This window comes from Micromonospora carbonacea (assembly GCF_014205165.1).
Taxonomy (GTDB): Bacteria; Actinomycetota; Actinomycetes; order Mycobacteriales; family Micromonosporaceae; genus Micromonospora; species Micromonospora carbonacea.
This window is the reverse complement of the sequence record NZ_JACHMZ010000001.1, coordinates 5,684,997-5,800,339: the sequence shown is the minus strand read 5'-3', so window position 1 is coordinate 5,800,339 and position 115,343 is coordinate 5,684,997. Positions and strand designations below refer to the sequence as shown.

The window sequence follows — 115,343 nt, the reverse complement described above, 5'->3', positions numbered from 1 at the left end:
AGATCGCGGGGGCAGGGCAGGGCAGGGCAGGGCGGGGTGGGGGTTTCCGGAATCGGAAACCTTCCTGGCGGATGGCTGAACCCGGCAGCGCTCCCAGGCCGTACCGCTCGGCGTAGCGATCATCGGACGACGGGAGAGGCACGTGAGGGTACGGCGGACGCATGTCCTGGCGGCGGGGATGGCCGTGGTCGCCTCGGCGGTGGTGGCGGTCGGGACGGGGCTCGGCTTCGCCGAGACGGCACCGGCGCGGCAGAGCGTGTGTCAGGGTTCGGTGACGTTCTCGGCGGAGGGTGGTGCGCCGGCGGCGACGAGTGACCGTTTTCCGGTGGGTACGCGGTTGCGGGTGACCAATCTGGACAATGGTCGTGCGGTGACGGTGTCGGTGGTGGGGCCGTCGGGCAGTTGTGTGCTGCTCAACGCGGCGGCGATGGAGCTGGTGCGGGAGCCGGGCAAGAACGTCGTGCGGCGCAACGTGGTGGAGCGCCTCGACGGCGGCGGCACACCCGCGCAGCCCGGCGGGGTGCCGGCCCAGCCCGGCGGAGAGCGGCCCGCCCAGCCCGGTGCCCAGCCCACGGGGGCGACGGCGGCACCACCCGCGAGGCAGAGCGCCTGTCAGGGTTCGGTGACGTTCTCGGCGGAGGGTGGTGCGCCGGCGGCGACGAGTGACCGTTTTCCGGTGGGTACGCGGTTGCGGGTGACCAATCTGGACAATGGTCGTGCGGTGACGGTGTCGGTGGTGGGGCCGTCGGGCAGTTGTGTGCTGCTCAACGCGGCGGCGATGGAGCTGGTGCGGGAGCCGGGCAAGAACGTCGTGCGGCGCAACGTGGTCGAGGTCCTGCGCTGAGAGAGACGCTGGGCGGAGAGAGGTGCTGCGCTGGGAGAGGTGCTGCCCTGAGGCCGGGTGGCGGGGCGGCCGGCGACCGATGACGGGTCGCCGGCCGTTCCGCAGGACCCGGCTCAGCCGAAGGCGGCGTCGAGGATGTCCAGGCCCCGGGCCAGCTCGCCGTCGGAGATGACCAGCGGGGGCAGGAAGCGCAGCACGTTGCCGTACGTGCCGCAGGTCAGGGTGAGCAGGCCGGCGGCGTGGCAGGCCGCCGACACCGCCGCCGCGGCGGCCGGATCCGGGACCAGGGTGCCCGGCTGCACCAGCTCCACGGCGAGCATCGCGCCCCGGCCGCGTACCTCGGCGATCCGCGCGTCGCGGGCGGCGACGGCGCGCAGCCGGTCGGCCAGCGTCGCCCCGATCCGGCGGGCGGCGGCGGCCAGGTCCAGCTCGTGCATGGTCTCGATCGACGCGAGCGCCGCCGCGCAGGCGACCGGGTTGCCGCCGTACGTGCCGCCGAGGCCGCCGACGTGCACCGCGTCCATCAGCTCGGCCCGGCCCGTCACGGCCGCCAGCGGCAGCCCGCCCGCGATGCCCTTGGCCAGGGTCACCAGGTCCGGCACGACGCCCTCGTGGTCGCAGGCGAACCAGTCGCCGGTGCGGCAGAAGCCGGTCTGGATCTCGTCGGCGACGAAGACCACCCCGGCCGCCGTCGCCCACTCGCGCAGCGCCGGCAGGAACCCCTGCGCGGGTACGACGAAACCGCCCTCGCCCTGGATCGGCTCGATCAGCAGCGCCGCCACGTTCTCCGCGCCGACCTGCTTCTCCACCGTCTCGATGGCCCGCGCCGCCGCCTCGGCCCCGGACAGGCCCCCGTCGCGCAGCGGGTAGGACATGGGCACCCGGTAGACCTCGCCGGCGAACGGCCCGAACCGGTGCTTGTACGGCATGTTCTTCGCCGTCAGCGCCATCGTCAGGTTGGTCCGCCCGTGGTACGCGTGGTCGAACACCACCACCGCCGGCCGCCCCGTGGCGTGCCGGGCGATCTTCACGGCGTTCTCCACCGCCTCCGCGCCCGAGTTGAACAGCGCGGAGCGCTTCTCGAAGCCGCCCGGGGCGAGCGCGTTGAGCTGCTCGCACACCGCCACGTACGACTCGTACGGCGCGACCATGAAGCAGGTGTGGGTGAACCGCTCGACCTGCTCGCGGACCGCCGCCACGACGCGCGGCGCGGAGTTGCCGACGTTGGTGACCGCGATGCCGGCGGCGAAGTCGATCCACTCCCGCCCGTCGACGTCGGTGATCGTGCCGCCGCCGGCCCGGTCCACGTACGCGCCGATGACGCTGCCGACGCCCCGCGCCACAGCCGCGCCCCGCCGCTTGTGCAGCTCCTCCGAGGATGGCAAGGCTCAGCCCTCGATGTTGTGCATGACGTGCTTGATCCGGGTGTAGTCCTCCAGGCTGTAGACCGACAGGTCCTTGCCGTGCCCGGAGTGCTTGAACCCGCCGTGCGGCATCTCGGAGACGAACGGGATGTGGGTGTTGACCCAGACGCAGCCGAAGTCGAGCCGGCGGGTCATCCGCATCGCCCGGCCGTGGTCGCGCGTCCACACCGACGCCGACAGGCCGTAGTCGACGCCGTTGGCCCAGCGCACCGCCTCGTCCTCGGCGGAGAAGCGCTGCACGGTGATGACCGGCCCGAACACCTCCTGCTGGATGATCTCGTCGGCCTGCCGGACCCCGGAGACGACGGTGGGGGAGTAGAAGAAGCCGCGCTCGCCGACCCGCGACCCGCCGGTCTGCACGCTCGCGTGGTCGGGCAGCCGGTCGACGAAGCCGCTGACCCGGGCGAGCTGGTTGGCGTTGTTCAGCGGGCCGTAGAGCACGTCGGCGTCGTCCGGCGCGCCGGTGCGCGTGTTGCGGGCCTGCTCGGCGAGCGCCGCCACGAAGTCGTCGTGGATGCCCGGACCGGCCAGCACCCGCGTCGCCGCCGTGCAGTCCTGGCCCGCGTTGAAGTAGCCGCCCACGGCGATCGCCTCGGCCGCCGCCGCCACGTCCGCGTCGTCGAAGATCACCACCGGGGCCTTGCCGCCCAGCTCCAGGTGGGTCCGCTTCAGGTCCGGCGCGGCGGCGGAGGCGACCTCCATGCCCGCCCGGGTCGAGCCCGTGATCGACACCAGCTGCGGGGTCGGGTGCGACACGAGGGTACGACCGGTGTCCCGGTCGCCGCAGACCACGTTGAACACGCCCGGCGGGAGGAACTCGGCGGCGATCTCGGCCAGCAGCAGCGTCGACACCGGCGTGGTGTCCGACGGCTTCAGCACCACCGTGTTGCCGGCGGCGAGGGCCGGGGCGATCTTCCACACCGCCATCATCAGCGGGTAGTTCCACGGGGTGACCTGCGCGCAGACGCCGATCGGCTCCCGCCGCACGTACGAGGTGTGGCCCGCCATGTACTCCCCGGCGGACCGGCCCTCCAGCAGCCGGGCCGCCCCGGCGAAGAACCGGAACTGGTCCACGGCCGGCGGCAGCTCCTCCTCGGCGGTGAGCTGGCGGGGCTTGCCCGTGTTGCGCACCTCGGCGTCGACCAGCTCGGCCGCCCGCGCCTCCACGGCGTCGGCGAGCTTCAGCAGCGCCTTCTGCCGCTCGCCGGGGGTGCTGTCCCGCCACGTCTCGAACGCGGCGGAGGCCGCCCGCATCGCCGCGTCCACGTCCGCCGCGCCGGACACCGGCGCCTGGGCGAAGACCTCGCCGGTGCACGGGTCGACCAGGTCGGCGTACCCGCCGTCGGAAGGATCGACGTACTCGCCGTTGACGAAGTTGCGCAGCTGCTGCTGGTCGCTCATCAGGTGTCTCCGAGGGATGCCGGGGATGCGGACAGCGGAGGTTATCGGAATCTGACTGCCATCTTCGCTACTGAATTCGCGGCAGACAAGGGCATGAGCGACTGTTTCCGTGCGGGAATTGCTGGTTACCGTGCGGCGGAGGCTCGGCTACGCTGCCGAGGTGTGGAGCCGAGAGCCTTCTTCGTCGCCGGCCGCCCCGCACACGGCGAGGGCGAGCTGACCGTCACCCACCCCTACGACGGTCGCCCGGTGGGGCGTACCACGCTCGCCACGCCCGACCAGGTCGAGGCCGCCGTCGCCGCGGCGGCCGCAGTGGCGGCGCAGGCCGCGGCCCTGCCCGCGCACGCCCGCGCGGCGGCCCTGGACCACGTCTCGCGGCGGCTCGCCGAACGGGCCGACGAGGTCGCCGACCTGATCACCGCCGAGAACGGCAAGCCGGTCAAGTGGGCGAAGGCCGAGGTGGGGCGGGCGGTGTCGACGTTCCGCTGGGCGGCCGAGGAGGCCCGCCGCTGCTCCGGCGAGCTGCAACGCCTCGACACCGACCCGGCCGCCACCGGGCGGATCGCGCTGGTCCGGCGGGCGCCGAAGGGCCCCGTGCTGGGGATCGCCCCGTTCAACTTTCCGCTCAACCTGGTCGCGCACAAGGTCGCCCCGGCCATCGCCGTCGGCGCGCCGATCGTCGTGAAGCCGGCCCCGGCCACCCCGCTGTCGGCGCTGCTGCTCGGCGAGCTCCTCGCCGAGACCGAGCTGCCCGCGGGCATGTTCTCGGTGCTGCCGCTGCCCAACGAGCGGGCCGCCGAGCTGGTCGCCGACCCCCGGCTGCCGGTGGTGTCGTTCACCGGCTCCGGGCCGGTCGGCGCGGCGATCCGCCGGGCCGTGCCCGACAAGCACGTCACCCTGGAGCTGGGCGGCAACGCGGCGGCGGTGATCTGCGAGGACTGGAACACCGACGAGGACCTCACCTTCGCCGCGCAGCGGATCGCCACCTTCTCCAACTACCAGGCCGGGCAGTCGTGCATCGCCGTGCAGCGGGTGTACGTGCACGAGTGGCTCTACGACGCCTTCCTGCCGAGGCTGGTCGCCGCCGTGGAGGCGCTGCGCACCGGAGACCCGGCCGACCCGCTGACCGACGTCGGCCCCCTGGTGTCGGAGGGGGCCGCGCAGCGGGTCGAGGCGTGGGTCGACGAGGCCGTGGTGGCCGGGGCGACCATCGAGGTGGGCGGGCGGCGCGAGGGGGCCACCTACCCGCCGACCGTGCTGTCCGGCGTGCCGGCCGACGCGAAGGTGTGCGCCGAGGAGGTCTTCGGGCCGGTGCTCGTGGTCGCCCGGGTCGAGAACGACGCGGCCGCGTTCGCCGCCGTCAACGACTCCGCGTACGGGTTGCAGGCCGGCGTGTTCACCCACCGGCTCGACGTCGCCTTCGCCGCCCACCGGGTCCTCGACGTCGGCGGGGTGATCGTCGGGGACGTGCCGTCGTACCGGGCCGACCAGATGCCGTACGGGGGCGTGAAGGGCAGCGGCGTCGGGCGGGAGGGCCTGCGCAGCGCCATGGACGACTACACCGAGGCGCGGGTCCTGGTCCTCACCGGGGTGCAGTTGTAGCTTCTCCCGGACGTCGTGTCCGGCGGCGGCGTCACCAGGTGCCGTCGTCGCGGACGCGGGCGGGGGCCCGGCCGAGCAGCAGGGTGGTCAGGGCGGCGTCGACGTCGTCGCCGAGGAACCACTCGCCGGCCTGGTCCAGCGCGAAGACCCTGCCCCGCTCGTCGACGGCGATGATGCTCTCCTGATTCTCCGTGCCGAGGGGGAACAGCCGGACGCCGAGCACGGCGGCGAAGTCCGCGAGCGTGTCGGCGTTGTGGGCGACCAGGTGCGGCATGACGTCGAACCGCGAGATCCACACCTGCTGGCCGGGGCCGCGGCGGGACCCGATCAGGCCGGGGAACCGGGTGATGGCCTCCACCGCCGCGGGGAACGCGACATGGGTGTGGTTGGCTCCGGCGACGGCCGTGACGTCCCGCACGGCGGCGGCGGCCATGATCTCGTCCCCGACGTGCGGGGCCCAGCCTGCGGCGACGAGGGCGTGGGCCACCTCGTCGGGGAAGCGGCCCGGCTCGGGCACCGGGGCCGGTTCCGGCACCCGGGGCTGCCGGAACCCCAGGTCGGACCAGGGGAGCACGTTCATGTGCACCAGGAAGCGGAGGCACGAGTCGCAGGGGCGGTCGCCCGGCCCGCCCGCCGGGTCGCCCGGCTCGCGCACCCAGTACAGCTCGAAGAGGCTGCCCGCGAAGAGGACCCGCGCCTCGTCGAGGGTCGCCGGGGCCTGCCCCGCGGCGGCGCGCTCGTGATCGTGCTCGTGCAGGGCGTCCGACACGACGATCAGCTCGGCGTGCCGGTCCACCCCCCGGACCAGGTGGCCGGGCGGCTGCGCGTCGAGATAGTCCCGGACGAGCCGGTGGTGCCGCAGCACCGCCTCGCCCTTGGCTCCCCCCGCGCGGTGCAGTCGGCCGCCCACGCTCAGGTGCGCGGCCGTGCCCGGGGTCGGCAGGCGGCGGATCTCACGGAGCAACTGGCTCGCCGGGTCGACGGTGCGCGGCGCGGGCTGCGCCGGCCGGCTGCGCCGGTACATCTCCCGCACGGCGGGGAACGGCAGGCGCGGCCACGTCGAGACCTCGCCGGTCTCCTTGTCCACCACGGTGGTCGGCAGGTCGCCCGGGAGAACCGCGGCGGACGGGGTCACCGTCGACGTGATCAGGTAGCCGAGGTCGAACTCCTCGACCAGCGGGGCGCACTCGTGCCCGAGTCGCTGGGAGTCCCGGTGGGCCCAGACGGTGGCGAGCTGTTCGGCCTGCTGACGGTCGATCACCCACCCGAAGTTACCGGACCCCACGGAATCCGTGGCGCCCGGTATGGTCTGCCGTACCGAGGGTGACGGGGAGGTCGACGTTGGCCGAGAGCGTGGACCGGGAGGCCAACCGGGCGCTGCGAGCCCGGTTCGACGAGGTGCACGGGCAATACCGCCAGCTCCGGTCCGGTCTGGACGAGCTGCGGTCCCGGCTCGCGGAGCTGCGGGTCACCGCGCGTTCCGACGACGGCCAGGTGACGGTGGTGGCCGGCGCCCGGGGCGACGTCGTCTCGGTGGAGCTCACCCCCGCCGCCCTCCAGGCCCGCGACGCCGGGGCCCTGAGCCGCAAGATCACCTCGACGGTGCACCGTGCCACCGCCGCCGCGGTCGCCGCCACCCAGGAGCTCGTGGCGGGCTACCTGCCGGCCGGGTCGGGGGCCATGGAGTTCCTCCGCACCGGTGACTTCGACACCCTGCTGGGCCGGGCCGACGCCGTCATGCGGGGCGGGGAGCGGGCGACGTGACCGACGGGCAGCTCTGGTTGGATCCGGGCCGCGCGCGGCGCGGCGGGGCCGACCTGGCCTCGGCCGGCGAGGCCGTCACCGACCGGCGGGCCCGGGCGGGGGGCCAGCTCGCGGCCGCCAGCGCCGCCCGCCCCTGGGGGCGGGACGACATCGGCGCGGCGTTCGAGAAGCAGTACCGGGGGTTCGAGGAGACGCTGCTGCGGGCCTGGACGGGCCTCGGGCGGGCGCTGGAACACCTCGGCGAGGACGTCGTGCGGTCGGTGGACAATTCCGTGCGCACGGACGCGCACAACGCCGGCCGGCTCGACCGGATCTCCGACCAGCGGCCCGCCGGGCGCTGACGACCCGAGGCCCCCGTGACCCTGCTGCCGAGCCCGATCCCGCACCCGCTGGACTACTCGCCCTGGGAGCTGCCCGGCTGGGTCTACGAGGCGCTCGACTGGGTGATCGGGGTGGAGTGGCCGGAGGGCGACGAGAAGGCGGTCTGGGACCTCGCCGACCAGTGGTACGCCGTGGCCGACGCCCTGGCCGGCCCGCGCGCCGACGCGGTCGCCGCCGCCGGGGAGGTCCGCAGCGGATACGGCGGGGTCGGGGCGGTCGCGGAGGCGTTCGACGCGGCCTGGCGGCGGGTGGCCGAGGGCGACGAGGCGCCGCTGCCGGTGCTCCTGGCGGTCAGCGGTGACCTCGGCCGGCTGGTCGAGGGGTGCGGCTGCGACATCGAGGGCGCCAAGCTCGAAGTCTGGATCGAGCTGGGCATCCTCGTCGTCGAGCTGCTCTCCCTCGCGGTGGCGGCGGTGCTCACCGCCGGTGCCGCCTCGCCCGCCGCCGGTGCCGCGATCGCCGCCAGCCGCTTCGTCGTGCAGCAGATCTTCAAGAAGCTGCTGGCCCAGCTCGCCCGCAAGACCCTCAAGCAGGGCCTGAAGGAGGCCGGCGAGCGCGCCGCCAAGCGGGTGGCCGAGGGCGGCATGCGCGGCCTCGCCCGCAAGGCGGCGCGCGGCGGGCTGGAGGAGGCGGCCGAGGAGTCGGGGATCACGCTCGCCACGCAGGCGTACCAGAACTCGACCGGCCGCCGGCACGGCCTGGACGTGACCGACGCGGGGATGTCCGCGCTCGGCGGCCTGGCGGGCGGGGCGGCCGCGCCGCTGGCCGGCCTCGGCCGCCACGCGACCGGGCGGGCGGCCCGGGTCGGCGAGCACTTCGGCCGGGAGATGACCGGCGAGGTGATCGCCGACCTGGCGGCCAACGTCGCCACCGGGCAGGGCCTGGTGTCGCTGGAGGATGCGGCCCGGGCTGCCGCGTCCGGCGCCACCGGGTCGACCACCGCCCAGACCGACACGGCGCTGCACCACCGCCTCGACGGCCGGATGGCCGCTCTCGCGGGGGCGTCCTTCGCCCCCACCGACCTCGGCGGACCCGCACCGGCCCCGACCGATGCGACGCCCGTCCCGACCCCGACCGACGGCACCCCCGGCGCAGGCCCGGAACGTCCCACCGTCCCGCTTCCGCGCGACGGGGCGGGCACCGGCCCCGTCGCCCCGACGCTCGGGGTGGCCGGGCCGGATCTCGGCCCGGCCGAGGCGGCCGGCGACGCGCTGCGGACGCACCAGCCGGCGGCCCCGCCCGCGACACCCGAGTCACCGCCCGGCGACGCCCACTCCGCCGGCCCGGCCGGCGGCGCCCATCCCGGCCACGGGTCGACCGCGTTGGCGGGGGCGCCGACGGAGCCGGCGGCGCAGTCCCCGGGCGCCCCCGGCGCGACCGACGGGCCGGTGGCCCCCCGCGCGACGGCCGCCCCGACGCTGTCCTCCGTCGCCCCGGTCGAGCCCGGGCAGCTCGACACGCGGGGAGCCGGGCCGCCGCCCCCGTCCGTCGCCACCGCCCCCGGCGTCGCCGCTGCCACCGCCCCCGTCGCTTCCGTCGCCGCCACCGTCACCGACGGCGGCGCGCCCGGGGGGCCGGCGCCCCACCTGCCGGCCCCGGCGAGCGGCACCGTCGCGCTGCCCCCGGTGGCCTCGGCGGCCCCGCCGGCAGCCGGCGCGGGCGCGGTGGGCGTGGCCAGGCCGCCCGCCCCCGGCCACGACGGCCCGTTCCCGCCCCCGCCACCCCGCTTTCCGCTGCTGCACTCGTTGGATCCGCGGTCGCCGTCCGCGGACCATCCCGTTCCGCCGCCGCGCAGGTCGCCCGAGTGGCAGGCCAGGCGGCGGGCCGAACGCGAGGCGTACGACCGGCGTCGCTACCAGGCCCGCTTCCACCAGCAGCGCGCTCTGCACGAGGACAACCGGCGATACGACGACTCTCAGGAGCTACGTTCCCGGTACGAGTTCTTCCAGCGGCGCGCCAGCGAGTACGCCGCCTACGCGCTCAGCCTGAAGCACCGCGGGCAGGACTACCTCGCGACGTCGTGGCACCGGATGGCGGTGGCGGACGAGCGGGCCGCCCACGAGTCGCGGGAACTGGCCGAGGCGGTGCTAGCCGGCACGGTCACGCCGCAGTTCGTCGAGGTCAGCGACCCCCTCGACTTCTACTCGATCAACACGGACGATCCGTCGCTCGTCGTCGGCGAGGTGGACACCGGCGGCCCTTCGGCGCTCACCGGAGACGACCATCCGCCGCCGATCGACCGGTCCCGCCGGTACGGGCAGTGGGGCGGGCTCCGGCCCCCGTTGGCCCTGCACCAGTCGGACCTCGAACGCGCGATGCCCCGCGACGCCGGCGGGCAGGTCCTGCGCACCGCCGATCCCCGCCGGGGCGGCTGGTTCCGGCTCGCCAACGACGGCGGGCCCGCCGCGGATCCGACCCGGGGCATCAACTGCCTGGACTGCACCCTGTCCCTCTACGAGACGTGGATGCACGGCCGCCCCCGGGTCTCCGCGCCCCGCACCTTCGACGCGTACGCCGCCGGAGACATCAGCCGGCCGCTCGGCGGGGAGCTCGGCGGCCCGGGGCGGGTCGAGGACGCCACCGGCGGGCGCTTCCAGCAGCTCGTCGACCCCGACGACGGCACCCCCGAGGACGACAGGTGGAGTGTGGTCAACCGGGGGTTCGGCAGCATCGAGAGGCAGCTACGCGCCGGCGGGCACGGCAGCTACGCGTTCCTGATCACCACCTACGAGGGTGGCGGGTCGCACGCCTGGGTGGCGCTGAACCAGGACGGCGGCGTGCTCTACCTGGATCCGCAGAGCGGAATCGTGTCCGACATGCCGATCTACCTGCACAGCGGACTGCGGGCCCCGCACAACGTGACCGGCATCGATGCTCTGGTCCTCGGGGCGGACGGGCGACCGATGCCGTTCGCCGGGGCCGGGCCGGGGCAGTTCAGCCAGCGGGCCGAGGTGACGGAGCAGTGGCAACGGTCGCAGCCGGAGGACCGGTCGCGGGAGTGGCAGCCCGGCCCCGACGACCCCACGGACGACGAGCTGTACGTCAACCGGATGCACCTGCTGGAAAGCCCCGGCTCGGCCGATCCAGTGCTGGCGCAGGGGGATGGCACCGATAGCCCCGACGATAATCCCCCGCGAGGTTCGATTGAATCGAACCTCGCGGGCGACCAGGTCCGCCGCACCCGCGAAGAGGCTCGAACGGTCTTGAGGTCGCGTGGGGATCTCTCCGCGGAAGGTCGTGACGGCCAACTCTGACCTTGACCAGATCTTCAGTGCGGGCGTTACGCCGGTCGAGCTGGCGACAGAAATGGACGGGCCGACGCTGCGGCGCCTTGCACCGCAGTTGACCGAGGTAGCAGCGGAGGATCTGTCGGCGCTCTTTGAAGACCGCCGCGTCCGACGCATGCTGGATCAGACCTGGCGGTCTCCACCGGCCGGTGAACCATGTCTGGCCGAGACGCTGGTGAATCCGTTGGTGGCGGAACCAAAGTTGGTGAGGCTGATACTGGCGACGCCGGAGTTGGCCAGATCATTGATTGCGCGCCCGGTTACGCTGCATCACCTGGCAAGTCACCCGCAGGCCGTCGAAGTGCTCCAGTCTGGTGCATGAGGTTGAAGAAATGGGCGCACCTCCCCAGGATCCGGGCGCATCGAGACCGGAGTCAACGCCTCTTACCGAAGAGCAGCGGAGGGTCAGTGAGAGCGTCGCGCCGGAGGCGGGTGGCGCGGTCCAGCCAGGATTCGACTATGTCCGTCGAACGGATGCCAGATATCGGTCTGAATACCTGGACACCCTTTATCGCGAGGCAGCGGTCGCGCAGCAGGAGTTGATCGTACTCGCGCAGCAACTTGCGCACGAGGGTGATCGTGTGGTTGGCGTGGCAGGCTGGCGGGCCGAGCCCAAGGCTGGGCAGCGCGCTGAAGACAAGATCAAGAAGTATCATGGGGAGGCCTCGCGGTTGACCGATCTTGCCGCCGCAAAGGTTGAGTTCGATTCGCTTGGCGGCCTATATCGAGCCCTCGACCGGCTGCGAGGGCATCCTGCGGTGCGGATCGTGGAGTTCAACGACCGCTTCCGAAATCCGCAGGGGAGCGGTTACCGCGACATTCAATTGCTGCTCAGGTTGTCCGATGGTCATGTGGCGGAGTTTCGCCTGCATTTGGCTGCGTTGGACGAGGTGGCCGTTTGGGAGCATCCACCCTTCGAGGTCAAGCGAGACGTCGAGGCTCTGGCGCTTGAGGAGGGTCGAGTGTTGACGGCGCGAGAGTCGGCGATTGTCGGTGGTATCATCAGGCGTCGGCAGGAACTCTTCTGGAATGCCTCAATCTCCACTCTGCAGGAAAGCGCGTGAATCCTACTCCCGGCCTCGTTCTTCCTTTGTATTTCAGATACTATGCATCGCCGGTCAAGATCGTATCGTCGCCCGATGGTGGAGTGTGCGTGTGGCGAGTCTCCATAGATGACGGCGGGTGGAACAGGGAAGATGAGCTCTGTGCGGAAATGGTCTTTGCCGTGGGCGGTGAAATCTTCACGCGGCCGCCGGGAGATTTCGTTCAGGCGGTGGAGGCGTATCGCGGTTACTATCTGCGGGGCGATGGCCCGATCTTTGCGTTGTACGAGACCGTGCGGGCCATCGAGGATGTCGCTGCCGCTGAGCGGCGTGCTCTGACGACGGAGGAGCGGGCCTTGGTCCAGGGCGTCAGGCGGCGGACGTTCGTCATGTTCGAGGAGCAGTTGCAGCGGGAGGGCGACCCTGGCGCGGACCCGACCATCGCCGCCCCGTAGCAGCAGGCGGACACGCTCGCGGATCTTGGCACGAAACGACCCCTTCAGGGGCCACTTCGCACCCAGATCTCCCGTCGCCACGTCTGGGGACCGGGACGGGGGGCGGGGAACCCGGTGGACGTGGGTGGCGGGGGTGAGGCTATTATTAGTCCCGCACGCCGCCCGGTCCTGCCGGAGCGGAGCGCATGGTGGCTGTAGCTCAGTTGGCAGAGCACCGGGTTGTGGTCCCGGTTGTCGTGGGTTCAATTCCCATCAGTCACCCTCAGCACGAAGGCCCCCTCCGACCGGAGGGGGCCTTCGTCGTTGCCGCCCGGGGCGAGGGCCCCGGGGGCGGGTCAGGCGGTCGGTTCGGCGCTGGGGGACTCGGTCGCGTCGCCGGGGGCCTCCTCGGCGTCCGGCGCGGCGGCGGCATCCGGGTCGTACGGGAGGGCGCTGCCCTTGACGTACTCGTCCCAGCTCATGTTCCAGTCGGTCCAGCCGTTGCCGTTGGCGAGCTTGCGTTCGGTGCCCTTGACGGTGATCGGGTCGCCGACGCGGGTGTTGTCGAACAGCCAGGCGCCGTTCTTCATCGAGACGTTGACGCAGCCGTGCGAGACGTTGACGCTGCCCTGCTGCCCCTCGGACCAGGGTGCGGCGTGGATGAACTCGCCGCCCCAGGTGAGACGCTGCGCGTAGTCGATCTTCGTGCGGTAGCCGTCCTCGGGACCCAGCTCCTCGAAGGTGTCGAAGACGGTCTTGCGCAGCTTTTCGATGACCACCATCGTGCCGCTGGACGACGGCGTGCTCTTCTTGCCGAGGCTGACGGGGATCGTCTTGATCACCTTGCCGTCCTTGGTGACGGTCATCCGCTTCGTCTTGTTGTCGACCGTCATGATCACCGCTGGGCCGGTCTTGATGTCGACCGTCAGGTCCGCCCGGCCGTACCAGCCGTCGCCGAGGGGGAGGCCGCCGGCCTGCACCCGGTAGGAGATGGTGCTGCCCGCCTTCCAGAACTCCTTCGGCCGGTACCGGATCTCGGTGGGGCTGACCCAGTGCCAGATGCCCTCCTGGGCCGGCGTGGAGGTCACCGTCATCCGCCGCTGGACGTCGTCGCGGTAGTCCTCGGGGATGGCCCGGCTGAACTTCACGATGAGCGGCATGCCGACGCCGACGACCTGGTCGTCGCCGAGGAAGCTGCTGACGCGTACCTGGTTGCCGGGCTTGGCCATGGTGGTGAAGGTGCTGGTCGCCTGCGCCGGTTTGCCGTCGTCGCCGGTCGCCGTGACGGTGGCCGTGTAGGTCTCGCCGTACTTCAGGGCGCCCTTGGGCAGCCAGCTCTTGCCGTCGGCGGCGAGCGCGCCCGCGACGGGCGCGCCGGCCGAGTCCTTCAACTCGACCGCGGTGTCCTCGGCCTCCTTCGTGGTGAAGGTGATGCCCGTGGACGCCGGCACGTCCTTCGCGTCGGCCGCGGGCTCGGTGATGGTCGCCGCGGCCTTGGGTGCGCTCTCGCCGCCGCCCTGCCAGGACGACGGCTTGCCCCCCTCACCGTCGGTGCAGGCGCTGGTGAGCGCCAACACGGCGGCGAGCAGCCCCGCCGCGAAGACGCGGCGTCGACCACCGCGCCGGGTCAGCTGGTCCTGGGTTGCGCGCATGATTCCCTCACTGTCGTGGTGCCCCGGTTGCCCATCGTCTCTCACTGACGCACGGAAACAGGTACCCGTTGCCGGGGGTGAAGAGAAACACTCGATCCAGGATGGCGGAAACCGGCGAAAGGCGCATCTGGCGAACCGTGCTCACATATGACGGGGCGGGCGCCGGAATCCGGCGCCCGCCCCGTGTCGACGGTCTTGTCAGGCCAGAGCCGGCCCGGCACCGCCCTCCGGCACCGGCAGGGCGCTGCCCTTGACGAACTCGGACCAACTCAGGCTCCAGGCCGTCCAGCCGTTGCCCTGAGTGAGCTTGCGCTCGGTCCCCTTGATAGTGATCGGATCGCCGACCCGGGTCTGGGAGAAGAGCCACTTCGCCTGCGCCATCGAGACGTTGACGCAGCCGTGCGAGACGTTCTGCCGCCCCTGGACGTGCTCGGACCAGGGCGCGGCGTGGATGTACTCGCCGCCCCACGTCAGCCGCTGGGCGAAATCGATCTCGGTGACGTACCGGTTGGCCGGGTCCGGGTCGTCGCGGGTGTCGAAGACCGTGGACTCCTTCTTCTCCATCACCACCATCGTGCCGCTGGAGGAGGGCGTGCTCTTCTTGCCCAGGCTCACCGGGATCTTCCGCAGCAGCTGGCCGTCCTGGAAGACGCTCATCTGCTTGGTGGCGTTGTCGACCTTCATCTCGAACGCTCGACCGATCTTGGCGGTGGCGCTCCGGTCGACGTTGCCGTACTTGCCGTTGCTCAGCGGGATGCCGGCCAGCGCGATCCGCACGCTGATCGTGGTCCCGGGCTTCCAGTACTCCGGCGCCCGGTAGTAGGCCTGGGTGCCGTTGGAGACCCAGTGCCACGCGCCGGGCTGTGGCGGGTCGGTGCGGACGAACATCCGCTTCTGCACCGCCGCCCGGTCCTTCTCCGGGATGCCGGGGTGGAACTCGGTGACGACAGGCATACCTACGCCGTACGTCTTGTCGCTGAACAGGTAGAGCCCGGAGGCGATCATCGACTTCGGCTTGGCCATCGTCGTGAACGTGCTGGTGCCCTGCTTGGCCTCGCCCCCGGTGCCGGCGGCGTTGACGGTGGCCGTGTAGCGGGTGCCGTACTTCAGGGGCTTGTTCGGCACCCAGGACGAGCCGTCGGCGCGCAAGCGGCCCTCGACCTTGTCGCCGTTCGCGGCGGTGAGGGTGACGTCGGTCACCTTGCCGCCCTCGGGGAGCTTCGCGGAGATCTCGGTGCTGACCGGCCTGCTCTTGGCCCCGTCTGCCGGACTGACCTTGAGCGTCGGGTCGGCGCTCGTGGCCGGATCGGCCGGCGCCGTTCCTGTCTCGGCGGCGACGCTGCTGCCGACGGCGGGCGCACCGTCGACGAACTCCGCCTTCTTCTGGCCGTCACCGCACCCGGTCAGTGCCAGTGACGCCATCAGGCTCAGGGCGCCTACCGTCGCCCCGGCCCGCGCGAACATGCCCATTCCCACCTCTGTTCTCGCGTACCTGGCGGACATCGTGCCGCATGGCGGCCAGCTACCACCGCCCGCGCCGCCAATCGTGAGGGATTTAGGGGTTTTTGACCCTTAAGCGTGTCCGAAGGGTGGAGCCGGGTATCGGATTGGAACCCCGCTCAGGAGGCGTGCTAGGGTTCTCTCCGTTGCCAACGAGCGCCGCTAGCTCAACTGGCAGAGCAGCGGACTCTTAATCCGCGGGTTCGGGGTTCGAGTCCCTGGCGGCGCACCAACGATCAAGGCCCTGACCTGGTGGTTTCCACCGGGTAGGGGCCTTTTTCGTGTACGGGGGTGGTGGGTGGTCGCTCGGTGGGTGCTCGGGAGCCGTTGGACGGCTCAGGCGCTGTAGGGACCAGGCGCTGTGCTCGCGGACATCAGCGGCACCGGGTGGCGCTGGCGTTGTGCAACCCCGACCCCGGGCCGGGCTGAATCCACGGCTGGTCGGTCGAGTGCGGCAGGGGCATTGCCGTCCTACCGACTGGCCGGCGAACGATTGCAGGGTCGTCAGCCGGTGCGACCGCGACACCCCCGTGTTTCCATGACCGGCTGCCCCGTACGGGGCCAGGGTAGATTTCCGCTTGTCCTGGGCGGCCTCTAAGTGTGATCCTTCATGCTGGACGTGAAGGACATACGAAATGGCATACGCCCGTTGGCGCCACATCCTCACCGAGTCGCAGCGACACGCCCTAAAGGCAGTGGACGAGTGGAACTGCTCAAGCGGCAACTACTGCGACTTCCTCACCCACATGCACAAGGCCTGGCACTATCTGCTGCATGCTGAGTTCCACCAGGCAAAGATCGACTATCACTACAAGGACGCCCAGACCGGCGAGTACAAGTTGATCGACGGTGAGCCGAAGGCGTGGGATCTTGAATTCTGCTTGAAGCAGCGCTATCCCAACAGCAGCGACCCGGTCAGGCTGAACGCAGAGCTGTTCGTAGCGCTCCGTAATAAAGTGGAGCATCGATACGAGCACAACGCGAAGGTCGCGACAGGCGGCAAGGCGCAGGCCCTTGTCATGAACTACGAGCATGAGATGGTGAGCCACTTCGGAGGCACCTTCAGCCTCGCCGAACGACTCCGCTTCCCCGTCTCGCTCCAGTCTCTGACCGCCGAAGGACGTGAGCAGCTTCGAGCGGCTGCCGCGAAGTTGCCGAAGGGCACCCGCGATCTGGTCGCGAGATTCGAAGCGGCCATCGATCCGGCTGTGCTGGATGACTTGAAGTACGACTACCGGGTTCGGCTGGTGCCTGTTGTCGGCTCGAAGTCCGATGCCGACTTGGCGATCGACTTCGTCAAGCTCGATGACCTGAGCGAGGATGAACGCAAGGTCATGATGGAGGCGGGCCGGCAAGGAACAGTCATCATCAAGAATCGGCATGTTGAGGTGGCGGACAAGGACAAGCTGCTTCCCAGTCGCGTTGCTTGTCTTGTCGAAAGCCAGTTGCCCTTCGAGTTCAACGTTCAGCGCGAGCACACCGAGATGTGGAGGCGGCTCGCGGTACGGCCTACTGCCGGGGCCTCCGATCCGTGTGACACCGACGCCCGGTACTGCGTCTACAACGAGGCCTTCAAGAGCTACGCCTACACTCCGGCTTGGGTAAAGCGGATCGTTAAGGAGATCGGCACCGTGGAGAAGTATCGGGCCTTCTTCGGGCGCGAGCCCCGCATGAAGAAGGCGACCAGCCTACCGAGGCAGGAGGGCCCGACATCCTCCTCCCTGCACGATGCGCAGCCCATGAGGGAGACAGCCTGAGCTTGGCGAGAGCTCATCCAACCTCGTTAGTGATCTTATGGCTGCCCGGATCCTGTAATGGGATGTCCCAATGGGTCGATGCCGGTTGATCCATGGGAGCACTTCGGCGATTGCGACCTCATCCTTACCTCCTCGGTCAGGGCGTCCAGGTGTGCGCAGTGCCGCATCACATTCTCGTTTGTGGCGGTGAGTGGACCGTAGGTGTTGAGGAGGCTTTCGCGTAGGTCTGGGCGGAGGGGCCAGATGCGGGTGGCGAGGCGTACGAGGTCGCGAGGCGCAAGGTCGTAGCGGCTGTGCTCGAAGTCGATCAGCCGGACTATGCCGTCGTCGCCGTAGAGCAGGTTGCGAGGCATGAAGTCGAGGTGGCACGGCGTAGCCGGTAGCGGTGCGAGCTCTCGTAGCGCTCGCATGTGGGCGCGAGCCTCGGCCCGGTAGCTGGGCGTGATCCGATCTCCAGCGAGGCGAATCCAGTACTCGGCGCGTTCGGCAAGCCAGGCCGTCGAGTCCGGTTCGAGGCGGGGCGGTCCAGCGGCGTGCAGTGTCTTGAGTAGCTGTCCTGCCTGCCGGTAGGCGCTCTGCTCAGCCTCGGGGTCGAGTTGCCGCTCGTTGAGCGGGACTCCCGCTACGGCGGTGATGACGATGGCCGGTGGGTCGTCGGTTGTCGCGAGCAGTCGGGGTGCCCTGTCTCCGAGGGCAGGAACCCAGGTCCGGTAGGCGTGGACTTCCTGATGGTGTCGCTCCAGGCTGCGATGGATCTTGACAACGACGTCTCCATGAGCGGCCGTCGAGGCGCGGAGCACGCGAGTGCCAGCGTGCCCAGGGTGCGAGGCAACGGGCTTGGCGTCGGCGTCGAAGAGCCGTCGGCAGAGCGCGAGGTGAACGCTGAGGTCAGTCATGGCGGGGGCGGAGGTGTCGGGTGTCGTTGTGGTTGACGAGTTGCCAGATGGTGCGGCCGAAACGGTTGGTCGGTCGCAGCCACCTGGCGACGGAGGCGTGGTCGGTGACGAAGCCGAGCCGCAGGCATGCGTTCCGGGGGAGGCCGAGGAGCAGGTTGTGGGCCGCTTCGACGGTTTCGCCGTGGGCGGCGATGAGGATTCGTTCACCATCGTGGCGGGCGAGGATCTTCTGCAGTGCAGCGGTCGCTCGGTCGAGGTACTCGTTCCATGTCTCGGAGCCGGAAGCGTATTGGCAGTCCGGGCTGTGCTGAGGCGGCCCCTGGAAGGAAGTCTTGATGTCGACCCAAAGCCGGCCGTCGGCATCGCCGTGGTCAGGGCCGCGGAGGTCCGGGTCGATGGTGGCGGGCATGTGCAGAGCTTGAGCGATGATCTCGGCAGTCTGGGTGACGCGCAGTCGGGGTGTGGCGTAGAGGGCGGCATAGGGCCGGTCGGCGTGGTCGGCGGCCAGGTGGGTGGCGAGTTGCTCCACCTGGTTCCGGCCGCGGCCGGTGAGGCCGGTGCAGCCCTGTTCGCCGCCGACGATTCCGACGACGTTGCAGGCGGCTTCGCCGTGGCGGGCGATAACGAGTTCGGTTGTCGGGGCCATCCGGGAGTTCCTTTTCAGCTCAGTTCGGTGAGGAACGGGTCGGGCCAAGGCCGGACGGTGGGCCAGGCGTGCCGGTAGCCGTTGCGGCCGAGATATCGCAGAGTCAGCAGGTGGTGCAGCTCGGCGTACCGTTTCAGGTCGGCCAAGCTGCAGATGTGGGGCGCGACAGCGACGCGGTAGGCGCGGAGACAGCGAGCGATCGATAGGTCGGCGAGGCGGCCGTAGGTCATTGATGCGGTGACCAGGAGGCCGGCCAGGTCGTAGCCGAAGGGAGCGAGTGTCAGGTCGTCGAAGTCGACGACGGCGACCTCATTGCCGTTCGCAAGGTAGTTCCGAATGTTCGGGTCCTTGTAGAACGTCACTGGCTCCCCGACTCTGTCGAGTACGGCGTTAATGACTGATTCGTGGACGCCCGCCGCGGCTGCGGCGTGGTGTAGCGCCGCCTGACGCGGGCTGGCGAAGTCGGAGATTACGAGTCCGGTCGAGGTGATGTGGGGTTGATCGAGACAAGCGGTCCGCAGTGCATCTCGGTGCGCGGCACCGTGAAGCCGGCCGAGTGCCGCAGCGGCCCGCGGAAGATCTTCGACGCCCAGTGCGTGCCCCATCAGCCGCTCGAAGATCAGATGCCGAGTACTCCGCGCGACGAGCGCGGGCAGGCGTACCCCGGAGCCCAGGCCAGCCAGCCAGGCGTGGTGGGCAGCAGCGGCGGCGCAGCGTTCCGGGTCGTCGTACCGCTTGACGAAGATGGCCCCGCTCATGGCCGCACCGCTACGGCGTAACTGACGGTGGATCGGGTTGCGTAGGGCGGCGCGGGCAGCCGCTGCTGGAGGGCCGCTGCGAGGGCGGGGATCCCGCCAGTCAGGGTGATCCGGTATTTGGGTGTGGTGATGAGGTACCGGGCGAGGTGCGTGGCGTCCGCGAAGTGGAAGACGTGTTCCTCATGCTGGATGTCGATGACGGTCAGCTTGGTGGCGACGATGGTGTGCAGGTTGCCGCTGTGGAAGCTCTCGTAGAGGCTCGATCGCCTCGTGGCGTGTGGGTCCAGGCCGGCGGCGTGGACCAGATGGTCGAGTTCGGCGTAGCTGTCTAGGGACTTGGTGACCAGGACCGCTGTACCGCCAGGGCGTAGGCAGCGGGTGATCTCCGCTACGACCAGATCCGGCGTCGGAGAGTGGTACAGGCAGAAGGCAGCAACCGCGGCGTCAACCACGCTGTCCGGCAGCGGCAGGTGGTGGAAGTCAGCGCAGACCACTGAGCCCAATGGGCCAGCGTCGCCGAGGCGGTCGCGGGTGGTGCGGAGAAGCGCGGTCGAGGCGTCGACGGCAATGAGCCGGCGGGGCCGGAGCCGGTCGGCCAGGCGCAGGGTTGTGGTGCCGCGCCCGCAACCGATGTCGAGCACGGCTGCCCCGGCCGGGACCCGGGCGGCGAGCAGGTCGGCGATCGTGTCGGCGGCGTCGCTTCCGCTGATCTTGGCACGATGCAGCGCGTGAGTGCGGTCGGCGAGCCGGCCGTCGCCCTGGTAGAGGTCGCCGTGGACCAGGGTGGGGTCAAGGAACGGATTGGCCGACATTCGTCGCCTCCCGTTCCGTCGCGGTCAGGTCACGGGCTGATGCTCGTCGCGGACGCGTTTCACTAGTTCGGCGGCCTGGCGGCGGCTGGTGAGGGTGATCAGGCGGACGTGTGGCCCGTGTTCTCGGACAAGATTCTGGACTCGCGGGCGCATGGTGCGCCGGTAGCCGAGGATGTAGCGGACGAAGTTCCAGGTGATTCGGTCGTAGACGCCGTCCTGGTGGTGTTGCCCGCCGCGGTAGCGCCAGCGGCGCTGGGCGATGCCCCATAGGCAGGCTCTGGCCGGTAGATCGAGGAAGATCACGGTGTCCGCGGCGGCAAGCCGGATCGGTAGGGTACCGGCGTAGTTGCCCTCGATGATCCACCGTTCGCCAGCGACGAGCTTCTCCTGCCGGGCGGCGAATTCGTCCTGCGGTAAGGGGTTCCAGTGCTCGTCGTAGTAGGTCGCGTCGAGGTGCGTCAACGGCGTGTCGAGGATCCGGGCCAACTGGCGCGCGACGGTGGACTTGCCGCTGCCGCCGCAGCCGATGATGGCGATCCTGTCCATGGTTCTCCAGGGTAGAGGTGTGGTGCGCTCGTCCGGTGGTGACACGGTGGGTCATGACGGCACCGACTCCGGGTGATGCAGCAGGTAGGTGAGCACCTCGAGCTGGGACGAGAGTCGGAACGGGTCGAGGTGCCGTAGGCACCCCGCGATCAGGTTGGCGTGGTCACCGGTGCCGGCGATCTCGCTGAGCCAGCCGATGCGGTGCCGCACCTCCGTGGCGTCGCGGACGATCAGTGACGAGGGAACAAGGGCGTCGGCGCAGCGGACATCACGAGGCAGCAGGGGCACGCAGCCGGCGAGGACGGCCTCGAAGATCCGTTGGGTCATTTGTCCTGCTTCGGCGTACCGGGCGGGAAGCAGCAGGACGGTGGCGAGCGCGTCGGCGTAGATCGCGGACACTCTGGGGAACGGAACTCTGCCGATGAAGTTCAGATCCGGCCAGCGTCTGATGTCGGTCCACTTGCCGGCGATCAGGTGGGGCAGTTGGGCGGCGGCCGGCGCGAAGTAGGTGTCGAACGCGTGGTCGCGGTCGTACTGGTTGCCGACGTAGACGAGCGGAATCCGGCGGGGCAGGGCCGCCAGCGCAGCCGGGTCAGCGGCGTCGATGGCAGTGTCGGCCACAGGAAAGAGCAATGGCACTGCGCCCGGCGTCGGGTGCAGAGCGGGTTCACAGACGGTCACGTTGTGGGCACGGCGAAGGGGGTCTGTTGCGAGCAGCTGGCGGTCCTTGTCCCACAGGAGCGTCGGGGTGCCGACCTGATGGGTGTAATGGTCAAGCAGTTCGCCCTGTCGATGCAGGTCGCAGGTGTGGCCGGGTCGGCCGCAGACGGTGGTGTTACGACCGGGAATGGGCCAGCGCCATTCGAGGAAGAGAGCGTCGAGGTTGGGCAGGCCCACGTCCCAGCGGTAGTGGCCGGTGAGATCGTCGCCGGCCTCGCACAGGTCCCGGTTGGGTTGAAGGAAGACGATGTCGTGGCCGGCTGTACGTAGCCCGTCGACCAAGGTCCGGCGGTGGCTGCGGCCTCCGTCCGGGGTGTCGGTGATGCCGGGTCCGAGGAATCCCCAGAAGCTGTAACCGATTCTCACTTGGTCACCCACCAGCCTTCGATGAGTAGCGCGTCCAAGCCGGATTCGGTGAGGCAGTCCAGTGCCATCTCTGGGGTGCCGCAGATCGGCTTGCCCTTGATGTTCAGCGAGGTGTTGATCAGCACCGGGTGTCCGGTGATCTCACCGAACCGGGTGAGGACGTCGGCGAGGATGGGGTGTTGCTCGCGGGTGACCGTCTGGACTCGGGCGGTGCCGTTGACGTGCACGATCGCGGGCAGCTTGTTGCGGGCCAGCTCGGTCACGGGAGCGGCGAGCGACATGTACGGCGACGGTTGGCGCAGCCGAAAGTAGTCGGTGGCCCTGTCGGAGAGGACGACAGGGGCGAAAGGCCGGAACGGTTCGCGGAACTTGACAGTGGCGTTGAGCCGCTCGACCACACCGGCCTCCAGGGGAGAGGCGAGGATCGACCGGTGCCCCAGTGCCCGGGGCCCGGCCTCCAGCGCGCCGGTGAACAACCCCACGATCGCTCCGTCCGCCAACTGCCGCGCCAATTCGCGGACAGGTTCGGCCGGCCGGCTCGCGTGCAGTCCCGCGCGCGGTGCCGCCGGTAGTGCTAGGTCGGGATAGGCGGGGCCGAGGTAGCAGTGATGGCGGACCCCGGTGGGCGGTCGGCCGGTCAGGTCGAGCCAGACCTGGGCGGCGGCGCCGATCGCGGTGCCCGCGTCGCCAGGGGCGGGCGGTACGTGCACCTCGTCGACGATGCCGGCTTGGGCGATGAGGCCGGCACTGACGCAGTTCATCGCAACCCCACCGCCCAGGCAGAGCAGCCCCGAGCCGGTCAGCCGCCGGGCCCGCTCGGCGAGATGCAGCATCACCTGCTCGGTGCGTTCCTGCAGCGCAGCGGCCAGATCGGCGTGGACAGGCTCGACCGGTGCCGTCGGCGTGCGGGGCGGGCATGTGGCGGCGGTGAACGCGGGTGTGACCCGGCCGTAGCGGCTGGCGAGCACCCGCAGCGCGATCAGCGCCGGGTCGAGGGTGAAGCCGTCGGTGGTGCGTCGGATCGCCCGGGATATCAGGTCTCGGAACCGGGCGGGGTCGCCGAGGGCGGCCAGCGCCATCACGGTGCCTTCCTCGTCACCGCGCCGCCAGCCGAGGTGCTCGGTGACGGCGCCGTAGGCGTAGCCGAGGGAGGCCGGGTCGTCGATCGCGTGTGCCAGGTCGAGGCTGAGCTGCGAGCGGCGTTGACGTGCGTGCCAGGTGGTGGTGGTCTGCAACTCGCCGAGGCTGTCGACGATCAGGACCGCCGCGTCGTCCACGCCGGCGGCGGCGAAGGCGTACAGGGCATGCGCCCGGTGGTGCGGCACCGCTTGCAGTCGAGCGCGCGGGAAGCGTTCGGCCAGGTCCCGCATCCGGGCCTGGTAGCGGCGGTGGACCGTGGTGAAGCTGCGAGCCCGAGGCACCGCTCGAGCCCGGCTGGCAGCTTGTCGCAGATGGGTCGGCAGTTGGCCCAGTGCTCCCAGGTAGCGGCGTCCATCGAAGTTGTACGCCACGGTGGTCACGTCCGCCGATGAGAGACCGGCCTCGTCGAGCAGCCAGGCGACACCGTGTGCCGGGTAGGCCTTGCTGTGCTTGATCCCGTCGAGCCGTTCCTCCTCGACGAAGCCGATCAGGTGGCCGTCGACCAGCAGCGCCGCCGCCGAGTCATGCGTGTACGCGCACAGCCCGAGCACCACATTCGCGGTCATGCCAGCTCCGCCGAGACGAGGGCCGGCTGGGTGAGGTGCTGATACCAGGCGACAAGGGCAGCGCCGAGCGGCCCCGGTGTGTCGTGGGCGAGCGTGCGCGCCAAGTCGCGCTGGCCGAGCTTCCAGCTCCGGTAACTGGTCAGCACGCGTCCGAACGTGTCCCATGAGGTGCCGTCGGACAGGTCACCGTCGCCACGGATGATCCGGGCGAGGACGGAGTCCAGGTCGGGCCAGTCCACGCCGAGCGGATCCATCTCGGTGACGGCTGGCTCGTGGTGGAGGCACTCGGCAGCGGCCGGGGCGTGCTCGGCGTACAGGTGCAGCGAGTCGACGTAGTGGTGGTACTCGCCGACCTCGACACCCAGCCAGCCGGCCATCAGCTCCTGCAGGAGCGTGGTCGCGAAGATGTCGTACGGGAAGCCGAGCCACAGGTCCTGGCTGCGCATGGTGGTGTGCATCTCGAGCCTGCCCTGCCGGATCAGGAACCGGTACCCGAGAGTGCACGGCACATCGCGGTGGCCGCGGTGGTCGCGTCCTGGGTCGTAGATCTGGACGACGGCCTGTCGGGAGTCCCGGTCGGCTGTCAGCTTCCGGACGACCGCGTCGAGCTGGTCGACGCGGTCGCCCCATCGACGGATTCGTGGCCCGTACGCGCCCTGGAGGATGCCGTCGTCCGCGTAGCGGCGCAGGTTGTCGTTGAAGTCGAAGATCCACGGGTCGTCCGAGCCGGAGAGGATCCACAGTGCCTCGGCGACGGCGAACGCCGGGTTGATGAGGCGGATGGGCGGCACAGAGACCAGCCGGCGTCGAGGATTGGTCAGGCACAGGTGAGCGCCGACGACCTCGGTGGTCATCATGTCGCGCGGGCAGGCGATGCGGCCGTTGAGCAGGACTGCCTGGCAGGCGGCGGTGAACAACTCACTCGCGGAGTCAGCGGTCAAGACGATCATGAGAGGCTTCCTTCAAAGTCAGGAGGCGAAGGCCGCGAGCCGGTCGCGGGAGAGATTGACCAGCCAGGAGGACTGCCGAGCCAAGCCCTCGTGGAGGCCGACGGTGGGCCAGTAGCCGAGCAGCCTGCCGGCAAGGGTGAGGTCCGCGGATGTGGAGGCGACGTCGCCGGGCTGTTCGTCGGCCACCTGAACGGGGATGTGTCGTCCGGTGACCGCCGACGCCTCCTGGATGGCGCCGCGCATGGACACGCTCGCGCCACCGCCGACATTCACCACAGCGCAGCCGGTATCGATGTGGGCGGCAGCGATCGTCGCGGAGACCACGTCAGTGATGTAGGTGAACTCCCGGCGTTGGCTGCCGTCGCCGAACAGGGTGACCGGCAGGCCGGTGTAGGCCGCGAACAGCAGCCGGCCGATGGCCATGTCGGGTCGCTGCCGTGGCCCATACACGGTGAAGTAGCGCAGCGCCACGACGCTGAGCCGGCTGTCGGGGCGACGGGCGTAGGCCAGGCACAGTTGCTCGGCGGCGAGCTTGCTCACCCCGTAGGGCGACACCGGGCAGGTCGGGTCGGTCTCGCGGCTGGGCCGCTCGGCCGGACCGTAGACGCTCGACGACGAGGCATAGACCAATCGCCGTACGCCCGACCGGGCGCAGGCATCGAGCAGCCGGTGGGTGCCGAGCACGTTGGATTGCGCGTAGTCGTGAAACTCCATGCCCCACGAGGGCCGGACCCCTGGCCGGGCAGCCAGGTGAATCACGATGTCGCAGCCCTCGAGAGTGTCGTCGAGCCGGTCGGTGGCCAGATCCCGGCAGAGCGGTGTGAACAGCGGATTGCCGGCTGCGGTTGACAGGTTTTCGCCGGCGAGGGCGTCTTGGCCGAGGCGGCGGCGGTCCAGGCCGACCACCTGCATGCCTCGGGCCAGAAGTGCGTCGACGACGTGTGAGCCGATGAAGCCGGCCGCGCCGGTCACCAGCACCCGCGCCGTCACCGGCGGCCACCGGCTTGAGCTGGTTGCGACAGCATGCGCTGCCACACGAAGGTGAGCAGGAGGGGCTCGGTCTGGGAGACCTTTGCCCGGCCCGTCGCCGGTTCGAGGGCCTGCACCGCCGGAGTGGGCTTACCTATTGCATCCGTGGAGGCGTGCCGCGAGATATACACGGTCATGACGCCGCCGTTCGACGAGTTGGGGTTGATTCCCGGTGGTTGATCCAGTTGTGGCGGGCCCGCCGAGGAGCCGGCGGGCCCGCCGTGGTGAGGCGGCGGCTGGGAGCACCCCGCCGGTCACCCGCCCACGCAGCCCCGATGGCAGTACGCGGACGAGGAATCAACCTCACGACTGCACCTCCGGTCGCCGCCACAACAAGCGGCGCCTGCTTGTTGATCGTCTTGTCCGATTTCTTCACCATGAATCCCCTGGCGTCGATGACATTGGGTTGGTGAGCTGGAGCCGCCCAGCAGCGTCCGTCGATGCTCGTCAACAGCGAACCGCCCAGCGAGCCCGATCGGTACCGTCCACGACCCGTCCGCTCGCAACCAGGTAGTGACGGCCCGTAGCGGAGATGGCTAACGTGACCGTCGTCGACAGAGGACATACGGAGGTGCTCGCATGGCCGGACGGCGCCACCCCGCCAATCGGCGGCTAGCGTGGGAGAGGCTCCAGCGGGGCTGGTCCTACGAGGAGGTCGCCGAGCGCATCCGCACCGAGATAAGCCAGGCCGGCGAGACCGATACCGGGCTGAACGCCAACACGGTGCGGCGGTGGGAAACCGGTGAGCGGTGGCCTGACCCGCGCTACCGCAAGCACCTCGTGGCCATCTTCGACAAGCCGGCGAGCCAGCTCGGTCTACTCACCCCCGACGAGCTGGCGATGCGTCCGCAGGCGGAGACACTGCACGAGTTCAGGAGGTTGTGGGAAATGATCACCGGAGGCGACGACACCGGCTGGGACCGGGCAACTGTTCTGCGCGCGTTGTTCGGCGCCAGCATGCTTCCCCTGGTGGCGCCCCTGCTATCACTCGATCCGCAGGCCGCGTACGCCCAGGCCAAGGCCGTAGATCCAGACGCGTACGCCGAGATCGTGCGGTGTCAGCGCACGCTGTACTGGACCAGCCCCGCCCGGCCGCTTTACGAGGCCGCGTACGCCCACACCCAGCTCGGCAGCGGACTCGTCCGCGCGGCAACCGGCACCAGCCGGGCCACCCTCGCCAGCGCCCTCGCCGAATCGGCGCTGCTCACCGCACGACTGGCGTTCTTCGATCTCAACCAGCCCGCCGTCGCGCAACGCTGCTACGACGTCGCCCTCGCCGCCACCCGTGAGGCCGGAGACCATGCCCTGGCCGCCGCCGTCCTCGGCCACATGGCCTTCATCCCCGCCTTCGGACATGATCCTGCCGCAGCCCGGTCTCTGATCGACGCGGCGCTCCAGCACACCTGGCACGGCGTCAGCCCCGCCGTTCGCTCCTGGCTGCACTGCGTGGCCTCGGAAGTCGAAGCCCGCGCGGGAGCCGGAGCAGCGAGTCGGCACCAGATCGACCTCGCTGCCGCCGCGCTCGAAGCGCGTCCTGAAGCGCCCGCTTGGTTCGACTACTACGACATCGGCCGGCTGCACTCCTTTGCCGGCTACGCGGTCCTCGCCGCTGGCGACCACGCCGAGGCCGCCCGCCACCTGGCCGAGTCCCTCGCCGGCTTGACCGCGACCGGCGCCAAGCAGCGCAGTGTCGTCCTCGCCGACCTCGCCTCGGCGCACAGCAGCGACGGCGACCACGCCGCCGACTACCTCAACCAGGCCCTGGACGCCCTGAATACCGACTGGTACGGCACCGGGCTGGAGCGGGTCAGAGCGGTCCGGCAGGTACTCGGTGACAGCCGGGCAGGCCTCCAGCTCGACGACCGCATCGCCGCCCTCGCGACCAGCCGGGCCGCTCTTCCGGGGAGCTAAGCCACCGGCTCGTTGTGCCTGCGCACCAGCTCGGGCAGCTCCGCCAGCGAGTCGAGGTTAAAGAGGCAGTGGTCGCTGACGGTCTTGTCATCGAGGATGTGTCCCCACGGCCCACGTCGTACCAGCGCTGTCGCGAGTCCGGCGACCTGAGCGGGGCGGATGTCGTTGTCCAGGCGGTCCCCGACATAGAGGACCTGGTCGGCGGGGCAGCCGGCCTCCGCGACGACGCGGTCGAAGAACGCGGCCGACGGTTTCTCGACGTGCCAGCCGTCCGAGGTGCCGATTACGTCGACTGGCAGGTCCAGGGCGCGAAGGATGCTCTCGGCTCGGGCGGTCTGGTTGCCGGCCAGGCCAACCTGCACGCCCAACTCCCGCAGTGCCGCCAGGCAGGGCCGGGCGTCCGGGTAGAGGTTCTCCTCGGAGAAGTGTTCCGGCTGTCCGGCGTCGGCCCGGCCTTGCCGCTCCTTGGCCAGGTCGAAGCCGGGCTGGAACACCTGAAACGTCTCGCGGTAGTCCAGGCCGCGGGCGATGACGGCACCGAAGACTGCCGAAAAGGTGTGTCGTGGAACGCCGAGCCAGTCGGCCCAGGTGCCGTACTCCCGGGACTCGTCGACGATCGTCTCACCCACGTCGAAGAACACACTCGAGATCATCCTGGGATTGTGCCTCTCGGGCTCAGGCGGATCAACGCGTGCCGCAGGCGTCGTCGTACGGGTCGTGGCGCCTGCGATGGCAGGCTCAAGGCCAGGCTCGCCGAACTCGGCGAAAAATCCCACCGACCCACCCGGCAGGTAGATGCCTACTACAACGCCTCGCGCCGCGACTTCCTCACCTCCGAGGTGATCTCCGAATGGCTGCGTCTCTGTACGGAAGATCATGGAACGTCGATCAACTTCAAGCGCTGGCACCCCGTTGACGCCGTGGTCCAACGCCTGGACGCGTTCATCGTCGACCTCGGCATCGAGTCGGCGAGCAGATCAACAAGGGCTACCCGCACGTCCTTCTCGGCCGCGACCACTGATCGCTTACCGCTCCGCGACGTCTGGTGACGTCGGTGCCGTGCCGGTAGGTTCAACTCTCCTGAGAGCTCTGGTCGCCAGGGAGGAAGCCGGCAGCGTGTCGCACGTTGAGAAGATCACTACGGAGCTACGTACGCTGGCCGCCGGGGTCGAGCGTGCGCAGGCACTGGCTGCGGCTGCTGATCAGCAGGCGCAGGAGATCGCGCTGCGCGCGGCGGGTGCCGGGTTCGCAGCGGTCGCTGCCGGTGTGGCGCGGGTTCGCGGGGCCATCGCCACGATCCGGGGTGGACTGGGTGGTCTCGCCGGTGCTGTCGGTGATGCCGCGAAGGTGGCCGCTGGTGTTCCGCAGCAGGCCAGTCCGGGGGAGACGATCACCGGGCTGACTCCGGTGCAAGGTGCGGTCGATGGCATCCGCGACCAGACGGCCGCCACGATCACCCAGGTTGGTGAGGCGCAGCAGCTTGTCGTCGCGGTTTTGCAGGGTGGTCAGCCAGGGCCGTTGCTGCAGGCTCTGGAGAGCGTCAAGCAGGTGCTTGTCATGCTGGTGCAGCGCACCGCCACCACCCGCCAGGCGGTTGACGCGGCGATCGCTGAGGCACGCCAGTTGGGGTCGTCGGGAAACTGAGTGGGGCTGGCGGTGCCGTGCCGACCAGCCCTGCCTCGGTTCCCACACCGTCCGCTGGCACGCCAGTGGCGACGCCGTGGACGCGCAAGCCCACTGGAGAGCTCGGAGGTTCGCCGACCGGTCGGCGTACCCGGATTCCTCCGAAGGAGGACGAACGCGTGCGGCGCTCCCTGGAGCTGGAGAACCAGTGTGCCGATACCGTCGCTGCGGAGGGATACCGACTCCACCAGAACCCGACCCGGCAGGAGGTCGCTTACGCCCGTCTCGGTACCGGCGATTCCGGCAAGCCGGGTAAGGATCCCGACTACCTGGTCGAGGGACACGTCTTCGACTGCTACTCCCCGACGCCGGCCAAGAGTGTGCGAGGCGTGTGGAGCGGGGTAGCCGACAAGATCGACAGCGAGCAGACCCAGCGGGTGGTGGTCAACCTCCATGACTGGCGTGGCGATCTCGGGGCGTTGCAGAAGCAGTTCGACGACTGGCCGATCGTAGGGTTGAAGGAACTGGTGGCGGTGACGCGCAGCGGGGCGATAATCCAGATCCTGCGACGAGACTGAGGGGCTACCCATGGCGACCGAGTACCGCTTGACGCTGGCCGGCGACGTTCCTCTCGATGTGCTGGCCGGCGTCGTCGCTCCCGAGGGTGTTGACGAGTCGGCGGTGGATGGCAGGCCCCGGGTGTTGAGTGCGGACCTCAGCGACCGGTGCGGCTACACGGTGAGCATCTACGCCGGTTCCCACGGCTACTTCGAGGCCGAGGATGGTGACGGCTCGATGTGGGAGTGGGAACCGGAGCGGTACGTCACCATCAGCTTCCGGCTGCGCAAGGACGAGTCCTCCGAGCGGGCGACGCGGGAAATGCTGGCGTCCGTGGCCCGGGTCCTGGGCGAGCGGTCGGAGGACGCCGCGCTGATCCTCGACGCTGACTGGCTGCTACTGACCCGCTTCTCGGGAACGCTGCGCAGGCACGCGCCGAGTTGGTGGGGTGTGCACGGCGGGGAAGATCTTGTCGACCGGTGAGTGGTTCGGAGCCGGTCGTCGGCGATGACGCCGGTGGCGTGAGGAGACCTCACCGGCTTCGTGTGCAGGGGCGACCTCTATGTCCCGGTACCGGGCTGCGGCCGAGGGTCCGCGTTGACGACTAACTGTTCGAGGTCGCGACTCCATCCTCGAGGTAGACACCGCCACGGCCGATAGCGGCGATCGCCGCAGCAACCCGCCGAGCCAGGCGAGGGATCAACACCGCGCCCAGGCGTTCCGGCTCGACGAACTCAAACCGGTCGAGCTCGTCCGGGCACAGTCGCATCGCCGCGACCTGGTCCGCCGTCAGCACCCCACCGTCGAAGACGAACATGAGTCCGCCGTCCCACGGTGGGTTCGCCGGCACCCAGTCGACGCGCAGCAGCCCTCCTGCGGGTATCGACAGGCCCAGCTCCTCTCGGATCTCGCGGGTGCAGGCGTCTGCCGGGGACTCGTCCGGCTCCACGGTCCCGCCGGGAACTTCCCACACGTTCTTGTAGACCGGGCGGACCAGCAGCACCCGGCCGGCCTGGTCGCGGAGGATCACACCGGCCGCCGCGCGGACCCGCGTCACGCTGGCGATGTAGGACAGATCCGCTTTGGTCTGCATCTCGGCCACGCGACCGACCCTACGGGCTCGCCCTCGGTGCATCGCCGTTCCCGAAGGACGACGCGGCAACGCTCCCCCGGACGTTGTTACGGCGAGTAACCATCGCATCTGTGCGAGGCGTTGCATCGTCAAGTCGGCATGGCCTTGTCTCGGGCCTGTGAGAGATCAGCGCTGTAACAGAGCGCCTCTCATGGAGATCAACTAACGGCGGTCTGATTTGACCGTACCGCACCCTTCTGTCCTCAGCTCTTCGGCTGATTCACTGAACAGTGATCACCAAAATCGGCCCCAAAACCCCGGTTTGTATATGTGGGTGCTCGCACGGCCCGCCGACGCCCCGGTCGACGGCCGACGGCGAGCGCTGTCTCCGGTCCCGGCGGTCCCGGCTTCCGATGTTCCCGTCGGCGCATTGACCACTCCCTGTTACTGCTGTCGGGGACGGGATGTCGGACCGTCGACGCCAGGAGGATCATCAGGGGATGGGCGACCAGGGTGCCACGCGGCGGTTGTCCCCGCGGCGGTGGCGGATCCTGTCGTACCTGGCGCAGCACGGCTCCGCGACGACACTGGACGTGGCGCTTGTCTGCGGAGTGTCGCGGCTGACGGCTCACCGGGACCTGGTGGGGTTGCACGAGGCGGGACTCGTGCACCGCGACCGCGCGGCGGAGGACGGGACCCACACCTGGTGGTACGAGGTCACGGCCGAGGGAACCGACGTGCTCCGGCGAGCCCTGACAGCGTCGGGGCGACCGGTTCCGCTGCGGCTGGGGCAGCGTTCCTCCGGTCGGGCGGATGCCTTGCTGTTCCTGCCGTTGGTGGAGGTGTCGCGGCGCAACCCGGGGCGGTGCGAGTTGTTCCAGTGGCTGGCGATGATGGACACCTCGTCGTGGTTGCGTCAGCACGACCTGGCGCAGGTGCGGGCCGACGGCTACGGCGTCTGGCTGCAGGACGGGCGGTGCCTGCGGTTCCTGGTCCACGTCGACCGTGGTCCGAGCGGCGGCGTTGTCGCCGAGCACGAGCGAGCGACGTCAGGTCTGGGTGGATTGTTGGCGGGCTACCGGCGCGCGGACCGGCTGGTGCCGGTCGGGGCGGTTCTGCTGATCGCTCAGGACGCCGAGCGGGAGGAACGACTGCGGGCCGACCTGCTCCGCGAGCCGCTGCGGAACGCTGTCGCCACGACCACTCAGCAGTTGTTGTACCGCCACTGGCCGGACGACCAGGTGTGGCAGGTACCGGGCGAGAGTGGCAGGCGTCGCCTCATCGAGGTCGGATCCTGACCGCACCACGTCACGATTCCCGGGCTGCCGCCGACGCCAGCGGGATGGTGCAGGACCTCAAAAGCGACGGCCCCGACTGGCAGACAGCCGTCCAGCGCACCACCCGCGATGGCTGGAAGCTGGCCCTACCGCGCCTGCGCGAGCCAGCTTTCGATGGCAGCGAAGTCGTGCTCGGTCAGGCCGCGATGTGGGTCGACCCGATGCAGCAGGGCCGGGGCGTGGTGATGAGTCGATACCCACTGTTGATCGGCGTGGGAGATCTCGTCGTCGACCCAGACGAAGGGGCGTCCCTGCGCCCACTCGACCAGTCCACGGGTCTTCCAGTGCAGGACGCTGACCCCGTCGGCGTCGGGCCAGTTCACAACGGGCAGAGGCGGTAGCCCGAGCAGCGGCGCGAGCACGTCGTTCGCGTCGCTCATCCAGGTCGTCGCCCACACCAGATCACACGGCAGGGCCTCCAGCCGGCGGCCATGTCCCGGATCGACCTTGTACAGCAGGGGATGGGCATCGGCCGGTAGAGCCGGTGCCATAGGGCGGCCATGCGACGCGCCCGGCTGGGCCGCCGCGGGTGTTCCGAACGGGATGAGGGTGCCGTCCACGTCAAGGAACAGCAAGGGACGCGGCGCAGAGTCGGACATGATCCAAGAGGCTAGCCCCACCCCGCCGCCAACTACCTCCGCGCGTTCGCCCCAGGTCCGTTGGTCTCGCCGGTGCTCCCGGCGGCCGGTAGGCGTACGCCGCTTACGGCGCCCACGGCATGGGCGGGCCGAAATGCATCTCACCGGCCCCTTCCGCTCCGGCGGCGTTGTCGTGTCCGACCACGCCACCAGCACCACCTCCCACACCCTCAACCAAGGAGTTCTCGTGTTTTCACCGACACCTTCACCTATCACCGCGGGCATTGGCGGTGACGCCTTCCGGCTTGATCCCCGTTCGGGGGTCGGGCTTGGCGTCAGCGTTGACGTCAGTCTTCAGCCGGACCCCCGAACCGACCCCCTGTTTCCTCTCACACCGCAGGTCAGCTCGTCTGTCAGTGTCGTCGGCTTGTCCTGCGACAGACCCTGCCTGGTCTCGGGTCTCTCCCCCTGGGGCTGGCAGTCCCTACCCGGCAAGGAGGTGGTAGCCGGTGGATGATCCGGTCCTTCGGGTCCAGTCCCAGCTGACCGGCCGTGATCGTGTGCTGCTGGGCTGGTTGTACGACCACGGTGTACTGACCTCGTTCCAGCTCGCGACCGCCCTGTTCCCGTCGTTGGACTTCTGCCAGCGGCGCCTGCGGACCCTGTACCGGTTGCGGTTGGTGGCCCGGTTCCGGCCGCAGCGGGCCGACGGCGGCTCGTATCCGTACCACTACGTCATCGACCAGCTCGGCGCCGAGGTCGTCGCCGCGAGTCGGGACGAGCGTCCACCGCGGCGGGACCACGCCCGGGTGGAGCGGCGGCGCTGGACCTCGACCCGCAGCCTCGCCCACCGCCTCGGGGTGAACGGCTTCTTCACCGACCTGGCCGGGCACGCCCGCACTCATCCGGGTACCGGCTTGGTGGAGTGGTTGCCGGAGGTGGTGTGCCAGCGCGCCGGTACGTTCACCAGCCGGAAGGATCCGGGGCTGGTGCGGGCGTATCAGCCGAGGGTTCGCCCGGACGGCTACGGCCGGTGGGCCGAAAACGATGTCGAGGTGCCGTTCTTCGTCGAGTACGACACCGGCGCCGAGCAGCTGTCGATCCTGGCCGCCAAGGTGGACGGCTACCAGGAGCTGTTCGGCACGATCCAGCGGGCGTGGCCGGTGCTGTTCTGGCTCCACTCGGCCGCCCGCGAGCGCAACCTACGCCGCGTGCTGGCCGACGTGCCGCTGGCGGTGCCGGTCGCCACCGGGGCCCGCGACCACGCCGCGACGACCGACCTCGGCCCGGCAGAGGCGGTGTGGGCCATGGCCGGCAGGGAAGGGCAGCGGCTGCGGCTGGCCGACCTGACCGGGTATGCCGTTGACGTCTCCAGCCGGGCGGGTGAGGCCGCGTGATCGGCGACGGCACGACGGCCGTGGACAGTACCTCCGCTGCGGATCGGACAGCAACGGCCGGCGTCTGTCACGGATCTGTCGTGAGCAGCGCGGGCGGCGCTGACAGATTCGTGGGAGCACCAGTCGTTTGCTCCCGCAGCGGCGGACCACTTCTCGGTCCGGCGTCCGCGTCGGGCGGTCCGCGACCGGTGTCCGAGCCCCGTCCCGACTGTTGTCCGAAGCCGGGTCGGTCCGCCATCCGGTCCCGCCTCCTGCGACTGACGGACGGACCGGAACCCCTGTCCGGGGTCGGGGAGGTGATGGGCCACGACAGCACCGATCCCTGACCCGGACACCAGTCCGCGCGGCAGTCGCGTCGAGGGCGTCGTCCAGGTCGTCATCATGCTGGCCATCGGCGGCGCAGCCGGAGCGGCCAGCTTCACCCACGTGCACAACGTCGCCGCCGCGCACGGCCAACCCGGCTGGCTGGCCTGGGCAGACGCGATCGTCCTGGAGCTGATGTCCATCGCCTCCGGCCTGGAACTGCGCCGCCGCAAACGCGCCCACACCTCCACCGTCTTCCCAGCCACTGTGCTGGCCTGCGCCGTCACGCTGTCCCTGGCGGCGCAGGTCGTCGAGGCCGAACCCTCGGTCATCGGCTGGGTCGCCGCCGCCGTACCCGCGCTCGGATTCCTCGTCATGGTCAAGATCGCCCTCGGCCGGACCAGCACCGCCACGCCCGCCACCGCCCGAACGGTCGCGGACTGCCAACCGGACGAGGCCGGACGGACCGCTCAGGACAGCGGACCGGACGAGACGGTACGGTCCGCCGTCACGGCGGGGGAGCCATCCAGCACCGGGACCGTTCGCTCATCGGATGGGCGTCGTCGACGTGGCGGACGGGACCGGCAGCGGAGAGCGGACCGGGGACCGTCCGCGCAGCCATCCGGCGACGTTGGCGAGCTGCTGCCGGCGGCGCGCAAGGTCCGGGACCGGCTCGCCACGGACGGGCAGGCACTGACCCGGGCGGCACTCGCCGAAGCGCTGCGCGCAGCCGGTCACACCGTGTCCAACACTCGCCTATCCGAACTCCTCAAAACCCTCAAGGTCGAATCGTCGGCACCACCCGGACTGATCGTGAGCCCGATCATGCCGACCAACCCGACGCCACCGCCTCAGTTACCGAAGCGGCGCAACGGTGGCGGAGCAGCCACCCCTGCGCCGGTCGACCCCGGCGGGGCTACCCCGCTCCTACCGCACAGCCATCCATCTCATAACCAGGAGAAACCTGATCATGAACAGCCCCACGAATCACGATGACCAGACCACCCGCACCACGACCGACAGCACCACCGCCGTGCCCGGTGTCGGGGAGGTGTGGACGGTCGAGCGCATCCGTGCCCTCGGCGTGACCACCACCCTCGCCACCACCGCCTCCGTGCTCGGGATTAGCCGATCCCAGGCGTACCGGCTCGCCGCCACCGACCAGTTCCCCATACCGCTGATCCGGGCCGGCAGCCGCATCATCGTCCCGGTCGCCGCCCTGCTCCACCTCCTCCAACCCAACCCCAACGGGACCGGCGGCGAACGACTTGAAGCCGACGCGAAGGTGAGCGTGGATGCGATGACCCCGCCACCAGCGGATTCCACCCGACACCGCTGGCGGCACCATACGAAGCATCCAGGAGACGATGAGTGAAGGGATCTACCTTCAAACGCTGCGGCTGCCGCGACAGCGTCACGGGCCGGCGACTGGGACGCTCCTGTCCCCAGCTTCGCCGGCCCGGCGGCGGCTGGTCCCGCACCCACGGCCACTGGCACTGGCAGATCGAAGTACCAGCCCGCGCCGACGGCACCCGCCGCCCGCTCCGCCATGGCCCCTACGCCACCCAGGCCGACGCCGACGCCGTCCTGGACCGCATCCGGGCCGCGCTCGCCGTCCCCGACCCCACCGACCCGCACACCACCGTCAAGACCGGCGACCTGATCGAGGCCGCCGTCAAGACCGGCGCTCCCGTCCCCACCCCGGACCAGATTCGGCGGGCGCTGCACCTGGACATCACCCCCACCGAACTGCCCACCATGCAGGCGTACCTGACCGACTGGCTCGCCGGACGCAAGAACATCAAGACCGGCACCCTGCGCTCCTACGAAGGCCACATCCGGCTGTACCTCATCCCGCATCTCGGCCACCTGCGCATCGACCGGCTCCGCCCCGGACACATCGACGCCATGTACGACGCCATCGCCGAACGCAACACCACCATCGCCACCCTGCGCGCCAGCCGCGACCCCGCGAAACGCGACCAGGTCAAGAACCAGCGGATCGTCGGCCCCAGAACCCTGCACGTCATCCACGCCACCCTGCGCAAGGCCCTCAACGACGCGATGCGCCGTTACCGCTACATCGACACCAACCCCGCCCTGATGGTCGAACTACCCACAGCCCGGCCACCCAAGCCCACCGTCTGGACCGACCAACGGATCAAGACCTGGCGCGGCACCGGCAAGACCCCCAGCCCCGTCATGATCTGGACACCCGAACACACCGGCAGATTCCTCGACCACACCCACGACGCCGACGACCGGCTCTACGCCCTCTACCACCTCATCACCTTCACCGGCCTACGCCGCGGGGAAGCCTGCGGCCTGCACTGGGACGACCTCGACCTCGACGCCCACACCCTCACCGTCCGCTGGCAACTCGTCCAACACGGCTGGGCCACCGCCATCGACACACCCAAAACCACCGACAGCGAAGCCGCGGTCGCCCTCGACACCGAAACCGTCGCAGTGCTGCGCGCCCACCGCACCCGGCAACACCGCGAACGCCTCGCCGCCGGTCCTGCCTGGACCACCACCGGACTCGTGTTCACCACACCCACTGGTGGGCGGCTCCACCCGGCCGACGTCACCGACCACTTCCACCACCTCGCCACCCAAGCCGGGCTACCACCCATCCGACTTCACGACCTTCGACACGGCGCCGCCACCATGGGCCTGGCCGCCGGCGTGCAGATGAAGATCATCTCCAGCCGACTCCGCCACTCCAGCCCGCACTTCACCGCCAAGTTCTACGGCGACGTTCTACCCGAGCTATCCCACGCCGCCGCCGAAGCCACTGCGTCGATCGTCCCGCGCCAGCGCGCCGCTGAAAGGTCGGCGTAGACCCATGTCTGCGCCGGCACGACCCGAGGAGAGATCCAGCAGGGTTGATTCGCAGCATTCCGACGTCGGCGAGCTCGGTCCAGGCCGGGCTGCTCACAAGGTGCCAGAGGGTCAGCCGGCGCCAATAGGGGCATACTTTTCCAAGTCGTGTCGTTCGCGGCGATGTTCGCAACCTTGAGGCTGACCCGTTTGAAGAAAGAGAGGGTGCCGATCAGACCGCTATCGCTCTAAGAATCTTGGCTGTGTCTTCGCCGTCGAGGATCATGAACTTTCGAGGTCGGCTCATCTGATGTGCATACACCGACATCATGTTTACGACGGCCGTTGCTATTTCGCGATAGTGCTGCAGCACCAGAAGGTCGGCCGGCTCGCTATAAAGTCGATCGATCTGGTCTCCGCGCTTACCAAGCGTTCGCACAGTCATTGGCCCGTTCGCGCCGGGGCCTTTGAATAGCCACGCACTTGCGACATGATTGCCACGGATCGACGTCCGGCTTGTATAGAGGTCGGACTTTTCTCCGCCCCAGTCTTTGGCGACAAATGGTTCACCAATCAAGGCGGCGATGGAGCGCTTGACCTCGTCCTCGCTCGTGTGGTGCAGTGCCTGAAGCTCGGAAGGCGTGCACGGAGTCGCGAAGTCGACGCCGCTGAACTGATCGATCTCTGATGGATAGACTCGCAAAGATTCGCTAACTCCGAAGAGCGCGTCGAGATCATCTTTCACGTAAGACCGAATACCAATGAAGGATGGCCGAATCTCGATTGATCTCCCGCTATGGCGAACAATGGTTCCTAGAACGAACACCTCCCTCTCGCCAACCAAGTTCCCTGCGGTTGATGCAGCAGCAAGACGCTCGGCGTTGAAGATCCCGTGCACGTGGACATCGGCGTCGGTGCTCATCGGCGCCGTGAAGCGCATGGGGCTGCTTCCGGGCCCTTCAAGCGAGCGGTCACGCGCGAAGGTGAACTCTTGCTCGATGGCGACCAGCGTGCCGACTCGAAGAGAGCCTTCGTGGAAAATCCTTTGGAGCTCATGAATATTCAGTTGGGGGAGGGCTTCACCCAGCATCTCGGCCAATTCGTAAGCTGTGGGCGCTGAATCGGAAAGTGCGCCCTCTACCGTCTCCCGGAGGGAGGCAGGGGAACTTCTTCTGACCCGGTTGCGACCGAGTAAGGCGCTGACCAATTCGGCGTGTAGGAAAAGTGGCTCAAGCACGATTCGCTTCACGTGCGGGACCTTCCTTATCGCAACTCACCCGTGCCACAACGGCGCACAGAGATCTTCGAATTCATCTACATCGGATGGGCGGCTCTGAGGATCGAACGCTGTTGCGGCAGCGACAACTTCCCGCCATCCGCGGTCGTCGGGCAGGAGCGGAATGTTCGCCTGTGGCACCCGGCCTGTAAGGATGGCCCCAATAAGCTGCCCGACGCTGTAAATATCAGCCTCCGGACCTGCTTTGTGGGCATCGTCGCTTAACTCGGGCGCAGCGTAGCCCTCGGTGCCATATAGCGTTCCGGCTCTGGTATGTCCGGGAGTGCTCGTCTGGCCATGCGGTCGTTTGCCGATTCCCCAGTCCGCTACCACCCATCGCCCCTGGATCTTAAGAATGTTTTCGGGTTTGATGTCGCGGTGAATCCAGCCTTTGGCGTGTGGCTTCCGAAGGCCGTCGAGTACGCTCATGACGATGGCTTTCAGTTGTTGTGCTTGTCGCAGTTGGTCCATCTCCAACAGTGCAGTCGTCTGCGCCAGCGGCATTACGAACCAGTCCCCATCTGGGCTTGCATCCAAGATGGGCATGATGTGAGGGTGTCCACCGAAGATTTCCGCCACTTCGATCTCGCGTCTCATTCGGCGTACAGCGCTGTCGTCCCGTGACTTGGCGCGCTTCACCGCAACGATTTGGTCGGTGTGCTTGTGCCGGGAGCTGAAGACGATGGCCTGGCCGCCACGGGCGAGTTCGCCAACAGGCTTGTAGTCTCGATATTGTTGGCGCGCGACCAGTAGAGTTGCCAATTCGCCATCGGTCAAGTATGTGCGCAATTCTGACATTCTGCCTGCCAGGATGGTTCCTTCAGCAGCATTTTCGGCCACTATAAGCAGGTGGCTCTTGTACTCTATATCCATCGCATCGCTAGCCAGGAGCAGTGGGACAAGCGGGTGGTCCGCGAGCCGGGCGCGGGCCTCGGCGAGCTGTGCGGAGATCGACATCGTCTCCTGCTCGGTTTGCTCACGCTGGTTGTTGGCGTAGCTGCTCACGCCTTCAGTCAGCTTCCAACCGATGAGTGGCCCGGGGTTGCCTTCGTGTCGCGGTGGCAACAGGTCGAGCCGGACCAGGCCCGCTGTGCACCAGTGGTAAGCGGTAGCAAGTGCCTCCTCCTTGAAGCGATCATGGATACTGGCTGCCTTGCGTACCACCTGACGGGTTAGCCAGTTCCTCGTCCCGGCGGGCAGCGCCTGGAGCGTCTCGTACAGCTGCTCGTGCGTCGGCTTCGCGGCGGCCTCCACAGTCAAGCGGAGAAGTTCATATCTTTCGGAGCCGTTTTTGCGCTCGTGTACTCGGTACACCGGAAAGGCATCAAGAGGTGCCGGCAACCCGGGAATTTCCTGTGGCATCGCTGCCGTGACTATTCTTGAGGCCACGCCGACTCACTGACACTCAGATGGGGCAAGAACAGCTTCAATACCTCTGGGTCTTCCGGCCCGTGCAAGAGCGACGGTTTGGCGTTCAGGGCGTCGTTGGTGGCGGGCCGCAGGAGCTTCAGCTGACTGGCGGCGTGCTGCGCCACCAGGTGGGAGTAGACGTCCTGACATGCCAGTACGACCGAGAGCCCGTTCGCCGCTGCGACGTGCTGGAGAATAGAAGCGAGCTTTCGGAGGTTGCTTCCGTCGAGGTTGTTACCGGACTCGTCGATCACGATCATCCGGCCCTGTGGATCGGAAGCAGACACCATCGAGGAGACCGCGAGAAGCGTATGAAGAATGATCAGCTCGGCGGTGTTTGGCGAGGATCCGTATTCGACAGCCTCGCCTCCCTTCATTATCCACTCCGGGTAAATCTCCCACCTGAGTGGCTCATGCGGATCTCCGACATCGACATGACTGAACCGCAACGCGACGCGTTCCCTGCCGGCCACGTTGAGCAAATCATTTAGCTGCTTCTCAGCTTCCCGGAATGCCTTCCCGATGTCCTCGATCTGCATGTCGCGCATGCTGTTGAGCCACTGTTCTGTCTGCGACGTCGCGTGTTCTCGGGCGGCGATGTTCTGCCTTCGGGCTGCCTGGCGGGAGAGAATGGCTGCCTCTTCCTCGGCATCGCCTTCGCTGAACCATGCTAGCCAGTCGTCGAGCGCCTTGACACGCGTACGGAACGACATGTTGGCCTCGGCAGGTGCATGGTGCGCCTTGCACCACTCGCGGAGTTCAAGTACTTGCATGTTCAGTCCTGCGACATGGTCGGCAAAGGGGTTTTCGTCCTTGTCGGAGCTCTCTGCGACCTGTTCGGGGCGGGCCAATTCAACGACAACGCAGTCGATGGCGTCGATGAGCCGATTGCACGCTTCTCTGAGAGTTGCGTTGCGCTGAGTACTCAGGCGGTCGGCAGTCTCCGCCTCGACCCGTTCGACGATTGCAGCGAGCTCGGTGACACCGAGCGACTCGCGCCAGCGTTGCGTCACGAGTTCCTGGCGCTCGACTTGCTCCTGTGCCTCGCCCAGCGTCTCCGTAGTCTTTCCGCGACTGTCAGGACCATTGTGCTTGAGGTCATTGATCTCTTGGCGCAGACTCTTCAACGTCGCGTCGTGAGTATTGAACGCCTCCTTGGAACGCACGGCGACGTCTCGCAAGGTTCCAGCGATCTCCTCGCCTGCGGTGTACTGCTTCTCTAGCTCCGCTATCCGCGCCGTTACCTTAGTGTGCTCGTCTTCGGCCTCAGCCAGCTCCCTGACTGCTGCTACGGCATCGACAACTTGTTGCGATTCCTCTACCCGCTTTGCCGCCTTCTCGACAGCACCTTCGGCTTGATAATGCTCCCTTTCGAGTTGTTCCAGCCTCCTCAGTCTCGCCGCTATAACAGCCTTCCGGTCCGTAAGGGGCAGCTCGAATCCGCCCCAGATTCTGACGCCGAGCTGAGGGTCACTGACCGAGGCGTCGTCGACCCTCGTCAAACGGGAGTCTAGGGTGCGGACGAGGTTGCCCAGCGCACCTTCCAAGCTGGAGCCAGCCGGCGGGACGGTAATTGGCTCGATCTCTTGATCGCTTGCGAGGACGGGGATGCCCGGGCTGTGACGCAGGACGTCCTCGAAGACGGCCTCGTCAAACGATTGGTGACTTCTGTTGACCACCAGAGCGTCGGCGTAGAGCGCCAGCCGAGCTTCCCAAAGCGTTCGCTGGTCATCGTCCAGCCTGATCAGGTCGAGCAGCCTTACGGCAGGTATGTCGTGAGCAGCGAGTTCGGCTATGACGTGGCCAGCTGCGCCCTCGTGCCCAGCTCGCATCTGCTCGATTTCATCGCGTGCTGCAGTAACTCGGGCGCTGGTTTCGCCTGCTACTTTCCTGAGTCCGGCTTCTGCTTCAGTGGCAGCGCGCAACCGCTCTTGTGCCTGCTCGGCAGTAAACCCAAGGGACATCGCCGCAGCTGTGCGTAGCCCTGGAATGATGGTGCGAAGGTGCTCTTCCCGCGTCTTGCTTTTTCCAATCTGCTCGCCGATTGTGCGCAGCTTCTTGCTGGCATTCTCTGCGCGCCCCGCGTCTTCGCTTGACTTTCGGGCTAATGTCGCAAGGCTGGGGAGCTCACTCAGATCCCGTTCTTTTTCCTGGATTTTCCTATTGATCCCGTCCAGTTTCGACCGGAGCTCCTGCGCTTTCTTGCGGAACGCTTTTTCCTTGAGTTGCTCGAGCGTGGCACCAAGCTCAAGAAAGTTGTGCCACTGTCCTTCCGCCTCTTCCGCAATTCGCTTTGCTTGCGCTCGGTTTTCAATGTCTGACAGCTGCTGTCGCTCCTTCTCAAGCAGCTCTTCATGGTTTGCCTTCTCGGTGTCTAGGGCCAGCTTCTCGGCCGCGATTTGCTGTCTGTATCGGCGCTCATCATTGACGGCCTGCTGTTGCCCCGTCAACGCAATCAGGTGCTGTGCTAGATCTGCCGGCCTGAACTGCTTCTGGCCCAAAGCGAGGATCCCGGTGTCCTGGTTGTCTTCGCTTCCCCGGGCACGAATGTATGCGAGACAGCGTGGCGAATGGCCGAATAATTCTTCTGCGTAGGTGATCGCGCCGAGCTGCCCGCTTGCGCGAATGCTCTCCCATATCCCCTCGGCGCTTCGCAACCGCTCTGCCTCGGAGAGGCCTTCGGCGAGCAGTACCCCTTCGCTCCATCGAACCTGAATGTACCTGCCGTCGAGCTTTTGAATGCGCATCATGACGGTGATGGCGTCGTCGGGACGTTGCGGGTGCAGATAAACTCCTATGAGGAACCCGCGTAACGCGTCTTCGAAGCGCGTGTCGGAGATCTTCGCTCGTCGCCTGTCGAACAACAGTCGCGCCGCGTACGGACCGACTCCGTGTTCACCTCTCCACTGGGGATCCCCGTTCAAAAGGGTCAGGGCTCCAAGCAGTACCGTCTTGCCGACACCGTTGGAGCCAGAACCGGGGCCCTGGCCGGTGACCAACCATATACCGCCCTGGGGCAAAAGGAAGACGGAACTGGTGTGGCGCCCGATCCGCAGCATCTGAAATCCACGCAGGACCCTAGGGCCTACTATGCCTAGATTGCCCGGGTCGAAGGGTAGGGTGGGAGTGAACACCATTGGGAACTCCTTATTTCACTCTGGATTCCCGGATTTGCTTGGCCCATTGGCTGTTCGGGCGACACAACAAGACAAGGTTCTCGTCCAGCCTGCGTTGCTGCGCAGGCGACAGCCGTTTGAAGGCGGGCCCCAGGCGCTTCACGCTGTCGATGAGTTCATGCATGTGTAGACGGCGCAGAATCTCCGGGAGTTCGGAGTCGCCAATGACATCCCGACCGTTCGGGCCCTCGTGTGCTTCTAGGCATTCGCCAATGGGACCAACCTCCTCTGCCAGCAGGTTTGCGAGGACGTGGGTGTGCAGGTAGATCAGGGCGAGGATGGCTAGATCCTTCTGCCGCAGGCTGTGCCGCCTCTCAGCTATCTGTTCGACGATGTCGTCTGACCAGGCGCTCACATAACCGAGCGGTTTTCCGTTTTGGTCCTTCACGTTGATTAGCTGGCGGCCGGCCACGGCCAGGCGCGCCTGTACCTGCGACCGCAACCTTTGTTCAGCTAGCGCCGGCCAGTCCTGTGGGCGCAAGGGCGCCGACGCTGCCTCCAGCGCCCTGACGGCCGCGAGCACGGCGGTCTCATCCGTGGTGTTACTCATTCCGAACTCTGCCAGTTCGGATGATCACGAAGACGCCGGACGGCATTCTTGATCGCCTCCCGTGCTTCGGTGTCCCAGGTGGCAGTCACGGTCCCAAGCATCCAGCGATCGTCTACCCGCGCCAGCAGGCCGGCGTGTTCCAGGGTCTCCAGCGCGGGGCCGACCGTGTGCGTTCTTCCGGTCAGCCGCTCCAGGATGCTGGCTATGTCGACCGGCGAGATGCCGTCAGACGTCTCCACCTCGGCCAGCAGCGCCACCGCGACAATCAGCACCTTGGTTGCGCCGACGGTAAGCCCCCGCCGAGGCATCCTTCGTGCTTCTCCTGCGGGTTCGTATGCGTCCCAGCCGAGTACGACGTGCGTGTGTCCGTTCGGCCCCGTGACGGGATGCAGGCGACGGCCGACGACTCGTGCCGCGGCTTCCATGTCCGCTATGGGGAGTCCATCGACCGGTAGCGATACGCCGTGGCGAACCAGTGCAAGCTCCAGTGGACTCTGGTTCACGAGCCAGTCTCCCTAGCGGGTCGCATGGTGGCGGGCTCGGATACTCGGTGCAGCACGACACCGCTTGCCATGCGTGCAACGTCGCCATCTTGCCGTACCGCTATCGAGTCGAGATGAGTCAGGCTGTAGCCGACCTCCATGCCAGCCAGTGCTGCCAGGTGTGCCATTGTCACCATGGGCACCGGCCACGGTCGCGTAAGCAGAAACTCCGTCAGATCAACCTCCGAGGTGCCGTCGAGGAGCTGATCCGCCAGATCCCGAAGGTGATCTTCAAACGAAGGTTCAGGGGTCACGATGTCGTCATCTGCCGGCTCGGGAACAACCTCCTCACCGGGAGCGAACGTGAGTTCGTTGACGGCCGTCATCACTCTGTGTGGGCTGATCCAATATGGTGATTCGTCGAATGCGATGCCGTCCCACAGCGCAGCCAGGTCGGCAAGGGCCGCATGCTTGAGCTTTTCGTAGACTTCATCGCTTCGAATCCATGACTTCACGCCACCGCGGATGCCGCTTAGCCCTTTGAGTAGGCGCATTTGCTGGCGAACGTACCGGCTGGCCGCCGCCGTGAGATCTCGCAGATCATCATCGAGGTCGTTGTCGAAGCCGCGTCGTACGGCTGCTCGAATCTGTCGAATGCGGGACCGTACCTGCTCGTCATCGACCTCGGACGCATGTTCCAGAATTGCTTTTACATCGCGGCTGTCGATGATTTCGCGCAGACCGTTAGCAAAGGCCAGGAGCATTCGGGTCAAGTCCCTGAGGCCCGCCCGGACGTCCGAGACGTCCGCCCCTGGCGCGGTCGCCCGCAGCTGAGCCTGATTCATCATCTCTAGCAGGGCGCGATGTCCGGACATCGTGGAAATCCAGGGGATCAGCGCAAGCGCCAGCGAGCCAGACAACGCCAGCCGGACTTCGCTCTCATGGATGCGGTCGTTCTTCTTGACGATCGCCCCGCCGCGGATCAGAACCGTGAGCCGCCGATCAAGAACGTTGCGCGAATACTTCGAGCCTAGATATTCGAAGAGGCGGCGGGTCGAGACACTGCGTCCCTCCGGGTCGAGGTCGACGAGGGCCCGGCAAATCTCGATGGCTGCATCGATCTCATCGTCCGTGGTATCGAGCCCGCTGATCTCTCGCACCAACGGCCCGAGTGCAGCCGCGACGTGCTTGGCCCGCTTGCTGTGGAAGGCATGCGCCGCCCTGGGCAGCGGTACCGCCGCCGATTGTCCAGTTGATGCGCCGAGGGCACCTTCATCATCGGATGGCGTCACGTGCAGCAGATTATCGAACCATCCGACTGTGTAGTGGTGCTCGTCAGTCAGATGTACGTCAGTCAGTCGCCGGACGAGGGCCAGTCCGAGGCCGCCTGAAACGGTCAGATCGGACGTGTACAAGTAACGGCCGAGCGACCGCCATGGCTAACGAGTCCGGGACCCGGATGGGCGCACATACGGGTGCTCGGCGGGTGCTCGGCCGCCGTGGACGGGGGTCGGTGTCGGATGGATCGTGCGGTACGCGCGTCCTGTAGAACTGGTCGAAATCTGCCGATGCGTGGACTGATGGGACATGCAGGACTGCGAAGCATGGATCGACGCCAGCTCTTAATCCGCGGGTTCGGGGTTCGAGTCCCTGGCGGCGCACCACCTATGATCAGGCCGTATAGCCATCTGGCTATGCGGCCTTGATCATGAGTGGGGCTCGGATGGGACCCCCTTCAGCCCCACGTTTCCGGACTCTCATCGCTGGGCTGAGCTGGGCAAACACTGATCAAAGCCTGCGGATTCGTCCTTGACCCCTGTGCACGTGGCTGGGAATGCTTGTTCTCGTGTCGGTCTACGCAGTCGATGACGTTCGTCGTGAGTTGTTGGTCGTGTGGCCAGCGGTGGTGGGCTGGGGCGCCCAGGTCGTGGGGCAGCTTCGACCTGCCGTCTCGGCCGAGACGGCCGGGCGACTCTCGGGGGAGTTGACCCGGTTATCCCACGAGTTGTGGGGCAGCTATGTCCGGCCGGCGGAGAACGGCGATGACGAGCAGGAGCGGTGGGGTGTCGTGCTCGACGCCGTGCAGAAGCCGAACCTGCCGGATCTCTCCGGTCAGCTGCTTGTCTCCTACGACCTGGTCGAGGAGGCTGCGCATCGGCTTGGTCGGGTACTGCACGAGGTCGGTGATGCGGCGTTGACCGGCGTGGTGGTGGCCGAGGTGCGGTGTGAGGTCGAGGCGGTGCGTCGGGCCGGTCTCGGGGGTCTGTCGGGTCGGGCGGTTCAGGCGGCGTCGTTGGATCGTGTGGATGCTTCTCCGGTCCAGGTCAGTGCGGTGGATCAGGTGCTGCGTGCGGATCCGTTCGGTGGCGGGTTGCTGTCTGTGGCGGTGGACCCTGCTGCCGCGTGTGTGGCTGCGGCGCATTGGCTGGCCGCCGCTGCGGTTGTCGCCGGCGAGGCGTCCGGCAACAGCGCGGCTGGTGTGTTCGCGGAAGCCGATGACATCGAGGCGGTGTCGGTGGAGGTGCCCGCTCTAGTGGTGGGGCGGATCGTAGATGACAGGGTGTCTCCGCGTCGGGTGGTGATGGACCTGCTGCGGGCCGCTGTCGCGGCCGGTGAGGGTGTGATCGTCGATCCGGAGGCGGTGGCCGCCGACTACGCCCGGATCCAGTCGTTGGTCGCTGGATTGCCTGCGGGTCAGCGGGCGGAGGTGTTGGCGTCGGAGCCGGTGCGGGCGACCCTGTTGGATCCGCGGCGCCCGGCGCGGGATCTGCTGGAGCATCTGCTCGACGGGATCGCGTCGTGTCGGCTGCTGTTTACCGAGTACGCCGATGACGAGCCCGAAGCGCAGCGCTCCGTCAGGGGCGAGACAGCGTCGGGTGCGGCAGAGCCTGAAGAGTCGGAGTTTGTGGTGTTGGTTCGGGAGGAGGCCGAGCAGTCAGGCGACCGGCTGAGCTGACCCTGCCCCACGCGCCTTGTCGGACAACAGTCGGCCCCACAAGGCAGCCACGCTCATGACAGCATCCCTCGCTGGCACTCCTTGGCATCGCCTGACGAATTCGCCGGAGTCCTGGCATGCATCGCGGCGTCGTCTTCGTCGCGCATCACCACAACCGTAGTAGACGCCGCGGGGGCACCGCTGTGCGAGCTGCGCCGGATTTCTGCGATAGCATGTGGAGCGGCAGTCACGCCTGCCTGTTCCGAGCGTCGGCCACCCACGTTGGCTGGTGCGTCGAGGCCAAGGTTCTCCGAATCGCGTTCTCTTCCGTGTGTGGTCATGCATACCCGACGGTGGGGCTGACGTGGGGCGTCCTCGCCATCAAGGAGTGTGTGATGACCAGGAACCGCCGTATCAAGGCCGCCACCAGGGAGTACAAGGCCGCCACCGGTACCTCTTACACCGCAGCAAGGCGTGTGGTGACTGGCGCCGACAGCGCGCCGGCCCAGAGGCACGCATTCGCGTGGATCCCGCCCAGCGCCGGCCATGCGATCACGCTGGAAGATGCTGCCGCGCTAGCGATGGAGTGGGCCGAGGAGCAGGCCGCCGTTGGTGGTCTCCCGGCGGTGCTGGTCACCGACCTCAAGGGCGAATACGCCCATGCGGCTCCCTTCACCCGCTACGCCGGACGGCACATCACCCCCCGGTCCTCGCGGCTCACCGTTGAGCCCGGGGCGGTCATCGCCCACAACCCGACGTACACCGCACTCGAGTTGGCGATGACAACGGCCCGCGGGATCCCGCTGGCGGTCGTCGGGCTGCTGCCGGCCCCGTGGTGGCTGGATGGCTGGGCGGCCGCAGTGGGCGCCCTGGACCTGCTGTCGGGCGAGGTGACCGCTCTCGACCCGCGGGTGAGCGAGCCACTGGAGAGCATCATTTTCTACGGCAACAACGGATACCCCCGGGGCTGGGGCCGTGATGGCGCCCAGCGCGCTCTCGACGAGATCCGCGACGCCGGACTGCTCGACCACGACATGATCGTCAGTGCCCTCGCCGGTCTCGGCATGCCCGCGAGACACCAGGACGTCATCTCCAAGATGATCGACAAGATGGTGCCCCGTGGCGCCGGCCGCGACCGGATGCGGAAGCCCCACGACCGGCATCCCAGCATCAGAACCCTCCCTGCCGAAGCGTGACGATCGAGCCCAGGCGAGCCCGCGAGAAAGGCTCGCCTGGGCCAGTCCCGCCGGCGCCATGCCCAAGCGGTTCAAGAACCCAGTCCACTGAAAATCCGGGCCGCCGACTATCGCCAGCACCGCAGTATCAGTACAGAAAAACGATGTGCTCGTGGTGAGCTGTGCCTCTACCGCCACGATGCCCTGGAGATGACGAGTCCGTCAACGTGCGCGACGCACCAGCTGCGCAGTTGGCGGCCGACCGCGTCGAACTGCGCGCCGGTGGTGAAGACATCGTCGACCAGCAGGACACGGACACCGGGGAGCGCTAAGAGCAACGGCTGAGCGACCTGCAGCACACCGGCCTGTTGCTGCGCCGCGGTCAGCTTTGCACCGAGGCGATTGAGTCGGCGGGTGGCGGCGTGCCGGTCCATTCGCCGACCGTGGGTGTTGCGGGATCGGCCCGCTGGTGCGTTCATCGACGGCACGGTCAATAGCTCGGGCGACCGCGGGTGGCAGCGGGACGAGGACGATCTTGTTGTCGTACATCACTGTGCGTCACCAGCGGTGATGAACGCCAGTCCATCCGGAGCGGCAGATCCGTGCATAAGATCACGCGCCGAATGAGTTGTGTGAGCGTCGGTTGAGTACTCTGGCCGCGGCTTTGGAGATGGTTGGCGAATGGCGGTGTCCGGCTTGTCCGACGGCAACTGGTGGGTCGACGACCCGATTGACGAGCCGAGCGAGGACCTGTTCGGGCGCGGCCCGTTCGTGGCCCGCGCGGTCGCCCTGCTTGATCAGATTGGCTCCCGGCCGAGCAGCACGGTGGTCGGGTTGGTCGGCCCGTGGGGAAGTGGTAAGACCAGCACGATCCGAATGATCGTGGCGGGACTCAACTCTGACCGCTGGGGCGTCACTTGGATCAACCCGTGGGCGTTGTCCGGTCCTGACGCGGTCGTCACCGAGCTGCTCGGCGCGATCCGCGCTGCGGTGCCCGAGAAGACCAGCGCCGGCGTACGGGTCCGGCGTCAGCTTTCCCGGTACGGCGTCCTGGCCACGCCAGCGCTGTCGATGGTGCCGGTGATCGGTAGCGCCGCGACTGCGGTCGCCAACGAGGCCCTACAGCGGCTTGGCGACCAGGGAACGACCCTTGAGGAACAGGCAGACCACGTCCGCGACGCGCTGCACGCGCTGGCCCGTCCGACGCTGGTCGTCATCGACGACGTCGACCGGCTGCAGCCCGAGCAACTCCTGGCGGTTTTTCGGGCGGTGCGGGTGCTGGGCCGCCTGCCGCACGTGCACTACGTCCTCGCGTACGACCAAGAAACCATTCTCGACGTGCTGTCCACGACCCCGATCGCTGACAAGCACGGCGCCCGGGCCGTCGCGTTCCTGGAGAAGATCGTCACGTTACGCCTCGAACAGCCGCCCGTCCGCCCAGAGCACGCTGAGTCGCTGTTCAACACCGGCTGCGCTGACGCACTCGGCCGGGCGTCTGCGTCGCTAAGCGAGGACGCGCAACGCCGCATGGTCGAAGAGCGTGAGGCGCTACTGCTGAAGGTCCTGACCGAGCCGCGCAGCGTGGCCCGGCTGCTCACCCAGGTCGACATCTACCTGCCACTGGTCGGCGCTGCTGAGGTCGACATCGTCGACTTCATCACCCTGACATTCCTGCGAATCACCTATCCGCGCCTATACCAGGCCATCGCCATGCACCGCAGCACCCTCGTCGACACCACCGACCTCGCCGACCTCCGCGCCGAATTCGACGAAGTGGCGCTGACTCGACTCGACGTCCCGGCACCGCACACCCGCCGAGTCGCGGACGCCCTGCAACGGCTCTTCCCGCGCCTGACCACCGACTTAGTGAGATCGACAGGGGCACAGCACCGGCGGCGCGGGCAGCGGCGGATCAGCGACCCCGACTACACCGAGCGGTACTTCGCCCTAACACCCATCACCGGCGAGATCAGCGACGATACCCTTGCCCGGGCCATCCGAGAATTGGCCGAGGGACGCCCCGGCACAGCGTCCAAGGACCTCGCGCTGGCGTTGCGACCTGACCTCACCGACGCTCATGCGTACGCCCGGGCGGCCCGGACACTCCGCCGAGCCGCATCCCTGTCCGCGGAGCTACCCGGCAGGGAGGCCGCCGCGGTGATCCCGTACGTGTTCGAACAGTTCGACCACCTTCGCATCCCCGCAGCGGGTGGGTTTGGTCCTGACGAGGAAGCGACCCTTTGGCTCGCGGCGCTGCTGCAACGGGCCGACGGCGAGCCGCTGCCCGCCACCGCGCCGGGCGATCCCGGTCTGCTGCCGTACTTGTTGAATGCCATCCGGATGGCAGTCGCCGAGCCGGCCGACACCACCATCGCGCGTCTAGCCGCCCAACCTCCCGGCTCGGCGTGGCTTTCGGACGTCATCCGAGCCACGTACGAAGCGGCGTGGGCGCGGGTCCAGGAGCACACGCGTCTCGGCGACACCGCCCCCATCGAGCCGGTGAGCCTATATATCTCCCGACTGGAGGCGGCCTTCGGCGACGCGGACGTCGACCGGCGGATCGCCACCGCCGTCGACGGTGGACTGCCAATCGCGGATCTCGCGGCCCGACTGGTCGACATCGAGGTGGCGTTCACGTCCGCCGGCCCTCACACCCGCATCGGTGAGTTCGACGCGACGGCGTTCCTGAGGCGTATCGGACGCCACCGTATCTCCGCAGCGCGGGCGCACTTGGACCGCGCCGCGGCGGGCACTCGACTCGACGCTCTCGACCGCACCGACGTGTCGTGGGCGAACCGGCGCTGGTTCGCCGCCAGCGGGCTCATCGAGGCACTCAACGCCGGCACTGCAGAACCGGGAAGGCTGCTGCCGACCCTGTCCGAGGAGCAACGCCATCCCTTTCTCAACCACCGTCCATCATTGATGAACGATGGAGGTGAACCGCTCGACCTGACGCTGCAGGTCGCCGTGCTGCTGCCCGCAGGCGACGAGATTCCTTCACCTCTCCACGGCGGATGGGGCCCATCAGTCGACACACGTGAAGAAATACTGATCGTCGCGATGCGAGACGCACCGATCAGCGACTGGATCCGGGCCCGTCAATCCGACTGGGGCATGGCCGCCGAACCGTGGACCATCAGCGATGCCAACGGACGCCTCTACACCACCGCTCAGTCCGGTGCCCGGGTCGCTACGCCCGGCACGCTTGGCCTGCGTCAGGCATTACCGCTCAGGGTCGGCGCCCATCTCATCACCGGCCACACCGGGCAGAGCCCGAACCAGCAGTCGCTGCTGCTCACCGTCGGTATCGGATTCCACTTGGCCGAACTCGACGAACAGCACCGACCCGCCGAAGCACGGGCCCGCGTCGTGCCCCTCCCTGCAGCGTTCACCCTGCACGGCCTGTTCGAACTCACTGAAGCGCTCGTCCGATGCGCGCAGACCACCAACGCGCTATGGACGCAGCTCGACGACAAGTCGCCCCCTCCCGAAACCGCGCTCCTGCACCTGTCCCTGACAACCGCTGAAGAACCCGCTGCGGTCGTTGACCTCACCGCCTACCCGAGGCGAGGCACCGCTGCCCGTAGCCAGCACTCCAAGGTCTACCAATACCGGTCACGAGCCGGCGATATCGCGGCGGCGGCGTTGCGGGATTGGCTGAGCGAAGCTGGGTACCGGCACCACGAGCAGGCGATCCTGGACATGTGGGATCCCGCGCCCAAATAGCGCGTCGGAACAACCGGCAACTCGGGTCAGGTCCATCGTCCCAACGCAGGTGTTGACCGTGCTCACCGCGCCGCCGCAGGCCCACCGCTGCCGCACAGGAGGATCTCAGGCCGGCTGCCATCGGCGGTGTTCAGGCTTGGGATGCGCCGGCGGGGACTGTACAAATAACTCCCCGTAAGGGGGATGTCTCGCAACTGGGTGAAGGCGTTGCCCGGGATCGACCTGCGGTCAGCCGGCCAGGATGATGTTGTGGAGGTTGGCGATGCCGGAAGCGGCGTCGGCCAATGTGTGGGCGGCGCGGCGGTAGTCGCGCAGGATCTTGAAGCACTTCATCCTGGTCAGGGCGTGTCCGACCCCTGCTCGGACGGTGCGGTACTCGACGTTGAGGGCTTCCTTCCGCGCGAGCAGATCGCTGCCGTCGGTGGGCTTGCGGTACGGCATGATCCCCTCGTGGTTGCCGCGGTAGCCGCCGTCGGCCATTACTGGCCACCCGTCCAGCTTCTCGGCGATGCCCGAGGTGCGGTAGACGATGGTGTCGTTGCGGTTGCCCGGCTGCGGGTCGCCGACGGCGATGACCAGACGGGTGCTGGCATCGATGGTGACCTGCAGGTTCGTCGAGTACCGGTAGTTCTTGCTCCGGGCCGCCAGCCGGTGATCACGGGTCGGGACCAGTGCTACAAGCTCGACGCTCGACACCTCCTCCTTGCGGCCACGATTCCGTTTTAGAAACGGAATCCGAAAAGCCCACCTTCATCGAAGCTGTCGGTGAGCCGTTGTTCGAGGACATGGCCGGCTGGGTCGAAGCCGCGGCGAATGGCTTTGTCAAGTTCGTCGGAGTTCAGTGTGACGATGTACTGGAGTCCTTCTTGGCGACTCACCTCTGCTGCGAGGGTGAGGGCGCGGGCGAGTTGGCGTTCGTCGACGCCGTCATAGAGATGGCTATCGTGGACGAAGAAGTCCGGTGCTCGCCCGCTTCGGTGCGCTAGGACGGCGACGGTGAGGTCGAAACAGAAGATGACCATGTTGCCGATGCCGCCGCTGTTGTCGCTCGCGATGTGCGTCTCGATCTTCAGGCTGGTTTCGCCTGGACCGATACGGAGGTATGCCTCGCGGTTGGCGCCATAGAGGGCTTGGGCGTACTGGGCGAAAAGGATGACCGCATCATTGACGATTGACCGCCGCTCTTCGATGTCACTTTCCATCTCCTGTTGGAGACCGACGCGCTGTTGCTTGATCTCGCGACGGTTTGATTCGAGCGCCTGTGCGGCGTCGAAGCGGTGCCGGAGAGCTCCGAGTTGTGCCTGCTCCTGAGCCAGGATCTGTTGAAGGGTGGTTAGCGCGTCTAGTGCGCCACCTTCGTTCAGGGTGCGCAGGGTTGCAGCGAGTCGGTCACCGAGTTGTTCTCGCTCGGCCTCGCGTTCCTGGAGGCGTGATCTGATCGCCGAGGCCTCTTCGTCCAGGTGCTGGCGCCGGTTACGGACAACGGATCCGTGGAACGCCCGTACGTCGTCGAAGCTTCGACGCACCTGGTCACCGAGCACCACGCCGAGTTCTGCGTAGGCTGTTTCGAGGTAGGCGAGGTCGGGGTCTACGGTTTCGTCGACGGCCCGTTCCAGGTCGGCGAGGTTGCGCCGGTCGATGACGTCGTCGTTGCGAAGCTGGCGGATGCGCTGGTCGGTCTGGTCGGCTTGGGCGCGGAGGTTGTCGTACTCCGGGACTACCCGGAAGTTTTCGATCCGTCGTTGGATCTCCGCGACACGGTGTTCCGCGATGGCGATCTGGCCTCGGAGCTCTGCGGTCTGACCGATGATTCGTCCAAGAACCGGATCGGAGGCGGCTTTACGGAGTTGCTTGCTGACGGCTTCGCGGGCCTGTAGCTCGCGGTAGCGATCGGCGAGCCGCCAGTCCAGCCCTAGTAGGTACGCCAGCGATGTGGCCGCTTCGGCGTTCGCCTGGCGGGCGAAGCTGCGGGTGGCCTCGTTGAAGGCGTGTGAGCCGACTCTTCGCATGAGGAAGCTAAAGAGGCTGCGGCCGGTGATGCCCGGGTGTTCGGCCGGAAGGTTGAAAAGATCTCGTTCGATCAGTGTCTGCCACTCGGGCAGCGTGACCTGGCCGTCGCCGAGGTCAAGTTGGTCTGAGCCAACTCCTGCGGGTCTGCTGCACCGGTAGGTGACATCTGAGATGGCTTGCCCTGGTGGCGGGCTGGAAGGATGTCGCTGTGCCCAAGCCTTACCCTCGTGAGTTCCGTGATGACGTCGTGCGGGTGGCCCGCGACCGCGAGCCAGGTGTGACGGTCGAGCAGATCGCGAAGGACTTCGGGGTCCACCCGATGACGTTGTTCAAGTGGCTGCGCCAAGCCGACGTTGATGCTGGCGCGAAGCCCGGCACGACCGGTGGCGAGTCAGCCGAGCTGCGCGAGGCCCGCAAGCGGATCCGGTTGTTGGAGCAGGAGAACGAGGTCCTGCGGCGGGCCGCGGCGTACTTGTCGCAGGCGCATCTGCCGGGAAAAGGCTCTACCCGCTCGTGAGCGAGCTGGCCGCCGACGGGATCCCCGTCGCGGTGACGTGCCGGGTGCTGAACATCGCTCGTCAGCCCTACTACCGGTGGCTCGCCCGGCCTGTCCGCGACGCCGAACTCGTCGCTGCTTACCGCGCGAATGCCCTGGTCGACGCCCACCGCGATGACCCGGAGTTCGGCTACCGGTTCCTGATCGATGAGGCCCGCGCCGCCGGAGAGCCGATGGCAGAGCGCACCGGATGGAAGATCTGCTCGGACAACGGCTGGTGGAGCGCCTTCAGCAAGCGCAGGAAGCCCGGCAAGGGTGGCAAGGCCGGTCCACCGGTTCACGACGACCTCGTCAAGCGAGACTTCACCGCCGACGGCCCGAACCGGTTGTGGCTGGCCGACATCACCGAGCACCGCACGGGTGAGGGCAAGCTCTACCTGTGCGCGATCAAGGACGTGTGGTCGAACCGGATCGTCGGCTACTCCATCGACTCACGGATGAAGTCCCGCCTGGCCGTCACCGCGTTGCACAACGCCGCAGCCCGCCGTGGTGACGTGGCCGGCTGCGTGCTGCACACCGACCGCGGGTCGCAATTTCGCAGCCGAAAATTCGTCCACGCCCTAAACCAGCACGACGTGACCGGGTCGATGGGCAGAGTCGGCGCCGCCGGCGACAACGCCGCCATGGAATCGTTCTTCGGCCTGCTGCAGAACAACGTCCTCGACCGCCGAACCTGGACGACCCGGCAGCAGCTCGGGACCGCGATCGTGACCTGGATCGAACGGACCTACCATCGCCGACGACGCCAACGATCCCTGTCCCGGTTGACCCCTATCGAGTACGAGACCATCATGACCCCACCGGCCAGTCAGGTCACGTCCGCGCTGGTGGTGTAAGAGACGGCCATCGCGTGATCCGGTCTGATGCTATGCGGCGATTGGTGCTGCGTTGGGCTGGTCGGTGTCGTGTTGGCGGGTGTCGACGGTGATCAGGCGGGCTTTGGCGAGGAGTTCCAGGCCCATGTAGCGGCGTCTTTCGGTCCACTCGTCGGTCTGCTCGGCCAGGACCGCGCCGACGAGTCTGATGATCGCCGCCCGGTTGGGAAAGATGCCGACGACGTCGGTGCGGCGGCGGATCTCCTTGTTCAACCGCTCCTGGGGATTGTTGGACCAGATCTGGCGCCAGATCTCGCGGGGGAAGCCGGTGAAGGCGAGCAGGTCGTCGCGGGCGGCGTCGAGGTGTTCGGCCGCAGCGGGGAACTTCGCTTCGATCGTGGCGACGACCCGCCGGAACTGGGCGTGGACGGCGTCGGCGTCGGGCTGGTCGAAGATCGTGCGGACGAGGGTGGCGATCCACGGCTGCGCCGATCTGGGGACCTTCGTGAGCAGGTTGCGCAAGTAGTGGGTGCGGCATCGTTGCCAGGCGGCGCCGGGCAGCGCGGCGCCGATCGCTGCGACGAGGCCGCGATGGGCGTCGGAGATGACGAGCTGGACGCCGGACAGTCCGCGGGCCGTCAGGGACCGCAGGAATGCCAGCCATCCGGCCCCGTCTTCGTCCGAGGCGACGTCGACGCCGAGGACTTCACGTTGGCCGTCGGCGTTGACCCCGACGGCGACCAGAGCGTGGACGTTGACGGTGCGGCCGTGCTCGCGGACCTTCATCGTCAACGCGTCGGTCCACACGAACGTGTAGTGGGCGGCGTCGAGGGGCCGGTTGCGGAACGCCTCGACTTGGGCGTCCAGGTGGGCGGCCATCTCCGAGACCTGCGACTTCGACAGCTGCCGGATCCCGAGCTGCTCGACCAGCTTCTCCACCCGCCGCGTCGACACCCCGAGCAGATAGCTCGTGGCGACCACTGAGACCAGGGCCTGCTCGGCCCGCCGCCGGTGCGTCAGCAGCCAGTCCGGGAAGTAGGAGCCCTGCCGCAGCTTCGGGATCGCCAGGTCGATCGTGCCGGCCCGGGTGTCCCACTCCCGAGGCCGGTAGCCGTTGCGGGAGTTGACCCGCTCGTCGCTGCGCTGTCCGTAACCGGCGCCGCAGATCGCGTCGGCCTCGGCGGACATCACCGCCTGCGCGAACGTTTTGATCATCGCCTGCAACACGTCCGGCGACGCGCCCTCGATCTGCTCGCGCAGCAGGTCAACGGGGTTCACACTCTCTGAAGCGGCCATCGCGTTCTCTCTTCCTTCTCTGACTTGGTCGTCTTGAAGGATCGACGCGATGGCCGTCTCTCATCTACGCAACACGCCCAACACGGGCAAGTCGTACACCACTTCCGTGGACGCAACCGCGAGATCTCATGCCACAAAAGGGAAACCAGCTCCGGCGACGGCATGATCGGCTTCACCGTACCGGAAATCCGAAGAGGTGCCCTTGTGGGCGTTCGGCCGGGACCGCTGGCTGCTGAGGTGCGGGGGAAGGGGGTCGTTGGCTGTTGCGCTCGAGCGTGTACTGACCTTGGCTGAGGCGGATGAGCGGGGTTCCGCACGGGCTTGGTGGGCCGCCGGTGGTGTCCCGGGTCATTCCTTGGATGATCGGAACGCCGCGTCGGCTCGAATCGTTGGACCTGAGTGATCAGCTCCGTTCGGCTGAAGGTGGGCTCGCGGTTCGCCAGTTGGCGGGCTGCGGTGAGGATGAGCTGCCAGGCTGCTGGTCTGTCACTCAGGTTTCCTTTCCACAGCCGGTCGCAGGTCCAGGATGTCGGGTGCTCCGGCCGGGTCAGTGGTGCGTCGTCGGAGCAGGTTCAGCAGGTCTTCCTGCCGTGGTTGGCCGAACGCCAGTCGGTATGTCGCCAGGTCCGACTTGAGCCGGTCGAGTTTTGCCTGGTCGCGGCTGAGTGGGTAGGGCAGGACGTGTCGTTCGATCTTCGCCGGCCCGGGAAACACCCAGTACGGCGCGAAGTCGCCCAGTTCCCCGGATTCTGCTCGTGCCGCGTCGTAGAGGGCTTTCCACACGTCCGGTTCGGGCGAGCGCAGGGCCTCCGCACGGTGTGCGGCGGCGACGTTGCGGCGTACGGCGTGTCCGCCGAAGCGGTGGACTCGGCCTTCGCGTTGTTCGAAGTCGACGGGGTTGGCGGGGGTGTTCCAGTGCACGACGGCGGAGCACCACTGGTGGAAGTCGATGCCTTCCTGGCCGGCGCTGGTGGTGGCGACGATGAACGGCCAGAAGGGGCTGTTGAAGGCTCGGCGTACGACTGCTTTGCGGTCTGCCTGGGTTTGTTCTTCGCCGCGGCCGCCGTAGCGCAGCGCGAACCGGCCGGGCAGTTTGATCCGCTCGGCGGGGTGGTGCGGGTTGAAGGCTTCGTAGGTTGACGGTCGGCTGGCGATCGCTTGCCGCGCCTCGTCGGCGAGCCGGTAGAGGTTCTCGTCGTCGAGGCGGGTGTCGGCGGTGCCGCTGCGTAGGGTGTGCAGGTGCTCGTCGAGGACGGCCTGTAGATCACCGGCGGCGCAGTAGCGCAGTACCGCCTGCCAGTAGACCGGGCCCATGGACAGGCTGTCGAGCAGTTGGGCGGATTCAGGCCGGTTGAACAGGGACCGCAGTCCGTTGGCCAGTACCGCCGCGGCGCGCCAGTGCCCGACTGGTGTGACCGCGTCGTCGGGGTGGATCAGTCGGGACAGTGCCCGCCAGGCGATGTTGCCCGGCGCGTGCATGCCGATCGCCGCGACGCTGCCGAGCAGACCGTGGAGATGGTCCGCTGCCGGGTAGCGGGGGTTGCTGGCGAGCTCCCGGGCTCGCTCCACGTGTCGGTCCAGGCCGGTGGCCGTTGCGTCCTCGTCGGCGGAGGTACCCAGGGCGGCAGCGGCGTCGTCGCAGCCGGGGTCGGCGCCGGGCCACCGGAAGACCAGTTCCCACGGCTCGGCTGGGGTCGCTTCGGTGACCGCCGTATCGGTGGAAGCACGAGCGAGCAGCCGCTCCCGCACCTCGCGTTCGAACACGGCCAGCGGCGCGGTCTCGTCCGGTCGCTGCCGGGCCAGGGCCAGCGGGTCGCACAGTGTGGCCAGGGCGGGATGGGGCCAGAAGAGTGCCAGGGCGCTCATGGCCGCTGGGCGGTTGTTCTCGGTGCGGTAGTCGAGGTGCCGGTGTCCCTCCCCATGGCCGCCGAGCCGGCGTTCGGCCTCGTAGCTGAGTAGTCCGGCCACCGCGGTGGGGGTGGCGTTCCAGGAGGAGAACAACAGCCGCTTGGTGATGCCTTCGGCCGCCGCGGTGGCGAACGGTTCGTCGAGCGTGTGGTACGGCAGGGATGGGGGCAGCCACAGCAGTTGCCACCAGCCCCGGTCGACGGTGTCCGCGGCGAGTCGCCGTAGCCGGCCGTTGCCGAGATCGACGGGTTCTCGTCGGTCGATCGTGTCGGCGTCGAGCAGTTGCGCGGTGGCCAGCAGCGCGGTGACGTCGGGGTCCGGCTTGCCGTCGAGTGCTTTTCGGACCTTGTCGCCGAGTTGGTAGCCGTCGAGGAAGTTCAGGAAGTAGGGGGCGGACTTCCAGTACTCGACCGACATCCGTGCGCCGACGGCGTCGGCGACCCGACGCATCGCCACGTAGCCGCGCACGTCACGGGTGTCGAGGTCGTCGGCGAGGTCGAGGTGTTCACTCAGCATCCCGTCCTGGCCCAGCGAGGGCCGTTCGGTGCGGCACATGACCCGCAACAACAGGGCGCGCAGCCGGCCGCGCAGGTCGCCGCAGGGTTCGCCGCGGACCAGGGCGTCCCGGTACGCCTCGAAGGTCTTCGTCACGTCGGCGTGCCAGCACTCGTCGTCGGTGAGGAAGCGCAGGACCTGCCGGAAGTCGCGGTAGTGGTCCTCGCCTGCGCCGGCTTCCTCGGCGAAGGTGAACGGTTTGTATGGGGTGGCCGACAGCAGCAGCACCCGGGCGGCTCGATGGTCGAACAGGTGCCGGGCGAGTTCGGCGCTGTCGCCACCGTTCGGGTCGAGGAGTTCCCGGAAGCGCTGGAACTCGTCGAGGATGACCAGGTCCGGGTCGAGGACCTCGACACCGGCGGTGGCCAGCGCCGTTCGCAGGGCACCGGTGAGCTTGCGGGTCTTCTCCCGCAGCGCGTCGGGCAGGGCGCGGCGTCGACCGATGCCGTCGAGTAGCGCGTCGAACTCGTCGAGCAGGCCGCCGTGGCGGGCACGACGCAGGAATCCCTCGGCGATCGTCGGGTCGACTTCTCCTTGGAGCTGCTCCCAGAGCCTGTTGCACTGATCCTCGAACTTCTCAGGGGTGGCGACGGTCGCCTGCAACGCGCGCAGCGCTGCTCGGGAGCGCCAGCCGCCCCACGAGTGGGCCTGTTCGAGGAGCAGGAAGATCAGCGCCCGCTCCTCCACGGCGCCGGTCCGCCAGCCCTGGTCGAAGGAGGTGCCCGGGGTGAACGCGATCAGATTGATCGGCTTGCCGGTGGTGGCGGTCGCCGCGTTGAGCTTGTGTGCGTGCTTGGCGAGCAGGGTGAGCCGGCTGGACAGGGTGACGGTCTTGTCGGCGGTGACCCGCAGCCGGTCGATGTTCTGCCGGGCGACGTCCTGGTTGGAGCAGACGTAGATGACGTCTACCCGTTCCACGCTGTCGTCGTCCTGCAGCCGTTGCAGGGTTTGGGCGATGACGCCCCGGGCGACGACGCTCTTGCCGAGTCCGGTCTCGTCGGCGACGAGGAACCGGCGGGTCGGGTCGGCACCGAAGTACCGGTCGACGACATGCGCGACGGTGGCGCGCTGGAAGTCTTTCAGGCCGGCCATGACCGGCCCTGCGTCGTACCTCTTCACCGGCCTACCGCCTCTGCGCTCGCGTCCCGTGCCTGGTTGATGACCCGCCACAGCTCGGTGAATCCGGGCGGCAGCAGCCGCCTGCTGTCGCCGTCGGCTTCGATACGGGTGACCAACCGGGCTAGGTCGTCGAGCTGCTCCGGGCGGTCCACGAGAGCGTTGAGCAGCAGTTCGAGGATGCCGGTGCCGCCGGTACGCCAGATGCCCTGCCCGCCGTCGTCGCCGGTCACGGCGGCGGCAGCCTCGGTGCCGAGGCCGAGCATCAACAGCAGGAACCGCAGGAACTTCTCCGGCGTGTCGATCTGCTGGGCGAGGACGTGGTCGAGCCGGTGGGCGGGGTCACCGATCAGGGTGGCGAGGACGACGGTCTGCTCCCGGCCCGTGCCGTCTTCGGCGACCACCAGGACGAACGGGGTGATGTCGGCCAACGCGAGCCCGGCGAACACCGCGGACACCGGCTGGCCCGGAACCAGCGGCACGGCTTCCCCACGGCGGGTGTGCAACTGCGCGGTGATCCGCACGCCCGTCACCTCTGGAACGGCTTCCTGCGAGTCGAGCCGGATCTCGTAGCCGCCGGCTGAGGTCGTGACGGTGGCCGACATGGGTATGGCGGCGATGTCCCGGATGAGATCGCGCAGGAAACCGGTGTCGGGTTCCGGCTCGGTGACGTCCTGGCGTTCGTGCCGTTCGAGGATCTCCCGGAAACCGGCGTCGGGACCGAGGAGGGCGTTGATCCCCCACCGGTTCCGGCTGCCGCCCAGTTCCACCAGCAACTCGACGTTCCCGCCGAACGCCGCCTCGGTGGCGTTCGCCGAGCCGAGCAGGACCCGCGCCTGGTGGCCCTTCTCCACCACGTACACCTTCGCGTGCAGCCCGTGCAGCACCTCCTGACCGGGCGGCGCCTCCTCGGCGGGCAGACCGGCCAAGGCGCTGACCACGAACGCCTCGGAACCGGCCAGGCTCTCCTCGGGCAGACGGTCGAGCGCCTCCTGCCGGCTCACCACCGACAGCGCCCCGCTGGGCGCGCACCGGTTCAGGCCACCCGGCGTGCAGAACGGCGAGATGACCAGGTGCCGCGTCCCCGCAAAATCCGGCGGGCGGCCACCAGGCACCCCCAGGGCGTGAAAGACGATCCCCTGAGCATCCTCAGGTGGTTCCCACTCGGCGCGACGCAGGTCCTCGCACAGCGCCTCGATCGCCGCGTGCCGCGCGGCCGGCAGCGGCGTGACCGCCAGCCGCACCGCATGCCGCAGAAGATCAGCCAGAGGCCGGTTGTCCTTCCTCGGGCGGGTGCCGGGCACGCCATCCAACCGAAGGCACACGTCCCAGCTGCGATCCTTGGTCAGATTGCGGCTGAGCACCAGCAGCCGCAGCGACACCTCTCCCGTCGTGTCGTCGCGGAACCGCAGCGCCCACAGCTTCGGGTGAAACAGGTGACCCGGCTTGGGCCGGTGCACCTGGTGCACCATCGGCTCGACGAACGCCAACAGCGCCGACGCCCCTGACGGCACCACGATCTGCCCCGCCTGACAGAACACATCGATGCGGTCCGCGCAGCGCCGCACACCCTCCATGACCGCGATCGGGTCCGCCGACTCCCGCAGGCCATGCGCGGCGAACGCCAACGGTGCGACCAGCAGGCTCTCCAGATCCAGGGTGAACGTCAACGCCACCGCCCGGCACAACCGCGCCCCCGGCGGTGGGCGCAACGCGTCGAGCAACAGCGCGCGGGAGTCAGGCGCGAGCACCGGCAGCCTCCGAAGGACCAGCAGCGCAACCGTCGTGGATGTCGGCGAGGATCCGGCGAACCTGCGGCCAACGGAACACCAACTGCCGGCTACCCGACGCGCCACTCCACGTACGCAACAACTTGTCGTTGACCAACCGCGACTGGCCCTTCTTCACCGACCGCTCCCGCTCGCCGACGAGATCCCGCAGGGCCGGGTCGCTGGCCGCCTCGCCGGCAGCCCTGCTGGTCACCGCGTCGAGCCACCGCTCGATGAACTGCCGGACCTTGACGTTCGTGCTGATCCGGGGATTCTTCTCGATCAGCCGCGTCCACATCCCCGACCGATCCCAGCCCTTAAGGCTCTGCTCCGTCGACACCCGACCGCTCCATTCCGACAGGCTGTCGCGGTATCGGGCGGCCGGCTCCTCATGCTCGGACAGGCCCGCCCGCTCGTACCGCTCGGCGACGAGCAGGTTGTACAACAGCGCCGCACCATGCATCGCCAGCGAGAAGCGCTGCGCGTCCCGAACCAGGGAACCGATCGGCTCCGGCGCGGCCAGTGCCATCGGCTCGTCCCACGGCGCATCGCCCTCCGACCCAGGGCGATGCGCGGGCTCGAGGAGGTACGCCAGCAGGGTGCCGGGCACCGCGGCGATGATCCGCTCGCGCAGCCAACGGGCCTCGTCTGGGAGTAGCCTCAGCCCGCCCTCGACCTTCTGTGGAAAGTTCGGCGGTGCCCCGGGCAGGGTCGGATGCCAGCTGCCGCGCGACCGGTCGGTCAGCTCATCAGCCTCGGCCAGCCGGGATACCAGCCGTCGGTCCGGTGCCGTGTCATCCTCACCGCTGCGGATGCCGTACTCCTCGAGAGCAACGGCGTAGATGTTCGAGGGCAGGGTGCGGACCCCGACTCCGGCACGCCTGCCGATCATGCCCTCCGTGTCGCTGCCACGCAGCAGAGCGGCGATCACCTTCCGCTCGTTGCGGTCGACCCGCGCGGCGAGGCGGTCACCACGTAGCCCACGCTTCTGCGCCTCCTGGTAGCACCAGGGCACGATCAACAGATAACGTGCCCGGTTCTGCAGGACCGACGTGCCGGGAAACAGCAGGTCGCTGAACGCGTCGCGGACCTGACCGATGCCCAGCTCGTCCCGGCTCTCCGTGTCGCTGAAGAGCTTGAGCAACTCGCGCATGCGCTGCTGATCCTCGCGAGAAGTGTCCAGCCAACTCAGCCCCGAGGTCATGAGCGCCTCCCGCCTGCTCCGGTGCCGCCGACAAGGTCGCTGAGCGGCCCCGTGGGCAGGGCGATCCAGCCCTCGACCCCTGCGACCTGCCGCTGCTCGTCGTCGGGTCGGGTCGCCCTGCCTATGGCGGCGGCACGTGCGTTGAGGGCCGCGATGACCGCGTCGAAGGCGTCGTGGCTGCGGCGACACAGCGCCTCGGAAGCACCCAGCTCGAGCCAGGGTGCGGCCGCGCAGAGCGCGGTCACGAGGTCGGCATGCTGCGTCTTCTGGCCCCGCCCCTTGTAACCGCGATACGTCAGACCCCAGCGGCACAGGGCCGCAGCCGGGTAGACCTCGACGAGTTTGCCGTCGCCGCAACGGTCGACGTCCTGGCCGGCGGCGGCCAGCATCGCCAACAGCCCGGCGCACCGGAAAGCGGCATGAGCGATGCGGTCCGCGGCCACACTGAGCGGAATGATGCCGGTCGTCTCGCGTACCACCTCGTCGGTCAACCGGTAGGCCAGACGACGCCGCCACCGCGCAGCATCGCCGTCATCGACGGAGACGTGGCCGGACCGGTGGGCCGTGACGAGCGCGACGAAGGGTTCCGACCAGCCGAGTGGGCAGTCCAGCCCGACCTTGTCCGCGTCCTGGCTGGCCTTGACGATCTGGGCGTCGCTGACGCCGAGGGCCACGTCTCGCACCACTGCGCGGTCCGACAGCCATTCGATGGTCGCCATCGCCGTACGTTTGTCCGCCGCTGCGAGGTCGACGCCGAGGGTCAGCACCGCAACACTCTAGGTGCCGCCCTTGCGTCGAGACATGGCTCGACCGACTGTCGTTGTAGGACGTTCAGGTACGCGTGACCCCCGGATCGGTGAGTGAGAGTGGGCCCAGTCCGTGTGAGTGGTTCTGCGCGAGCATGGCCCAGGGCCTACCGTGATCCGTGGCCAGCTGGTTGTCATGATCCATGCGGTGTCTCCGTGGGTGCTCGCGCGCGATGGGACGGGGCCAGCGCGCGATGGACTGGGTCGGACGCCGTCCCGTAAAGCTGGGGCCTGACCGCGAACAGATGGACTCACGCGCCGCGGTAGGACCGGATGACTCGACCAAGATCAACCTCTTAATCCGCGGGTTCGGGGTTCGAGTCCCTGGCGGCGCACCACCTCTGATCAGGCCGCATAGCCATCTGGCTATGCGGCCTTGATCTTTGGGTGTCGCTTGGGTGTCATGTGGGCGCGGCCAGCCCCTGGGTGGGGCTCGCGCCGGATTCTGTTTCCTGGCAACGGTTTGGGCCGTCGGGCGGTGGGTGTTGCTGCGGTTCGTGGGTGTCGGGTGGGTGTCCGGTGCTTGCGGCCGGGGACGCGGGCTGCGGCGGCCAGGACGAGGCGGGCGGTGGCTTCGGCGACGGTGAGGTGCAGGTCGAGTAGGGCGCTGGTGTAGGTGTCGGCGGTGAGCACGGTGCTGGTGTGACCGAGCTGCTCCTGAACGGTCTTGAGGTCGGCGCCGGCGCAGTGGGCGAGGGTGGCCGCGCCGTGGCGCAGGTCGTGCAGGCGGACGGGTGGGAGAGCGGAGTCGGTCACGAGGCGGCGGAAGCGGCGGGTCAGGTAGTCCGGGTGTAGCGGCTGCCCGTCCGGTTGTGCGAAGACGTAGCCGGAGTCGGTCCAGTCGCCTGCGTGCTCTGTCTGCTCGGTGAGTTGTCGGCCTGCTCGGTGAGTTGTCGGCGGCGGTGGTGGCGCAGGATGGTGGCGGTGGTGTGGTCCAGGGCGATGGTGCGGCGGCTGGCGGCGGTCTTGGGTGGGCAGACGGTGACGGTCTGGCCGTAGGCGATGCGTTGCTGGTCGATGGCCCGCAGCAGCAGGGACTTGACGGACGTCGTACGTCATACGATTATAGGCGTCGATATATGCCCGCCCGCGTCCCGTCCGGAGGGTCGAGATGACACCGGGCCGGTCGACGTCTGCGGCCGCCGCTTCGACCGCCGTCCTGTGCTGACGTCGGCGCTTCGGTGACGCCTGCACCTCCAGCCGGGTGTGGCTCAAGTAGCGGTCGCTGGCTTGACACCCGAGCCGGACGGCGGCTTCCCCGTAAGGAGACGACTCTGTGTCACCTCGCAAACGCTCGGCCCCCTGGATAGGGGCGATCCTGGCCGCCATGGTCCTGGCCACGGTCGGCGCGTACGTCGTCACGAACGCGACACCGGCCGCCGCGGCCGTCACCGCCGGCTGCGGCAAGGCCCCGGGGCTGAACAGCGGCACCCACACCATCCAGAGCGGCGGCAAGAGCCGCAGCTTCATCCTTCGGCTTCCCGACAGCTACAACAACACCTACCCGCACCGGCTGGCCTTCGGGTTCCACTGGTTGGGTGGCACCGCCAGCGCCGTCGCCTCGGGTGGAACCGACGGCTACGCCTGGGCCTACTACGGCATGCTGTCGCAGTCGAACAACAGCACGATCTTCGTCGCCCCACAGGGCATCAACAACGGCTGGGCCAACATCAACGGCGAGGACGTGACCTTCACCGACGACATGATCCGCATGATCGATAACGCACTCTGCGTCGACACCACGCAACGCTTCTCGGTCGGGTTCAGCTACGGCGGCGCGATGAGCTACTCGTTGGCGTGTTCCCGGCCGACGGTGTTCCGCGCGGTCGCGGCCATCGCCGCCCCCAGAGAGATCAGTGGCTGCAGCGGCGGGACCCAGCCCGTGGCGTACCTGGGAATCCACGGAATCAGCGACAACATCCAGAGCGGCCGGTCACTGCGCGACAGGTGGCTCAGAAACAACGGTTGCGCTGCGCAGAACGCCCCCGAGCCCGCGCGGGGCAGCCTGACCCACATCATCACCACCTACTCGTGTCGGGCCGGCTATCCAGTGGTCTGGGCCCCGTTCGACGGCGGCCACCAGCAGGGTCCGGTGGACGGATGTGCCGGCTGTGAGAGCGGCGCGCGAAGCTGGGTCAAGCCCGAGGTGTGGCGGTTCTTCACCCAGTTCGGGTCGACCCCGCCGCCCACCACCACCCCGCCGACCACGCCCCCGGCTGGCCAGGCGAACGTGATGATCGCGGGTGGGCAGTCGAGCCGTTGCATCGACGTCGCCAACTCCAGCACGAGCAACGGCACCCGGGTGCAGCTGTGGGACTGCCACGGCAACAACAACCAGCGCTGGACCCACACCGCCAACCGCACCCTGACCGTCTACGGCAACAAGTGCCTGGACGCCAGCGGGTCGGGCACCAGCAACGGCACCGTCGTCCACATCTGGGACTGTCACGGCGGTGCGAACCAGCAGTGGAACCTGAACAGCAACGGGACCATCACCTCCGTCCAGTCGGGACTCTGTCTGGACGCCGTCGGCGCCGGCACCGCCAACGGGACGCAACTCAACCTGTGGGCGTGCAACGGAGGCGGCAACCAGCAATGGGCCACCCGCAGCTGACAGTCCGACAACCCCGTACCACCATGGCACGGCGGTGAGGCGGGGTGGCGGCCAGTTCCCTCGGCCGCCACCCCGCCGGGCCGGGATTACAACAGGGTGATGGGGCCATGGTGAACTCCCGTCAAAAGGGCAGGGGGACCGGCGCGTCGGGCAACGGAGTACTGGGTACAGGGGGTATCGAGAGAGGTGCGCGTCCGCGCGGGTGCTACCGCCGCTCGTCGGCGACGGCCATGCGGGCCTCGGGTGACGTGCCGCCGTAGGTGGACAGATCGACGTTGATCAGGGCTGGGTGGATGGGACTTCGCTGCCGGCGGGCTGACCGTGCGGGCCATCGTGGGCATGGGGGATCGCTCGGCGGCCGCGTCCCGGGATCGGCAGGGGCGGTGGTGGCGCCGTCGAGGCGCGGACGACGAGCTCGACCGGTTGGTCGGCCGCCGGTGGAAGCTCGACGTCCGGCTTCTCGATGACCTGTACCAGCAGCGCGAGACCCTGCCGCGCGACCTCGTCGAACGGCTGCCGCACGGTGGTGAGCGGGGGAGTGACGTAGGCGGCGACCGGGATGTCGTCGAACCCGACGACGCTGATGTCCTCGGGCACCCGGCGCCCGGCCTCGAGCTGCGCGCGGATGAGACCGATCGCCATGTCGTCGTTCGCGGCGAACACCGCGGTCACGGTGCCGTCGCCGGCCAGTTCCCGGCCCGCCGCGTAGCCGGACGCGGCCGACCAGTCGCCCTCGACGACCGGCGGTTCGTCCGCGCCGTGGGCTCGCAGCGCCTCGCGCCAGCCGGCGAGACGGTCCCGTGCCGAGTACCACCGCTGCGGGCCGGCCAGGTGATGGACGGTCGCGTGCCCCAACTCCAGCAGGTGCTCGGTCGCGGCCCGCGCCAGCCGGCCCGCGCCGACCCTGGCGGTCACCACCTGCGGCGCGGCGAAGGTGGGCGGCGCGCCGAGGACCAGGACCGGCGCGTCCACGCTGATGAGGCCGACGCCCTCGTCGATCGGCTCGGAGATGACGACGCCGTCCACGCCCTGGTCCAGCAGCGATGCCAGGGCGCTCGCGATGCCGCCCGGGTCGCCCTCGATCGTGGTGGCCACCCGCAGCGTGTAGCCCACCTCCCGGACCGCCCGCTCGATGCCGATGAGCCACGACGCCGGCCCGTACAAGGCGCTGCGGAGCGTCACCACGCCGATCGACCGGGTCCGCCCGGAGGCCAGCGCCCGGGCCGCCTGGTTGCGTCGGTAGCCAAGCTCCTCGGCGGCGTCCAGGACCCGCCGGCGCACGTCGGCCGAGACATACGGCTCGTCGTTGAGGACCCTGGACACCGTCTTCTGGGAGACGCCGGCCAGCCGCGCGACGTCCACGCTGCGCGGCGTCGGAGGACTTCCACCCGGCCTCGCCAGTCGTGTCATGGCACCTCCCATCGCCGGCCATGGTTATGTATGATTGCGCTGTCATGTCTGCGCAGTCAGACACTCGCCATCAAGATCCCGTAACCCGCCTGTGCTGCTGGCGAAGCACGTTCCTTGCCAACACCCTAACCCCAGTTTCGAACCGAACGGGCCGGGCCAGGCCGCCCGCCGACTTCGCCGAGGACGGTAGTGCTGTCCACGCCTTCGACGTGTCGCGCGGCCGGGCCCCGCAGGGGCGAATCGATTCGCTGATCGGTCGGCGCCGCGTCGGTGAGCCGGCGACACGGAATGCCTGAGCGCGATGCTCTGGCACTTCGGAAGGGTCGTACTCATCGGCGGCCGCTTGAAGCCTGCGAGGCGTCAGGAGCAGGAAGTAACCGTCTTGAAACCTTGACTTCACGCGCGATAGGCCCATTAATACATATTTATGTATCCGGGCCGTAGCCACCCTTTCGGGGTGGTCGGCGACGCCGGCAGGTTCGTCGAATCGGTTCGAGTTTCGGCCTTGAGGCTGCGCCCTGAACCGGTGTTGCGGAGCTGGCGGACGAGTCACAGGAGGTTGCCGTGCATCGTACGAACGCCCGCTGGGGTGGCCGATTGTCGGCGTCGGCCAGAGGGCTTGCCGCGACCGTGGCGCTCGGCCTGACCCTGACGCTGGGCGGCCTGCCCCTGGCGAACCCCCGGTCGGCCCTGGCCGCGCCGGGCGCGACGGGGGCTGTGGCCGCCGCCGGTGTTGCCGGTGTGGCCGCCGGGAACGCCGCGATCGCCTCGGTCGACCTGAGCGGGACCTGGGGTTTCACGCCCGCGGGCCGGGCGGCGACCACGATCGCGGTGCCTGGTGGCGGCTGGTACAAACAGGGCTTCACCACCGTGAACGAGGCGGTGTACTCGCGCAGCATCACCGTGCCGGACTCGGGGCAGCCGCAGTCGACCTGGATCGAGTTCGGCGCCGTCAACCACCAGGCGACACTGTCGGTCGACGGCCGGGTGGTCGCCACCCAGACGACGGCGTTCACCCCGTCGAACTTCGACATCAGCGCCTACGCGGCGCCCGGCACCACCCACACGATCACGGTGAACGTGAAGGGCCGCGGCGCGTTGAAGGCATCCAACGGCCGGTACCTGGTGCCCGACGCCGCCACGTGGTCCGAGGCGGTACCGCAGGGGATCTTCGGGTCCGCGTTCCTGCGGGTGTACCCGGCGGTGTACGTCAGCGACACATTCGTGCGTACGTCGGTGGCGAACAAGACGCTGACCTACGACCTGACGGTGCGGAACACGTCGGGCAGTCCCCGGTCGGTGACGTTGACCGGGTCGCTGTCGTCCAAGAACGGAACGGCTTTCAGCTACCCGGAACTGCCCAGCCGTACGGTCACCGTGGCGGCCCGCTCGACCGTGACCGTGACCGTCGGGCCGGTCGCGTGGAACCTCGACAGCACCTCGTACTGGTGGCCCAACGTGCCGTACCGGTCGGGGTACCGGGCGCAGCTGCACGGGCTGACGGTGCATGCCGTCACCGACGACGGCCGGACGAGCGACGCCGAGTACCGGTTCGGGTTCCGGGAGGCCACCCAGAACGGTGACTACTACTACCTCAACGGCGTGCGCGTGAACTTCCGCGGCGACAACCTCCAGGGTGCCGACTATGACCGGATCAACAACGGCGGCAAGGGCGACGCGTACCACACCCTGCCCGGCTTCCTGCCCCCGTCGTCCGGCAACGGCGGCTGGCCGCAGGCGGTGGACAACTACCAGCGGCTGAACTACAACGTGGTGCGCATCCACCAGGAGCCCGGGAGCCCGTACATGTTGGATGTCGCCGACGAGATGGGCTTGATGATCATCGACGAGGTCGCGATTCGCGGCTCCCAATCCTCGCAGGAGTGGAAGGAATCCGTCGGGCACGACAACATGGTCAACCACGCCCGTGCGCTGGTCCTGCGCGACCGCAACCACCCCGCGATCATCCGCTGGAGTCAGAACAACGAGCCGAACCAGAGCGGCCAGGATTCCGAACAGTTCGAGAAGGAGCTGTACGCGGCGATGAACGGCGCCGACGGCACCCGGCCGATCATTGTCGAGGTGGGCGTCGGCGGGAATGTCAGCCTGTATCCCGGGATGACGTACGCCAACTTCGCGGTGATCCCGCACTACGTCGACGGCTTCGGCAGGTACGGGGAGGGCCTGATCACCGTGAATGGGCGGCCCGACGGCGAGGGCGAGTACATCTGGCCGGCATGCAACAACAAGCAGGGCTTCGAGTGGTTCGCCACGGCAACCCTGGCCAAGCGCGGCAAGGGCGCCACCGACCTGCGCCCGTACACGCTGCTGTCCGCCTGGGCCAGCGTCGTGCCCGGCGTGCGGACCACCGACTTCACCCCGGAGGAGGGTGGTCACCCCATCTACGGCGTGGACAACCTGCCCGACCCGTGGGGCAACCCGCAGATCCAGCGCGTGCAGGCGGCGTTCAACCCGGTGGCCGCGGTCGACCTCCCCTACTGGTCCGCCTCCGGCAACTCGGACTCGAACGGCACCTTCCCGCTGCCGCAGGCGGTGCCCAGCTACGCCCGCAACGCCACGGTGACCCGCACCATCACCGTGTTCAACGACGACTTCGTCGACACCTCGGTGGGCTTCACCTGGACCGCACGGCTCGACAGCCCGACCGGCGCGGTCGTCGCGTCCGGCAACACGACCCTGACCGTCCCGCTCGGCTCACGGGTCACCCAACCGGTAACCTTCACCACCCCCGCCACCGGCAGCCGCGTGTACCTGCAACTGTCGACCACCAAAGCCGGCAGCACCGTCTTCACCGACGCGGTCGAATACTTCAACCTCAGCGGAGGCAGCGGAACCGGACCCACTCCCGGCACCTACCGCATCGTCAACCGCAACAGCGGAAAGCCCCTCGCCATCGCCGGCAACTCCACCGCCGACGGCGCCAAGACGATCCAGCAGAGCGGCACCCCCACCTGGACGATCAGCGCCACACAGGACGCCTACACCCTGCGCTACACCACCTCCGGAAAGGTGCTCGACGTCAACGGCGGCAGCACCACCCAGGGCCTGCAACTACAGCAGTGGTCGGCCAACGGCGGCACCAACCAGATGTGGTACCTGCGGCCCACCGGCGACGGCTACTACACCATCGTCAGCCGCGGCAGCGGACTGGCAGCCGACGTCTACGGCGCCTCGACCAGCGACGGAGCGCAGGTCGTACAGTGGACCGCCACCGGCGGCACCAACCAACAGTGGCAGTTCGTACCCGCCTGACCAGCACCAAAGGCGAGTTGGCAAGTCCGACCGCCGGTAACGGACTGCCGATTGTCGCGCCGACTCGGGGGTGCGGTTTGTACGCCCGAGTCGGCCACGATCCGATCGCGGTGGGACACGGGCTACCGATCCGGACAGGCGCCAGCCTGGTCCGCTCGCTACCCGTACGTGAGCCAGGCCCAGGGCATCGCGGCTCGGTGCATGGACTCTAGGTGCCGTCCATGTACTGAGGCGTGGCTCGACCGGCCGTCGTTGTAGGACGTTCAGTATGCGTCGCCGGCTGATCGGAGACCCGGAGCGGACCATGTCCATGTGAGTGGTTCTGCGTCACCATGGTTCGGGGTCGACCGTGACCCGATGGCCGGCTGGCGGTTGATCATCCACGCGGCGTCTCACGGGGTGCTCCGTGGGTGCTCTGGCGCGATGGACGGGGCCGGCACGCGATGGACTGGGCCGGACGCCGTCCCGCTGAAGCTGGGGCCCGACCGCGAACAGATGGACTCCCGCGACCCCTAGGAGTAGCGAGTCGACCAATGTCAATCTCTTGATCCGCGGGTTCGGGGTTCGAGTCCCTGGCGGCGCACCACCGAAAAGGCTCTGACCTGGGGTTCCACCCCGGGTCGGGGCCTTTCTCGTTTCCGTGCCGATGGTCCGGTGCTCGGTGGGTGCTCGGGAGCCGTTGGGTCCGGTCGCGGTGAACTGCCGCTGGACCAGGTCCGGCGCGGTCGCGGTGGACGCGGCCTTGCGGCGGCCCTCACCGCGCCGTCGGCGGTGGGCGCCTTCGATACCGGCCAGCCGCATCGGCCTTGCTACCGACTTGCGGTTCCACCGGTGCCCGCGTTCGTGCAGCTCGGCCGTGAGCCGTCGGGCTCCATGGACACCGCGGTGCTCTGGCCATGCTTGCTGGGTGATCTCGACGCGCTGCCGGTCGTGGCGTTCCCGCTCGTGGGCACGACGGCGTCCCTGTCGCAGCCAGTCGTAGAAGGCGCTGTGGCCGACGCCGAGGAGCCGGCAGAGCAGACGGACCGGGTAGGTGGACTTCCCCGCGTCTGACTGACCCAGGTCGGCGGGCGGTGGCGTCGAGCCGGTCAGCCAGGTGGGTATGCCGACCACATGGTTGACTGGGGTGGAAATCGGACATTGGTGCGGGGAGCTCCCTAAGATGATTCCCTCCCGAGAGTCCGCGACCGTTCGGACGTGCCAGTTCCGACACAGGAGGCCCCCTTGCGGAACAGCCCGCCGCCAGCCCATTCGCAGCTCGTCCTGAGCGAGGTCACGAAGCACTACGCCGAGCGGGTCGTCCTGGACCGCGTTTCGCTCACCGTCAAGCCGGGGGAGCGGGTCGGCGTCATCGGCGAGAACGGGTCGGGGAAGTCGACCCTGCTGCGGCTCGTCGCGGGGCTGGAGACGCCGGACAACGGCGAGTTGACCGTCTCGGCGCCCGGGGGCATCGGCTATCTCGCCCAGCGGCTTCGGCTGCCGGCCGGCGGCAGCACCGTACGGGATGTGGTGGACCACACGCTCGCCGACCTGCGAGACCTGGAGGCGCGGTTGCGCGCCGCCGAGGCGGACCTGGCCACCGCCACGCCCGAGCAGTTGGACGCCTACGGCACGCTGCTCACTGTGTTCGAGGCCCGCGGCGGCTACCAGGCCGACGCCCGGGTGGACGCCGCCCTGCACGGTCTCGGCCTGGCCGAGCTCGACCGCGATCGCGACGTCGACACGCTCTCCGGCGGGGAACGGTCCCGGCTCGCGCTCGCCGCGACCCTGGCCGCCGCGCCGGAACTGCTGCTGCTCGACGAGCCCACCAACGACCTCGACATCGAGGCCGTGGAGTGGCTGGAGGATCACCTGCGGTCGCACCGGGGCACCGTCGTCGTGGTCACTCACGACCGGGTGTTCCTGGAGTCGGTCACGTCCACCATCCTCGAGGTCGACACCGACACCCGGGCCGTGCACCGGTACGGCGACGGCTATGCCAGCTACCTGCGGGCCAAGGCCGCCCTCCGGGAGAGCCGGGAGCGCGCGTACGCGGAATGGGTGGCCGAGGTCGAGCGGCAGTCCCAACTCGCGGAGCGGGCCGGGACGATGCTCCGGTCGATCTCCCGCAAGGGACCGGCTGCGTTCAGCGGGGCCGGTGCCCACCGCTCCCGGTCGTCGTCGACGGCGACGTCACGCAAGGCCCGCAACGCCAACGAGCGGCTTCGCCGGCTGCGGGAGAATCCGGTACCGCGACCCGCCGACCCGTTGCGCTTCACCGCGTCGGTCGCCCCGGATGCCACGGACGCCGATACCCGCCGCGTCGAGTTGACCGACGTCCGGGTGGGCCGCCGCCTGCACGTGCCCGAGCTGACCATCGGACCCGCCGAACGGTTGCTGGTGACCGGACCCAACGGCGCGGGTAAGAGCACCCTGATGCGGGTGCTCGCCGGGGAACTCGTGCCCGACGGCGGAACGGTGCGGCTGCCGGCTCGGATCGGCCACCTGCGTCAGGACGTGACGGTCGGGCAGCCCGGGCGCTCTCTGCTGGAGACGTACGCGTCGGGTCGGCCGGGGCATCCCGAGGAGTACGCGGAGGAGTTGCTCGCCCGCGGTCTGTTCCGGCCCGATGACCTGCGCATGCCGGTCGGGACGCTCTCCGTCGGGCAGCGCCGCCGGATCGACCTGGCCCGGCTGGTCGCCCGCCCGGCCGACCTGCTGCTGTTGGACGAGCCCACCAACCACTTCGCGCCCCTGCTCGTGGAGGAGCTGGAACAGGCGCTGGACGGCTACGCCGGAGCGCTGGTCGTGGTGACGCACGACCGGCGGATGCGGAGCACCTTCACCGGGGCTCGGCTGGAACTGCACCAGGGCGTGGCCACCGGGGCGAGCCGGGCCTGACGAGCCGCCCGGGGTGCCGTGGCGCGCCCGGGACGGTGGGGATCTCAGCCGGGGTCGGCACCCGGCACCGCCGTGAGGGCGGTCGTGGACACCGCTGCGAGGGTGGTCGTGACCTCGGCGCACACAGCGTCGAGCTGATCGTTGAGATAGAAGTGCCCGCCCGGGAACGTGCGGACCATCGTGGCCGCTGCGGTCACCTCGGCCCACGCCGCGGCCTCGTCGGTGGTGACGTGGGTGTCGGCGGCCCCGGCGAGTACGGTGACCGGGCAACGCAGCCTGGGCCCTGGCCGGTATTCGTAGGCGGCGGCGGCCCGGTAGTCGTTGCGGATGGCGGGGAGGAGCATGTCCAGCAGTTCCCTGTCGTCCAGGAGGCTGGAATCGGTGCCCTGGAGCCGGCGGATCTCGTCGATCAGCTCGTCGTCAAACCGGTAGAACCGGTCCCGCCGCCCGACGGACGGGCTACGGCGGCCGGAGGCGAAGAGGTGCACGAGCCGATCGGCGTCGGCCGGTGGGAGCCGGCGGGCGGCCTCGAAGGCCACCGTGGCGCCCATGCTGTGACCGAAGAAGGCCACCGGTCGGTCCGCCCAGGCGAGCAGTGCGGGCAGGAGCCCGTCCACCAGGGCGTCGACGGACTCGATCAAGGGTTCGCCGCGGCGGTCCTGCCGGCCCGGGTACTGGACCGCCAGCACGTCCACGTCGGCGGCGAGCCGGCGGGCGAACGGCAGGTACGCGCTGGCCGCGCCCCCGGCGTGCGGGAAGCAGAACAGCCGGACGGCGGGGTCGTTGACGGGCCGGTAGCGGCGTAGCCACAGCTCGGACGGATCGGCGGACGGGGACATGGTGATCTGCGCTCCTCGGTCTGCTCGACGTTCCGGTGTCGGTCCCCACCCCCGCGCCGAAGACGGCCATGATGTCGCGCACGGCGGCCGTCACCGGCTCGACGTCTTACTTCGGGTGCCGTCCGTCGCGTACCACCTGGACGGGGAGGCGTCGCGCGGTGAGCTGGTCGGCGTCGTAGAACTCGACCCCGACGTGGTCGATCCGGAACTCGGTGAACTGGTCGAGCGTCTGGTTGAGGAAGACCTTCGCCTCCAGCCTGGCCAGGAACGCGCCCAGGCAGTGGTGGATGCCGTGGCCGAACGCCAGGTGCTTGTTCGACTCGCGTCGGATGTCGAAGGTGTCCGGGTCCGTGAACACCTCGGTGTCGCGGTTCGCGGAGGCGATCCAGGCGATCACCATCTGGCCCTTGCGCATGGGGTGGCCGAGGATGTCGGTGTCCTCGTTCAGGATCCGGAAGATGCAGTTGAACGGGGACCGGTAGCGCAGCGTCTCCTCGATCACGCCCGGCACGAGGCTGCGGTCGGCGCGGACCGCGGCCTGTGCCTGCGGGTGCTCCTCCAGCACCAGGAACAGGTTGCTGAGCAGCGTGGCGCTGGAGATGTGCCCGGCGGTGAGCAGCAGCGCGACGATGTTGACGACTTCCTCGTCGGTCAGCTTGCGCCCGTCGACCTCCGCCGCACAGAGGCCGCTGATCAGGTCGTCCTTCGGTTCGGCGCGCTTGTGGGCGATCTGGGCGTACAGGAATTCGGACCACTCCTCGATGGCGGGGCCCACCGTCTCGGTGAAGTCGTCCGGGAGGTTGGGATACTCCAGCCCTTCGTTGCTGAGGATGATGTCCACCCACTCGCGGAACTTCTCGTGATCCTTGGTGGGAATGCCGAGCAGCTCGGCGATGACCGTCACCGGCAGCGGGTACGCGAGGTCGCTGGCGATGTCGATCCGGTCCTGGTCGCGTACCTGGTCGAGCACGTCGGCGGTGATCTGCCCGATCCGCAGCTCCATCTGGGCGATCCGGCGGGGGGTGAACGCCTGGCTCACCAGCTTGCGCAGCGGCGCGTGCCGCGGCGGGTCGATGCCGCCGATGGTGCCGGGGCCCATCAGCAGGGCCAGCTCCGACGGTACGGGAAAGACCGAGGTGAAGTCCGACGAGAAGATCAGCGGGTTGGTGGTCACGGTCTGGTAGTCCCGGTAGGAGAACACGTGCCAGGCCTGACGGGTCTCGTCCCAGGAGACGGGCCAGTTCTTCCGCATGTACGCGAACCAGTCCAGCAGCCCCTGGGCGTCGGCGCCCTTGGGCAGGTCGATCGGTCCCGCCGGGGCGTTCGGGGTCTGCGTCATGGTGTGCTCATCTCCTCGGTGGTCTCGGCCGTCGGGCCGAAGGGAAAGAGAACCTTGGTTCGCGAGGGCGTCCGGTCGGGGAGGGGATCTTCCGGGCTGGCGCTGTCACCTGCGGCCTGCTCGGTCGCCTCGCCGGCATTGACGGTTGTGCTGGGCGGCGAGTCAGCGCTGTGGCGGCGGGCAGGGCGGGCCCTGCACTTCTCCGGGGCGTCGTAATCTTCGGTCCGAATCGTGATGGCCGCAAGGCCGGACCTGACATAGTGCTGTCTGCAACGCTCGGAGCACCCGTTTTATCAGTTGATTGCGGTCATTTTTGTCGACGATCAGGGCGGTTCTATATCGAGACTTGACATAGTCTTCTACGGATTCGTGACAATGATCATCGATCGGTGTTGGCTGAATCGACGAAAGGGGCGTGCTGTTCGAGGGGGCGTTGCCAAGATCAATGCAAAACCGCATCCTTGATCAATGCGGAACCGCACCCTGCCTGGAAGAGAGCTGCCATGGAGCATCCAGTAACGGCCGGGTCCTGCAGGTTCTACCCCTTCAGTGACCGTACCGACCTGAATATCGATCCCACGTACGGCGAACTGCGCTCGAAAGAGCCGGTCGCCCGCGTCCGCATGCCCTACGGCGGGGACGCCTGGCTGGTCACCCGGCACGCCGACGCCAAGAAGGCCCTCTCTGACCCCCGACTCAGCATTGCAGCCGGAGCCGGGCGGGACGTGCCGCGCGCCTCCCCCCGTCTCCAGGAACCCGACGGTCTGATGGGTCTTCCCCCCGACGCGCACGCCCGACTGCGCAGGCTCGTCGCCACGGCGTTCACGCCGAAGCGCGTACGGGACATCGCCCCGCGCGTCGTCCAGCTCGCCGACAAGCTTCTCGACGACGTGGTCGAAACCGGGCCGCCGGCCGACCTCGTGCAGCAGCTCGCGCTTCCCCTGCCGGTGATGATCATCTGCGAGATGATGGGCATCGGGTACGACGAGCAGCACCTGTTCCGTGCCTTCAGCGATGCCCTGATGTCCTCCACCCGATACACGGCCGACCAGGTCGACCGCGCGGTAGAGGACTTCGTCGAGTACCTCGGCGGCCTCCTCGCGCAGCGCCGTGCACACCGCACCGACGACCTCCTCGGCGCCCTGGTCGAGGCGCGAGACGACGGCGATCGGCTGACCGAGGACGAACTCGTCATGCTCACCGGCGGCCTGCTCGTCGGCGGCCACGAGACGACCGCCAGCCAGATCGCCTCGCAGATCTTCCTCCTGCTGCGCGACCGGACCAGGTACGAGCAACTCCATGCCCGTCCGGAGTTGATCCCCACGGCAGTCGAGGAACTGCTGCGGGTGGCCCCGCTCTGGGCCTCGGTCGGCCCCACCCGCATCGCCACCGAGGACCTGGAACTCAACGGGACGACCATCCGGGCCGGCGACGCCGTCGTCTTCTCGCTGGCGTCCGCCAATCAGGACGACGACGTCTTCGCGAATGCCGCAGACGTCGTGCTCGACCGCGACCCGAATCCGCACATCGCCTTCGGGCACGGGCCCCATTACTGCATCGGGGCGTCACTGGCCAGACTGGAAATACAGGCCGCCATCGGCGCCTTGGCCAGGCGGCTTCCCGGTCTCCGCCTGGCCGTCGAGGAAAACGAACTTGATTGGAACAAGGGAATGATGGTACGCAGCCTCGTGTCCCTTCCGGTGACGTGGTGACCCGGCCCGGGCGCCGGATCAGGTGACGAACGGATCAGTAGCGCATTGGCTCGGCCGGCCCGGAGCTGACATGGCCTGGTGAAGCCGAAAACCATCGGCCGCCGCCGCTGCAAGCGCCCGCTGGGACGATGCGAGTTGTGGGCGCAGACGCGTGCAGCGCAGCCGTCCCCGCCGGACCGCGGATGGGCTTCCCAGCATCGTTCTTCGACCCAGGAGACCTCATGACCGTGCAGAGTGACGTGTTGCGCCACCGCGATATCGCCGTCATCGGGATGTCCTGCCGGCTTCCCGGCGCGCCGAGCATCGAGGAATTCTGGGACCTGCTGTGCAGCGGGCGGAGCGCGGTCGACCGCCAGCCCGACGGCGGTTGGCGGGCGGTGATCGATGGGAAGGGAGAATCCGACGCCGCGTTCTTCGGCATGTCCCCGCGCCAGGCCGCCGCGGTCGACCCGCAACAGCGCCTGATGCTCGAACTCGGCTGGGAGGCACTGGAGAACGCCCGCATCCGGCCCGCCGACCTGAAGGGCTCCGACACTGGCGTCTTCGTGGGGCTCACCGCCGACGACTACGCCACCTTGCTGCGCCGCTCCGGCACGCCCATCAGCGGGCACACCGCGACAGGCCTGAACCGTAGCCTCACGGCCAACCGTCTCTCGTACCTGCTGGGTCTGCGCGGCCCCAGCTTCACCGTGGACTCCGCGCAGTCGTCATCCCTGGTCGCCGTTCACCTGGCGTGCGAAAGCCTGCTGCGGGGCGAGAGCGCGGTCGCCGTCGTCGGCGGGGTGAGCCTCATCCTGGCAGAGGAGAGCACCGCCGCCATGGCGCGTATGGGGGCACTCTCTCCTGACGGGCGTTGCTTCACCTTCGACGCCCGGGCCAACGGCTACGTCCGTGGCGAGGGTGGCGTGGCCATGGTCCTCAAGCCGCTGATCCGCGCGATCGAGGACGGCGACCAGGTGCACTGCGTCATCCGGGGCTGTGCCGTCAACAACGACGGCGGTGGCCCCAGCCTCACCCATCCCGACCGGGAGGCCCAGGAGGCATTGCTGCGCCGGGCGTACGAGCGGGCGGGGGTGGCCCCCGAACACGTCGACTACGTCGAGCTGCACGGCACCGGGACGAAGGCCGGCGACCCCGTCGAGGCGGCGGCCCTCGGGGCGGTGCTGGGTGTCGCCCGCGGCTGCGACAACCCACTCGCGGTCGGATCGGTCAAGACCAACGTCGGCCACCTGGAGGGGGCGGCCGGCATCACGGGCCTGCTGAAGGCGGTGCTGTGCGTACGTGAGGGGGTGCTGCCGCCGAGCCTCAACTTCCGTACGCCGAACCCGGACATCCGCCTCGACGAGCTGAACCTCCGGGTTCAGACGGAACTGCAGCCGTGGCCGGGCGACGGGACGGGCCGCCCGCGTGTCGCCGGAGTGAGTTCCTTCGGCATGGGCGGTACGAATGCGCATCTGATTCTCGAGCAGGCTCCGGTGGCGGCTGAGGAAACGGCTGTTACCGATGCCGGTGTCGGTTCGGTTCGGGTGGTTCCGGTGGTGGTGTCGGGTCGTTCGGTGGGGGCTTTGCGGGCGTATGCGGGTCGGTTGCGTGAGGTGTGCGCGGGGTTGTCTGACGGTGGTGGCTCCGGTGGTGGTTCTGGTCTGGTGGATGTGGGTTGGTCGTTGGTGTCGTCGCGGTCGGTGTTCGAGCATCGGGCGGTCGTGTTCGGTGGGGGTGTCGCCGAGGTGGTGGCGGGTTTGGATGCGGTGGCTTCTGGGGCGGTGAGTTCGGGTTCGGTGGTGGTGGGTTCGGTGGCGTCGGGTGTTGCTGGTGGTGGTGGTCGGGTGGTGTTTGTGTTTCCGGGTCAGGGTTGGCAGTGGGTGGGTATGGGTGCGGCTCTGTTGGACGAGTCGGAGGTGTTTGCTGAGTCGATGGTGGAGTGTGGGCGGGCGTTGTCGGGGTTTGTGGATTGGGATTTGTTGGAAGTGGTCCGCGGTGGTGGGGGTGACGGATCGTTTGGTCGGGTTGATGTGGTGCAGCCGGTGTCGTGGGCGGTGATGGTGTCGTTGGCGCGGTTGTGGATGTCGGTGGGTGTGGTGCCGGATGCGGTGGTGGGTCATTCGCAGGGTGAGGTTGCTGCGGCGGTGGTGGGGGGTGTGTTGAGTGTGGCTGATGGGGCGCGGGTGGTGGCGTTGCGGTCGCGGGTGATTGGTGAGGTGTTGGCGGGTGGTGGTGCGATGGTGTCGGTGGGGTTGCCGGTGGCGGTTGTGTTGGATCGGTTGGCGGGGTGGGGTGGTCGGTTGGGTGTGGCGGCGGTGAATGGTCCGTCGTTGACGGTGGTGTCGGGGGATGTGGATGCTGCTGTGGGGTTTGTTGGTGAGTGTGAGCGGGATGGGGTGTGGGTGCGGCGGGTGGCGGTGGATTATGCGTCGCATTCGGCGCATGTGGAGGCGGTGGAGGGGATGCTGTCGGGGTTGTTGGGTGGTTTGTGTCCGGGGCGGGGTGTGGTGCCGTTTTATTCGTCGGTGGTGGGTGGTGTGGTTGATGGGGTGGGTTTGGATGGTGGGTATTGGTATCGGAATCTGCGTGAGCGGGTGTTGTTTTCGGATGTGGTGGGGCGGCTTGTTGGGGATGGGTTTTCGGGGTTTGTGGAGTGTTCGGGGCATCCGGTGTTGGCGGGTGGGGTGTTGGAGTCGGTGGCGGTGGTGGATCCGGATGTGCGGCCGGTGGTGGTGGGGTCGCTGCGCCGTGATGATGGTGGGTGGGGCCGGTTTTTGACGTCGGTGGGTGAGGCGTTCGTCGGCGGGATGAGTGTTGACTGGAAGGGTGTGTTCGCGGGGGCGGGCGCGCGGTTGGTTGACCTGCCGACGTATCCGTTCCAACGCCGCCACTACTGGGCACCGAACACCGACGGCGCGCCAGCTCCGATCCTCGATGATCACGCGGAGGCGGAGAACGAACCAGCCGAATCCGAGCCAGGGATTCGGGCCGAGCTTCTGACGTTGGCCGAGCCCGAGCAACTGAACCGACTCTTGGCGACCGTTCGCGCCAGCACCGCCGTCGTTCTGGGCCTCGACTCGGCGCAGGCGGTCGATCCGGAGCGCACGTTCAAGGAGCATGGATTCGAATCGGTCACCGCCGTCGAGCTCTGTAACCACCTGCAACGCGGCACTGGGCTGCGGGTTCCCGCCTCGCTTGTATACAACCATCCCACCCCGATGGCCGCTGCCCGGAAGCTGCAGGAAGAAATTCAGGGCCGGCAACCGGAGAACGTCCGGCAGGTCACCTCCGCTGCTGCTGTGGATGATCCGGTGGTGGTGGTGGGGATGGGTTGTCGTTTTCCGGGTGGGGTGGTGTGTGCGGAGGGTTTGTGGGATTTGGTGTTGGGGGGTGGGGATGCGGTGTCGGGGTTTCCGGTGGATCGGGGTTGGGATGTGGAGGGGTTGTTTGATCCGGTGCGGGGTGTGGTGGGGAAGTCGTATGTGCGGGAGGGGGGGTTTGTGTATGACGCGGGGATGTTCGATGCGGAGTTTTTTGGTGTGTCGCCGCGTGAGGCGGTGGCGATGGATCCGCAGCAGCGTTTGTTTTTGGAGGTGTCGTGGGAGGCGTTGGAGCGTGCGGGGATTGATCCGTTGGGTTTGCGGGGTTCGCGGACGGGTGTGTATGTGGGGGTGATGGGTCAGGAGTATGGGCCGCGGTTGGTGGAGTCGGGTGGTGGGTTTGAGGGTTATTTGTTGACGGGGACGTCGCCGAGTGTGGTGTCGGGTCGTGTTTCGTATGTGTTGGGGTTGGAGGGTCCGTCGATTTCGGTTGATACGGCGTGTTCGTCGTCGTTGGTGGCGTTGCATTTGGCGTGTCAGGGGTTGCGGTTGGGTGAGTGTGATGTGGCGTTGGCGGGTGGGGTGACGGTGATTGCGGCGCCGGGGTTGTTTGTGGAGTTTTCTCGGCAGGGTGGGTTGTCGGGTGATGGGCGGTGTCGGGCGTTTGCGGGTGGTGCGGATGGGACGGGGTGGGGGGAGGGTGCGGGGGTGGTGGTGTTGGAGCGGTTGTCGGTGGCGCGGGAGCGTGGTCATCGGGTGTTGGCGGTGGTGCGGGGTTCTGCGGTGAATCAGGATGGTGGGTCGAATGGTTTGACGGCGCCGTCGGGGGTGGCGCAGCGTCGGGTGATTGGTGCGGCGTTGGTGGCGGCGGGTTTGGGTGTGTCGGATGTGGATGTGGTGGAGGCGCATGGGACGGGGACTCGGTTGGGTGATCCGATTGAGGCTGAGGCGTTGTTGGGGTCGTATGGGCGGGGTCGTGTGGGTGGGGCGTTGTTGTTGGGTTCGGTGAAGTCGAATATTGGTCATACGCAGGCGGCTGCGGGTGTGGCGGGTGTGATCAAGATGGTGATGGCGTTGCGGGCGGGGGTGGTGCCGGCGACGTTGCATGTGGATGTGCCGTCGCCGTTGGTGGATTGGTCTTCGGGTGGGGTGGAGTTGGTGACGGAGGCGCGGGATTGGCCGGTGGTGGGTCGTGTGCGTCGTGCGGGTGTGTCGGCGTTTGGGGTGTCGGGGACGAATGCGCATCTGATTTTGGAGCAGGCCCCCGAATTCGACGATCCGGTTGTTACCGACACCGACACCGATGCTGGTGTGGGTAGGGGTCTATCGGTGGTTCCGGTGGTGGTTTCGGGTCGTTCGACGGCGGCTTTGCGCGCTTATGCGGGCCGGTTGCGTGAGGTGTGCGCGGGTCTTTCCGATGGTGCCGGTCTGGTGAATGTGGGTTGGTCGTTGGTGTCGTCGCGGTCGGTGTTCGAGCATCGGGCGGTCGTGTTTGGTGGGGGTGTCGCCGAGGTGGTGGCGGGTTTGGATGCGGTGGTTTCCGGGGCGGTGGCTTCGGGTTCGGTGGTGGTGGGTTCGGTGGCGTCGGGTGTTGCTGGTGGTGGTGGTCGGGTGGTGTTTGTGTTTCCGGGTCAGGGTTGGCAGTGGGTGGGTATGGGTGCGGCGCTGCTGGACGAGTCGGAGGTGTTTGCTGAGTCGATGGTGGAGTGTGGTCGGGCGTTGTCGGGGTTTGTGGATTGGGATTTGTTGGAGGTGGTGCGGGGTGGGGCGGGTGAGGGGGTGTGGGGTCGGGTTGATGTGGTGCAGCCGGTGTCGTGGGCGGTGATGGTGTCGTTGGCGCGGTTGTGGATGTCGGTGGGTGTGGTGCCGGATGCGGTGGTGGGTCATTCGCAGGGTGAGGTTGCTGCGGCGGTGGTGGGGGGTGTGTTGAGTGTGGCTGATGGGGCGCGGGTGGTGGCGTTGCGGTCGCGGGTAATTGGTGAGGTGTTGGCCGGTGGTGGTGCGATGGTGTCGGTCGGACTGCCGATCGTGGATGTGCAGGAACGGTTGGCGGGGTGGGGTGGTCGGTTGGGTGTGGCGGCGGTGAATGGTCCGTCGTTGACGGTGGTGTCGGGGGATGTGGATGCTGCTGTGGGGTTTGTTGGTGAGTGTGAGCGGGATGGGGTGTGGGTGCGGCGGGTGGCGGTGGATTATGCGTCGCATTCGGCGCATGTGGAGGCGGTGGAGGGGATGCTGTCGGGGTTGTTGGGTGGTTTGTGTCCGGGGCGGGGTGTGGTGCCGTTTTATTCGTCGGTGGTGGGTGGTGTGGTTGATGGGGTGGGTTTGGATGGTGGGTATTGGTATCGGAATCTGCGTGAGCGGGTGTTGTTTTCGGATGTGGTGGGGCGGCTTGTTGGGGATGGGTTTTCGGGGTTTGTGGAGTGTTCGGGGCATCCGGTGTTGGCGGGTGGGGTGTTGGAGTCGGTGGCGGTGGTGGATCCGGATGTGCGGCCGGTGGTGGTGGGGTCGCTGCGCCGTGATGATGGTGGGTGGGGCCGGTTTTTGACGTCGGTGGGTGAGGCGTTCGTCGGCGGGATGAGTGTTGACTGGAAGGGTGTGTTCGCGGGGGCGGGCGCGCGGTTGGTTGACCTGCCGACGTATCCGTTCCAACGCCGCCACTACTGGGCACCGACTCCCACCAACCCCGCCACCAACCCCGCCACGGGCGACACCACCACCGCCGACCCGGTGGGTGGCGTGCGGTATCGGATCACCTGGAAACCGTTGCCGACGGACGACCCCCGACCCCTCACCAACCGCTGGCTACTCATCGCCGACCCGGGGACCGCCGGCTCGGAGCTTGCCGCAGACATCACAGCAGCGCTCATTCGCAGGGGCGCCGAGGTCGAGTTGCTGGCCGTGGACCCGCTCGCGGGCCGGGCCCGGATCGCCGAACTGCTCGCCACCACGACGGCTGGGCCGGTGCCGCTGTCGGGCGCCGTGTCTCTTCTCGGGCTTGTGCAGGACGCGCATCCTCAACACCCCTCCATCGGAATGGGCGTGGTCTCGTCGCTGGCGCTGGTGCAGGCCATCGGTGACGCGGGAGCCGAGACTCCTTTGTGGAGCGTCACGCAGGGGGCGGTCGCTGTGGTGCCCCAGGAGGCGCCGGATGTGTTCGGTGCGCAGGTGTGGGCGTTCGGGCGGGTGGCCGCCCTGGAACTGCCGGACCGCTGGGGCGGCCTGGTCGACCTTCCGTCCGTACCGAATGCCCGGATGCTGGACCAGCTCGCCAACGCCCTCGCCGGAGCGGACGGCGAGGACCAGATCGCGGTACGCGGCTCGGGGATCTACGGGCGTCGGGTGACGCGCGCGGCGGGCACTGCGCGCCGGGAATGGCGCCCTCGCGGGAACATCCTGGTGACCGGAGGTACGGGAAGTCTGGGTGGCCGGGTGGCCCGGTGGCTCGCTCGCAACGGTGCCGAACACCTCGTTCTCACCAGTCGTCGGGGTGCCGACGCCCCGGGGGCGGCAGAACTGGAAGCTGATCTTCGCGCGCTCGGTGTCGAGGTGACCATGGCCGCCTGCGATGTAGCGGACCGGGCTGCGCTGTCCGACGTCCTGGCGGCGCATCCGCCCACTGCGGTCTTCCACACCGCCGGAGTCCTGCACGACGGTGTGATCGACACGCTCGCCGCCGGACACATCGACGAGGTCTTCCGTCCGAAGACCGCTGCCGCGCTGCTGCTCGACGAACTCACCCAGCACCAGGAGCTGGACGCCTTCGTCCTCTTCTCATCGGTTACCGGAGTCTGGGGCAACGGCGGCCAGGCGGCGTACGCGGCGGCGAACGCATCGCTGGACGCCCTGGCGGAGCGACGTCGTGCCGCAGGTCTTCCCGCCACCTCCATAGCTTGGGGACTGTGGGGCGGCGGTGGCATGGCGGAGGGGATCGGCGAGCAGAACCTGAACCGCCGTGGCATCACGGCCTTGGACCCGGAGCTCGGCATCGCCGCTCTGCAGCAGGCCCTCGACCGCGATGACGTGTCTGTCACCGTCGCCGACGTCGACTGGACGGTTTTCGCTCCGCGTCTTGCCGACCTGCGCTCGGGGCGGCTCTTCGACGGGGTGCCCGAGGCCAGGAGCGCGCTCGATGCCCGGAAAGTGGACACCGAGTCGCCGAGCGCCGGCCTTGCGCAGCGGGTGGCGGGGATGCCCGACGCGGAACGGCAGCGGGTCCTCCTCGAAACGGTGCGGGCGGCGGCCGCGGCGGTCCTGAGGCACGAGACGGTGGATGCGGTCGCGCCCACCCGGGCCTTCAAGGACGCCGGCTTCGACTCGCTCACGGCGCTCGAACTGCGCAACCACCTCAACAGCACGACCGGTCTGAGTCTGCCTCCGACGGTGGTCTTCGACCACCCCACCCCGTCCACGTTGGCGAAGTTCCTGGAGGGCGTCCTCGTCGGCGCTTCTGCCGAGGAAGTCCCGGTGACTGCCGCAGCCGTGCCCGTCGACGAGCCTATTGCCATCGTCGGCATGGCCTGCCGCTACCCCGGCGGAGCCGACACTCCCGAGAAGCTCTGGGACCTCCTGCTGGCCGGTGCTGACGTCATCGGCCCAGCCCCCGACGACCGGGGCTGGGACGTGGACTCCTTCTTTGATCCCGTGCCGGGCGCCGCGGGGAAGTCGTATGCGCGGGAGGGGGGGTTTGTGTATGACGCGGGGATGTTCGATGCGGAGTTCTTTGGTGTGTCGCCGCGTGAGGCGGTGGCGATGGATCCGCAGCAGCGCTTGTTGTTGGAGACGTCGTGGGAGGCGTTGGAGCGTGCGGGAATCGATCCGGCGGGTCTGCGGGGTAGCCGGACCGGCGTGTACTCCGGCCTGACCCACCAGGAGTATGCCGCCCGTCTGCACGAGGCTCCGCAGGAACTCGAGGGCTATCTGCTCACCGGCAAGTCGGTGAGCGTCGCGTCGGGTCGTGTTTCGTATGTGTTGGGGTTGGAGGGTCCGTCGATTTCGGTTGATACGGCGTGTTCGTCGTCGTTGGTGGCGTTGCATTTGGCGTGTCAGGGGTTGCGGTTGGGTGAGTGTGATGTGGCGTTGGCGGGTGGGGTGACGGTGATTGCGGCGCCGGGGTTGTTTGTGGAGTTTTCTCGGCAGGGTGGGTTGTCGGGTGATGGGCGGTGTCGGGCGTTTGCGGGTGGTGCGGATGGGACGGGGTGGGGGGAGGGTGCGGGGGTGGTGGTGTTGGAGCGGTTGTCGGTGGCGCGGGAGCGTGGTCATCGGGTGTTGGCGGTGGTGCGGGGTTCTGCGGTGAATCAGGATGGTGGGTCGAATGGTTTGACGGCGCCGTCGGGGGTGGCGCAGCGTCGGGTGATTGGTGCGGCGTTGGTGGCGGCGGGTTTGGGTGTGTCGGATGTGGATGTGGTGGAGGCGCATGGGACGGGGACTCGGTTGGGTGATCCGATTGAGGCTGAGGCGTTGTTGGGGTCGTATGGGCGGGGTCGTGTGGGTGGGGCGTTGTTGTTGGGTTCGGTGAAGTCGAATATTGGTCATACGCAGGCGGCTGCGGGTGTGGCGGGTGTGATCAAGATGGTGATGGCGTTGCGGGCGGGGGTGGTGCCGGCGACGTTGCATGTGGATGTGCCGTCGCCGTTGGTGGATTGGTCTTCGGGTGGGGTGGAGTTGGTGACGGAGGCGCGGGATTGGCCGGTGGTGGGTCGTGTGCGTCGTGCGGGTGTGTCGGCGTTTGGGGTGTCGGGGACGAATGCGCATCTGATTTTGGAGCAGGCCCCCGAGTTCGACGATCCTGCCGATTCCGATTCCGATTCCGATTCCGATTCCGATGCCGGTGTCGTGGATGGCGGCGAGGGTGGTGTTGGCAGGAGCTTGTCGGTGGTTCCGGTGGTGGTGTCGGGTCGTTCGGTGGGGGCTTTGCGGGCGTATGCGGGTCGGTTGCGTGAGGTGTGCGCGGGGTTGTCTGACGGTGGTGGCTCCGGTGGTGGTTCTGGTTTGGTGGATGTGGGTTGGTCGTTGGTGTCGTCGCGGTCGGTGTTTGAGCATCGGGCGGTCGTGTTCGGTGGGGGTGTGGAGGAGGTTGTTGCTGGTCTTGGTGCGGTGGCTTCTGGGGCGGTGGCTTCGGGTTCGGTGGTGGTGGGTTCGGTGGCGTCGGGTGTTGCTGGTGGTGGTGGTCGGGTGGTGTTTGTGTTTCCGGGTCAGGGTTGGCAGTGGGTGGGTATGGGTGCGGCGCTGCTGGACGAGTCGGAGGTGTTCGCCGAGTCGATGGTGGAGTGTGGTCGGGCGTTGTCGGGGTTTGTGGATTGGGATTTGTTGGAGGTGGTGCGCGGCGGGGCGGGTGAGGGGGTGTGGGGTCGGGTTGATGTGGTGCAGCCGGTGTCGTGGGCGGTGATGGTGTCGTTGGCGCGGTTGTGGATGTCGGTGGGTGTGGTGCCGGATGCGGTGGTGGGTCATTCGCAGGGTGAGGTTGCTGCGGCGGTGGTGGGGGGTGTGTTGAGTGTGGCTGATGGGGCGCGGGTGGTGGCGTTGCGGTCGCGGGTGATCGGTGAGGTGTTGGCCGGTGGTGGTGCGATGGTGTCGGTCGGACTGCCGATCGTGGATGTGCAGGAACGGTTGGCGGGGTGGGGTGGTCGGTTGGGTGTGGCGGCGGTGAATGGTCCGTCGTTGACGGTGGTGTCGGGGGATGTGGATGCTGCTGTGGGGTTTGTTGGTGAGTGTGAGCGGGATGGGGTGTGGGTGCGGCGGGTGGCGGTGGATTATGCGTCGCATTCGGCGCATGTGGAGGCGGTGGAGGGGATGCTGTCGGGGTTGTTGGGTGGTTTGTGTCCGGGGCGGGGTGTGGTGCCGTTTTATTCGTCGGTGGTGGGTGGTGTGGTTGATGGGGTGGGTTTGGATGGTGGGTATTGGTATCGGAATCTGCGTGAGCGGGTGTTGTTTTCGGATGTGGTGGGGCGGCTTGTTGGGGATGGGTTTTCGGGGTTTGTGGAGTGTTCGGGGCATCCGGTGTTGGCGGGTGGGGTGTTGGAGTCGGTGGCGGTGGTGGATCCGGATGTGCGGCCGGTGGTGGTGGGGTCGCTGCGCCGTGATGATGGTGGGTGGGGCCGGTTTCTGACGTCGGTGGGTGAGGCGTTCGTCGGCGGGATGAGTGTTGACTGGAAGGGTGTGTTCGCGGGGGCGGGCGCGCGGTTGGTTGACCTGCCGACGTATCCGTTCCAACGACGCCACTACTGGGCCCAGACCTCGCCCGCTGGCGTCGGGACGGCCGCGGCGGCCCGGTTCGGCATGGAGTGGGAGGACCATCCCCTGCTCGGCGGTGCGCTGTCGGTCGGGGGCTCCAGGAGCCTGCTTCTGGCCGGGCATCTGTCGCTCGCCTCGCACGCCTGGCTGACCGACCATGCCGTCTCCGGCACCGTGCTGCTGCCCGGTACGGCCTTCGTGGAACTCGCCCTGCACGCCGCCGCTGCGGCTGGCTGTCCGGAGGTCGAGGAGCTGCGGCTGGAGGCTCCCCTGGTGGTGCCGGCCAGGGGCGGGGTGCGGCTCCAGGTGCTCGTGGACGACCCCGACGACGGATCCGACCGCCGCGCGGTAAGCGTGTTCTCCCGGGACGATGCGGCGCCGGCCGAGTCCGCCTGGACGCGGCACGCGGTGGGCGTCCTGGCCGCGCGGTCGCGGCCTGCACCGGCTGCGCCCTGGCACACCGACGCCTGGCCACCTTCGGGCACGGAGCCGGTCGACGTGGCCGACCTGTATGAGCGGTTCGCGGCGCTGGGCTACGAGTACGGGGAGGCGTTCGCCGGGCTCCAGGGGGTCTGGCGGGGGGACGGCGAGGTGTTCGCCGAGGTGCGGCTGCCCGACCGGGTCAGCGCGGAGGCCATTCGCTTCGGGCTGCATCCCGCGCTGCTCGACGCCGCCCTGCAGGGGTGGTTGGCGGGCGACCTCGTCGGCGTCCCCGAGGGCAGTGTGCTGCTGCCCTTCGCCTGGCAGGGCGTCGTGCTCCACGCCACCGGCGCCGACACTCTGCGGGTTCGCATCGGCCGGTCCGGTGACTCGGCCGTCTGCCTGCACGCGGTGGACCCGGCCGGTGCTCCGGTCCTCTCGTTGGACGCCCTGGCCCTGCGTCCGCTCGTCCGGGAACGCCTCGGGCTGCCCGCCGATGCCGGAGCCGGGGCGTTGTACCGGGTCGGCTGGCGGCGGCAGGCCGCCGTTGCCGGGGCAGCCGACCGGCGGTGGGCGGTCGTGGCCCCGAACGGTGCCGAGGCGGACGGGGCCGCCGAGCCGCACCGGTGGCCGGTCGCCGCCGTCGACGTGCACACCGACGTGGACTCGCTGCGGGCGGCCCTGGACGCGGGCGCGGAACTGCCCGCCGTCGTCCTCGCCGACTTCCGGAGGGCCGCCGGCTGGAGCGTCGACAGTTCGCTGGCCGCCGGCCCGTCGCCCAACGACGGCGCGGTGGGCGACGGCGCGGTGGGCGACGCCCGGGCCGGGGCCGTCCGGGCGGCGACCCGGGCCGGGCTGGATCTGCTGCAACGCTGGCTGGCCGACGAGCGGTTCATCGCGGCCAGGCTCGTGGTGGTCACCGAACGGGCCGTGGCCGCCGGGCCGGACGAGGACGTGCCGGGCCTCGTCCACGCGGGACTGTGGGGCCTGCTCCGGTCGGCCCAATCGGAGCACCCGGACCGCTTCGTGCTGGTGGACGTCGACGCGGACGACAGCTCGCTCGCGGCGCTGCCGTCGGCCCTCGCCATGGACGCGCCCCAACTGGTGGTGCGGGCCGGTCAGATCCTGCTGCCCGAGATCGAGCCGGTGCGGCCCGTACCCGAGCCGGAGCAGGCGGAACCCGAACCGGGGGCCGTCCTGGACCCCGACGGCACGGTCCTGCTCACCGGCGCGACCGGCACGCTCGGCGGGCTGCTCGCCCGGCACCTGGTGACCACCCGTGGTGCGCGCCGGCTGCTGCTGGTCAGCCGCAGCGGTCCGGACGCCCCCGATGCCGGCCGGCTGACCGAGGAGCTGACCGGGCTCGGCGCCCACGTGACGCTGGCCGCCTGCGACACCACGGATCGCGCCGCGCTGGCCGGCGTCCTGGGCGGCATCCCCGCCGAGCATCCGCTGACCGCCGTGGTGCACGTGGCCGGCGTACTCGACGACGGGGCGGTGCAGGCGCTCACCCCCGAGCGGGTCGACGCGGTGCTCCGGCCGAAGGTGGACGCGGCACTGCACCTGCACGAACTGACCGCGGGGCTGCCGCTGGCCGCGTTCGTGCTGTTCTCCGGGGCGGCGGGGATCCTGGGCCGGCCCGGCCAGGCCAACTACGCGGCGGCGAACACCTTCCTGGACGCCCTGGCGCAGCACCGACGGGCCCGGGGCCTGCCCGGCGTCTCCCTCGCCTGGGGCCTGTGGGGGCTGGCCAGCGACATGACGGGCCACCTGGGCGAGCAGGACCTGCGGCGGATGCGGCGCTCCGGCATCGCCCCGATGACCGGCGAGGAGGGCCTCGCGCTGTTCGACCTGGCCCTCGACCTGGCCCGGGACGAACCGGTGCTCGTACCGGCCCGACTGGACCCGGCGGCGCTGCGCCGGGAGTGGGCCGCCAACGGACCGGGCGCCGTCCCGGTCCTGCTGCGGGGTCTGGTGCCGGCGGCTCCGCTCCGTCGCGCGGCCCCGTCGGGCGCCGCCGGCGGTGCGCCCGTGCCCGCCGTCGCCGCGCCGCAGCAGGCGGACGAGCTGCGCGGGCAACTGGCCGGGAAGGACGCGCAGGCCCAGGTCCGGCAGCTGCTGGATCTGGTACGCGCCCATGTCGCCGGGGTGCTCGCCCTCCGGGAAGCGGCGGACGTGGACCCGGGCAGACCGTTCCGCGAGGTCGGATTCGACTCGTTGACCGCAGTCGAACTGCGCAACCGGCTGGGCTCGGCGACCGGCCTGCGGTTGGCACCGAGCCTGGTGTTCGACCATCCGACCCCGTCGGCCGTGGCCGAGCACCTCGTGGACCGCCTCGCCGCCGAGGGGGCGGCTGACGAGGGCGCGGCGGCACTGACCGGGCTCGACGCAGTGGCCGCGGCGCTCGGCGGGATGCGGACGGACGACGTTCGCCGGGACATCGTCCGCAGGCGGCTGGAGGAGATGCTCGCCCTGGTCGGCGGGCCACGGTCCGGGCCGGCAGGTGACGGGCTGGTGGATGCCACGGTCGCCGAGCGACTGGACTCGGCTTCCGACGACGAACTCTTCGCCCTGATCGAGGAGCAGCTGTGAACCCCGACCGAGGAGAGGGCCGGCAGGTGACCGCGAACGAGGACCGGATGCGTGAGTACCTCAAGCGGGTCACCGCCGAGCTGGCCGGGACGCGGCGACGCCTGCGCGAGCTGGAGGACAGCGCGCGTGAGCCCATCGCGATCGTGGGCATGAGCTGCCGGTTGCCGGGCGGGGTGAGCACGCCCGAGGACCTGTGGCGGCTGGTCGAGGCCGGTACCGACGCGATCTCCGGCTTCCCCGACGACCGGGGCTGGGATGTCGGGAGGCTCTACGACCCGGATCCGGACTCGACCGGAACGAGCTACGTGCGCGAGGGCGGCTTCCTCTACGACTGCGCCGAGTTCGACCCGGAGTTCTTCACCGTCTCGCCCCGCGAGGCGCTGGCCATGGACCCGCAGCAGCGGCTGCTGCTGGAGGCCGCCTGGGAGACCTTCGAACGGGCGGGGATCGCCCCCGACTCGGCCCGCGGCACCCGCACCGGGGTCTACGTCGGGGTGATGTACGACGACTACGGCAGCCGGCTGTCGGAGGTGCCGAAGGACCTGGAGGGCTACCTGGTCAACGGCAGCGCGGGCAGTGTCGCGTCGGGCCGGATCGCGTACACGCTGGGGTTGCAGGGGCCGGCGGTGACGGTCGACACGGCCTGCTCGTCGTCGCTGGTCGCGTTGCACCTGGCCGTGCAGGCGCTGCGGTCGGGCGAGTGTGAGCTGGCCCTGGCGGGCGGGGCGACGGTGCTCGCCACGCCGACGATGTTCGTCGACTTCGCCCGGCAGCGCGGTCTCGCCGAGGACGGCCGTTGCAAGGCGTTCGCGGACGCCGCCGACGGGACCGGGTTCGGCGAGGGCGTGGGGATGCTGCTGGTGGAACGGCTCTCGGACGCGGTCCGCAACCGTCGCCAGGTGCTGGCCGTCGTGCGGGGCAGCGCGGTCAACCAGGACGGGGCGAGCAACGGCCTGACCGCCCCGAACGGTACGGCCCAGCAACTGGTCATCCGGCAGGCGTTGACCAACGCGGGGCTGGCCGCGGACGAGGTGGACGCGGTGGAGGCACACGGCACCGGCACCCGGCTGGGCGATCCGATCGAGGCGCAGGCGCTGCTGGCGACGTACGGCCAGGGCCGGCCGGCGGACCGGCCGCTCCTGCTGGGATCCCTGAAGTCCAACATCGGCCACACCCAGGCCGCCGCAGGGGTCGCCGGGGTGATCAAGACCGTGCTGGCGCTGCGTCACGCGCGGCTGCCCCGGACCCTGCACGTCGATCGCCCCTCGACCCGGGTGGACTGGTCGTCGGGCGCGGTGCGGCTGCTGACCGAGGGGCGGCCCTGGCCCGATCACGGCGACCGGCCCCGCCGGGCCGGGGTCTCCTCGTTCGGCGCGAGCGGCACCAACGCGCACGTCATCCTGGAGAGCGCCCCCGGTGCGGCGGCGGGGGCGACCGGGGCGACGGACCTCTCGGCCCCGCCGGCATCCGTCGCCCACCATCCGGCCACGGCCACGGCCACGGCCCCGGCGGCGACGGTGCCCACTGCCCACGAACCGGCGGGGACGGCCGGCGACGACCCCGTCTGGGTCCTGTCCGGCCGGACCGAGGCGGCCCTGCGCGAGCAGGCCCGGCGGCTACACGCCCACCTGACATCCCGGGCGCGGCCCGAGCCCGCCGACGCCGTGGCCCGCGCGCTGGCGCGCTCCCGCACCGCGTTCGCGTACCGGGCCGCCGTGCTGGGCCGGGACGACACCGCGCGGCTCGACGGCCTCCACGCGCTCGCGGCGGGTCGCAGCGCCGCGGGGCTCGTCACCGGGCGGGCCGTGCCGGAGCGGCGCGTGGCCTTCCTCTTCACCGGGCAGGGCAGCCAGCGACCGGGCGCGGGCCGGGAACTGTACGCCCGGCATCCCGCCTTCGCACAGGCCCTGGACGGCGTCCTCGCGGAACTCGACCGGCACCTGGACCGGCCGCTGCGCGCCGTCATGCTCGCCGAGCCGGGCACCGAGGCGGCGGCGCTGCTGGACGACACCGCGTACACCCAGCCCGCCCTGTTCGCGCTGGAGGTGGCGCTGTTCCGGCTGGTCACGAGCTGGGGGCTGCGGCCTGACGCCCTGCTGGGCCACTCGGTCGGGGAGATCACCGCGGCGTACGTCGCGGGCGTCCTCACCCTGCCGGACGCCGCCCGGCTGGTGGCGGTGCGCGGTCGACTCATGGCGGACCTGCGGGCCGGCGGTGCGATGGCCGCGCTCCAGGCCGCCGAGAGCGAGGTCGACCCCCTGTTGGCGGGGCGGGAGGGCGAACTGTCGATCGCAGCGGTCAACGGGCCGCAGGCAACCGTGATCGCGGGCGACGAGGCGGCCGTCGAGGAGCAGGTCGCGCTGTGGCGTGACCGGGGTCGCCGGGCCAGGCGACTGCGGGTCGGCCACGCCTTCCACTCCGTACGGATGGACGGGATGCTCGCCGAGTTCGAGAAGGCGATGGGTGATCTCCGTGCCGGCGAGCCGACGATCCCCGTGGTCGCCAACGTCAGGGGGGCGATCGCGTCCGGCACCGACCTCCGTACGGCCGGGTACTGGATCCGGCACGCCCGCGAGCCGGTGCGTTTCCTCGACGGCATGCGTGCGCTGCGGGCCGAGGGCGTCGACACGTTCGTGGAACTCGGCCCCGACGGAGTGCTCACGGCGATGGCGCGCGACTGCCTGGCGGATCCCGCCGACCCGGTGGATCTCGCGGACGCCGCCGAGCCCGCCGGGGCCGCGGAGCCCGACCGCTCCCTGCTGTTCCTGCCCACCCTGCGCCGGGACCGCGACGACGCAGTGGCCGTGCGGGAGGCCCTGGCATCCGTCCACGTGCACGGGCTTCCCGTCGACCCGGTCGCGCCGCTCGGCGACGGCCCGCTCGCCACCGACCTGCCCACCTACCCGTTCCAGCGGTCCCGCTACTGGCTCGACCCGCGTCCCGGGGCACGCGACCTGACCGCCGTGGGCCTCGACGTGGCCGGGCACCCGCTGCTCGCCGTCGCCGTGGACCTGCCCGACGGCGCCGGCACGGTCTGGAGCGGTCAGCTCTGCGTGCGGACGCATCCGTGGCTCGCCGACCACAGCGTGTGGGGGCGCACGGTGGTGCCGGGGACCGCGCTGCTGGAGATCATGCACCGAGTGCGCGCCGAGGTGGGCTGCACCCGGGTCGCGGAACTGACCTTCGAGGCGCCGATGGTGCTGGCCGACGACGGGGGCGTCCGCGTGCGGGTCGTCGTCGACGGACCAGACGCCGACGGGGCCCGCCAGGTCCGGATCCACTCCGCACCGGTGGGGCCCGAGCCTCCCCACTGGACCCGGCACGCCTCGGGCCGCGTCGACAGCGCCGCGCCGGGGCCGGCCGCCGGCCCACCCGCGTGGGACGCCGGCCCTGGCAGCAACTGGCCGCCCGAGGGGGCGGAGCCGGTGGGCGTCGAGAGCGAGTACGAGCGCTTCGCCGACAACGGCATCGGATACGGCCCCGCCTTCCGAGGGCTGCGCGCCGCGTGGCGTCGCGGGAACGAGACGTTCGCCGAGGTCCGGCTCCCCGAGGGGTACGCCGCCGAGGCGGGCGACTACGCCGTCCATCCGGCACTGCTGGACGCGGCCCTGCACGCGATCGTCTTCGGTGACCAGTTTCCCGGTGGGGCACACGGGATGCTGCCGTTCGCCTTCACCGACGTGCGGGTGTTCAGCTCCGGCGCCGACCGGCTCCGGGTGCGCATCGCGCCCGCCGATGCCGACTCGGTCTGCGTGACCGTCGCCGACGGCGACGGGACGCCGGTCCTCGCCGCAGCCACCCTGGCGTTGCGCCGGGTCGCCGCCGACCGGATCGCGGCGACCGTCACCGGCCAGGCACCGCTGTACCGGTTGGAGTGGTCCGCCGTGCGGCCCGCCCCGGTGGCCACCGGGGCGCGGTTCGCCGTCGTCGGCGCGGACGCCCCGCTGCCGTCCGGTGCGCTGGGGGCCGGGGTGCCCGTCCAGGCGTACCCGGACCTGGGCGCGCTGGCCGGCGCGTTGGCCACCAACGGGGCACCGGGCCACGTGCTCGTCGACTTCCGCCGCCGCGCCGACGGCCCGGCAGGGCGGCAGCCCGGTGACGTGGGTGCACGGACCCGACGGGCGCTGGCCGTCGTCCAGGAGTGGCTCGCCGACGACCGTTTCACCGGCTCACGGCTGGTCGTGCTCACCAGCGGAGCCGTGGACGCCGGAACAGCCGTCACCGATCCGGCCGCCGCCGGGGTGTGGGGCCTGCTGCGGGTCGCCCAGACCGAGCATCCGGACCGGTTCGTCCTCGTGGACACCGACGACCACCCGGATTCGCTGCGTGCCCTCCCCGGGGCGATCGTTGCGGGCGAGCCGCAGCTGGCACTGCGGGCCGGCACGGCCAGCGTTCCGGGCCTGGTGCGGGTGCCGGCCGGCACCGGTGCCGCCCCGCCGTGGGCCGCAGCCGGCACCGTCCTCGTCACCGGGGGCACCGGCATGCTCGGCGGCGCGGTGGCCCGGCACCTGGTCCGCCGGCACGGGGTCCGCCGCCTGCTGCTGGTCGGCCGGCGCGGGCCGGACGCACCCGGCGCGGCGGCCCTGACCCGGGAACTGGAGGAGCTGGGAGCGTCCGTCCGCGTCGCCGCCTGCGACGTCGGCGATCGTGGCGCGGTGACGCGCCTGTTGGCCGGGGTTCCCGCCGCGCATCCGCTCACCGCGGTGGTGCACTCGGCCGGCCTGCCCGACGACGGCGTGCTGACCGCACAGACCGGCGAGCGGGTCGCGGCGGTGCTCCGCGCCAAGGCGGACGCAGCGGTCAACCTGCACGAACTCACCCGGCATCTCGACCTCACCGCCTTCGTGCTGTTCTCGTCGGTAGCGGGGACGATCGGCAGCGCCGGGCAGGCCGGGTACGCCGCCGCGAACGCCTTCCTCGACGCGTTCGCGAGCTGGCGGCAGGGCCAGGGGCTGCCCGCCACCGCCCTGGCGTGGGGGCCGTTGGACGGCGGGATGGCCGCCGGCCTCGGCACTGCGGACGTGGCACGGCTGCGCCGGTCCGGGCTCGTGCCGCTCGGCGTGGACGACGCGCTCGTTCTCTTCGACGCCGCCTGCTCCCGACCGGCGGCGGCGTACCACCCCGTCCGCCTCGATCCGGCGGTGCTGCGGTCCCACGCCGCCGCCGACAGCGCGGTGCCCGCCGTCCTGCTCGGTCCGAGCCGTGCGCACCCGAGGGACGGTACGCCGGGGAAGCCTGCCGAAGCCGCCCTCGCCGCGCTGCTGACCGGCAGGTCGGCGGCCGAGCGTACGGCGATCCTGACCGACCTGGTGCGGACGGAGGCCGCCGCCGTTCTCGGGCATGGCGAGGCGGCGATGCTGAGCACGCAGCGGGCCTTCCGCGACGCCGGCTTCGACTCGCTCACCGCCGTGGACCTCCGCAACCGGCTCGGCGCGGCCACGGGCCTCAGCCTGCCGGCCGCCGTCGTCTTCGACCACCCGACCCCGGCGGCCCTGGCCGCCTATCTGCGGACCGAACTGGACCGCCGGTCGCCCACCGGGCAACAGTTCCCGACGGACGCCGCCGGTGTTCTGGCCATGCTCGACCGCCTGCGGGACGGAATCGCGACGGTCGTCAGGGACGACGCCGACCGGACCCGCGCAGCCGACCTGTTGCGTGTCCTGCTCGCCGAGGTCGGCGGGCCCGGGACGGGCCCGCCCCGCGACACCGACGGCGGCTCCGGCGGCGAGGTCAGCGACCGCCTCCGGACCGCCTCCGACGAGGAACTGTTCGACCTGCTCGACAGCGATTTCCGACTGGCGTAGCGCCGGCCGGAGCACTGCCCGCTCGAATCGACCGACCCCGGGAAGACACTCGGATCACAGGGGGAAGCGCCGTGTCTGTCAACAACGAAGACAAGCTTCGCGAGTATCTGCGTCGTGCCATGGCGGATCTCCATGAGTCCCGCGAGCGGTTGCGGCAGTACGAGTCCGCTGCTGCTGTGGATGATCCGGTGGTGGTGGTGGGGATGGGTTGTCGTTTTCCGGGTGGGGTGGTGTGTGCGGAGGGTTTGTGGGATTTGGTGTTGGGGGGTGGGGATGCGGTGTCGGGGTTTCCGGTGGATCGGGGTTGGGATGTGGAGGGGTTGTTTGATCCGGTGCGGGGTGTGGTGGGGAAGTCGTATGTGCGGGAGGGGGGGTTTGTGTATGACGCGGGGATGTTCGATGCGGAGTTTTTTGGTGTGTCGCCGCGTGAGGCGGTGGCGATGGATCCGCAGCAGCGTTTGTTTTTGGAGGTGTCGTGGGAGGCGTTGGAGCGTGCGGGGATTGATCCGTTGGGTTTGCGGGGTTCGCGGACGGGTGTGTATGTGGGGGTGATGGGTCAGGAGTATGGGCCGCGGTTGGTGGAGTCGGGTGGTGGGTTTGAGGGTTATTTGTTGACGGGGACGTCGCCGAGTGTGGTGTCGGGTCGTGTTTCGTATGTGTTGGGGTTGGAGGGTCCGTCGATTTCGGTTGATACGGCGTGTTCGTCGTCGTTGGTGGCGTTGCATTTGGCGTGTCAGGGGTTGCGGTTGGGTGAGTGTGATGTGGCGTTGGCGGGTGGGGTGACGGTGATTGCGGCGCCGGGGTTGTTTGTGGAGTTTTCTCGGCAGGGTGGGTTGTCGGGTGATGGGCGGTGTCGGGCGTTTGCGGGTGGTGCGGATGGGACGGGGTGGGGGGAGGGTGCGGGGGTGGTGGTGTTGGAGCGGTTGTCGGTGGCGCGGGAGCGTGGTCATCGGGTGTTGGCGGTGGTGCGGGGTTCTGCGGTGAATCAGGATGGTGGGTCGAATGGTTTGACGGCGCCGTCGGGGGTGGCGCAGCGTCGGGTGATTGGTGCGGCGTTGGTGGCGGCGGGTTTGGGTGTGTCGGATGTGGATGTGGTGGAGGCGCATGGGACGGGGACTCGGTTGGGTGATCCGATTGAGGCTGAGGCGTTGTTGGGGTCGTATGGGCGGGGTCGTGTGGGTGGGGCGTTGTTGTTGGGTTCGGTGAAGTCGAATATTGGTCATACGCAGGCGGCTGCGGGTGTGGCGGGTGTGATCAAGATGGTGATGGCGTTGCGGGCGGGGGTGGTGCCGGCGACGTTGCATGTGGATGTGCCGTCGCCGTTGGTGGATTGGTCTTCGGGTGGGGTGGAGTTGGTGACGGAGGCGCGGGATTGGCCGGTGGTGGGTCGTGTGCGTCGTGCGGGTGTGTCGGCGTTTGGGGTGTCGGGGACGAATGCGCATCTGATTTTGGAGCAGGCCCCCGAGTTCGACGATCCTGCCGATTCCGATTCCGATTCCGATTCCGATGCCGGTGTCGTGGATGGCGGCGAGGGTGGTGTTGGCAGGAGCTTGTCGGTGGTTCCGGTGGTGGTGTCGGGTCGTTCGGTGGGGGCTTTGCGGGCGTATGCGGGTCGGTTGCGTGAGGTGTGCGCGGGGTTGTCTGACGGTGGTGGCTCCGGTGGTGGTTCTGGTTTGGTGGATGTGGGTTGGTCGTTGGTGTCGTCGCGGTCGGTGTTTGAGCATCGGGCGGTCGTGTTCGGTGGGGGTGTGGAGGAGGTTGTTGCTGGTCTTGGTGCGGTGGCTTCTGGGGCGGTGGCTTCGGGTTCGGTGGTGGTGGGTTCGGTGGCGTCGGGTGTTGCTGGTGGTGGTGGTCGGGTGGTGTTTGTGTTTCCGGGTCAGGGTTGGCAGTGGGTGGGTATGGGTGCGGCGCTGCTGGACGAGTCGGAGGTGTTCGCCGAGTCGATGGTGGAGTGTGGTCGGGCGTTGTCGGGGTTTGTGGATTGGGATTTGTTGGAGGTGGTGCGCGGCGGGGCGGGTGAGGGGGTGTGGGGTCGGGTTGATGTGGTGCAGCCGGTGTCGTGGGCGGTGATGGTGTCGTTGGCGCGGTTGTGGATGTCGGTGGGTGTGGTGCCGGATGCGGTGGTGGGTCATTCGCAGGGTGAGGTTGCTGCGGCGGTGGTGGGGGGTGTGTTGAGTGTGGCTGATGGGGCGCGGGTGGTGGCGTTGCGGTCGCGGGTGATCGGTGAGGTGTTGGCCGGTGGTGGTGCGATGGTGTCGGTCGGACTGCCGATCGTGGATGTGCAGGAACGGTTGGCGGGGTGGGGTGGTCGGTTGGGTGTGGCGGCGGTGAATGGTCCGTCGTTGACGGTGGTGTCGGGGGATGTGGATGCTGCTGTGGGGTTTGTTGGTGAGTGTGAGCGGGATGGGGTGTGGGTGCGGCGGGTGGCGGTGGATTATGCGTCGCATTCGGCGCATGTGGAGGCGGTGGAGGGGATGCTGTCGGGGTTGTTGGGTGGTTTGTGTCCGGGGCGGGGTGTGGTGCCGTTTTATTCGTCGGTGGTGGGTGGTGTGGTTGATGGGGTGGGTTTGGATGGTGGGTATTGGTATCGGAATCTGCGTGAGCGGGTGTTGTTTTCGGATGTGGTGGGGCGGCTTGTTGGGGATGGGTTTTCGGGGTTTGTGGAGTGTTCGGGGCATCCGGTGTTGGCGGGTGGGGTGTTGGAGTCGGTGGCGGTGGTGGATCCGGATGTGCGGCCGGTGGTGGTGGGGTCGCTGCGCCGTGATGATGGTGGGTGGGGCCGGTTTCTGACGTCGGTGGGTGAGGCGTTCGTCGGCGGGATGAGTGTTGACTGGAAGGGTGTGTTCGCGGGGGCGGGCGCGCGGTTGGTTGACCTGCCGACGTATCCGTTCCAACGCCGCCACTACTGGGCACCGACTCCCACCAACCCCGCCACCAACCCCGCCACCAACCCCGCCACCAACCCCGCCACGGGCGACACCACCACCGCCGACCCGGCGGGTGACCTGCGGTATCGGATCACCTGGAAACCGTTGCCGACCGACGACCCCCGACCCCTCACCAACCGCTGGCTGCTGATGGTGCCCGAGGCGCTGGCCGGTGACGGGGTGGTGGCGGGCGTACGGCAGGCGCTGGCCGCGCGTGGCGCCTCCGTCGAACTGCTGACCGTCGGCACCGCCGACCGGGCCGGCCTTGCCGCGCTCCTGACCTCCGCCGCCCCCGGCGACCCGGAGGCGGCCGGCCCGGCGGGCGTGGTCTCCCTGCTGGCGCTCGCCGAGGGCGCGGACGCGCGCCACCCGGCCGTACCGCTCGGCCTGACCGCCTCGCTCGCCCTGATCCAGGCATTGGCGGACGCGGGGACGCAGGCCCGCCTCTGGGCGGTCACCCGGGGGGCCGTCGCCGTGTCCTCCGGCGAGGTGCCGGACGCCGGGCAGGCCCAGGTGTGGGGGCTCGGCCGGGTCGCGGCCCTCGAACTGCCGGACCGATGGGGCGGGCTGGTGGACCTGCCGGCGCTCACCGGGGAGCGTGCCTTCGCGCAGCTCGCCGATGTCGTGGGCGGCTCGAACGGCGAGGACCAGGTCGCCGTACGGGCCTCCGGCGTCTACGGTCGACGCCTCGTGCGTTCCCGCGCCACCGTCACGTCCGGCGACTGGCCGGCCCGGGGCACCATCCTCGTCGTCGGGGACACCGGCCCGGTCGCCGCGCTCCTGGCCGGCCGCCTCCTCGGCGACGGGGCGGCGCACGTGGTGCTCGCCGGCCCGGCCGCCGCGTCCACCGTCGGGCTCACCGGCGGGGCCGACCGGGTGGCCCTGATCGACTGCGACCCGAGCGACCGGGACGCGCTCGCCGGGCTGCTCGGCGCGTACCGGCCCACGACGATCGTGGTGGCTCCGCCCGCCGTCGCGCTCACCGCCCTCGCCGAGACCACGCCGGAGGACTTCGTCGCCGCCGTCGCCGCGAAGACGACGACGGCAGTGCACCTCGACGCCCTTGCGGCGGAGGCGGAACTGGAGCTCGACGCGTTCGTCGTCTTCTCCTCGGTCTCCGGCACCTGGGGCGGCGCGGGGCACGGCGGCTACGCGGCGGGCACCGCCCGGCTGGACGCGCTGGTCGAGGAGAGGCGGGCCCGTGGCCTGCCCGCCACGGCGATCGCGTGGACGCCGTGGGCCGACGCGACCACAGCCGCCGGCGGGCAGGCACCCGATGCCAGCGCCGGCGGGCACGAACCCGACACGAGGGCCGGGGGCCCCGACCGCGAACTGCTGCGCCGGGGTGGCCTCACCCCGTTGGACCCGGGGGCCGCGCTGGACGTGCTGCGCGGGGCGGTGGCGCGGGGCGAGGGCCTGGTGACCGTGGCCGACGTCGACTGGGCGCGGTTCGTCGCCTCGTACACCGCGGCCCGGCCCACCACGCTCTTCGACGAACTGCCCGAGCTGCGGGCGACCCGGGAGGCGGAGCACACCCCGGCCGAGGACTCGTCGGCCGGCGGCGAACTGGTCCGTGCCCTCAGCGGCCGGCCCGCGGCCGATCAGCACCGGACGCTGCTGCGGCTGGTCCGTGCGCACGTCGCGGCCGTCCTGGGGCACGACGAGGCCGAGGCGGCCGATCCGGACCGGGCGTTCCGGGAACTCGGCTTCACCTCGGTGACGGCGGTGGACCTGCGGAACCGGCTGAACGCGGCCACCGGGCTGAACCTGCCGGCGTCCGTCGTCTTCGACCATCCCAGCGCCCGGGTGCTGGCCGCGTACCTGCGTGCCGAGCTGCTCGGGCCGGAGGCCGACGAGGACACGGCGGAGGCCGTCGCCCCGCCGTCCGCGCCGGCCGGGGCGGGCGACGACGAGCCGATCGCGGTGATCGGGATGGCCTGTCGGTTCCCGGGCGGGGTCGACGCCCCCGACGACCTGTGGGATCTGCTGGCGAAGGGCCGCGACGCCATCTCCAGGTTCCCCACGAACCGGGGCTGGGACGTCGACGGCCTGTACGACCCGGACCCGGAGGCGCCCGGCCGCACCTACGTCCGCGAGGGCGGCTTCCTGCACGACGCGCCCGACTTCGATGCCGCGTTCTTCGGGATCTCGCCCCGCGAGGCCCTCGCCATGGATCCGCAGCAGCGCCTGCTGCTGGAGACCACGTGGGAGTCCCTGGAACGGGCCGGGTTGGACCCGACCGCGTTGCGCGGCACCCGGACCGGGGTGTTCGTGGGGACCAACGGCCAGCACTACATGCCGCTGCTGCGAGACGGCGCGGACGACTTCGACGGCTACCTCGGCACCGGCAACTCGGCCAGCGTCATGTCCGGCCGGCTCTCCTACGTCTTCGGCCTGGAGGGCCCGGCGGTGACCGTGGACACGGCCTGCTCCGCCTCCCTCGTGGCGCTGCACCTCGCGGTGCAGGCGCTGCGCCGGGGCGAGTGCACGCTGGCCCTGGTCGGCGGGGCCACGGTGATGTCGACGCCGGACATGCTGGTGGAGTTCTCCCGGCAGCGGGCGATGTCGCCGGACGGCCGGTCGAAGGCGTTCGCCGCCGCCGCCGACGGGGTGGCGCTCAGCGAGGGCGCCGCCATGATGGTGGTGCAGCGGCTCGCCGACGCGGAGGCCGCCGGGCACGAGATCCTGGCCGTGGTCAAGGGCTCGGCCGTCAACCAGGACGGGGCCAGCAACGGCCTCACCGCCCCGAACGGGCCCTCCCAGGAACGGGTCATCCGGCAGGCGCTGGCCGACGCCGGCCTGCGGCCGGACCAGGTGGACGCGGTCGAGGCGCACGGCACCGGCACCGCCCTGGGCGACCCCATCGAGGCGCAGGCGCTGCTCGCCACGTACGGCCGGGACCGGCCGGCGGGCCGGCCACTGTGGCTCGGCTCGCTGAAGTCCAACATCGGTCACACCCAGGCCGCCGCCGGCATCGCCGGGGTGATGAAGGTGATCCTGGCGCTGCGGCACGACACGCTGCCGCGCACGCTGCACGTGGACCGGCCGACGCCCCGGGTGGACTGGGCTTCCGGGGCGGTGTCGTTGCTGACCGAGCCGGTGCCGTGGCCGCAGGGCGACGAACCCCGCCGGGCGGCGGTGTCCTCGTTCGGGATCAGCGGCACCAACGCCCACGTGATCGTCGAGCAGGCGCCGCCGGTGGTGCGGGAACCGATCGACCACGAGGCGGACGAGGTCACCGTCCCGCTGTTCCTGTCGGCCCGGGGGAGCGCCGCGCTCTGCGCCCAGGCGGCACGGCTGCGGGCCCGGTTGATCGAGGAACCCGACCTGGACATCGCCGAGGTCGGCTACACGCTGGCGGCCACCCGGGCCCGCTTCGAGCACCGGGCCGTGGTGATCGGGGAGAGCCGCGCGGAGGTCGGCGACGCGCTCGCCGCGCTGGCCCGGGGCGAGGAGCACCCGTCGCTGCTGCGGGGGCGGGCCGGCGCGAGCGACCGGGTCGCGTTCGTCTTTCCCGGCCAGGGCTCGCAGTGGGCCGAGATGGCCGACGGCCTGCTCGACCGCTCCCCGGCCTTCCGGGCGAGCGCGTCGGCGTGCGACGAGGCGCTGCGGGCGCACCTCGACTGGTCCGTGCTGGACGTGCTGCGTCGCGTGCCGGACGCGCCTGCGCTGAGCCGGGTCGACGTGGTCCAGCCGGTGCTGTTCACGATGATGGTGTCGCTGGCGGCGGCCTGGCGGGCGCTGGGCGTGCACCCGTCCGCCGTGGTCGGCCACTCGCAGGGTGAGATCGCGGCGGCCCACGTGGCGGGCGGCCTCTCGCTGGACGACGCGGCGCGCATCGTCGCCCTGCGCAGCCAGGCGTGGCTGCGGCTGGCCGGGCAGGGCGGGATGGTGGCGGTGTCGCTCCCCGTCGACGCGCTCCGCGCCCGCCTGGCGCGGTTCGGCGACCGGCTGTCCGTCGCCGCGGTCAACAGCCCCGGTACGGCGGCGGTGAGCGGCTACCCCGACGCGCTCGCCGAACTCGTCGACGAGCTGACCGCCGAGGGCGTGCACGCCAAGGCGATCCCGGGGGTGGACACGGCCGGGCACTCCGCGCAGGTGGAGGTGCTGAAGGACCACCTGATGGCCGCCCTCGCCCCGGTGTCGCCCCGCAGCTCGCAGATCCCCTTCTACTCGACCGTCACGGGCGGCCTGCTGGACACCGCGCTGCTGGACGCCGCCTACTGGTACCGCAACATGCGCGACCCGGTGGAGTTCGAGCAGGCGACCCGGGCGATGCTCGCGGACGGGCACGAGGGGTTCCTGGAGCCCAGCCCGCACCCGATGCTGTCGGTGTCGTTGCAGGGCACCGCGGCCGATGCCGGGGTCGCCGCGACGGTGCTGGGGACACTGCGGCGCGGCAAGGGCGGCGCCCGCTGGTTCGGCATGGCGCTCGGGCTCGCCCACGCCCACGGGATCGAGATCGACGCGAGTGTGCTCTTCGGAACCGACTCGCGCCGGGTCGACCTGCCGACGTACCCGTTCCAGCGCGAGCGCTTCTGGTATCACCCGCCGGCCGCGCGCGGGGACGTGGCCTCCGCCGGGCTCAGCGGTGCCGACCATCCGCTGCTGGGCGGGGCGGTCGAGCTGCCTGACCGGGGCGGCCACGTGTATCCGGCCCGGCTCGGCGTCCGACACCACCCGTGGCTCGGCGAGCATGCCCTGCTGGGCGCGGCGATCCTGCCCGGGGCCGCGTACGCGGAACTCGCCCTGTGGGCCGGGCGGCGTGACGGGGCCGGCCGGATCGAGGAGCTGACCCTCGACGCGCCGCTGGTGGTGGCCGACGAGTCGGCGGCGCAACTGCGGCTCGTGGTGGGCCCGGCGGACGCGGAGGGGCGCCGGCAGCTCACCGTCCACTCGCGCGCCGACGGCGCGGACGCGGACACCGCGTGGACCCGGCACGCGCAGGGCACCCTCGTGCCGGCCGACGCCGACGCCGCCGGGAGCGGGGACCCGGGCGCGCCCTGGCCGCCGGCCGGGGCCGAGCCCGTCGAGGTGGCGGGCCTGTACGACCGGTTCGCCGACCGGGGCTACCAGTACGGGCCGTCGTTCCGGGGGGTCCGGGCCGCCTGGCGGGCCGGCGACACGGTGTACGCCGAGGTGGCCCTGCCCGTCCCGCAGCCCGGGAGCCCGCGCTTCGGTGTCCACCCGGCGCTGCTCGACGCGGCGTTCCAGGCGATGAGCCTCGGCGCGTTCTTCCCCGAGGACGGGCAGGTCCGGATGCCGTTCGCCCTGCGGGGCGTGTCGTCGTCCGGGGTCGGGGCCGACCGGCTGCGGGTCACCATCAGCCCGGCCGGTGCCGAGGCGGTCCGGATCGCCTGCGTCGACGAGCGGGGCAACCCGGTCGTGGTGATCGACTCCCTGGTGGCGCGCGCGGTGCCGGTGGAGGCGCTCACCCCCGGCACCCCCGGCACCGGGGACGGCGCGCTGCACCACGTCGCCTGGACCGCCCGGCCGGAACCGGGGGTCGCCGCCGTGCAGCGCTGGGCGGTCGTGGGCGCGGCCGATCCCGGGCTGGCCGGGGGCCTGGACCGGGCGGGCGGCCTCTGCGGGGCGTACCCCGATCTCGCCGGTCTGGTCGCGGCGGTGGCCGAAGGGGCGGCGCTGCCCGACGTGGTCGCGGTGCCGGTCCCGTCGGGCGCGCCGGTCGGGCCCGACGCGGTGCGCGCCACCGTGCTCGGCGCCCTGGACCTGATCCGGGCCTGGCTCGCGGTCGAGGGCCGGCTGGGGCTGGCCAGGCTGGCGTTCGTCACCACCTCGGCGGTGGCGGTCGGCGACGGCACCGAGCACGTGGACCCGGTGTCGGCCGCCCTGTGGGGGCTGGTGCGTTCCGCCCAGTCCGAGGAGCCCGGCCGGTTCGTCCTCGTCGACCTGGACGCCGACCCGGCCAGCGCCTCGGCCCTGCCCGCCGCGCTCGCCGCCGGTGAGCCGCAACTGGCCGTTCGCGCCGGGGCGGTGCACGTGCCCCGGCTGGTTCGGCACCGACCCCGCCCGGACGGCCCGCTGACGCCCCCGGCCGGTGCCGCGTGGCGGCTCGCCGCCGGTGGGCAGGGCACCCTGGAGGGCCTGGCGCTGGTCCCGGCCCCGGACGCCTTGGCGCCGCTGGCCCCCGGGCAGGTCCGGGTCGCGGTGCGCGCCGCCGGAGTGAACTTCCGGGACACCCTCATCGCGCTCGGCATGTACCCGGGCACGCCGGTGCTGGGTGCCGAGGGGGCCGGGGTGATCACCGAGGTCGCGCCGGACGTGGCCGGCTTCGCCCCCGGCGACCGGGTGCTGGGCATGTGGACCGGCGGCCTGGGGCCGGTGGCGGTCGCCGACGCCCGGATGCTCGCCCGGGTTCCGCGCGGCTGGTCGTACGCCGAGGCCGCGTCGGTGCCGGCCGTCTTCCTCACGGCCCACTACGCGCTCACCAGGCTCGCCGGGATCCGCCCGGGGCAGTCGCTGCTGGTGCACGCGGGGGCCGGCGGCGTCGGCATGGCGACCCTCCAACTGGCCCGGCACCTGGGCGTGGAGGTCTACGCCACGGCGAGCCGGGGCAAGTGGGACACCCTGCGTGGCCTCGGCCTGGACGACGCGCACATCGCCGACTCCCGCAGCCTCGACTTCGCCGGACGGTTCCTGGCCGCCACCGGGGGGCGCGGCGTCGACGTGGTGCTGAACTCCCTTGCCGGGGACTTCGTGGACGCGTCCCTGCGGCTGCTGCCGCGCGGCGGCCACTTCCTGGAACTGGGCAAGGCCGACGTCCGCGACCCCGACCGGATCGCGGCCGACCACCCGGGGGTCGGCTACCGGGCGTTCGACCTCGTCGAGGCTGGTCCGGAGCTGGTCGGGCAGCTGCTCGGCGAGCTGATGGAGCTGTTCGCCGCCGGGGTGCTCAGCCCGCTGCCGTTGACCGTGCGGGACGTCCGGCGGGCCCGGGAGGCGTTCCGCCTGATCAGCCAGGCCCGGCACGTCGGCAAGGTGGTGCTGACCATGCCGCCCGCGTTCGGCGCGTACGGCACCGTCCTGGTCACCGGCGGCACCGGGACGCTCGGCGGCGCCGTCGCCCGGCACCTGGTCGCCCGGCACGGCGTACGGCACCTGGTGCTCACCGGCCGCAGCGGCCCGGCGGCGGACGGGGCGTCCGCGCTCGTCGACGAGCTGACCGCGTCCGGCGCGTCGGTGACCGTCGTCGCCTGCGACGCCGCCGACCGGGTCGCGCTGCGCCGGCTGCTCGACGGCATTCCGGCCGCGCACCCGCTCACCGCCGTCGTGCACGCTGCCGGCGTCCTCGACGACGCCACCATCACCGCGCTGACCGCCGGGCAGGTGGACGCGGTGCTGCGGCCCAAGGCCGACGCGGTGATCAACCTGCACGAGTTGACCCGGGACCGGGAGCTGTCCGCGTTCGTGCTGTTCTCCTCGGCGGCGGCCCTGTTCGGCAGCCCGGGGCAGGGCAACTACTCGGCGGCCAACGGGTTCGTCGACGCGTTCGCCCAGTACCGCCGCGCGCAGGGGCTCCACGCGGTGTCGCTGGCCTGGGGCCTGTGGGCCGACAGCAGCCGGATGGCCGGGCACCTCGACCAGGAGGGGATGCGGCGCCGGATGGCGCGCGGCGGCGTCCTGCCGCTCACCACCGACCAGGGCCTCGCCCTGTTCGACGCCGCGCAGCTGGTGGACGAGGCGCTCCAGGTGCCGATCCGGCTCAACGTCGGCGCGTTGCGGGCCGCCGGGAGGGTCCCCGCGCTCCTCGCCGACCTGGTGCCGGCGGCGGCGTCGGGGGCCCCGGCCGCCACCCCGACCCGGGACGACGCGGACCGCACGCTCGCCGACCGGCTCGCCGGGCTGACCGTGGCCGAACAGCGGGAGCTGGTGCTGGAGAGCGTGCGCGGACACGCGGCGGCCGTCCTCGGACACGCCGACCCGCAGGCCGTCGACGCCGACCGGGCCTTCCGGGAACTCGGCTTCGACTCGCTGACGGCGGTGGAGCTGCGCAATCGGCTGGCCACCGCGTCCGGGCTGCGCCTGCCGGCGACGCTGGTCTTCGACCACCCCACCCCGGAAGCGTTGGCGGAGCACCTGCTCGCCGGGCTCGCGCCCGAGCAGGCCCGGGCCGAGTTGCCGTTGCTGGCCGAGCTGGGCCGGCTGGAGGCGGCCCTGGCCGCCACCGACGGGGCCGCCCTCGACGGGCTGGACGACCTGGTGCGCCGGGAGGTCGGCGTCCGGATCGCGGCGCTGGCCGCCAGGTGGGGCGCGGCCGGCGACGACGTGGCCGGCAGCGACGGCGGCGGGACGGCCGACGCGCTCGAGTCCGCTGACGACGACGAGATCTTCGCGTTCATCGACGAGCGGTTCCGCGCCTGACGACCCCGCGTACGCGAGGGACGGGGTGGACGGGACCGACGGTCAGGAGGGACGAGGCGGCATGTCGAACGAGCAGAAGCTCCGCGAGTACCTGCGGTTGACCACCACCGAGCTGGCCAGGGCCACCGACCGGCTGCGCGCGGTCGAGGCGCGGGCGCACGAGCCGATCGCGATCGTCGGCATGGCCTGCCGGTACCCCGGCGGGGTCGGCTCACCGGAGGAACTGTGGGAGCTGGTCGCCTCGGGCACGGACGCGATCTCCCCGTTCCCCGACGACCACGGCTGGGACGGCGACGCGCTGTACGACCCGGACCCGGAGGCGGCGGGCCGCACCTACTGCCGCGAGGGCGGGTTCCTCGCCGGGGTCGGCGACTTCGACGCCGCGTTCTTCGGCATCTCGCCCCGCGAGGCGCTGGCCATGGACCCGCAGCAGCGCCTGCTGCTGGAGACGTCCTGGGAGGCGCTGGAGCGGGCCGGGATCCCCCCGGACTCGCTGCGCGGCAGCCGTACCGGGGTGTGCGTCGGGGCGTGGCACGGCGGCTACACCGACGTCGTCGGGCAGCCCCCGGCGGAACTGGAGGGCCACCTGCTGACCGGCGGGGTGGTCAGCTTCACCTCGGGGCGGATCTCGTACGCGCTGGGCCTGGAGGGGCCCGCGTTGACGGTGGACACCGCCTGCTCGTCCTCGCTGGTGGCCCTGCACCTGGCGGTGCGGGCCCTGCGGCAGGGCGAGTGCGACCTGGCGTTGGCCGGCGGGGCGACGGTGCTGGCCAGCCCGGCGGTGTTCGTGCAGTTCTCGCGGCAGCGGGGGCTGGCCCCGGACGGCCGGTGCAAGGCGTTCGCCGACTCGGCGGACGGGTTCGGGCCGGCCGAGGGGGTCGGCATGCTGGTCGTGGAGCGGCTGTCGGACGCCGTCCGCCACGGGCGCCGGGTGCTGGCCCTGGTCACCGGCACGGCGGTCAACCAGGACGGGGCGAGCAACGGCCTCACCGCCCCCAGCGGCCCGGCGCAGGAGAAGGTGCTGCGCCAGGCGCTCGTGGACGCCCGGGTGACGGCCGCCGACGTCGACGCGGTCGAGGCGCACGGCACCGGCACCCGGCTCGGCGACCCGATCGAGGTGCGGGCCCTGATGAACGTGTACGGTGCCGGCCGGCCCGCCGACCGTCCGCTCTGGCTCGGTTCGCTGAAGTCCAACATCGGCCACACCCAGGCGGCGGCCGGGGTCGGCGGGGTCATCAAGACGGTGCTGGCGATGCGGCACGGCGTCCTGCCGCCCACCCTGCACGTGGACGCCCCGACCACCGAGGTCGACTGGTCCGCCGGCCAGGTGGCCCTGCTGCGGGCAGAGACACCGTGGCCGGACACGGGTCGCCCGCGCCGCGCCGGGGTCTCCTCCTTCGGGGTGAGCGGCACCAACGCGCACGTGGTGCTGGAGCAGGCCCCTGGGCCCGCCGCCGCCCCGGCGGGTGACGCCCCGCCCGCCGAGACCCGGCCCGTCGGCGACCCGCCGCCGGTCGTACCGCTGGTGTTGTCCGCCAGGTCGCAGCCGGCGCTGGCCGGGCAGGCCCGCCGGCTGCGCGACCTGCTGGCCGCAGCGCCGGAGACCGACCTCGCCAGCGCCGGACTCGCCCTGGCCACCGCGCGGTCGGTGTTCGACCACCGGGCGGTGGTGACGGCCGCCGGGCGACCGCAGGCGCTCGACGCGCTCGACCTGCTGGCCGGCGGCGAACCCGGACCGGCGGTCACGACCGGCGTCGCCGCCCCCACCGGGCGCACCGTGTTCGTCTTTCCCGGGCAGGGGACGCACTGGGCCGGCATGGGTGCCGACCTGCTCGACCAGTCACCGGTGTTCGCCGAGTCGATGCGACGGTGCGAGCAGGCGCTGTCGGCGCACACCGACTGGAAGCTCGGCGAGGTGATCCGGGGCGCGGCCGGCAGCCCGCCGCTGGACCGCGTGGACGTGCTCCAGCCCGTCTCCTGGGCGGTGATGGTGTCGCTGGCGCAGGTGTGGCGGTCGCTCGGCGTCGAGCCGGACGCGGTGGTCGGCCATTCCCAGGGCGAGATCGCCGCCGCGGTGGTCTGCGGCGCGCTGACCCTGCCGGACGCGGCCCGGGTGGTCGCGCTGCGGTCCCAGGTCATCGGTCGGGTGCTCTCCGGTCGCGGCGGCATGGCGTCCGTCCAGCTGCCGGCCCGGGAGGTCGCGGGGCGGCTGGCCGCCTGGGCGGGCCGGCTCGACGTCGCGGCCGTCAACGGGCCACAGTCGACCGTCGTGTCCGGTGCCGCCGACGCGGTCACCGAACTGGTCGAGGCGTTCGCGGCCGAGGACGTCCGGGTGCGGCGGATCCCGGTGGACTACGCGTCCCACTCGACGCAGGTGGACCGGCTGCGCGCCGAGCTGCTCACCGTCCTGGGCCCGGTCGACGCCCGTCCGGCGCAGGTGCCCTTCTACTCGACGGTGCAGGGCGGGCGCGTCGACACTGCCGGCCTGGACGCCGGCTACTGGTACCGCAACCTGCGGGGGCAGGTCCGCTTCGAGGAGACCGTGCGGGTGCTGCTCGACGACGGGCACCGCGCCTTCGTCGAGGCCGCCGCGCACGCCGTCCTCGTACCCGCGATCCAGGAGCTGGGGGACAGCGCCGGCGTCCGGGTGGTGGCCGTGGGGTCGCTGCGCCGGGAGGCGGGCGGCCTGGACCGGCTCCTGGCCTCGGCGGCCGAGGCGTTCACCCAGGGGGTGGCCGTGGACTGGTCCCGGGCTCTGGCCGGGGCCGCGCGCGTCGCCGTGGACCTGCCCACGTACGCGTTCCAGCGGCAACGCTACTGGCTGGAGCCCGCCGCGCAGGCGGACTCCGGCCCGGCCGGGGACGGCTGGCGCTACCGGGTCGGCTGGCGGCGGCTTCAGCGCACCGGCGCCGCGCCGGCCGACCGGTGGCTGCTGGTGACCGGCCCGGAGCAGCCGGCGGAGCTGGTCGAGGCGGTGCGCGACGCGCTCACCGCGCGGGGCGCCGAGGTGCGCCTGGTGACCGTCGAGCCGACCAGCACCGACCGGGCCGCGTGCGCGGCGTTGCTCACCGCGGCCGGTGCGGGCGGGGCGACCCGGGTGCTGTCGCTGCTCGGCACCGATCGTCGCCCGCACCCCGACCACCCGGCCGTGTCCGTCGGCGCCGCCGCGACGTTGCTGCTGACCCAGGCCGTCGCCGACGCCCTGCCGGCCGCCCGGCTGTGGGTCGTCACCCGGGGCGCGGTCTCCGTCGGGCCCGGCGAGACCGCCGACGAGCGCCAGGCGCAGGTCTGGGGGTTCGGCCGGGTCGCGGCCCTCGAACTGCCCCGCACGTGGGGCGGGCTCGTCGACCTGCCCGCCGACGCGGACGGCCCGGTGTGGGAGGCGTTCGTGGACGTGCTGGCCGGGGACGAGGACCAGGTCGCGCTGCGCGGCCCGGTCGGGTACGGTCGCCGGCTCCGGCGCGCCCCCGCGCTACCCGCGAAGCGGCGGTACCGGCCCAGGGGCACCGTCCTGGTCACCGGCGGCACCGGCGCGCTCGGCGCGCACGTGGCCCGGCGGTTGGCCGCCGGCGGGGCCGCGCACCTCGTGCTCACCAGCCGGCGCGGGGCCGACGCCCCCGGTGCGGCCGGGCTGGTCGGGGAACTCCGGGCGCTGGGCGCCGAGGTGACCGTCGCGGTCTGCGACGTCGCCGACCGGGCCGCCGTGGCGGCGCTGCTCGCCGGGCTGCCCGCCGACGCGCCGCTGAGCGCGGTCTTCCACACCGCGGGCGTGGCGCACTCGATGCCGATCGGCGAGACCGGGCTCACCGACGTCGCCGAGGTGTTCGCCGGGAAGGTCGCCGGAGCCCGCCACCTCGACGAACTCACCCGGGGGCACGACCTGGACGCGTTCGTCCTGTACTCGTCGAACGCGGGCGTGTGGGGCAGCAGCGGGCAGAGCGCGTACGGGGCGGCCAACGCGGCCCTCGACGCGCTCGCCGAACGGCGGCGCGCCGCCGGGCTGACCGCCACCTCCGTCGCCTGGGGCCTGTGGGGCTCCGGGGGCATGGGCGAGGGCGACGCCGAGGAGTACCTGAGCCGCCGGGGCCTGCGGCCGATGCCTCCCGAGCGTGGCGTGGACGCCCTCCTGGCCGCCCTGGACCGGGACGAGACCTTCGTCGCCGTCGCCGACGTGGACTGGACGCTGTTCACGGCCGGGTTCACCGCGTTCCGGCCCAGCCCGCTGCTCGGCGACCTCCCGGAGGCCCGCGCGACGCTGGCCGACGCCGGACCCGCGGGCTCCGACCTGCCGGCCTGGCACGCCGCCGCGAGCCCCGACGAACGCCGCCGGGGCCTGCTCGACCTGGTACGCCGGCAGGTCGCCGCCGTCCTCGGCCACCCGGGGCCCGAGCACGTCGGCCCCGACGCCGCGTTCCGGGAGATCGGATTCGACTCGCTGACCGCCGTCGACCTGGCCAAGCGGCTCAGGGCGGCGGTCGGCGTGCCGCTGTCCGCCACCCTCGTCTTCGACCACCCCACCGCGACGGCGGTCGCCGAGCACCTGGCCGGGCTGCTCGGTCCCGCGCCGGCCGGCGGCGACCCGCGCGAGGCCGAGGTGCGCCGGGCCCTGGCCGACCTGCCGCTGGCCCGGCTGCGGGACGCCGGCCTACTGGACGGCCTGCTTGCGCTTGCGGGGCTGGACGCCGACGCGGTGCCGGACGGGCCCGAGCCGGCTCCCGGCGACGCCATCGACGAACTCGATCCAGAGGAGCTGGTGCGCCGGGTGCTGGACAACGCCAGCTCCTGACCCGTTCCCTCTTCCCCCCGAGGAGCCCGCCCATGGTCATGCCCCCCGACAAGGTGATCGAGGCGCTGCGTGTCTCCGTCAAGGAGACGGAGCGGCTGCGCCGGCAGAACCACGAGCTGCTCGCCGCCCTGCACGGGCCGATCGCCGTCGTGGGCATGGCCTGCCGCTACCCGGGCGGGGTGTCCTCTCCGGAGGACCTGTGGCGGCTGGTCGAGACGGGCACGGACGCGATCGGCGGCTTCCCCACCGACCGTGGCTGGGACGTCGACGCCGTGTACGACCCGGATCCTGAGTCGCGGAACACCACCTACTGCCGGGAGGGCGGGTTCCTGGCCGGGGCAGGAGACTTCGACGCCGCGTTCTTCGGGGTGTCGCCGCACGAGGCCGTGGTCATGGACCCCCAGCAGCGGCTGCTTCTGGAGGTGTCCTGGGAGGCGCTGGAGCGGTCCGGGACCGACCCGCACAGCCTGCGCGGCTCGCGCACCGGGGTCTACGTCGGTGCGGCCCACCAGGGGTACGCGGTCGACGCCGGTCAGGTGCCGGAGGGCGCGGAGGGGTTCCGGCTGACCGGCAGCGCCGACGCCGTCCTGTCCGGACGGATCTCGTACCTGCTCGGGCTGGAGGGTCCGGCCCTGACCGTCGAGACGGCCTGCTCGTCCTCGCTGGTGGCGGTGCACCTCGCGGTGCAGGCGCTGCGCCGGGGCGAGTGCGGGCTGGCACTGGCCGGCGGGGTCGCCGTGATGCCCGACCCGGCGGCATTCGTGGAGTTCTCCCGGCAGCGGGGCCTCGCGGCGGACGGGCGCTGCCGGGCGTTCGGGGCGGGCGCGGACGGCACCGGCTGGGCGGAGGGCGTCGGTGTGCTGGTCCTGCAACGGCTCTCCGACGCGGTGCGCGACGGCCGCTGGGTGCTGGGCGTGATCCGGGGTTCGGCCGTCAACCAGGACGGGGCCAGCAACGGGCTGACCGCCCCGAGCGGCCCCGCCCAGCAGCGGGTCATCCGGCAGGCGCTGACCGACGCCCGGCTCGGCGCCGACCAGATCGACGCGGTCGAGGCGCACGGCACGGGCACCCGGCTCGGCGACCCGATCGAGGCGCAGGCGCTGATCGCCGCCTACGGCGCCGACCGGACCCCGGACCGGCCGCTCTGGCTCGGCTCGTTGAAGTCGAACATCGGGCACGCCCAGGCGGCGGCCGGCGTCGGCGGCCTGATCAAGATGCTCCTGGCGATGCGGGCCGGGACGCTCCCACCCACCCTGCACGCCGACGTCCCGACCCCGCTGGTCGACTGGTCCGCCGGTGTCGTCCGGCTGTCGACCGGGGTGGTGCCCTGGCCCGCGTTGCCCGGGGCGCCCCGCAGGGCCGGGATCTCCGCGTTCGGGGTGAGCGGCACCAACGCGCACGTGATCGTCGAGCAGCCGCCGCCGGTCCCGGTCGACGACCCGGCGCCACCCACGAGGACCCTGCCGCTGGTGCCGTGGGTGCTCTCCGGCCGGACGGAGGCGGCGCTGCGCGCCCAGGCGGACCGGTTGCGTACGCACCTGGCGGCGCACCCCGACGCGGACCCGCTGGACGTGGGATTCTCCCTGGCCACCAGCCGGGCCGCGCTGGAGCACCGGGCCGTGCTGGTGGCCGCCGACCGCGACGGCCTGCTCCGCCTCGTCGACGCGCTGGCCGCCGGCGAGCCGGCGGCGGGCCTGATCCGGGGCACGGTACGTCACGATCGCCGGACCGGGTTCCTCTTCGCCGGGCAGGGCGGCCAGCGCGTCGGGATGGCGCGCGAACTGTACGAGGCGTTCCCCGCCTTCGCCGACGCCCTGGACCAGCTCGCCGCCCGGCTGGACCGGCACCTCGATCGTCCGCTGCTGCGGGTGCTGTTCGCCGAGCCGGGGTCGGACGACGCCCGGCTGCTCGACGGCACCCGGTACGCGCAGGCCGCCCTCTTCGCCGT

68 protein-coding genes, 2 tRNA genes and 2 pseudogenes (1 of these 72 only partly in view) are annotated in these 115,343 nt (G+C 70.0%); 35 read left to right on the top strand and 37 right to left on the bottom strand.

Annotation, left to right across the window (positions count from 1 at the left end; genetic code table 11):
• Positions 1-142 precede the first annotated feature (142 nt).
• Entirely contained in the window at positions 143-844 is a 702-nt protein-coding gene (locus HDA31_RS24040; protein WP_178063467.1) for an RlpA-like double-psi beta-barrel domain-containing protein, read from the top strand.
• 113 nt (positions 845-957) lie between these two features.
• Here the strand turns inward: HDA31_RS24040 and gabT are convergent, their stop codons facing one another.
• Both gabT and HDA31_RS24030 read right to left on the bottom strand, forming a co-directional pair.
• A complete protein-coding gene (gene gabT, locus HDA31_RS24035; protein ID WP_178063468.1) occupies positions 958-2,229 on the bottom strand; it encodes a 4-aminobutyrate--2-oxoglutarate transaminase in 1,272 nt (423 codons plus the stop codon).
• Positions 2,230-2,232: 3 nt separating this feature from the next.
• Positions 2,233-3,669 (bottom strand): gamma-aminobutyraldehyde dehydrogenase, encoded by a 1,437-nt coding sequence (locus tag HDA31_RS24030; protein ID WP_091285650.1) that lies wholly within the window; start codon positions 3,667-3,669, stop codon positions 2,233-2,235.
• A 162-nt stretch (positions 3,670-3,831) separates the two neighbouring features.
• Between HDA31_RS24030 and HDA31_RS24025 the strand changes: the two genes are divergently transcribed.
• Positions 3,832-5,271: an aldehyde dehydrogenase family protein gene (locus HDA31_RS24025; RefSeq protein WP_178063469.1), complete on the top strand. Its 1,440-nt coding sequence runs from the start codon at positions 3,832-3,834 to the stop codon at positions 5,269-5,271.
• A gap of 31 nt (positions 5,272-5,302) precedes the next feature.
• On the opposite strand, the gene HDA31_RS24020 is transcribed toward HDA31_RS24025, so the two are convergent.
• Positions 5,303-6,532 (bottom strand): SUKH-3 domain-containing protein, encoded by a 1,230-nt coding sequence (locus HDA31_RS24020; RefSeq protein ID WP_178063470.1) that lies wholly within the window; start codon positions 6,530-6,532, stop codon positions 5,303-5,305.
• Positions 6,533-6,612: 80 nt separating this feature from the next.
• On the opposite strand from HDA31_RS24020, the gene HDA31_RS24015 reads away from it, so the two are divergent.
• The 7 genes from HDA31_RS24015 to HDA31_RS23995 all read left to right on the top strand — a co-directional run bounded on the left by HDA31_RS24015 (position 6,613) and on the right by HDA31_RS23995 (position 12,462).
• Complete coding sequence (locus HDA31_RS24015) at positions 6,613-7,035, top strand: YbaB/EbfC family nucleoid-associated protein (protein ID WP_178063471.1); 423 nt, start codon at positions 6,613-6,615, stop codon at positions 7,033-7,035.
• A complete protein-coding gene (locus HDA31_RS24010; protein ID WP_074476594.1) occupies positions 7,032-7,376 on the top strand; it encodes a hypothetical protein in 345 nt (114 codons plus the stop codon). Before HDA31_RS24015 ends, HDA31_RS24010 begins: the two co-directional genes overlap by 4 nt.
• A gap of 15 nt (positions 7,377-7,391) precedes the next feature.
• Positions 7,392-10,670, top strand: a complete 3,279-nt coding sequence (locus HDA31_RS24005; protein ID WP_246384416.1) for a toxin glutamine deamidase domain-containing protein — start codon at positions 7,392-7,394, stop codon at positions 10,668-10,670.
• The gene (locus HDA31_RS32570) at positions 10,654-11,025 is read left to right on the top strand and encodes a hypothetical protein (RefSeq protein ID WP_246384418.1); all 372 of its coding nucleotides are present in this window, start codon (positions 10,654-10,656) and stop codon (positions 11,023-11,025) included. Before HDA31_RS24005 ends, HDA31_RS32570 begins: the two co-directional genes overlap by 17 nt.
• Positions 11,026-11,035: 10 nt before the next feature.
• A complete protein-coding gene (locus HDA31_RS32565) occupies positions 11,036-11,767 on the top strand; it encodes a nucleotidyltransferase family protein (protein WP_246384421.1) in 732 nt (243 codons plus the stop codon).
• A gap of 161 nt (positions 11,768-11,928) precedes the next feature.
• Entirely contained in the window at positions 11,929-12,201 is a 273-nt protein-coding gene (locus tag HDA31_RS32560) for a hypothetical protein (RefSeq protein ID WP_246384423.1), read from the top strand.
• A 188-nt stretch (positions 12,202-12,389) separates the two neighbouring features.
• Positions 12,390-12,462 (top strand) — tRNA-His (locus HDA31_RS23995).
• 74 nt (positions 12,463-12,536) lie between these two features.
• On the opposite strand, the gene HDA31_RS23990 is transcribed toward HDA31_RS23995, so the two are convergent.
• Positions 12,537-13,832, bottom strand: coding sequence for a L,D-transpeptidase (locus tag HDA31_RS23990; RefSeq protein ID WP_178063473.1), 1,296 nt, complete (start codon positions 13,830-13,832; stop codon positions 12,537-12,539).
• Positions 13,833-14,030: 198 nt separating this feature from the next.
• A complete protein-coding gene (locus tag HDA31_RS23985) occupies positions 14,031-15,302 on the bottom strand; it encodes a L,D-transpeptidase (RefSeq protein WP_178063474.1) in 1,272 nt (423 codons plus the stop codon).
• A gap of 186 nt (positions 15,303-15,488) precedes the next feature.
• Here HDA31_RS23985 and HDA31_RS23980 point away from each other — a divergent pair.
• Both HDA31_RS23980 and HDA31_RS23975 read left to right on the top strand, forming a co-directional pair.
• Positions 15,489-15,564, top strand: a tRNA-Lys gene (locus HDA31_RS23980).
• A gap of 403 nt (positions 15,565-15,967) precedes the next feature.
• A complete protein-coding gene (locus HDA31_RS23975) occupies positions 15,968-17,089 on the top strand; it encodes a DUF3644 domain-containing protein (protein WP_178063475.1) in 1,122 nt (373 codons plus the stop codon).
• A 35-nt stretch (positions 17,090-17,124) separates the two neighbouring features.
• On the opposite strand, the gene HDA31_RS23970 is transcribed toward HDA31_RS23975, so the two are convergent.
• The 10 genes from HDA31_RS23970 to amcA are packed head-to-tail and all read right to left on the bottom strand — an operon-like array spanning position 17,125 to position 25,655.
• A complete protein-coding gene (locus HDA31_RS23970; RefSeq protein WP_178063476.1) occupies positions 17,125-17,985 on the bottom strand; it encodes a phosphotransferase enzyme family protein in 861 nt (286 codons plus the stop codon).
• Positions 17,978-18,631 carry a histidine phosphatase family protein gene (locus tag HDA31_RS23965; RefSeq protein ID WP_178063477.1) on the bottom strand — a complete coding sequence of 218 codons (654 nt, stop codon included), beginning with the start codon at positions 18,629-18,631 and terminating at the stop codon, positions 17,978-17,980. The genes HDA31_RS23970 and HDA31_RS23965 overlap by 8 nt, the downstream gene beginning before the upstream one ends.
• A gap of 14 nt (positions 18,632-18,645) precedes the next feature.
• A complete protein-coding gene (locus HDA31_RS23960) occupies positions 18,646-19,389 on the bottom strand; it encodes a phosphotransferase (RefSeq protein ID WP_178063478.1) in 744 nt (247 codons plus the stop codon).
• Entirely contained in the window at positions 19,386-20,201 is an 816-nt protein-coding gene (locus tag HDA31_RS23955; RefSeq protein WP_178063479.1) for a class I SAM-dependent methyltransferase, read from the bottom strand. The genes HDA31_RS23960 and HDA31_RS23955 overlap by 4 nt, the downstream gene beginning before the upstream one ends.
• A gap of 24 nt (positions 20,202-20,225) precedes the next feature.
• Entirely contained in the window at positions 20,226-20,747 is a 522-nt protein-coding gene (locus tag HDA31_RS23950; protein ID WP_178063480.1) for a P-loop NTPase family protein, read from the bottom strand.
• 51 nt (positions 20,748-20,798) lie between these two features.
• Positions 20,799-21,833: a hypothetical protein gene (locus HDA31_RS23945; RefSeq protein ID WP_178063481.1), complete on the bottom strand. Its 1,035-nt coding sequence runs from the start codon at positions 21,831-21,833 to the stop codon at positions 20,799-20,801.
• Positions 21,830-23,527: a carbamoyltransferase family protein gene (locus tag HDA31_RS23940; RefSeq protein WP_246384426.1), complete on the bottom strand. Its 1,698-nt coding sequence runs from the start codon at positions 23,525-23,527 to the stop codon at positions 21,830-21,832. The genes HDA31_RS23945 and HDA31_RS23940 overlap by 4 nt, the downstream gene beginning before the upstream one ends.
• Positions 23,528-23,535: 8 nt before the next feature.
• Positions 23,536-24,489, bottom strand: coding sequence for a thymidylate synthase (locus tag HDA31_RS23935; protein ID WP_178063483.1), 954 nt, complete (start codon positions 24,487-24,489; stop codon positions 23,536-23,538).
• 18 nt (positions 24,490-24,507) lie between these two features.
• Entirely contained in the window at positions 24,508-25,479 is a 972-nt protein-coding gene (locus tag HDA31_RS23930) for an NAD-dependent epimerase/dehydratase family protein (protein ID WP_219825000.1), read from the bottom strand.
• Complete coding sequence (gene amcA / locus HDA31_RS33385; protein ID WP_376701409.1) at positions 25,476-25,655, bottom strand: multiple cyclophane-containing RiPP AmcA; 180 nt, start codon at positions 25,653-25,655, stop codon at positions 25,476-25,478. Before amcA ends, HDA31_RS23930 begins: the two co-directional genes overlap by 4 nt.
• A gap of 442 nt (positions 25,656-26,097) precedes the next feature.
• On the opposite strand from amcA, the gene HDA31_RS23925 reads away from it, so the two are divergent.
• Positions 26,098-27,429, top strand: a complete 1,332-nt coding sequence (locus HDA31_RS23925; RefSeq protein WP_178063484.1) for a helix-turn-helix domain-containing protein — start codon at positions 26,098-26,100, stop codon at positions 27,427-27,429.
• Here HDA31_RS23925 and HDA31_RS23920 read toward each other — a convergent pair.
• Complete coding sequence (locus HDA31_RS23920) at positions 27,426-28,082, bottom strand: HAD family hydrolase (protein ID WP_343071143.1); 657 nt, start codon at positions 28,080-28,082, stop codon at positions 27,426-27,428. The genes HDA31_RS23925 and HDA31_RS23920 overlap by 4 nt on opposite strands.
• A 9-nt stretch (positions 28,083-28,091) precedes the next feature.
• On the opposite strand from HDA31_RS23920, the gene HDA31_RS33185 reads away from it, so the two are divergent.
• The 4 genes from HDA31_RS33185 (at position 28,092) to HDA31_RS23900 (ending at position 30,093) form a co-directional block, all read left to right on the top strand.
• Positions 28,092-28,478 (top strand): hypothetical protein, encoded by a 387-nt coding sequence (locus HDA31_RS33185; RefSeq protein ID WP_178062712.1) that lies wholly within the window; start codon positions 28,092-28,094, stop codon positions 28,476-28,478.
• A gap of 67 nt (positions 28,479-28,545) precedes the next feature.
• The gene (locus HDA31_RS23910) at positions 28,546-29,073 is read left to right on the top strand and encodes a DUF6244 family protein (protein WP_178063486.1); all 528 of its coding nucleotides are present in this window, start codon (positions 28,546-28,548) and stop codon (positions 29,071-29,073) included.
• Between the two features lie 158 nt (positions 29,074-29,231).
• Positions 29,232-29,630 carry a CdiA C-terminal domain-containing protein gene (locus tag HDA31_RS23905; RefSeq protein WP_246384428.1) on the top strand — a complete coding sequence of 133 codons (399 nt, stop codon included), beginning with the start codon at positions 29,232-29,234 and terminating at the stop codon, positions 29,628-29,630.
• Between the two features lie 10 nt (positions 29,631-29,640).
• On the top strand, positions 29,641-30,093 hold the full coding sequence (locus HDA31_RS23900; RefSeq protein ID WP_178063487.1) for a SitI3 family protein: 453 nt from the start codon (positions 29,641-29,643) through the stop codon (positions 30,091-30,093).
• Between the two features lie 121 nt (positions 30,094-30,214).
• Here HDA31_RS23900 and HDA31_RS23895 read toward each other — a convergent pair whose 3' ends face one another.
• The gene (locus HDA31_RS23895; RefSeq protein ID WP_178067121.1) at positions 30,215-30,703 is read right to left on the bottom strand and encodes an NUDIX domain-containing protein; all 489 of its coding nucleotides are present in this window, start codon (positions 30,701-30,703) and stop codon (positions 30,215-30,217) included.
• A 479-nt stretch (positions 30,704-31,182) separates the two neighbouring features.
• On the opposite strand from HDA31_RS23895, the gene HDA31_RS23890 reads away from it, so the two are divergent.
• The gene (locus tag HDA31_RS23890; protein ID WP_219825002.1) at positions 31,183-31,980 is read left to right on the top strand and encodes a DeoR family transcriptional regulator; all 798 of its coding nucleotides are present in this window, start codon (positions 31,183-31,185) and stop codon (positions 31,978-31,980) included.
• Positions 31,981-32,105: 125 nt separating this feature from the next.
• Here HDA31_RS23890 and HDA31_RS23885 read toward each other — a convergent pair whose 3' ends face one another.
• Positions 32,106-32,594 carry an HAD domain-containing protein gene (locus HDA31_RS23885; RefSeq protein WP_376701464.1) on the bottom strand — a complete coding sequence of 163 codons (489 nt, stop codon included), beginning with the start codon at positions 32,592-32,594 and terminating at the stop codon, positions 32,106-32,108.
• A gap of 512 nt (positions 32,595-33,106) precedes the next feature.
• Here HDA31_RS23885 and HDA31_RS23880 point away from each other — a divergent pair.
• The 4 genes from HDA31_RS23880 (at position 33,107) to HDA31_RS23865 (ending at position 37,141) form a co-directional block, all read left to right on the top strand.
• The gene (locus HDA31_RS23880) at positions 33,107-33,994 is read left to right on the top strand and encodes a replication-relaxation family protein (protein WP_178063489.1); all 888 of its coding nucleotides are present in this window, start codon (positions 33,107-33,109) and stop codon (positions 33,992-33,994) included.
• A gap of 378 nt (positions 33,995-34,372) precedes the next feature.
• Positions 34,373-35,293: a DUF2637 domain-containing protein gene (locus tag HDA31_RS23875; protein WP_376701463.1), complete on the top strand. Its 921-nt coding sequence runs from the start codon at positions 34,373-34,375 to the stop codon at positions 35,291-35,293.
• On the top strand, positions 35,268-35,672 hold the full coding sequence (locus HDA31_RS23870) for a helix-turn-helix transcriptional regulator (RefSeq protein WP_178063491.1): 405 nt from the start codon (positions 35,268-35,270) through the stop codon (positions 35,670-35,672). The genes HDA31_RS23875 and HDA31_RS23870 overlap by 26 nt, the downstream gene beginning before the upstream one ends.
• The gene (locus HDA31_RS23865; RefSeq protein WP_178063492.1) at positions 35,669-37,141 is read left to right on the top strand and encodes a tyrosine-type recombinase/integrase; all 1,473 of its coding nucleotides are present in this window, start codon (positions 35,669-35,671) and stop codon (positions 37,139-37,141) included. Before HDA31_RS23870 ends, HDA31_RS23865 begins: the two co-directional genes overlap by 4 nt.
• 211 nt (positions 37,142-37,352) lie before the next feature.
• Here the strand turns inward: HDA31_RS23865 and HDA31_RS23860 are convergent, their stop codons facing one another.
• The 6 genes from HDA31_RS23860 to HDA31_RS23835 all read right to left on the bottom strand — a co-directional run bounded on the left by HDA31_RS23860 (position 37,353) and on the right by HDA31_RS23835 (position 45,306).
• Positions 37,353-38,369, bottom strand: a complete 1,017-nt coding sequence (locus tag HDA31_RS23860) for a hypothetical protein (protein ID WP_178063493.1) — start codon at positions 38,367-38,369, stop codon at positions 37,353-37,355.
• A 24-nt stretch (positions 38,370-38,393) separates the two neighbouring features.
• On the bottom strand, positions 38,394-39,758 hold the full coding sequence (locus tag HDA31_RS23855) for a serine/threonine-protein kinase (protein ID WP_178063494.1): 1,365 nt from the start codon (positions 39,756-39,758) through the stop codon (positions 38,394-38,396).
• 11 nt (positions 39,759-39,769) lie between these two features.
• A complete protein-coding gene (locus HDA31_RS23850; RefSeq protein ID WP_178063495.1) occupies positions 39,770-42,865 on the bottom strand; it encodes a coiled-coil domain-containing protein in 3,096 nt (1,031 codons plus the stop codon).
• An 88-nt stretch (positions 42,866-42,953) separates the two neighbouring features.
• Positions 42,954-43,532, bottom strand: coding sequence for a hypothetical protein (locus HDA31_RS23845; protein ID WP_178063496.1), 579 nt, complete (start codon positions 43,530-43,532; stop codon positions 42,954-42,956).
• The gene (locus tag HDA31_RS23840; RefSeq protein WP_178063497.1) at positions 43,529-44,035 is read right to left on the bottom strand and encodes a hypothetical protein; all 507 of its coding nucleotides are present in this window, start codon (positions 44,033-44,035) and stop codon (positions 43,529-43,531) included. The genes HDA31_RS23845 and HDA31_RS23840 overlap by 4 nt, the downstream gene beginning before the upstream one ends.
• Positions 44,032-45,306 carry a hypothetical protein gene (locus HDA31_RS23835; RefSeq protein WP_246384430.1) on the bottom strand — a complete coding sequence of 425 codons (1,275 nt, stop codon included), beginning with the start codon at positions 45,304-45,306 and terminating at the stop codon, positions 44,032-44,034. Before HDA31_RS23835 ends, HDA31_RS23840 begins: the two co-directional genes overlap by 4 nt.
• Positions 45,307-45,860: 554 nt before the next feature.
• Here HDA31_RS23835 and HDA31_RS23830 point away from each other — a divergent pair.
• Positions 45,861-46,970 carry a hypothetical protein gene (locus HDA31_RS23830; RefSeq protein WP_178063498.1) on the top strand — a complete coding sequence of 370 codons (1,110 nt, stop codon included), beginning with the start codon at positions 45,861-45,863 and terminating at the stop codon, positions 46,968-46,970.
• 374 nt (positions 46,971-47,344) lie between these two features.
• Positions 47,345-48,145, top strand: coding sequence for a hypothetical protein (locus HDA31_RS23825; RefSeq protein ID WP_178063499.1), 801 nt, complete (start codon positions 47,345-47,347; stop codon positions 48,143-48,145).
• Positions 48,146-48,312: 167 nt separating this feature from the next.
• On the opposite strand, the gene HDA31_RS31855 is transcribed toward HDA31_RS23825, so the two are convergent.
• A complete protein-coding gene (locus HDA31_RS31855) occupies positions 48,313-48,558 on the bottom strand; it encodes a hypothetical protein (protein WP_219825003.1) in 246 nt (81 codons plus the stop codon).
• A 247-nt stretch (positions 48,559-48,805) separates the two neighbouring features.
• Here HDA31_RS31855 and HDA31_RS23815 point away from each other — a divergent pair, with 247 nt between their 5' ends.
• Positions 48,806-51,850 carry a KAP family P-loop NTPase fold protein gene (locus HDA31_RS23815; protein ID WP_178063500.1) on the top strand — a complete coding sequence of 1,015 codons (3,045 nt, stop codon included), beginning with the start codon at positions 48,806-48,808 and terminating at the stop codon, positions 51,848-51,850.
• A 228-nt stretch (positions 51,851-52,078) separates the two neighbouring features.
• On the opposite strand, the pseudogene HDA31_RS23810 reads toward HDA31_RS23815, so the two are convergent.
• A pseudogene (locus tag HDA31_RS23810) lies at positions 52,079-52,582 on the bottom strand (transposase family protein); the annotation flags it as partial.
• The gene (locus HDA31_RS23805) at positions 52,573-53,859 is read right to left on the bottom strand and encodes an ABC-three component system protein (RefSeq protein ID WP_246384431.1); all 1,287 of its coding nucleotides are present in this window, start codon (positions 53,857-53,859) and stop codon (positions 52,573-52,575) included. The pseudogene HDA31_RS23810 and the gene HDA31_RS23805, both read right to left, overlap by 10 nt.
• A 209-nt stretch (positions 53,860-54,068) precedes the next feature.
• On the opposite strand from HDA31_RS23805, the gene HDA31_RS23800 reads away from it, so the two are divergent.
• Positions 54,069-55,252 (top strand): IS3 family transposase gene (locus tag HDA31_RS23800; RefSeq protein WP_178063501.1). Its coding sequence is split into 2 segments (ribosomal slippage): positions 54,069-54,353 and positions 54,356-55,252, totalling 1,182 coding nucleotides; the frame shifts between segments, so codons are not numbered across the junction.
• A 30-nt stretch (positions 55,253-55,282) separates the two neighbouring features.
• Here HDA31_RS23800 and HDA31_RS23795 read toward each other — a convergent pair.
• The 6 genes from HDA31_RS23795 to HDA31_RS33180 form a co-directional block, all read right to left on the bottom strand.
• Complete coding sequence (locus HDA31_RS23795; RefSeq protein WP_178062888.1) at positions 55,283-56,527, bottom strand: IS256 family transposase; 1,245 nt, start codon at positions 56,525-56,527, stop codon at positions 55,283-55,285.
• Between the two features lie 486 nt (positions 56,528-57,013).
• Positions 57,014-60,082: a C-terminal helicase domain-containing protein gene (locus HDA31_RS23790; RefSeq protein WP_178063502.1), complete on the bottom strand. Its 3,069-nt coding sequence runs from the start codon at positions 60,080-60,082 to the stop codon at positions 57,014-57,016.
• A gap of 23 nt (positions 60,083-60,105) precedes the next feature.
• Positions 60,106-61,857 carry a phospholipase D family protein gene (locus HDA31_RS23785; RefSeq protein ID WP_184871974.1) on the bottom strand — a complete coding sequence of 584 codons (1,752 nt, stop codon included), beginning with the start codon at positions 61,855-61,857 and terminating at the stop codon, positions 60,106-60,108.
• Entirely contained in the window at positions 61,844-63,079 is a 1,236-nt protein-coding gene (locus tag HDA31_RS23780; protein WP_178063504.1) for a DUF6361 family protein, read from the bottom strand. The genes HDA31_RS23785 and HDA31_RS23780 overlap by 14 nt, the downstream gene beginning before the upstream one ends.
• Complete coding sequence (locus HDA31_RS23775; protein ID WP_178063505.1) at positions 63,076-63,846, bottom strand: DUF429 domain-containing protein; 771 nt, start codon at positions 63,844-63,846, stop codon at positions 63,076-63,078. Before HDA31_RS23775 ends, HDA31_RS23780 begins: the two co-directional genes overlap by 4 nt.
• Before the next feature lie 405 nt (positions 63,847-64,251).
• Entirely contained in the window at positions 64,252-64,944 is a 693-nt protein-coding gene (locus tag HDA31_RS33180; RefSeq protein WP_281370228.1) for a tyrosine-type recombinase/integrase, read from the bottom strand.
• Positions 64,945-65,212: 268 nt separating this feature from the next.
• Between HDA31_RS33180 and HDA31_RS23765 the strand changes: the two genes are divergently transcribed.
• The gene (locus tag HDA31_RS23765) at positions 65,213-66,499 is read left to right on the top strand and encodes a ricin-type beta-trefoil lectin domain protein (RefSeq protein WP_178063506.1); all 1,287 of its coding nucleotides are present in this window, start codon (positions 65,213-65,215) and stop codon (positions 66,497-66,499) included.
• Between the two features lie 279 nt (positions 66,500-66,778).
• On the opposite strand, the gene HDA31_RS23760 is transcribed toward HDA31_RS23765, so the two are convergent.
• Positions 66,779-67,909, bottom strand: a complete 1,131-nt coding sequence (locus tag HDA31_RS23760; protein WP_178063507.1) for a LacI family DNA-binding transcriptional regulator — start codon at positions 67,907-67,909, stop codon at positions 66,779-66,781.
• Between the two features lie 564 nt (positions 67,910-68,473).
• On the opposite strand from HDA31_RS23760, the gene HDA31_RS23755 reads away from it, so the two are divergent.
• Entirely contained in the window at positions 68,474-71,182 is a 2,709-nt protein-coding gene (locus HDA31_RS23755) for an RICIN domain-containing protein (protein ID WP_178063508.1), read from the top strand.
• Between the two features lie 327 nt (positions 71,183-71,509).
• Here HDA31_RS23755 and HDA31_RS33380 read toward each other — a convergent pair whose 3' ends face one another.
• Positions 71,510-72,031, bottom strand: a complete 522-nt coding sequence (locus HDA31_RS33380; RefSeq protein ID WP_501039832.1) for a hypothetical protein — start codon at positions 72,029-72,031, stop codon at positions 71,510-71,512.
• Here HDA31_RS33380 and HDA31_RS32545 point away from each other — a divergent pair.
• Both HDA31_RS32545 and abc-f read left to right on the top strand, forming a co-directional pair.
• Positions 72,014-72,235: a hypothetical protein gene (locus HDA31_RS32545; RefSeq protein ID WP_246384432.1), complete on the top strand. Its 222-nt coding sequence runs from the start codon at positions 72,014-72,016 to the stop codon at positions 72,233-72,235. The two genes, HDA31_RS33380 and HDA31_RS32545, sit on opposite strands and share 18 nt — an antisense overlap.
• Positions 72,236-72,406: 171 nt before the next feature.
• Positions 72,407-74,062 carry a ribosomal protection-like ABC-F family protein gene (gene abc-f, locus HDA31_RS23745; RefSeq protein ID WP_178063510.1) on the top strand — a complete coding sequence of 552 codons (1,656 nt, stop codon included), beginning with the start codon at positions 72,407-72,409 and terminating at the stop codon, positions 74,060-74,062.
• A 44-nt stretch (positions 74,063-74,106) separates the two neighbouring features.
• Here the strand turns inward: abc-f and HDA31_RS23740 are convergent, their stop codons facing one another.
• Together HDA31_RS23740 and HDA31_RS23735 are read right to left on the bottom strand one after the other, a co-directional pair.
• Positions 74,107-74,901 (bottom strand): thioesterase II family protein, encoded by a 795-nt coding sequence (locus HDA31_RS23740; protein WP_246384434.1) that lies wholly within the window; start codon positions 74,899-74,901, stop codon positions 74,107-74,109.
• A 106-nt stretch (positions 74,902-75,007) separates the two neighbouring features.
• Positions 75,008-76,240 carry a cytochrome P450 gene (locus HDA31_RS23735; protein WP_178063511.1) on the bottom strand — a complete coding sequence of 411 codons (1,233 nt, stop codon included), beginning with the start codon at positions 76,238-76,240 and terminating at the stop codon, positions 75,008-75,010.
• A gap of 503 nt (positions 76,241-76,743) precedes the next feature.
• On the opposite strand from HDA31_RS23735, the gene HDA31_RS23730 reads away from it, so the two are divergent.
• The 6 genes and pseudogenes from HDA31_RS23730 to HDA31_RS33170 all read left to right on the top strand — a co-directional run.
• Complete coding sequence (locus tag HDA31_RS23730) at positions 76,744-77,952, top strand: cytochrome P450 (RefSeq protein WP_178063512.1); 1,209 nt, start codon at positions 76,744-76,746, stop codon at positions 77,950-77,952.
• A 221-nt stretch (positions 77,953-78,173) separates the two neighbouring features.
• The gene (locus HDA31_RS23725) at positions 78,174-91,496 is read left to right on the top strand and encodes a type I polyketide synthase (RefSeq protein WP_178063513.1); all 13,323 of its coding nucleotides are present in this window, start codon (positions 78,174-78,176) and stop codon (positions 91,494-91,496) included.
• Between the two features lie 26 nt (positions 91,497-91,522).
• Positions 91,523-97,300: a type I polyketide synthase gene (locus tag HDA31_RS23720; RefSeq protein ID WP_178063514.1), complete on the top strand. Its 5,778-nt coding sequence runs from the start codon at positions 91,523-91,525 to the stop codon at positions 97,298-97,300.
• A 53-nt stretch (positions 97,301-97,353) separates the two neighbouring features.
• The gene (locus tag HDA31_RS23715; RefSeq protein ID WP_439822725.1) at positions 97,354-108,609 is read left to right on the top strand and encodes an SDR family NAD(P)-dependent oxidoreductase; all 11,256 of its coding nucleotides are present in this window, start codon (positions 97,354-97,356) and stop codon (positions 108,607-108,609) included.
• A gap of 61 nt (positions 108,610-108,670) precedes the next feature.
• A pseudogene (locus HDA31_RS33175) lies at positions 108,671-113,395 on the top strand (type I polyketide synthase); the annotation flags it as partial.
• Between the two features lie 32 nt (positions 113,396-113,427).
• Positions 113,428-115,343 carry the 5' portion of an SDR family NAD(P)-dependent oxidoreductase gene (locus HDA31_RS33170; protein WP_178063516.1) on the top strand. The gene runs 3,439 nt beyond the window's last position, so 1,916 of the gene's 5,355 nt are visible here — the first part of the coding sequence; its start codon is at positions 113,428-113,430; the stop codon falls past the right edge of the window.

What these genes read in the sequence shown, in the direction of transcription:
- HDA31_RS23960 (WP_178063478.1), bottom strand. Translation starts at nt 19,389, where the DNA reads ATGAGCGGGGCCATCTTCGTCAAGCGGTACGACGACCCGGAACGCTGC.
- HDA31_RS23725 (WP_178063513.1), top strand. Translation starts at nt 78,174, where the DNA reads ATGACCGTGCAGAGTGACGTGTTGCGCCACCGCGATATCGCCGTCATC.
- HDA31_RS23790 (WP_178063502.1), bottom strand. Translation starts at nt 60,082, where the DNA reads ATGGCCGGCCTGAAAGACTTCCAGCGCGCCACCGTCGCGCATGTCGTC.
- HDA31_RS23825 (WP_178063499.1), top strand. Translation starts at nt 47,345, where the DNA reads ATGACCAGGAACCGCCGTATCAAGGCCGCCACCAGGGAGTACAAGGCC.
- HDA31_RS32565 (WP_246384421.1), top strand. Translation starts at nt 11,036, where the DNA reads ATGGGCGCACCTCCCCAGGATCCGGGCGCATCGAGACCGGAGTCAACG.
- HDA31_RS23795 (WP_178062888.1), bottom strand. Translation starts at nt 56,527, where the DNA reads ATGGCCGCTTCAGAGAGTGTGAACCCCGTTGACCTGCTGCGCGAGCAG.
- HDA31_RS23990 (WP_178063473.1), bottom strand. Translation starts at nt 13,832, where the DNA reads ATGCGCGCAACCCAGGACCAGCTGACCCGGCGCGGTGGTCGACGCCGC.
- amcA (WP_376701409.1), bottom strand. Translation starts at nt 25,655, where the DNA reads ATGACCGTGTATATCTCGCGGCACGCCTCCACGGATGCAATAGGTAAG.
- HDA31_RS33180 (WP_281370228.1), bottom strand. Translation starts at nt 64,944, where the DNA reads ATGACGTACGACGTCCGTCAAGTCCCTGCTGCTGCGGGCCATCGACCA.
- HDA31_RS23970 (WP_178063476.1), bottom strand. Translation starts at nt 17,985, where the DNA reads ATGACTGACCTCAGCGTTCACCTCGCGCTCTGCCGACGGCTCTTCGAC.
- HDA31_RS31855 (WP_219825003.1), bottom strand. Translation starts at nt 48,558, where the DNA reads ATGGACCGGCACGCCGCCACCCGCCGACTCAATCGCCTCGGTGCAAAG.
- HDA31_RS23870 (WP_178063491.1), top strand. Translation starts at nt 35,268, where the DNA reads ATGAACAGCCCCACGAATCACGATGACCAGACCACCCGCACCACGACC.
- HDA31_RS23935 (WP_178063483.1), bottom strand. Translation starts at nt 24,489, where the DNA reads ATGATCGTCTTGACCGCTGACTCCGCGAGTGAGTTGTTCACCGCCGCC.
- HDA31_RS23735 (WP_178063511.1), bottom strand. Translation starts at nt 76,240, where the DNA reads ATGACGCAGACCCCGAACGCCCCGGCGGGACCGATCGACCTGCCCAAG.
- HDA31_RS23855 (WP_178063494.1), bottom strand. Translation starts at nt 39,758, where the DNA reads ATGCCACAGGAAATTCCCGGGTTGCCGGCACCTCTTGATGCCTTTCCG.
- HDA31_RS23845 (WP_178063496.1), bottom strand. Translation starts at nt 43,532, where the DNA reads ATGAGTAACACCACGGATGAGACCGCCGTGCTCGCGGCCGTCAGGGCG.
- HDA31_RS23805 (WP_246384431.1), bottom strand. Translation starts at nt 53,859, where the DNA reads ATGCGAAGAGTCGGCTCACACGCCTTCAACGAGGCCACCCGCAGCTTC.
- HDA31_RS23920 (WP_343071143.1), bottom strand. Translation starts at nt 28,082, where the DNA reads ATGATCTCGAGTGTGTTCTTCGACGTGGGTGAGACGATCGTCGACGAG.
- HDA31_RS23965 (WP_178063477.1), bottom strand. Translation starts at nt 18,631, where the DNA reads ATGGCCCCGACAACCGAACTCGTTATCGCCCGCCACGGCGAAGCCGCC.
- HDA31_RS23815 (WP_178063500.1), top strand. Translation starts at nt 48,806, where the DNA reads ATGGCGGTGTCCGGCTTGTCCGACGGCAACTGGTGGGTCGACGACCCG.
- HDA31_RS23850 (WP_178063495.1), bottom strand. Translation starts at nt 42,865, where the DNA reads ATGCTGCGGATCGGGCGCCACACCAGTTCCGTCTTCCTTTTGCCCCAG.
- HDA31_RS23895 (WP_178067121.1), bottom strand. Translation starts at nt 30,703, where the DNA reads ATGCAGACCAAAGCGGATCTGTCCTACATCGCCAGCGTGACGCGGGTC.
- HDA31_RS23730 (WP_178063512.1), top strand. Translation starts at nt 76,744, where the DNA reads ATGGAGCATCCAGTAACGGCCGGGTCCTGCAGGTTCTACCCCTTCAGT.
- HDA31_RS23985 (WP_178063474.1), bottom strand. Translation starts at nt 15,302, where the DNA reads ATGGGCATGTTCGCGCGGGCCGGGGCGACGGTAGGCGCCCTGAGCCTG.
- HDA31_RS23780 (WP_178063504.1), bottom strand. Translation starts at nt 63,079, where the DNA reads ATGACCTCGGGGCTGAGTTGGCTGGACACTTCTCGCGAGGATCAGCAG.
- HDA31_RS23890 (WP_219825002.1), top strand. Translation starts at nt 31,183, where the DNA reads ATGGGCGACCAGGGTGCCACGCGGCGGTTGTCCCCGCGGCGGTGGCGG.
- HDA31_RS23740 (WP_246384434.1), bottom strand. Translation starts at nt 74,901, where the DNA reads ATGTCCCCGTCCGCCGATCCGTCCGAGCTGTGGCTACGCCGCTACCGG.
- HDA31_RS24030 (WP_091285650.1), bottom strand. Translation starts at nt 3,669, where the DNA reads ATGAGCGACCAGCAGCAGCTGCGCAACTTCGTCAACGGCGAGTACGTC.
- HDA31_RS23900 (WP_178063487.1), top strand. Translation starts at nt 29,641, where the DNA reads ATGGCGACCGAGTACCGCTTGACGCTGGCCGGCGACGTTCCTCTCGAT.
- HDA31_RS23955 (WP_178063479.1), bottom strand. Translation starts at nt 20,201, where the DNA reads ATGTCGGCCAATCCGTTCCTTGACCCCACCCTGGTCCACGGCGACCTC.
- HDA31_RS23765 (WP_178063506.1), top strand. Translation starts at nt 65,213, where the DNA reads ATGGTCCTGGCCACGGTCGGCGCGTACGTCGTCACGAACGCGACACCG.
- HDA31_RS23760 (WP_178063507.1), bottom strand. Translation starts at nt 67,909, where the DNA reads ATGACACGACTGGCGAGGCCGGGTGGAAGTCCTCCGACGCCGCGCAGC.
- HDA31_RS23925 (WP_178063484.1), top strand. Translation starts at nt 26,098, where the DNA reads ATGGCCGGACGGCGCCACCCCGCCAATCGGCGGCTAGCGTGGGAGAGG.
- HDA31_RS23950 (WP_178063480.1), bottom strand. Translation starts at nt 20,747, where the DNA reads ATGGACAGGATCGCCATCATCGGCTGCGGCGGCAGCGGCAAGTCCACC.
- HDA31_RS23975 (WP_178063475.1), top strand. Translation starts at nt 15,968, where the DNA reads ATGGCATACGCCCGTTGGCGCCACATCCTCACCGAGTCGCAGCGACAC.